Below are 115343 nucleotides of genomic sequence, written 5' to 3'. Positions count from 1 at the left end.
GAACGGCGTCAGAATGAAGCCGATAATGAACACCGCCGGATTCAGCCCGAATACCCGCATGGAGTAGCCCATGATGGTGAAGGCAATCAGGATCAGAATGTCATTCATATTCTGGCCTGCGGTAAAGGCGCCGGTGAAAGCAAACACTGTCACACAGGGGAATATGTAATAACGGCGCAGTGAGGCAACCTTCACAAAGAATCGGAAGCCTAACTTGGCAATCCCCAGCAGGAACAGATCAGTGATCAGGAAGCCTGCGAAGATCGCATAAATGGTTTCTGTGTGCTCAAAGAAGATTAACGGACCCGGTGTTAAACCGTGGATCAGGAACGCCCCCATCAGCAGAGCTGCCACATCATCACCGGGAATACTCAGGGTCAGCATCGGAATCATACTGGAGCCACATACCGCGTTATTGGCAGACTCCGCCGCAGCGATACCTTCTACAGAACCTTTACCGTATTCCTCCGGTTTTTTCGAAGTACGCTTGGCTTCACCGTAAGCAATAAAAGCAGCGGTACTGGAACCCAGACCCGGTAATGCACCGATGAATGTACCGATACCACTGGACTTCAGAATCGTACGGAAGACAGAACGGAACTCCTTAAAGCTGATGCGGTTATCTTCCGGCTTGGGAGAGTGGGTAATCATCATTTCATGATGCGGCACCCTCCGCCGGCGAATTACATTGATCACTTCCGGCATTACCAGAATACCGATCAGCATTGGCGTGAACGTGAAGCCTGCCATCAGTTCGGTATAGCCAAATGTAAAGCGGGACGCGCCGGTGATCGTCGACATACCCACCATCGCAAACAGCATACCTAAGCAGCAGGACAGCAAACCACGGGGAATGGATTCACCCGCCAGCGTGCCGATAACCGTAAAGGCAAACAGCAGCAGGAAGACTTTTTCAATCGGCCCCGCCTGCAACGAGATTGCCGAAATCGGCGCCGCCACAAGGATCAGAACCAGCGTCGCCAGCATCTCACCGGAAACAGAAGAGAACAGCGAAATATCCAGCGCTTTACCGGCTTTACCGGCTTTGGTCAGCGCGTTACCGTCAACCGCGGTTAAAAAGGACGCAGCAGCCCCCGGTGTATTAATCAGAATGGCTGAAATAGATCCGCCATAGATACCGGCCTTATACACCGCCAGCAGCATCGTGATACCGATAATAGGATCAACATAAAACGTCAGCGGCAGAATAATGGCGATGGCCATGATGCCGGAAATACCCGGAATTGCGCCGAAAATAATACCGATGATGACACCGGCAATAATACCGAGGATCGGGCCAACAGAAAGAATTGCACCAAAGCCACTTAAAATATTATCAAACATTACTACACCCCTTACTTACAGTGACCAGGTGGGCAGAAACACCCGCAGGAAGTGACTGGAACCATAAAAAATCAGGATCGGTGTAATCACCGAAACAGCCGTTATTGGTATCCAGTTACGGCCACCCAGCAGCAGCGCAACACTGAACATTACAAAAGGCGTAGTAACCAGGAAGCCTAAAACAGGCACCAGCAACCAGTAGGCAATGAAAATACCGATGTAGATAAAGATGCCGCCATAACCGTTCGTGACAATGAGTTCTTTATCTTCCATCTCTTTGCGCTGTAGTAGCTTTTTAAGAGACTCAATACCGATGGTGGCGGAGAAAATTATGATCAGTACCGCAACAATGCGGGGCAGGAACATCGAACCTAAATCAGTTTCGGCGCCACCTTCCACCAGCTGATCACTGGTAAGTATGATCAGGGAAATAATAATGAGCACGGTCGCAAGTACGACATCGACTTTACGTCTGTCCATTGGTCCTCCGAATTTTTATTGTTATATGCCTCGGTATTTTTAAGGACGGGCATTTATTTAATTATTGGCGCTTTTCTGACATCTGCTGCGTTGTTGTAAATCTCTCAGTAACAGCAGACTGATGGGCAACAAACCCTGAAATCCTGTTTTATATATTCCCTGGTGACAGTGCGCGATTATTAACCAGTCTAATTCAACCGTTCATAGATACAAATCGAAAATATATTTGATTATATAAATTCTGCTTATGTTTTTATTCAAGACAGAATTAACCTGTTTCATTCGGCTTATACAAGCCGGAAGCCCCGCATAAACGGCCACAACCGCCGGTATCCGACACATATTCAGCACCAGATTGCCGGCTTCCTGACCGCAAATACAGCCATCAGCTTTACCCCTGATAAGCGGCACAGTCCGAATTCGGTCACATTATAAAAACATAAATAAATCTGATGAAATCTTAAAAAAATACGATTTGCGATTATAAAGATTGCCGCAAATAATAAGTTCGTGAAGGTTTGGGCCCGAATAAAAGCAGGCCAAAAATAACAATAAGTGCAAAACCAAAACGCTAAATTTCAGATGCCGGTATATCCATTCCCACTTAAATTTAAGTCGTGATTTCCCTTGCCCTTGTCATTTTAAAACCTTAAGTGTCCACCTGAGCCCGGGGTTTCCCGCCAATGCATTACAGGTGTTCACTGCCAATGCTCACTGCAGACCATCAAACTTTTTCACAGGTAATCTGCAGCGGGTTAACTCCAAAGACGATAAGAATATTTAGGGCCTGTTTTCAGCGGGTTACGTGATTATGCAAGATTCTCAGATTGGCATTATTGGCGCCGGTGTCGTGGGTTTATCGACGGCACTATGGCTGCAAAAAGCAGGTTATCAGGTCACCCTTATCGACAAAGACCTGCCGGGCATGGGCGCATCTTTTGGTAACGCCGGCCTGTTTGCCGACTATGCACGTTTACCCTTCGCCCGCTTTTCCATGATGCGGAAAATGCCGGGGCTGTTAATGGACAGCTCCAGCCCGCTTTCAATGCATAGCAACTATATTCCTAAACTGCTCCCCTACGGCTGGCGGTTTTTCAAAGCCTGTTTCGCAGACAATTACGCCAAAGGCAAAGTCGCTTTATCCCAGTTACACCAGCACACCGTAGAGGCCGATAAAACCGTGCTCAAAATCAGTGGCGCGCATGATCTGGTCAAGGCACAGGGCTGTTTGGGACTGTTTGCTGATCAGCAGGACTTTGAGAATGCACAGCAGGGAGACCTGCTTGAACGCCGCCAGCAAGGGGTTAACCTTGAATTTCTGAACGCCGGTCAGGTAGCAGATCTGGAACCGGATCTGGCGGCCTTTCATGCCGGCGGTGTTTTCTATCCGGATACCCGGTTTACCGTCAGCCCGCTGGGGCTGTGCCGCCGATATGCAGAACACTTCACCAATAACGGCGGTAAAATCCTCCGCGATCAGGCCTTATCCGTTACACCAAAGATTCCCGGCGTCAGTGTAAAGCTGACGGATGAAACCCTTGATTTCGACCATCTGGTTATTTGCGCCGGCGTGGCATCCAAAGAACTGTTAACACCGCTGGGCGTTAAAATGCCTATGGTCAGCGAGCGGGGGTATCACCTGACGCTGGATCTTGGTGAAAAACAACTGCAGCGTCCTGTCGGCTGGTTAGACAAATCCGTATTTCTGACACCGATGTCCGGTGGTGTCCGGCTCGCCGGTACCGCTGAGTTTGCGGCAGCGGATGCACCGCTGGATGAATCCAAAGCACAGACGATGCTGGAACATGCCAAAGTCATGCTCGGTGAAACGCCACACATCACATCAACCTGGGTCGGCAGCCGGCCTTCAACACCGGACTCATTGCCGGTCATCGGCCCGCTGAAACGTTATCCTCAGATCAGCCTGGGCTTCGGCCACGGCCATCTGGGGCTGACCTTCGGTGCCGTCACCGGTCAGCTGATATCCTGTGCGATACAGGGCGAACCCGGTGGTGTGGACCTGGAAGCTTTTGCACCTGAGCGCTTCAGCTGACACAGGTATAACGGTTATTCGCCGGTTATCACGAACATTGTTTACACTTTATTCCGTATAAACCCATTAACAAAAAGGTATCACTATGATTTTACAGGGTGGCTATAACATCTGTGACGTTCCTGTCGGAGTCATCTCCCTGGAATCTTACTTCCCTAAACCAAACGGGCACATTAAACACCCTGCCTGTTTTGACTTCCCAATTCTGTATAAAACCGTTAAAGGCGCAACCATTGACCGCCTGATCCGCGAGCGGGACCCGGAACTGCTGAAGCCTTTTATTGATGCGGCTAAAGAGCTGGAAAGCGAAGGCGTGAAAGCCATTACCGGCAGCTGCGGCTTTTTAGCACTGCACCAGAAAGCCCTGGCGGACGCCGTTGGCATTCCGGTCTTTATGTCCAGCCTGATTCAGGTACCCCTGGTATCACGCATGCTCAGATCCGACCAGAAAGTCGGCGTGGTTGTGGCGAATAGCGAAGCCCTGACAGCCGATCATTTAACCGGTGTCGGTATTGCTGATGAACCGATTGTGGTTGCAGGTATGCAGGATCAGAAACAGTTCAGCGACGTGATCCTTCAGGCAAAATACAATGATCTTGATATGGCGCTGTTCGAACAGGAACTGTGCACCGTCGTTGAAAACATGCTGAACAACAATCCGGAAGTGGGCTCAATTGTGCTGGAATGTACCGACCTGTCGCATTTCGCGCCAGCCCTGCAGAAGCGCTTTGCACTGCCGGTATTCGACCTGACCAGCCTGACCCGGATGGTTGCTGCAACCGTTAACCGGACCATTGCCTGACAGCGTCCTCCCTTATGCTTCAAGTATTAAGAGCAGTCCATCTGCTCTTTTTTTTGGCAAAAAAAAACCTCTGCCCAAACCGGGAGAGGTTTATTACACATGTTAATACACAAGGTAAAAAAGTTGGCAACGTATCCCTACGCTGCCTGAGCCAAAACTGGTCTCGAAGAAAGCGCGGCCAATGGGTTTTGTCACGCTTTCCTCACAAGCTTTTTTCAAGCTTACATGTTTGGATAGTTAGGACCGCCGCCCCCTTCAGGGGTTACCCAGGTAATGTTCTGGGCAGGGTCTTTAATGTCACAGGTCTTACAGTGAACGCAGTTCTGCGAGTTGATCTGGAAGCGCTGTGAGCCATCATCGTCTTCAACAATTTCGTAAACACCCGCCGGACAGAAACGCTGTGCAGGTTCTGCAAACTTCTGCAGGTTAGACGTCATCGGAATAGACGCATCTGTCAGTTTCAGGTGGCACGGCTGATTTTCTTCGTGGTTTGTGAACGACAAGAACACAGAAGAAGACTTATCAAAGCTGATCACACCGTCCGGCTTCGGATATTCAATCACCGGGCACTCGCTGGCCAGCTTCATTTCAGCATAATCAGGCTTGTCATCGTGCAGGGTAACCGGAATGCTAAACAGGTTCTGATCGATGAAGTTGAATGCACCGCCCAGAATCGTACCGAACTTGTGCATTGCAGGGCCGAAGTTACGGCTCTTGTACAGTTCTTCATACAGCCATGAATCGTTGAAGTTCTCAGCGTAAGCAGTCAGATCACGACCGCCTTCATCACCGGCGCTCAGGGCATCAAACAGCGTTTCAGCAGCAATCATGCCGGACTTCATTGCAGTGTGCGTACCCTTGATCTTGGAGAAGTTCAGAGTACCGGCATCACAACCCAGCAGCAGTGCGCCAGGCATAGTCATTTTCGGCAGGGAGTTCAGGCCACCCTTAGCAATCGCACGGGCACCGTAAGAAACACGGGTACCGCCTTCCAGATACTGTTTCAGTTCCGGATGGTGTTTCATGCGCTGGAACTCATCGAACGGGCTCAGGTGCGGGTTCGAGTAGTTCAGGTCGGTAATCAGACCCACAACCACCTGATTGTTATCAGTGTGGTACAGGAAGAAACCGCCGCTGGCGTCAGTCAGTGGCCAGCCGGCACCGTGTACAACCAGACCTGGCTGGTGTTTAGCCGGATCGATGTCCCACAGTTCTTTAATACCGATACCGTAGTGCTGGGCATCTTTACCTTCGTCCAGGTTGAACTTGGCAATCAGTTCTTTACCCAGGTGACCGCGACAACCTTCAGTGAAGATGGTGTACTTGGCCAGCAGGTCCATACCCGGCATGTAAGAATCTTTCTGACCGCCGTCTGCGTCGATACCCATATCACCGGTACCGATACCGGCAACACGGCCGTCATCACCGTAAATTACGTTTGCAGCAGGGAAGCCCGGGAATACTTCAACACCCAGCTGTTCAGCCTGCTCACCCAACCAGCGGCAAAGGTTACCAACGCTGGCAATGTAGTTGCCTTCGTTGTGCATGGTTTTAGGAACCAGTGCGTTTGGAATTTTCTTCGCGTTTTCAGCATCTTTCAGCATGAAAATCTGGTCTTCAGTCACCGCGGTGTTCAGCGGGGCGCCCTGCTCTTTCCAGTCCGGGAACAGTTCATTCAGTGCGCGGGGTTCAACCACCGCACCGGACAGGATATGTGCACCGACTTCGGAACCTTTCTCGACCACACAGACGGTCAGTTCCTGCTCTTTCTCGTTGGCCAGTTGCATCAGTCGACATGCGGTAGACAGACCTGCAGGTCCGGCACCGACGATGACGACATCAAATTCCATGGATTCGCGTTCCATTACTCACTACCTCTATTAAGCTGGTTGGCTCTTTTATTGTTTATTATTGCTGCCCGAAAAAGGCTTTATCCACAGGGATATAGCCCGCATTCGGGAAAGCGGTATTATTTACGACTTTTCACTCTTGGGTACATACTAAAAACGACATATCGTAGCCGCAATAAGACCAGTGTCCAATATTTAGCCAAATGCGTCGTCAAAGGTCGCGTTTTAACACTCGATTACGTTAACCGCCAGACCACCCTGCGAAGTTTCTTTATATTTACTCTGCATATCGGCGCCGGTATCCCGCATCGTCTTGATTACTTTATCAAGGCTGACGAAGTGTTCACCATCACCATTCAGGGCTATACGGCTGGCGTTAATCGCTTTGATGGAGGCCATCGCGTTACGCTCGATACAGGGCACCTGTACCAGACCGGCAATCGGGTCACAGGTCAGACCCAGATTATGTTCCATGCCAATTTCTGCTGCGTTTTCAATCTGCTCAGGGGTACCGCCGGATACCGCCGCCAGACCGGCCGCCGCCATTGCACAGGCAGAACCTACCTCGCCCTGACAGCCTACCTCAGCACCGGAGATAGACGCATTGCGCTTACACAGCATCCCCACCGCTGCAGCGGTCAGCATGAAGCGCACCACACCGCTCTCACTGCCGGAATAATAGAAACGCATATAATAGTGCAGCACTGCCGGCACAATACCTGCCGCACCGTTAGTCGGAGCTGTTACAACCCGGCCACCGGCGGCATTTTCTTCATTCACTGCCAGGGCGTACAGATTCACCCAGTCCAGCGCAGACAGCGGATCACGCAGGGCAGCTTCAGGGCGCCCCATCAGCTTTTTATACAGCTCAGGGGCACGGCGTTTAACGTTCAGGCCACCGGGCAGTGTGCCGTCGATATCGCAGCCACGCTGCACACAGGCCTGCATTACATGCCAGATATCCAGTAAGCCCTGACGGACCTCTTCAGCACTGCGATGTACAGTCTCGTTAGCCATCATAATTTCGCTGATGGACAGACCACTGGCGTTACAGTGACCTAATAACTGTTCCATGGTTTCGAACGGGTATGGCAGCACCGTATCGTCATCGTCATGAACCGCCTGTTCTGCCGACTCAATTTCATCTTCATCCACTACGAAACCGCCGCCAACCGAGAAATACTCCCGGGTATACAGACAGATACCGGCTGCGTCTCGGGCACTGAAACGCATGCCGTTCGGATGCTGTGGCAGAGGGGCAAAGATGTATAGCAGGTCATCGTCTTCGACAAAACTGATCTCATGCTCACCGTCCAGCGACAGCTTCGCCTGCTGCTTAATCTCATCCAGCCGGGGCTGCATATACGCAGGATCAATTGTCTCCGGTGCCTGACCTTCCAGACCCAGAATGACTGCCGGCCCGGAGCCGTGGCCCACGCCGGTCGCGCCGAGTGAACCGAACAGTTCAATTTTCACACCGCTGACCTGTTGCAGGCAGCCGCGTTCACGCAGCTTAGCCACAAAGTCCAGTGCCGCACGCATTGGCCCCACAGTATGTGAACTGGACGGTCCGATACCAATTTTAAACAGATCAAAAACGCTGATATTCATCTTTTTGCCCTCCGGTATTCAGGCCCTCACCGCCTGAATACCCTGCCCGTAAGTGGCTTATCGCTTAGCGGTAAACCGGATGTTCTGCGCACAGCGCCAGAACTTTATTTTTTACATCATCGATAACGGCCTGGTTATCCATGTCTTCCAGTACATCGCAGATCCAGCCGGTCAGTTGACGGCAATCATCAACATTGAAGCCGCGGCTGGTAACCGCCGGTGTACCGATCCGCAGACCGCTGGTAACAAACGGAGACTGAGGATCATTCGGTACCGAGTTTTTATTCACGGTAATGTTGGCCCGGCCCAGTGCAGCATCGGCGTCTTTACCGGTAATGCCCTGCTTGATCAGACTTAATAAGAATAGATGATCATCGGTGCCGCCGGAGACAACATCGTAACCACGCTCGATGAAAACCTCAGCCATTGCCCGGGCGTTATCCAGAACCTGCTGCTGATAATCCTTGAATTCAGGGGCCAGTGCTTCTTTGAATGCGACGGCTTTAGCAGCGATGATGTGCATCAGCGGGCCACCCTGGCCACCCGGGAATACCGCACCGTTCAGCTTCTTCTCAATCTCCGCGTTCTCGCGGGCAATGATCAGACCGCCGCGCGGGCCACGCAGGGTTTTGTGGGTCGTGGTAGTGACAACATCCGCCACCGGTACCGGGTTCGGGTACAGACCCGCCGCAACCAGACCGGCCACGTGTGCCATATCCACAAACAGGTAAGCACCTACCGCATCGGCGATGTCACGGAACTTCTGCCAGTCAATAATCCGGGAGTAAGCGGAGAAACCTGCCACGATCATCTTTGGCTGATGTTCTTTCGCCAGACGCTCAACTTCTGCGTAATCGATCTCGCCGGCATCGTTCAGACCATACTGAACCGCGTTATAGATCTTGCCGGAGAAGCTCACTTTAGAACCGTGAGTCAGGTGACCACCGTGGGCCAGACTCATGCCCAGAACCGTATCACCCGGTTCACACAGCGCCATGTAGACAGCAGAGTTCGCCTGGGAACCGGAGTGCGGCTGTACGTTCGCGTAATCGGCACCGAACAGCGCTTTGGCACGGTCAATCGCCAGCTGTTCAACCACATCAACGTGCTCACAGCCACCGTAGTAACGCTTACCCGGATAACCTTCCGCGTACTTGTTGGTTAGGCCGGAACCCTGGGCCTGCATAACCAGCGGGCTGGTGTAGTTTTCAGATGCAATCAGCTCAACGTGCTCTTCCTGACGGGCTTCTTCAGCCTGCATTGCGGTCCACAGCTCTGCATCAAACGCGTCGATACGGTCTTGTTTATTAAACATATTCTTCTTACCTCTTGCCGATAAACAGACACCGGCAACTAAACGAGCCCGGCAAAACCGGGCCCGGAATCAATTCAAAAAAAGGGATTACTTCAGTGACGCAAGAAACGCGTCCACACCGGCCTGGGAAACGATTTCATCCTGATCCGGGGTGCCGGAACTGCAGCCCACACCGCCAACAATGTGCTCACCGGCAAAAATCGGTACACCGCCGGCAACAATGGAAAAACGGCCCTGGTTACTGGTATTGATACCGAACGCAGGTTTACCCGGCACACTTACTTCACCGTATTCACGGGTGGATTTACGGGCGGCGGAGGCGGTAAAAGACTTACCCATAGAAATATCGATACTGGTGATGCGGGCATTATCCATGCGCTGGAACATCAGCAGGTTGCCACTGTCATCAGTGATGGCAATATCCATATCAACGTTAATTTCTTCTGCTTTTGCAACGCAGGCTTGCATGATCAGTTGCGCATCTTGCAACGTCAGCTTCGGCATCATTCTCATTTGATTCACCATTTAAGTTTGTTTGAAAAACATCATAGCCGGGTTTTGACGTCCGGTATCGTTTTTCACTACATTTGTTATTTTTTCGGTGCCCTAATATGAAATCTGCGTACCAGTTGTAACCTACCGGCAGATTCCGCAATGCGTGACAAAACGCTGATTCCCGGGCCTGCCTGCGGGATCACCGCAGGTGCCCGGAGCGCTCAGCTATGAGCGCCGCGACGGTAGAACAAACTCCAGTTCTTTACAGAACTCTCTCCAGAGTTTGCTCAAACTTGGCAACAGCTGCATCAACATCGTACAGCTTATCCAGACCGAACAGCCCCAGACGGAACGTCTGGAAATCTGCCGGTTCATCACACTGCAGGGGTACGCCCGCAGCGATCTGCATACCTTCAGCAGCAAACTTGCTGCCATTCTGGAATCCGGCATCACCGGTATAGCTAACCACAACACCCGGTGCCTGGAAGCCTTCAGCAGCAACACTCTTAATGCCTTTGCTGACCAGCAGTGCACGGATCTTGTCACCCAGCTCCTGCTGAGCAGCACAGACTTTATCAAAACCGTATTCTTCGGTTTCCTTCATCACCTGGGCAAAGCTGGCCAGTGAATCGGTTGGCATGGTCGCGTGATACGCGTGTGCACCACCTTCGTAGGCATTCATGATTTGCAGCCACTTTTTCAGGTCACAGGCAAAGCTGTTGCTTTCAGTGGTTTCCAGGACAGCCAGGGCGCGCTCGTTCATCATCACCAGACCGCAGCAAGGAGAACCGCTCCAGCCTTTCTGTGGTGCGCTGATCAGTACATCAACACCGTGGGCTTTCATGTCTACCCAGATCGCACCGGAAGCAATGCAGTCCAGTACGAACAGGCCGCCAACCGCATGAACGGCTTCAGCAACAGCCTGAATGTAATCAGACGGCAGGATCATGCCAGAAGAGGTTTCTACATGAGGTGCAAACACAACATCCGGTTTTTCAGCATGAATTGCAGCCACAACTTCATCGATCGGTGCCGGTGCGAAAGGCGCCTGGCTACCTTCTTCAGTCTGACGGGCTTTCATTACTGTACAGCTGGATGGCAGGTCAGCCATTTCAAAAATCTGAGTCCAGCGGAAGCTGAACCAACCGTTACGGATAACCAGCGCTTTCTTGTTGTTAGCAAACTGGCGGGCAACCGCTTCCATACCGAACGTACCACTACCGGGTACCACAGCAACAGCGTCAGCCTGATAAACAGATTTCAGAGTGCGGGAAATATCGTTCATCACGCTCTGGAAAGATTTGGACATGTGGTTCAGGGAACGGTCGGTATAAACCACGGAATATTCAAGCAGACCGTTAGGATCCACAGGAGATGAAATATTAGTCATTGTTATGCTCTTCGTGAAATTTGTAATTATTTTTTCACGATGCTGCCTTAAGACTTTTTAAAAGGCAAGCGTCGTAAACAAAAAATGTATATTTTTTGTACCGGCGCGACTAATACCAAACGTCATATAGCGAATAGCGCCAGCCTACAGACTAACGGAATCCCCCTGGGCAAAAGTGCGTAATATCGCCGCATTTTAGACAAATATCGACACAGATAAGGCCAACTTATCGACCTTACTGGATCCAGAACCCCTGTTTTATCCCCGCCTGTTTTCGTTTTCACGATAAGAAATTTTTCTTGCATAACAGAATTTTCGTTTTAGGCCCGCTTTTTGCTTTATTCCTTTTGCCAGTTTTTAACTTCGACCTGCACGGCCGGTTGAAATGAACGAACTAACGGCAGCTACAGGCGACGCCGACAGTTGGGCTATCAGCCGGCACAGGTTATCCACACAGGAGTAAGCATTACGACGTTTTTTTACAGAAGCAGCTATAAAACATTGAAAATCAACGCATTAGGCCACTACAGGTAAGTTTTAAAGACTTACCGCTCAGACAGGCAGGTGCCTCCTTGCAGCCAGAAAACTGACTGCAGCAGCACGCCACGCGCCAGTTGTAATTTTCAGTGCACAGTTTCGAGCCGGGGTATCTGCGTTATCAGATGTCACAGCCCCCCTTTGCCCGAAGAAATGGGAACAGTTGAATCTGTCGGCAAACGGCCGGCACCGATTCCGTTTCCCAGGGGTATGCTCGTCCGGCGTCTGGCCTGCAGACAGTTTTCCGCTATCCGCTCAGTCTGATGGCACAGGGGAACCTGCGCGCTAAATAAGGAAACCATGGAGTAAAGGTGACCTGCAAAGGCTGACAGCGACGACCGGGACGGGTGCTATTTTCAGCACGACACGGAGTATGACAATGATCATCGACACCAGTTACATCAATCTGAGTGCAAGTCATGAAAAGACCGAATCCCGCAGCTTCAGCGCATCACTGACCAGCGGCTTGCAGTTCGGTAAATTTTTTCTCGATGCCAAAGACTATTTTGAGCCGGGCGATCTGGCCAATACTTCCCAGACAACTGATAACAGCCAGACGGAAGACGACGGACAGAATACTACCCCGTCCATTCTGATTATGACCGACGAAGGCTTCCGCTTTCGCGACACGGCGGAACAACAGCAGATTACTGACCAGCAACAGCTGACCCACGACCGCCTGTTTCAGGGTTTGTTACAGGCCGTCAGTGGCCAGCGGGTTACGGCCACTACAGACAACAGCAGCATCATGGCACTGATTGGTCAGATCCAGCAGGCAAACGCCGGAGAAACGCCACAATCCCCAGAAATTCAGCCTGCCAAACTTGAGGTCACGGTCAAAATGAAAGAAACCGTGTCTGAATATGAATGCACGGAGTTCTCCAGCTGCGGCATCGTCAGAACCGCCGACGGCCGTGAATTTGATCTTTCCATGCAACTGAAGATGGAACGCAGCTACACCGAAACCCGGGAATTCGAAATGACCAAAGAAGTCACCTTCGCTGACCCGCTGATCATTAACTTCCAGGGGGAAGCCGCCGACCTGAGTGATGAGAAATACAGCTTTGACCTGGACACCGACGGCGACGCTGAACTGATCAGCTACCTGAACGGCAACAGCGCCATGCTGGCCCTGGATAAAAACAACGACGGCGTGATTAACGACGGCAGCGAACTGTTCGGCGCACGCAGTGGCGACGGTTTTGCCGATCTCGCCCAGTACGATGAAGACGGCAACGGCTACATCGATGAAAACGACAGTATCTTCGACAGCCTCCAGCTGTGGACCAAAACCACCACTGAAGACAAGCTAGAGTCACTGGCTGATCGGGGCATCGGCGCGATTTATCTGGGATCTGCCGAAACCCCGTTCGACATTAAAGGCAGTGATAACCAGACCAATGGCCGGGTTCGGGCCACCGGCTTTTATCTGACAGAAGCGGGAGGTTCCGGCTCGGTCCAGCAGGTTGACATGGTCGTCTGACCGGTCTGCGGCTCCCCTGCCATTCCCCCCAGCCAGGCAGCGGGGGCCGCCTTTATTCATCCGCCAATTGCCTATAACGTGAAATTCTGCGTACACTGAGATCAGGTTTTCCGAGATTCCCTGACCTGAGGAGACACAGATGTCTGATCATGTATATAAGAAAGTAGAAATTGTCGGCTCGTCCAAAACCAGCATTGAAGACGCCATTGAAAACGCGCTGGCCGAATGTAACAAAACCCTCACCCATCTGGACTGGTTTGAAGTCACCGAAACCCGCGGCCATATCGTTGGCGGCAAGGTCGGCCACTATCAGGTAACCCTCAAAGTAGGCTACCGCCTCTGAGCCCGGCTCTCTGACAAGACCGGCTAAGGAACACTATGAAAGACTATCAACCCATTCAGTGTGAACTGCACGACGGTTATGAACTGGCCTGCATGCGCCAGGCTGAACACATCGTCAGTTGGCATGATGATGCCGGAGAACACATCGAAACGCTCCGCTTCATGGACATTGAAATCAGTAACAGCGAAGAATACCTGATCGCCGATACACCGGACGGCGAAAAGCGCCGCATCCGTCTCGACCTGATCAGCTCTTCCCTGCCCTATTAAAAGGCGCTCTTTACAAGCGCTGTTAAAAAAGCAAAAAAAATCCCCGCAACAGCGGGGATTTTTATATCACTCAACGGCTTACATAAACCCGTGGTAGGCAACCAGCGCAACCGCCAGACCCCACATCAGCGGATGGATCTCGTTCAGCTTGCCGGTCAGAATCCGGATCAGCACAAAGGAAATCACACCCAGGGTGATACCGTGGGCAATAGAGTAAGTGAACGGCATCGCAATGATGGTCAGGAAAGCCGGAACACCATCTTCCAGCTTGGTCCAGTCCATTTCACGGGCGGCAGACATCATCATCGCACCCACCACAATCAGTGCCGGGGCCGTTGCCAGCGCCGGTACAGCCGTAAACAGCGGCGTGAAGAACAGTGACAACAGGAACAGAATGGACACAACCACCGCGGTCAGACCGGTACGGCCACCTTCTTCAATACCGGTAGCCGACTCAATGTAAGTGGTTACGGTGCTGGTTCCCACTAATGCACCGGCAGTGGTACCGGTGGCATCCGCCATAAAGGCACGGTCTGCGCCCGGCAGCTCACCTTTAAGGTTCAGGAAGCCCCCCAGACGGCCAACGCCCATCAGGGTACCGGCGGTATCGAAGATATCCACAAACAGGAAGGCGATCACTACAGTGATCAGCGTGGCATTAAAGATCTGGGAGAAATCCAGCGCCATGAAGGTTTCTTTCGGCAGGGATGGCATTGCCACAATGCTTTCCGGGGCAGGTGCCAGACCGGTAAACCATGCAATCAGGGTAACTGTCACGATTCCGATCAGAATCGCGCCTTTCACTTCACGGATCATCAGTGCAGAAATCAGCACAATACCCGCCAGCGCCAGCAGCACCCCCGGATCATGCAGGTTACCCAGGGTTACCAGTGTTGCCGGGTGGTCAACCGTCAGCTGCGCACCCTGAAAACCGATAATGGCCAGAAACAGGCCGATACCGGTCATGGTCGCAATCTTAATGCACTGGGGAATTGCATTGATCAGTTTGGTACGTACACCGGTCATTGCCAGTGCCATAAAGATCAGACCTTCCAGGAAAACCGCCACCAGCGCGATCTGCCAGTCAACGCCCATGCCTTTTACCACCCCGAAGGTGAAGTAAGCATTCAGGCCCATGCCCGGTGCCAGTGCAAACGGGAAGTTCGCAAAGATACCCATGATCATGGTGGCAATTGCCGCTGCCAGCGCCGTCGCAATCGCTACGTCGTTAGCAGGCATGCCCGCCAGACTGAGGATCTGCGGGTTTACAAACAGAATATAAGACATGGTCAGGAAGGTGGTAATACCCGCCCGGATCTCGGTTTTAATATCGCTGCCACGTTCAGCGATTTTGAAATAACTCATCAGAGCTTGCATGCTCAGTCATCCTTCTCAGAAATGGAAAATTTTATCGTCGCGGTGAATGGTGTCGCTTAAGGCTGATTATTGTTATTGCCGTCAGTTTGCAGCCGGTTTTATGGTTATTTTTACCCGCCCCAAAAGCACTGCCCGAAAAAAGCGGCTAAGGCTATAGGGAGTGCTTTCGAGATACAAGACTGTTGGTCATACCAGATGGTAAAAAAATACAAAAACTGCCCACATCAAGCTTACAGCGCAAAGGTTATTCACTATAATGTCGTATTTGTTCACGCCTGAAGCGACGCTCTTCCTTTACTGGTCTCAGTAACGGCATCTGATTAACAGACGCCGGGCAGAATTGACTCTGGCAGAACCCCACTTAAAAATTCAGCGGCACCGGGAAGATCCCCGGTCAGCAGAAGATAGGCCCGATTATGGTTAACAAAGTATATTTAAGCGCTCAGGAGCTGCTGGAAGATTCATTCCGTCTGGCAATTGAGGTGTACAACAGTGGTTTCCGTCCTGACTTCATCGTCGGTGTTTGGCGTGGGGGTACACCTGTGGGCATCGCCGTACAGGAACTGCTGGAAACCCTGGATGTAAAAACCGACCATATTTCGATCCGTACCTCGTCTTACACCGGCATCGATTCCCGTGCTAAAGAAGTCCGCGTACACGGTCTGGATTACCTGATCCGTAACGTGAATGCCCCGGACTCACTGCTGATTGTCGATGATGTATTTGATACCGGTCTGAGTGTTGAAGCTGTGATCAAGACGCTGAAAGAAAAAGCCCGTCTGAACACGCCACACGACATCCGCATTGCTACCCCATGGTACAAGCCGGCGAATAACAAGACTGACGGTCTGGTTCCGGATTACTTCATCCACGAATCTTCTGACTGGCTGGTATTCCCGCACGAGCTTCAGGGCCTAACCCGCGAAGAAGCCATTGCCAATAAGCCAGGTCTGAAAGAGATCTACGAAGAATACGGCATGTAATTTTCGCAACCGCGATATTAGAAAAGGCTGAGCCGTTACCGGATCAGCCTTTTTTTATGCCCGTTTGTTATCCCCACAACCTGCTCAATACCAGCGGTCCGGCATCGACTCTTTCTTGGTAGCAATATAAGCCTGCAACGCCTCATCCACCGCCGGATCAATCTCCGGTGCCTGATATTCGCTCAGTTGCTTCTTAAACAGCTCATGGGCACGCTGCTCGGCGGTTTTACTGCCTTCTATTTCCCACTGTTCAAAAGAATTGGCATCTGCCGTATTCGACTCATAAAACACATCCGTATAGTTGGCCATGGTATGGGCAGTACCCAGGAAGTGTTCATTATGCTCGGTACGCTGACGGTACGAATCCAGCGCAAAGGCATTCTCATCCAGCGCCATACCGCCCATCATCTTCGCCATCATGCCCAGCCGGTTGGCATCCAGCATAAATTTCTCAAAGCCCATGGTCAGGCCACCTTCCAGCCAGCCTGCCGAATGCAGCACAAAGTTGGCACCGGAGAGCAGCGCTGGCATCAGTGCATCCGCACTTTCCTGCCCGGCCTGAAAATCAGATACCTTGGATGACGTAAACGAACCGCCGCAACGCAAAGGTAAACCCGCCCGGCGGGCCAGCTGACCAATGGCAAAATACGCCAGGCTGGCTTCCGGCTGACCAAAGGTCGGCGAACCGTTACGTAATGACATGGTGGTCAGGAAGTTACCGTAAATCACCGGCGCTCCCGGACGGACAATCTGAGTCAGGGCGACGCCAATCAGCGACTCTGCATGCGCCTGAGCAACCGCACCCGCCGGTGTTACCGGCCCCATCGCCCCGCCCAGCACAAACGGACATATCACCATACCCTGCCCGGCAGCGGCATAGGTACGGATTACCCGGGTAACATCGCCGTCAAACACCAGTGGTGAAGTGGCGTTAATATTGCCCATCACCACACAGTTGTTATCCACAAAATCATCGCCAAACAGAATCTTTGACATCTCTATTGAATCTGCCGCCCGTTCCGGCGAGGTAATTGAACCAAGATACGCTTTATCTGAATAACGCATATGGCTGTAAAGCATATCAAGATGACGCTTATTCACTGGCACATCCACCGGCTCACAAATCGTACCGCCGCTGTGATGCAGATACGGGTTCATATAGGCCAGCTTCACCAGGTTCTGAAAATCCTCCAGTGATCCGTAGCGACGGCCTTTCTCCAGGTCATACACAAATGGCGAGCCGTAGGCCGGCACCAGCACCGTATTATTCCCGCCGATCTGCACAGTACGGGCCGGATTACGGGCGTGCTGGGTAAACTCAGCGGGTGCGGTGGCAATCAGCTTGCGGATCAGCCCCGGAGGAAAATGCACAATATCCCCTTTCGCTTCAGCACCGGCTTCCACAAATAACCGCACCGTTTCCGGATCATCCCGGAACTGAATACCGAACTCATGCAGGATAATTTCCGCATGATGCTCAATGGCTTCCAGCCCCTCATCACTCAGCAAATTGTAATGGGGAATATTGCGCTGAATATATGCAGCAGCCGGCTGAGGGGCAGCTTCCTGTCGAACCTGACGGCGTCGGCGACTGTTACGGGATGGGCGTATATTATTATTTGAATTCATGGCACTGACCGCTAATTCCTGATTTGTGAAACCAATTTATCAGCGCTAGACTGGGCTAGCCACTAGCCTTGTGATAATGCCCGATATGAAAAAAATTAATATGCACCTGCTAACCAGCAGATCCATTCTGGCCTTCCATCTGGCCGCCCAGGAAAACAGTTTTACCAAGGCCGCCGATACCCTGAATGTCAGCCAACCGGCCATCAGCCATGGCGTTCGCCAGTTAGAAGAACGCCTCGGCGTAGAGCTTTTTGAACGTAACCCGCAAGGGGTCATTCTGACGGAAATGGGTGAAAAACTGGCCCGGCGTATTCAGCGCGGGCTGGCGGAAATCCAGCTCGGGCTGGAAGAAGCACTCAGCCATACCCAGCCGGAAAAAATCACCCTGCTGGTGTCCACCTCTGTCGCCAGTCACTGGCTAATGCCCCGGATTGCCCGCTTTAAGCACCTGTACCCTGAAGTACAGCTGCACTGCATTACCCAGGATACAGATCAGGGCCTGCAGGAAAGCCGCTTCGACCTGTGTATTCCACTGGGACTCGCCCCGGAAACCGGTTTTCAGCGCTGGCAGTTTGCAGAAGAAGTACTGACTCCCGTATGCAGTCCGGAATTTGCCTACAAGCATCAGCTGCACAATCTATCCGCCATTAATGACATTCCCCTGATTCATCTGGAGGAACGCTATAACTCCCGGTACAACTGGCAGCACTTTTTTGATGACTGCAATCTTTCACCGCACAGTTCACGGGGCGATGAAACCTACAACGATTACTCCATCGTTCTGCAGGCAGCCATGGAAGGTCAGGGGCTGGCGCTGGGCTGGCAACACATCGTCGGACCACTGATCCAGCAGGGCAAACTGGTCGCCCCGTTTGAACAGCAGATTGCCACCAATCAGCCGTTTCATATTATTGCGCCGGAACACAAGCCGCTTAACCCGAATGCCAAAGCTCTGCTCGACTGGCTCCTGAAAGAAATGCAGTAACTCTTCAGTGCGATACTGTTCAATGCGGTGTGAGCGGCCTGCCAACACCGCATAACGGCTCGCCTAACCGCCTGATTTAAAAGCTTGAATCGCAACATTACACAAACTGAGTATCGATTATTTTAATACTGCCAATATTTTTTTGACGGGGGCAAAATCCCTACTACGCTGTAGCTTAAGCCTATTACAGCCCGTGTTTTACGGGCCACTCTGTATCTGACCGTAAAGGACTATAGTCATGCTGCAACGCCTGCTGAAAAACATCTCTATCAGACACCAGCTCATCACCCTGTCATCGCTGGCAATCATTGCTCTGCTTACAGTTATCAGCAGCACCACTGTTCAGCTGTTGAATATTCGGGACGAGCTGGTTGCCGTTGCCGAAGAAGATATCCCAATGACCTCCATGGTCACCGAAACGGCCCTCAAACAACTGGAACAGTCCGTTGAGTTCGAACGCAGCCTGCACTACGGCACCCTGATGACCCTGGAGGACAACAGCTATGCCCGAACCGGTTTTGAAAAAGCCCGCCAGCACTTTGACAGCCTCAGCCAGACAGTAGACAGCACCCTGAAACAGGCACAAAGCTTCGTGCTCCTGGCAGAAGAACACGCCACCAATCCGGGCGACCTTGCAAAGCTAAAGCAGTTTGAAGCCGAATTTGCCCAGATCGCTCAGATGCACAGCGCCTACGAACAACATGCCCATGAGGTATTTACGGTACTGGCCGCAGGTAACCTGTCCGAAGCCGATCAGCTAAGCCGTAAAGTGGAACAGGAAGAAGATATTCTCAATCAGAAAGTTGAAACGGTATTGCTGGATCTGAGCGCTTTTACAGAAGCCGCCGGCAAGCGGGCTGAAGCCCATGAGGAACAGGCCATTACCCTGGTGCTTGTCATTGGCAGCATTGCTACCCTGCTGATTTTACTGATCAGCTATCTGATTGGCCGCCAGATCATCCGCAGTATCAACCATGTACGTAATACCATTGATGATGTCGCCACCAATCTGGATCTGACCCGCCGTATTAACCTTTCCGGCAATACTGAACTGGGGCACCTGTCCCGGGATCTGGATAACCTGTTCAGTATTATGCGTAACAGTATCGAAGAAGTCTGTATGGCATCCGGTCAGCTGGCGTCGGCTTCCGAAGAACTGTCAGCCATTTCAACCCAGAGCAATGCCGCTGTCAGCGAGCAATACAATGAAACCGACCAGATCGCCACCGCCATCAATCAGCTGGCCAGTGCCGCCAGCGATGTTGCCAATGTAACAGAAAACGCCAGCCAGACTGCTGAAACCGCATCCAATGCGGTCAATGAAGGGATCCGGGTGGTCAGCGATAACCTCAGCGGTATGCAGGCTCTGGAACAGCAGGTTAACCAGACCGCCAGCATCATCTCCGGCGTCAACCAGAGCTCCCAGGGCATTTCAGCCGCGCTGGATGTCATTCAGTCGGTGGCAGCGCAGACCAACCTGTTGGCGTTAAATGCCGCCATTGAAGCCGCCCGGGCCGGGGAAGCCGGCAGAGGCTTTGCGGTGGTAGCAGATGAAGTGCGCGAACTGGCTTCCCGCACCCAGAACCTGACCGACCAGATCCGCACCCTGATCGAAGACCTGCAACAGGGTTCTGAGGCTGCCATGGCAGCCATGGAAGCTGGCCAGCAGCAAAGCAACGAAGTGCTGACCCAGAGCGATGCCGCCAGCCAGGCCCTGAACAGCATTGCCAGCGCCGTCCGGGAAATCAGCAGTTTCAATATTCAGATATCCAGTGCTGCCGAAGAACAGAGCGCAGTCACTGAAGAAATCAGCCGCAATATCACCAACATCCGGCGGGTTGCGGAAGAAACCTCCTCATCCACCCGGGAAACCAGCCACGCCAGTGAAGAACTCGCCGTACTGGCCAATCAGCTACAGACCAACAGCCAGCGCTTCTGTATCAACTGATACCGGCGCGCTGACGTCCTTTTTGTTTCTGTCACGTCTGAAAATGCACATATTAAAATTTTTCGTGTCACATCTTATATAATCGGGCCATTTAGCCTACGCTGGCTGCTAGGCTATATGGACGTATCTTCAAAAAACTGACAGTTATTTTTCCAGCCTGCTATTGAAGGCTGAGTGTTGAGCCCCCATCTATGGGCCGAAGCCACCGGGAAATCATTATGGATCGTCGTATAACTCAGTTTATTTACCGCTACAGTTTGCGTGATCAGATACGTGTACTGCTGCTGACCCTGTTATTTTTCCCGATCCTCTATCTGTCCCTGGAACTGCCCAAAACCATCATTAACGGGGCAATCGATGGCGCCGAAACCAGTAGCTTTCTGGGCATGGAATGGCAGCCAATCGAATTCCTTCTGCTGCTCAGCGGCATGCTTCTGCTGACCGTACTGATCAGCGGTGCATTTAAAATGCGCATCAACACCTATAAGGGCGTGATCGGTGAACGCATGGTACGCCGGCTGCGCTACCTGCTGCTGGAGCGGGTTCTGCGTTTTCCTCCCGGTCAGTTCCAGCGGGTATCTCAGGGTGAAATAATCGCCACTGTCACCTCTGAAACGGAACCGCTGGCCGGCTTTATCGGCGACAGTCTGGCCCAGCCCCTGTTCCAGGGCGGCACCATGATTACCATCCTGACCTTTATGTTTGTTCAGGACCCGATTCTTGGCATCGTGGCGATTTCAATGATCCCGCTGCAGGCCTACATCATTCCCCGCATGCAGAAAAAACTGAACGCCCTGAAAAAAGAACGGGTGCGGCAGGTACGGGTACTGGCCAGCCAGATCGGTGAGAGTGTCGACGGCAACCGTGAAGTCCGGATTTACGGCACCCACAACTATCATCTGGCACATTTTTCCCAGATTCTGGGCAAGCTGTTCACCATCCGGTTGAATATTTTTCAGCAAAAATTCCTGATGAAGTTCATCAATAACTTCCTCAACCAGCTGCCACCGATTATGTTTTATGCGGTTGGCGGCGTGCTGGTCATTCAGGGCCATCTGAGCATGGGCGCACTGGTAGCAGCCCTGACCGCCTACAAAGACCTTGTCGCCCCCTGGAAAGAGCTTCTGGCGTACTACCAGCAGTATCAGGATGCCAAGATTCGCTACGAACAGATTCTGGAAAACTTTGATCCACCGGATATTATTCAGCCGATACCGGCTATCGAAGACGAACCGCAGAGCCTCAACGGCGACGTCAGCCTGAACAGCCTGTATCTGACAAATGACCGGGGTGAATACATTGCCCAGAACATCAGCCTGGATGTCAAACAGGGCGAACTGGTTAACATTCACTCCAACAGTCCGTTTTTGCTGCGTAAAATGGCGCAAAGCCTGATGCGTACTGACCGTCCCGCAGCAGGTTATATCAGCTATGGCGATCAGGAAATTAACCAGATATCCACCGAGCGCCTGACCCGCAATGTCAGCTATGCGGGACCTGAACCGATTCTGTTTGACGGTACTATCTTGCAGAACATTAACTATGGTCTGCGCCGCAAACCGCCTGAAGAAGACACCGCCGACCTGACACCGGCACGTTTAACTGAAATCGAAGAAGCAAAAGCCTCCGGTAACAGCCCGGCCAGCGCCCACGATATCTGGACAGACTTCGACATGGCCGGGGTGGAAAACTGGCGGGAAATGCGCAACTGGCTGCAGGAAATGATGGTGGCCATCGGTTCCCGGCGGATGGTATTTGAGCTGGGCCTGAAAGACTATTTCGACCCGACGGATATGCCGACAGTCATCGAAGAAAAGTTTATTGAGACCCGTAACGACCTGACCCATCAGTGGCACAGCCAGCAGCTGGACCACTATGTGAAGCGCTTCGACATCAACAGCTACCACCCGCACCTGTCCGTGCTGGAAAATATCGGCTTTGGTCTGATCAAGTCAGAAGATGAGGTACCGCTGATCCGGGCCCTGACCGGCAATGATGAGTTTGTCCGCATTCTGCAGCAGCAAAACCTGTATAAACCCCTGCGGGATGCCGGTGAGCAAGTCTCCAAGAACATCATTGAGGAGCTGTGCGAAGTGGGGCCTGAGGGCCAGCTGAAGCCGCACCTCAGCCAGTATGACAGCGAGTGCATCCGTGATCAGCTGACCCAGTGCATCGGCCGTCCGGATTATCTGCCGGCCTGTGAGTTCCTGCTGGAAATGGCCCTGAAGGTACGGATTGTCGACTCCGGTGAAGAACATATCCACGCAGATCTGCAGAAACAGATAGTCGAACTGCGTCACTGGTTGATCGAGCAGGATAAACAAAAGATTCTCACTGAGCTTGAACCGCTGAACGAAAACCGGATTAACGCCAGACTGAGTGTCATGGAAAACCTTGTCTGGGGCATTGAAGTATCACCGAATCATAACGGTAATCATGGAGAACTGGTGGAAATTGTCGAACAGGCCCTGATTGCCAACGACGCAGAATCACTGGTGCTGATCACCATCGGTCTTTCTCCGGTGGGTATCCGGGGCGAACGTCTCCCGCTAGCGGCCAAGCTGAATATCCAGCTGTTACGCTGCCTGGTGAAACGGCCCAAAATCCTCATTCTGCATGATGCTCTGGAACACAAAACGCCGGATGAGCAGTTGGAAATGCTGGAAGGTATTCGCCATCTGATGCCGGAACTGACCATCATTCTGTTGCGCAGTGGCACCGTGTATACACCGCTGCACAGCCGTAATTTCCGGATCGACAATGAAGGACTGGTTGCGCTCAACTAGCCCTGAAAAGCCCGGCCACCGCCCACAAAAAAACCGCGCCATGGCGCGGTTTTTTATTGGTTGCATATAGAGCCTGAGGGTTATCAGATCTTAAAGCGACTCACTTCACCGCTCAGCTGATCAGACAGGCTGTGCATGGATTCAGTAGTCTCACGCAGATCACTGACAGAAGCGTTGGTATTGTTGTACTGCTCCTGAATCATACCGATGTTACGGTTGATCTCATTCACCGTCGCACTCTGCTCCTCAGTGGCAGCGGCGTTCTGCAGGTTCATATCATTCACCAGGGTTACCTGCTTAATGATATTTTCCAGCTGATCCTGAATCGACGTCACCGTTTCCATGGTGGCAGTGGTGCGCTGATGGCTCTGCTCCATGGTCTTAACCGCTTCCGTACTACCGCTTTGCAGCTGTTCGATCATGGTTTCAATCTGCTCAGTGGACTGCTGTGTCTTCTGTGCCAGGTTGCGAACCTCATCGGCTACAACCGCAAAGCCGCGGCCCTGTTCGCCTGCCCGGGCAGCCTCGATGGCCGCATTCAGCGCCAGCAGGTTTGTCTGCTGGGCAATGCTCTTAATCACATCCAGAATGCCGCCGATTTCGCTGCTGTCGTCCGCCACCTGGTTGATCACGGTTACCGCGCGGTTAATATGCTCGTTCAGATCACCCATGGCCTGATTGGCGTCATTAACCCGGGTGCTGCCTTCGTTGGCCGCTTCAACCGCATGCTTAGACTGCTCCGCCGCCTGATTACAGTTTTCAGACACTTCCATCACCGAAGAAGACATTTCCTGCACCGATACAGCAATGCTGTCGGTTTCGCGCATACCTTCACTGACCCGGTCATCCACCTGGGTAGAGATCGACTGCATGCCACCCACGGCACTGGTAATCTGCTCAGTCGCGCCGCTGACACTGCGGGTCAGCTGGCTCAGGTGTGAGGTCATCTGGTTAAATTCATTGGCCAGACCGCCCAGCTCATCGGTGCTGATTGCTTCACACACATGGGTCAGATCGGAATGCTGACTGATACGGTTCACTGCAAAAGAAATCAGGTTGATCTGCTTAATGATCAGCCGCACCAGATAAACACTCAGCAGGATGGTCAGCAACAGCGCCACCGCGGCAATACCAACCAGAGTGCTCAGCCAGGCAACCTGAGCATCAATTTTAGTCTCAATTGCGGCATGCAGGTTGGCTTCAATCTGCTGTTCAAAATCATACAGCAGGTTAATCCGGTCAGTGGATGCATCCACCCAGACCTTCGGTTCTACCCCAAAGCTGCGGCTCTGATAGGTTGCCAGCTCCCGCAGCTCAGCCACTTTATCGACACTGGGGCCAACCAGGGTGTCATTGAGTAATGTGATGTCTGACTCAGGTGCAAACTCTTTGAAGGTCGACAGGTAGAACTCCTGCGCCACCAGATTCTGATTAAAACTCTTACGGATAGAAGACGGCTTGAACTTATCTTTACCGAAGGTAATTGCCAGCATCGCCCGTTCCTGACCACCGGCTTCTTTATATTGCAGCAGGTAATAATACGCGGAGGCTAAACGGCTGATCTCGGTGTCATTAGCAGAGCTGGAAAGAGCTGCGGTAATACCCAACAGGGAACGGTTCAAATCGTTGTAGAAGGTGAAAGACTCTTTGAGCTTCATCTTCACCTGCGCCACCTGGTCTACCCGGCTGCGGAACTCCCCAAGGGTCGCAAGCTGTTCAATTACAAGATCGGTTTTGGATTTCAGGCCGTTGCTGATAATGGATGCTTCATCCGCCTTAAGAATGGCCTGAAACTCGGTAATTTTGTTATCAACTGACTGTCGTTGAGCCCGTATCGGTGCTGTGTCTGTTTTGCCCTTGGTATCTACGTGCACCGTGGTCAGACCACGTTCTTTCTGTAACTCATGTACCAGCTGAGCACCTACAAAAGCGACTTCTGAAACTTCTTCAGCCTGCTCTAAAACCTTGTAGATCTCATAGTTGCCGTACAGATCCCGTGCAATGTAACTGATGCTCAGCAGCAGTGGTATCAGCACCAGCAGCGTCATCTTTACACGTATCGGCAGATTACGAATAAAAAACATTCTTCTCTCCTGTCAGACTCACGACGGGGTTAAATACCTGACTTTTTCCCTCTAAAAAATCAGTACCTTGAGCGTGCTTTAACCTACCTGAACCTGTATCGGAGTGATCTGATTACCAGCCGGATGATAATCCGGATGGCGGCACCTCAGAATCCGCCTGTAACGGGATCTGCCAGTTTATTTCCTGTTGTATTGCACTGCGTCTTTCCTTTACCTCAAGGGCATAGCAGAGAACTATTTCGATTGAAATACTCACTACATGCTGCAAATCAGCCTAAAGTCGCAGCAGAATCAATACAAGCAATTCACCGGGCTTTACTACTTACTTTGTGTATGCGTCGCAATCAGACAACTTATTGCCTGAAACCGCATAAAAAGGAACACTTTCCAGGGAGTTCGGCAGCGCAGTCGCCGCCCTGATCACTGTCCGGATCAGCCATTCTGCAAGCCCTGCCACTGCAATGCATAATCCATGAAAGTCCCCATCAGCGGGGTCTGATATTTATCTGCCGCACATACCAGCTGTAACTGCCGGGTCCAGTTCTGCTGCAGATCAAGCCGTACAATCCGCCCGCAGCAAAGCGCATCCGCCGCTGCAAGATCAGAAATAAATCCCAGCCCGATGCCACTGGCCACGGCACTGATCACCGCAGTATTGGTGTTAAATTCCAGCCCCAGCTGCCAGTTATCCAGCAGCGGTGCCAGCCGGCGGTCAAACTGTTCGCGGGTACCGGAAAACGCTTCCCGCACCACCCAGTTCTCACCTTCCAGCGCGCTAAGCGGTAAGTCAGCCTGCTGTGCCAGCGGATGGCCGGGGGCCGCCACCACCAGCATCTGATCCTGCAACCAGGGGCGGGCCGTCAGCAACGGAGAGTTGACCTGCCCTTCCACCAACGCCAGATCCAGCTCATAACTTTCCAATAGCTGACAAAGGTGCGAAGTATTTTCCACAATCAGATGCGGCCGCTGGCATTCATGGCGCTGCATAAAGTTACCCACCAGCATTGGCAGTAAGTGTTCACCCACGGTGTAACTGGCGCCAATATGCAGGGTACCGGCCAGGTTCCCCTGTCCAAACAGACTCTCAATGGTCATGGTTCGCTGTAACAACTCATCCGCCAGAGGCCGCAGCTGCTGCCCGTAAGCATTCATCACCAGACGGTTTTTAACCCGATCAAACAACGGATGGCCCAGCTGCTTTTCCAGCTCATGCAGAGCCACTGAAAGCGCGCCTTTAGTCAGCGACAATTCCTCTGCTGCCGCCGTCAGCGTGCCCAGCCGGGCAACGCTGGTGAAGGCCCGTAACTGCTTCAGCGTCAGTGCATTAATGTTCAAAATATTAAAACCTTAGGTAGAAAATGTTTAGATATTATTAATACTAGCCAGCGGGCTATGATGGTTGCAACTTAAATTTAACCGGACACTTCTCATGGTTACTGCAACCCGTCATCGCTTAGCGACTTTCCCTACCCCTGCTGCCGGCCTTGCCCTGGGCATTGCCAGCCTTGGATGGTGCTGGGAAACTTCCATGATGCCTGCCGGCGGCCTGGTGCAGACCGGTGCAGCCTATATTGCCATGCTGATCGCCCTGACCCTGCTGGCAAAATTCCTGCTCAATCCGGCAGTGCTCTGGAATGAACTGGCCCATCCGGTGGTCGGTTCGGTCATACCGACACTGGCGATGACCTGGATGGTGATCAGCAAAACTTTGGGCATGCTGGATGAAACCCTGGGAATCTTTATCTGGTATTCCGCCATTGCCATGCATGTAGGATTTTTACTGATCTTCATTGCCAACCGGGCAAAGCGGTTTCACATTTCACACATGCTGCCCAGCTGGTTTGTACCACCGGTGGGTCTGGTTGTCGGCGCGCTGACCTGTCCCGGTGAAAGCTGCATGTTTACCGCAGACCTGCTACTGCAGTTCGGGATCATCACCTATCTGATCATGGTTCCGCTGATGCTGTTCCGGCTGATATTCAGTGAAGCGGTGATGGATACAGCCAAACCAACCATCGCCATTCTGGCAGCGCCGCCTAACCTGTGTCTGGCCGGCTATCTGGCCCTGACTCCGGAGCCGTCCATGCTGTTTGTACTCTTCATGCTGGGCATCGCCCTGCTGATGACTGCCGTGGTCTATATCGCCTTCTTTGTACTGCTGCGGTTGCCGTTCAGCCCCGCATATGCGGCCTTCACCTTCCCGGTGGTGATCGGCGCAACCGCGCTGTTCAAAACAGCAGGCTTCCTGGCCGAACGGAATATTGATGCAACACTGACCCGGCAGGTAGAAATGATTGCTCAGGCGGAATTGTGGATCGCCACTGCAGTGGTCAGTTATGTAGCACTGCGCTACGTCATGCACTACCTACCAAAGCCTGCCAAACCTCAGGCGGCGGTTTAATTCAGCTCCCGCTGTGCGTCAGCAACCTGACGCCCAGCGCGCCCATCATGGCGGCGGCAATACGGTCAAAGTAGCGCTTACCCCGCAAATAGCCCTGCTGTGACACCGGAGCTGACAGCACCAGCGCCATCAGGCAGTACCAGCCTATTTCCAGTGTTCCCACCACCACTAACAATAGCGCCGAAAACCACCCGGGCTGCTCTGCCGGCAACAGTGCTGCAAAAATACTGCTGAACACCAGTGCGGTTTTCGGATTACTCAGCTGCGTCAGCAGGCCGGTGGCAAATGCTTTCAGCCATGAAGAGCGATCCTGATTCGCGGTGCCTGTCTGAACCTGCAATGGCCGGGCGGCTCCCCGGCAGATATTCCAGCCCAGATACAACAAATAACCGCCACCCAGAACCTTCAGCAGTAAATACAGCTGCGGCACACTCTGCAGCACCGCCTGCAGCCCCAATAACGCCAGCACAGCAAATATCAGACCGCCGACCCCAACACCCACGGCAGTCGCCAGCGCCGTCCGACGGCTGCGACTGACCGCTGCACGGGCCACCACGATAAAGCTCGGCCCCGGGCTCATCGCTCCCAGCAGCAGCGCACCTGCAATCAGCATCAGTGAAACCATCAGTTCCATGTTATGTCTCCTTTGCGGTACCGGCACCACGCACGGTTGCCATCAGTTGCCGGCAGGCTTGCAGGGCCATTCGGTCCTCCTGCACATCCAGCCGTTCAGTTTCATCCAGGCCAACCCAGTGCAGAGACTCCGCCTCGAAGCACTGAATATCCCCCTGCCAGTCATCCACCAGATAATAATGATTACGCTGTAACTCTGCGGTCTGATAATACAGGGTACAGAAATGCTGCCAGCGTAAGGGCTGTACCCCCAGCTCTTCCTGCATTTCCCGTAACAACGCCTGCTCACAACTCTCCCCGGACTCAACATGACCACCGGGAATGCTGTGCAGCCCCGGCCCGGATGTTTTATGCATGGCGCGTTTTTCCAGCAGCATCTGACCATCACGCACCAGTAAAAACACCACACAGTCGCAGGCCGCCGATAAATCCGGCAATAAAGCAGTGCTCACAAGCATCTCCTCACGCATGTTTCCTCTGTAACAGGGCTGCCATCAGCAAATCAGCCAGCGCCGCTTGCGTCCCTGTTTTACTATTGGCTATCACCACAGTTCCCTGATCGCTGAGCAATCCTGCCGGATCATCCAGCGCCCCGGCATAATAAAATCCCAGGCGGACCTCATGATCAATACTGATATAGGCAAAATTGTCCGCCACCGCGGCATCGCCCCTAATTAATCCATAGGTTACGCGTTTTTGCGCCCGCCAGACCACTTCACTGAGGAATTCCGGCAATGCCAGCACCTGCTGACGGAGCACTGTGCATATTGTCTGCTGTGCAGGGGTCAGATCATCCAGCAATTCATCAAAACTACTCTGGCGAACGAAACACTGCCTTGCCTGTTTATCTGTCATCCGGAAAACTCCAGCGGTTCAGAATGTAAAAAGCCGGATCAGAGTCCGGCTTTTTTAACTATAACAGCAAGTATCGGTCAGTTGCGTAACTTAAACCGCTGGGTCAGCTGATTCAGTTCCTGCAGATTCTCACGAACCTCCTGAATCGCTGTTACCACCATCTGAGTTTCAGTCTTGGTTTCCGCCGCTACATTGGTGATATTCACCACCCGCTGATCAATGTCATTCGCCACGCTGCTTTGCTGATCCGTCGCGCTGGAGATCATCACGTTCATTGAAGAAATGGTATCCGTAGAGGAGATAATCTCCCGCAGGGAATCCGCTGCCGCAACCGACAGCTCACTGCTGCGCTGGGCCAACTGATTATTCTCTTCCATCGTGGTTACTGACTGCTCAGCCATCCGCTGCAGTTCACCCACAATGTTCTGGATCTGTGTTGTGGATTCCTGAGTGCGCTGCGCCAGGGTGCGGACCTCATCTGCCACTACCGCAAAACCACGGCCCTGATCACCGGCACGGGCCGCTTCAATCGCAGCATTCAGCGCCAGCAGGTTGGTCTGTTCCGCAATGTCATCAATCACGGAAGTCACTTTACCCACTTCAATGGTTTCATCTTTCAGCTGCTGAATCTGTTCAGAGGTACGCTGAATACTTTGCAGCATCTGCTGAACCTGAGCATCCGCCTGGCTAACCACATCGCCACCATGTTTAGCCTGTTCACCGGTGGTGCTGGCTGCTTTCTCTGCTTCATTGGTGTTACTGGCCACTTCCTGCACCGTCGCTGCCATTTCAGTCATGGCAGTGGCAACCAGTTCGATATCTTCATACTGACGGGCTACACCTTCATCCGCCGCATTGGTCAGGCGGATCATTTCTTCCATATGATTTTCGGTGTTCGCAGATACACGCTGCACTACATCCAGTAACTCACTGGCATGTTCCAGCATCTCGTTATAGGAATTAAACAGCTGGCCTACTTCGTTATCCACATGGTCAACGTTAAAGCGGTGGGAGAAGTCGCCGTTACCCACTTCAGACATACGTTTACGCAGACGCTCAATGTTGTTCATCAGCATGGTCAGACCAAACTGACGGCCCAGCACCACCAGTACCAGAATCACGATGATGCAGACAAAAGCAATCAGTAACTGAGTTCTGACCGTTTCATTGGCTGCGGTGGTCATCATACCTACCGCTTTATTCATCTCTTTCAGCACCACCGGCGATTGTTGCTGTATCTGCTTCAGGGTCTGCTCACCCGGGTTCGCCACATGCTGATTAATGACGGCTTTATAACTTTTCCACAGGCCTTCGACATGCTGCATCTGAGCAACAATGGCAGGATCTGTAATCGGATTCATGCCGCGGCTTTTGTCACCATCCAGAATTGTCCGGTGAGAGCTTTCAAATAACTGGATCGTACTCGCCAGTGCGGTCTGCTGTTCAACACCCGCCGCGACCAGCAAGGCTTCTTTGGCTATCCGCTGGCTCAGCATACGCTGGCGGCCGGCGTCATTAATCGTTTCCGGATTAATCGCCATACTCATGTACAGGGAAACAGCAGCGGTTGCTGCCAGTAAGAAAATTAACGCATAAGACAACATAAACTGAGCGTTCAGGGTTTTAGCCCCCAAGGCCCTTAGCGCTTTGTCGATTCCACCTGCAATATGGCTATACATTCTTTGTCCGACCTCTTAGCTTTGCGACAGCATAGTAGTTTCTTGTTCTGATACAGGCTTCAGACTCATCCCTGATTCCGCGTCATGTAACGAAGAATGCAGCGTGCAAAACGCGATAAGTGACGGCTGTCTGTAGCCGTATCTGAAAGCCCGGCACTACGCTACCCCAGAGTCAAAAGCCTTATCAAGCACGTGATTGCCCCTTTTATCTCAGATTGAGGAGCAAAGGCCCTCTGATTCCTACCTTAGTCTCAGAAATAGTACGAGACAGCCACGGATAATCCGCCACAAACAAAAATGCCGGGCACTTATATCAAAATAAGCAGCCCGGCATTTCTTTAGCAGCAACTAAAGCCTTTACGCTTCGGTGCTCTTTAAATATGAGTAGTCCGTACTCACGACTGGCGTCATGCAGCCACAGCCGCAGGCAAAGCTCTGCTGGAAAGTGCGAAGCTGCGATGAATGATCAGCTTTAGAAACAAAAATGCCGGGCTGAATAGCCCGGCATTTCTTTAGCAGCGAAACTGAAGAGTATTACGCTTCGGTGCTCTTTAAATATGAGTCGTCCGTACTCACGGCTGGCGTACTGTCATCACAATCAGAGCCACAGCCACAGGCAAAGCTCTTCTGAAAAGTGCGAAGCTGCGGCGGATAATCCACCACAAACAAAAATGCCGGGCTGAACAGCCCGGCATTTCTTTAGCAGCAACTAAAGCCTGTTACGCTTCGATCACCAGTCCGTACTCACGGCTGGCGTCCTGCAGCCACAGCCACAGGTAGTCAGCGAAGCTGCGACGGATAATCAGCTCAAAACGGTCTTCACCGGTACGGCGCACAACAGCACCTGCTTTGGCGAATACAGTACCGGCTACTTTACCCACCGGGAACTTCTTAGCATTGAAATCCAGCGGACAGGACTTCTTCAGCATATCCACAGCGTTAGCACCGGATACTTCCACCAGCGTCTGACCACCGCTGACGTTAACCAGCGAGTAGTGACCGGACATTTCTGCACGGAACTTAGTTTCGTAATCAAACGCTTCCAGACCCGGAACGATGACTATCCACTCATCCGGAGAGGTCCACATTACAGTAACGTTGCCTTCGGTTACTGAAGACAGCGGCTCTAACGGCAGCGCCACGCCCAGAACCCGCTCAACACCCGCCAGGTGCTCCGGGTTTTCAGGGTTGCAGCGCAATACCAGGTGACCTAACAGTGCGTGTTCACGCAGGTGAACACCGCCCTGCTGTGGGCCTTGCTTAGCCAGTGTTTCCAGATCCGCGTGATGTAGCGGCGAGTAACCTGGGATGCTGGCATCCGGCAGCTGGTTCATAACCGCTGCAAATACTTCGTTATCAGACATTCTGACGCTCCCCTTTAGGATCAAGGAAGATCGGGCTGCAAATTTCAGCCTCAATGACACTACCATCCGCCTGTGGATAGTAAACGGTTTCGCCCATACGGTTCAGACCACCTTTCACAAAGCCCATGGCAATGCTGTGGCCCAGAACGGCACTGTAGTAGCTGGACGTTACGTGACCAACCATTGGCATCGGGATTGGCGCATTCTTATCAAACACACCCTGCGAACCTTCCGGAATAACAACCATCGGATCTTTAGTCTTCAGACCCACCAGTTGCTTACGGTTTTCACGGACACAGTCTTCACGCTTCATACCGCGCTTACCGATATAGCTGAACGGCTTCTTGTCAGATACGCACCAGCTCATACCCAGATCGTGCGGGTGAACAGAACCATCAGTATCCTGACCGGCGATGATGAAACCTTTCTCTGCACGCAGAATGTGCATGGTTTCAGTACCGTAAGGCGTCAGGTTGTACTTCTCACCGTGCTCGAACAGTTTTTCCCAAACCTGCAGACCGTAGTTCGCCTGAACGTTAATCTCGTAAGACAGTTCACCGGTGAAGGAAATCCGGAATACCCGTGCAGGAACACCTGCAACCGTACCCGCTTTCCAGTCCATGAAGCTGAAGGCTTCGTTAGACAGATCAATATCGGTGCAGACTTCTTCCAGCAGCTTACGACTGTTCGGACCGGAAATCGTCATGGTCGCCCAGTGATCGGTTACTGTGTTGAAGTAAACTTCCAGCTCAGGCCATTCAGTCTGATGATACAGTTCCAGCCACTCATATACCCGTGCCGCACCACCGGAAGTGGTGGTCATCAGGAAATGGTTCTCACCCAGACAGGTAGTTACACCGTCATCGAAGACCATACCGTCTTCACCACACATCAGACCGTAACGGCACTTACCGACCGCCAGCTTGGCCCATGGGTTGGTGTAAACACGGCCCAGGAATTCACGGGCATCTTTACCCTGAATATCAATTTTACCCAGTGTGGATGCATCCAGAATACCGACGCTCTCACGGGTCGCCAGACATTCACGGTTCAGCGCTTCCTGCATGGTCTCACCCGCTTTCGGGAAGTACCATGGACGTTTCCACTGACCTACGTCCTCAAACTTGGCGCCGTTTTCCAGGTGCCACTTGTGCATCGCGGTGTAGCGCTCAGGATCAAACAGCTCACCACAGTCACGTCCAACCAGCGCACCGAAAGTTACCGGTGTGTAGTTAGGACGGAAAATAGTCGTACCGGTTTCCGGGATGCTCTTGTTCAGCGTCTTCGCTGCAATCGCCATACCGTTGATGTTACCCAGCTTACCCTGGTCAGTACCGAAGCCCATTGCGGTGTAACGCTTAACGTGCTCGATAGACTCATAACCTTCACGACACGCCAGTTCGATACCCGATGCAGTTACATCGTTCTGGTAGTCAACAAACTGCTTAGGTGCAGCTGAAGTCGGCTTAGTGTGAGGGATGTGGAACAGTGTCTGTACAGGACCTTCAGCCACTTCTTCAGTGGTTGGCAGGTCAACAGATACAGCATCCAGGTTCAGGGAAGCAATCGCGCTGTTTGCGGCTTCAACACCTTCACCCATCGCTTTACCGGTCGCGTAGCTACCGTTGATACCACCGGCAACCAGCTGCTTCTGAACAGTCGGGCCAGGCAGGAAGCCAACGATTTCTTCATTCCATACCGGACGGCTGCCAGTGTGGCAGGACAGGTGAATAACCGGGCTCCAGCCACCGGAGCTGGCAACAGTGTCCACGCTCAGACGCTGAACAGAACCGCTTACCATGCTGCCATCGCTGCTGATTGGCGCAACGCTGACACCGGTAACACGCTTGCTGCCCTGCACTTCAATCACTGCAGAACCGGTAATGATGTTGATACCCAGCTTACGGGCAGCATCGATACGGTCACCGGCAGGTGACTGACGGGTATCGACAATTGCAACAACTTTACGGCCGGCTTCCGCCCAGTCGATAGCAGCCTGGTAGCCGTTATCGTTGGTGGTCATCAGTACCAGCTCTTTACCCGGTACAACGCCGTAGCGGTTGATGTAAGTAGATACCGCATTCGCAACCATGCAGCCTGGTACGTCGTTATTCGCGAATACCAGCGGACGCTCGTGCGCACCGGTTGCCAGAACAACCCACTTAGCACGGACACGGTGCAGACGCTGACGCACCTGACCGGCAGGCGCCAGATCACCGATGTGGTCAGTACGGCGCTCGTGGATCGTCAGGAAGTTGTGATCGTGGTAGCCGTTCACAGTAGAACGTGGCAGTACCAGCACATTGTCAGCCGCTTCCAGCTCAGCAACAACTTCAGCAACCCAGTCACCGGCTGGCTTGCCGTTCAGCAGTTCTTTGCTGCTCAGCAGGCTGCCACCGAATTCGCTCTGTTCGTCAGCGATGATGACGCTGGCACCACTGCGTGCAGCAGTTTGTGCAGCAGCCAGACCCGCAGGGCCGGCACCGACAATCATGATGTCGCAGTGCTGGTTAACCTTGTCGTATGTATCCGGATCAGTTTCCAGCGGCGAACGGCCTAAACCGGCTGCTTTACGGATCAGGTTCTCATAGGTATCCCACATAGACTGCGGATACATGAAGGTCTTGTAGTAGAAGCCAGGAGGCATCATCTTGCCACCGACCTTGCCCAGCAGGCTCATGATATCGGTGTCTACGTTCGGCCAGCCGTTAGTCGACTTGCTCACCAGACCGTGGAACAGTTCCTGCTGAGTAGCACGTACGTTAGGTACCTGAGTTGCTTCAGTCGCACCCAGCTGCATTACCGCATTCGGCTCTTCAGCACCGGCAGCAACGATACCACGCGGGCGGCTGTACTTAAAACTACGACCAATTACGTCGATGCCGTTCGCCAGCATCGCAGATGCCAGTGTGTCGCCCTGGTAACCTTTAAATTCCTGACCATTGTAGGAAAAGGTTAAGGACTTGGAACGGTCGATTCGTCCTCCGGACTGGAGGCGGTTTTGCTGTGTCATGAATCCGCTCCTTAACTGTCAGCAACTACAGATGGCTGTTCGCCAATCTTGTAAACTTCTTTAATTTCGTATGTCACGGTGTCGCGGGTCATGTTGAAGAACTTACGACAACCGGCAGCGTGTACCCACAGTTCGTGGTGCAGACCACGTGGGTTCTTACGGAAATACAGGTACTCACCCCATTCTTTATCGGTGCAGTTATCCGGATCTAACGGACGCGCAATGTGCGCCTGACCTTTCGGGTGAAACTCTTCTTCTTCGCGGTGCTCGCCACAATGCGGGCAGTAGATATATAACATGTCAGTTCTCTCCCCTTAGTGCGCAACACCGGCAGCGCCGTGCTCATCAATCAGTGCGCCGTTATGGAAACGGTACATGCTGAACGGCTTCGCCATTTCGTTTGCTTCACCGTTGGCCAGCATGTCAGCAAAGACATGACCCGCACCCGGTGTCGCCTTGAAGCCACCGGTACCCCAGCCACAGTTGAAGAACAGGTTCTTCACAGGCGTTTCGGTAATCAGCGGACAGGCATCCGGACAGGTATCTACGATACCGCCCCACTGACGGTTCAGACGTACCCGGCTGAAAATTGGGAACATCTCAACGATCGCCTGCATAGTGTGCTCGATAGTCGGGAAAGAACCACGCTGGCCGTAACCAACATAGCCGTCGATACCCGCACCGATTACCAGGTCGCCCTTATCGGACTGGCTGCAGTAACCGTGTACGTGGTTAGACATTACAACTGTATCCAGGATCGGCTTGATCGGCTCGGATACCATTGCCTGCAACGGGTGAGATTCCAGTGGCAGCTCGAAGCCGGCCATCTTGGCAACCACACCGGAGTTACCGGCTACAACAGACCCTACGCGGTCTGCCATGATGTCACCGTAGCGGTTGGTCTTCACGCCAACAATGGTGCCATCTTCAATAATCAGGTCCTGCACTTCGGTCTGCTGAATCAGATCAACACCGAAGGAGTCCGCACCACGGGCAAAGCCCCATGCAACAGCATCGTGACGGGCTACACCGCCGCGTGGCTGCCAGGAAGCACCCATGATCGGGTAACGGGCATTATCAGAGCAGTCCATGTGTGGCACGATTTCTTTAATGGTTTGCGGATCAACCACTTCACCATCAATGCCGTTCAGACGGTTAGCATTTACCCGGCGTTCGATATCACGCATATCCTGCAGGGTATGACCCAGGTTCAGTACACCACGCTGGGAGAACATTACGTTGTAGTTCAGATCCTGTGACAGACCTTCCCACAACTTCATGGCGTGCTCATACAGGTGAGCTGCTTCGTCCCACAGGTAGTTAGAACGTACGATAGTGGTGTTACGTGCGGTGTTACCACCACCCAGATAACCCTTCTCGATAACCGCTACGTTGGTCACATTGTGGTTCTTCGCCAGGTAATAAGCCGTCGCCAGACCATGACCACCACCACCGATAATGATGACGTCATACTTCTTCTTTGGCGTAGGGTTGCGCCAGGCGCGCTGCCAATTCTCGTGGTGACTCAAGCTGTGCTTAAACAGCCCGAAACCTGAATAATGCTGCATATCATCAGCTCCGATTTGTTGCCTGGTCGGTCGCAGGGATCTGCGCCAGGCCTCTTAGATTACAAAACCGGCTCCAGAACAGGAGCCGGCATGAAGAGTAAAAAGAGCTTACTTGTACGCTGGGAATTTAGCGCACAGAGCTTCTACTTTACCCTGAACTTCAATAATTTCTTTTTCCAGCGCTTCAGGCTGGTTCAGAACGTCCAGCAGATCAGCGATCCAGCCAGTCAGTTCACGACATTCAGCTTCACCGAAACCACGGGTAGTCACTACCGGAGAACCGATACGCAGACCAGAAGTTACGAATGGAGACTGTGGGTCGTTAGGAACAGCGTTCTTGTTCACAGTGATGTGAGCACGGCCCAGAGCAGCATCTGCATCTTTACCGGTCAGACCCTGTTTGATCAGGCTCAGCAGGAACAGGTGGTTCTGCGTACCGCCGGAAACAACTTCGTAGCCACGCTCGATGAATACTTCAGCCATCGCAGAAGCGTTCTTCTTAACCTGCTGCTGGTAAGCTTTGAAGCTTGGCTCCAGCGCCTCTTTGAAAGCAACCGCTTTCGCCGCGATGATGTGCATCAGAGGACCACCCTGGCCACCCGGGAAAACAGCACCGTTCAGCTTCTTCTCCAGATCAGGGTTAGACTTGGCAACGATCAGACCGCCACGTGGACCACGCAGAGTTTTGTGAGTCGTTGTAGTTGCAACGTCAGCGTAAGGAACCGGGTTAGGGTATTCGCCAGCAGCAACCAGACCGGCAACGTGTGCCATATCAACAAACAGGTAAGCGCCAGATTTGTCAGCGATTTCGCGGAAACGCGCCCAGTCAACAACACCGGAGTAAGCAGAGAAACCAGCCACGATCATCTTAGGCTTGTGTTCCATTGCCAGCGCTTCAACTTCATCGTAGTCGATTTCGCCAGTCTGCTCGTTCAGACCGTACTGAACTGCTTTGTAGATTTTACCGGAGAAGTTTACGTGAGAACCGTGAGTCAGGTGACCACCGTGTGCCAGGCTCATACCCAGAACAGTGTCGCCCGGCTCGCACAGCGCCATGTAAACAGCAGCGTTTGCCTGAGAACCGGAGTGTGGCTGTACGTTCGCGTAGTCAGCACCAAACAGTTCTTTAGCACGTTCGATCGCTGCCTGTTCAACAACGTCAACGTACTCACAACCACCGTAATAACGCTTCTCAGGGTAACCTTCAGCGTACTTGTTAGTCAGAGAAGAACCCTGAGCCTGCATAACGCGTGGGCTGGTGTAGTTTTCTGAAGCAATCAGTTCGATGTGATTTTCCTGACGCTGAGTCTCTTTCTCAATCGCCGCCCAAACAACATCATCATAACCCTGAATCTGGTCATTTTTTGTAAACATTGAAGTCTCCTAGCCTTACAGCCGAGTAACATAGAGAGCACCTTTCGCTTCAGCGAAATGAATACGTCTCAAATTTTAATTTATTCTTATTGTCCCCTGCTCATGGCTGAGCAATTCGGCGACTTTCGGGAGATAAACACAGCATAATCTGCGTAGCATCAGTGGTAGGACATCGAAGACAACTCCCAATGCTGCCAATATTAACGCCCTCACGCCTCAACATATGCTTGTACACGTCGCCCGGGTGCGAATTTACGACACCCGCCGTAACGCCCTCTGTCACGGGGCAGTACGAAGGGTTTGCAGCACCGGATCAAACACGGCAAAACATATTCAGGGACAGTTCCGAAGCAAATGGCCTTAGTGGCAGAACCTCCGGTATGGATAAAATACGACAATTAATCGGAGCAAAATTGCCAGTTTTCACCACTCAAAGATCCTAAAAGAACCGCTTTACGGTAATTAAGCAGTTACCGTAAACGCTCTGAACCTGACCATTCAGGTTTGCGCTGAGACCCTACTCACAGCGCGGCATAATTATAGCGGTTGCCACCGGGAAAATACGCAAAATCTCATCCTTATGTATGAATATTTCCCCGGTTCACATGAACAGATTCAATCGACATAACAACAGCTTGCAAGGGGAAAATCCCCCAGCCGCTATCTGAAATGGTATATTGATCGACGCTCGCAGGATAAAACCGTTAAACAGGATGAATAACGATGCTTTGGATACTGCTGATCAGCGGCGCCGTACTGGGGCTGTTAATGCTGGAAATTCCCGGTGCCGTCATCGGCGCACTCATCGGCTATTTATTTGCCAGCCTGTTACAGCAGAGCAAGCGGATCAAAACCCTGGAACAGCATGTTGTCAGACTGACAGCAGAACAACAGCACACCCGCCCTGAGCCTGCCCCGCACACAGCAGATCAGGCAGAAGCCGCTCAGCAGACCGCAAATACTGAGCCGGCCACCACACCGGTTATTCTGGATGAACCCGCTCCCGCACCTGTCCACAACATTACCGTCACGCCGAAAACACCTGACGCCACGCCGGTCATCGTGACAGAAACAACGCCTGCACAACCCCTGACCGAAACAACTGAAGCCGCAGATCCGTGGACCGGACAACCCCGGCCACCGGCTGAAAATATCGCCACGGCAGCAACCACCCCCGCCGCAGATGTACCGCAACAGGGGAATATATTTACCCGGATACAACAGGGGATTGTTAACTATTTCACCCAGGGCAACCTAAGTATCCGGATTGGCATCATCGTGTTGTTTTTCGGCATTTCCTTCCTGGTGAAATACTCCATCGACAATGCCCTGTTACCCATCGAATTCCGCCTCACAGCCGCCGCCATCGGCGCAATGATCATGCTGGCCATTGGCTGGAAACTGCGCCTGAAACGGCCGGATTACGGCCTGATGATGCAGGGCGGAGCCATTGCAATTCTGTACTTGCTGAGCTTTGCCAGTTTCAAAATGTACGCCATTATTGGCGCCGGGCTGGCCTTCCCACTGCTGATCCTGCTGAGCATTCTGGGCATGTCACTGGCGGTGATACAGAACTCCAAAGCCCTGGCCGTGACCGCGATCACCGGCGGTTTTGCAGCACCGGTACTGGCCTCCACCGGCAGCGGTAACTATGTGGCGCTGTTCAGTTATTACAGCGTGCTGAATCTGGCAATTTTTGCGGTTGCCTGGCTGAAATCCTGGCGGCTACTGAACGTCACCGGTTTTTACTTTACCTTTGCCATCAGTCTGCTGTGGGGCGTGGACCGTTACCGCCCGGACATGTTCGCCAGCGTCGAACCCTTTCTGATTATTTTCTTCCTCATTTACCTGACCATCGCCGTGCTGTTTGCCACCAAACAACCGCCAAAACTGCGGGGCCTGATCGACGGCAGTCTGGTGTTTGGTCTGCCGGTCGCAGCCTTCAGTTTACAGGCCAGCATGGTCAGTGACTTTGAACATGGCCTCAGCCTCAGCGCGCTGGTGATGGCGCTGGTATATCTGCTGCTGACCAGATTTCTGTGGCAGCGTCTTCAGATGCGTCTGCTGGCAGAAGCCTTCCTCGCCATCGGTGTGGTATTCGCCACACTGAGCATTGCATTTGAACTGGACGGCCGCTGGAGCGCAGCCGTCTGGGCGGTTGAAGGGTGTGGTCTGATCTGGATAGGCCTGCGTCAGCAGCGGTTGGCGCCGGTTCTTTTTGGCTGCCTCATCCAGCTGGCCGGTGGCGCACTGCTGCTGGATGACTATCACTATAACTATGCCGATACACCGTTCCTGAACGGTCACTTCCTGAGCATGATCATGGTCGCTCTGCCCGGCATTATCACCGCCTGGTTACTCAGCCGGACGGCTCTGACATTCTCCCCTGTGGCTGACAAAATCCGTACACCGGTGGCTGTGGGTTACCTGATCTGGGGACTGCTTTGGTGGTATGCCGGCGGGCTGATTGAAACCGAAACCTTCGGAAGGTTTGATGAAGTTCGTATTGCGGTACTGTTTTTCAGCCTCTCAGCGCTGACCTGGCTGGCGGCAACGCTCTGGCTGCGCTGGCAACTGTTCAGTTTTGCCCCCTGGTTACTGGTTATTCCGCTGCTGTTCTGCGCCGTCAGCACCCTGATTTCCTACCTGTGGAACAGCCCGGCCTATCATTTCCTCAGCCTGAATAACTTTGACGCCTGGTTGCTGGCCTTTACCGTGATTTATACCGGCCTGCGGTGCAGCGAGCTTCGCGGGTTTGCCCTGCGCTGGCCAAACGGTCTGCACAGTATCAGCTACCTGCTGGGCAGTCTGATTCTGGCGTTTGAGGTTTACTGGCTGCTCAATGACAGGGAAATGAGCGGTGCCTGGAAACTGAGCCTGCCAGTGGTCACCCTCAGCCTGGCGCTGTTACTGACCACGTTCAGACCCCGCTGGCCCTTTAACCGCTGGCCTCTGGCGTATAGCACCGTCGCTGCATACGGCCTGCTGCTGATACTGGCCTGGTGGTCCGTTATCGGTAACTTCTTTCAGGTTAACCTGCCAGCGCCGCTGCCATACCTGCCATTACTGAACCCGGTAGACCTGGCCCAGTTAATGGTATTACTGATCTGCCTGCACTGGTACAACAACACCCGCAACACAGCCAGTCTGAACATTGACGCATCTCTGGCAGGTTATCTGCTCGGAGCATTCTGCTTCATCTGGTTCAATGTAATGCTGTGCAAAACCCTGCACGTATACAGCGCCATTCCTTACCGTCCAGACAGTCTGTTAGGCTCAGCCCGGGTACAGATGGCCCTGTCGGTCAGCTGGACCATCATCGGCCTGAGCCTGATGGTCACCGCTTCCCGGCTGCAAAAACGTCAGATATGGATCATCGGCGCCGCACTGATGGGCGTAGTTGTTGCCAAGCTGTTTATTTTTGACCTGTCTGACCGCGGCACGGTAGAACGCATCGTATCCTTCATCGTGGTAGGTCTGCTGTTACTGGTTGTCGGCTATTTCTCACCGGCACCGCCGAAAAAACCGGCAGATGATGAGACAGAAAACACGTCAGACAACACTGCAGAGAAAGCCCCGGGCACCCCTGATATCTGACAGCGACAGTATCGACATTCAAAAGAGTGCTGGCATTCAAAAGAATACCGGCACTGTGCGCATCCCGGAAATCAGGCAGCCGCTATGCAGCTCTGTCACTAAAATGCGGAATATGCCTGCCGGCTGATCTGCATCATGGCGAAATTACCATCTACACTGCAAGGTAATGCATCGTGCGCTGATGCCCTGTTCATAATGAGACCCTGACCGGTTGTTTACCCGGAGAGAATCATTGAGGATATTGACTGCAGCCTGTACCACTTACCCGTTGAGAAAACAGCATGCATGACATCAAATGTAAGGAAGTCTGGGGGGGCATCCGTAATATCGATGAAGATATCCGCACCTGCGGTGTGGAAGCCAGTGTCTACAGCAGCGCTGCCGACGGTGACAGCGGTGGCGATATCTACTATTTCAGTGTCTGCTCAACCGATAAACTGACCCGCATTGTCGTCGCCGATGTCATGGGCCACGGCAAAGCCGCCCGCGACACCAGCGCCTGGCTGTACCGGGCACTGCACGACAATATGAATATGGTAGATGGCAGTCATATTCTGCGACAGCTGAACCGGCAGGCCAATGATATCGGCTATGAAGCCATGACCACGGCCGCCATCATTGCCTATTACCTCAATACTGACCGCTTATATTTCAGCTATGCCGGCCACCATCCGGTGCTGATCAAACGGGCCGGAGAGCTGAACTGGCATGAGCTGCAACTGCCACTGGTTGAGCGTATTGCTGACTGCCCCCTGGCCATTGATGAAGATGCTGAATACAGCCAGTGTGATATTCCTTTTGATACCGGCGACAAAGTTTTCCTGTACACCGACGGACTGATTGAAGCGCCCTCTCCCGACGGCGAATGCTTTGGCATTGAGCGCCTGATGAAGCTGCTGGACCAGCATGGTGATGCCAGCCCGCAAACCATCAAACATCAGGTCATTGCCGCCCTGCGCCGTCACACCTGCCAGTCAAACTTCAGCCACGACGATACAACGTTTACCGCCATTGAAGTGCATCCCCGCAGTCATCAACCCGCACTCACATAACCCTGCCCGTACGGGGTCAGACCATAACCAACCGGCAAATTAGCAAGAAACTGACAGGCGCCGCCCCCCGGATTTTATCCGTTCAGACAAAACAGTCTTGATTCATAACCGGTTTCAGACAACCATAAGCCGGATTCTTTAACCCTAAGAACAATAAGAAACAGGACAATAAAAAAATGCCAGCGTCAGTCACGGTTAATTTCAGCAAAATCATGGGCCACCGGGGCGCCCCCAGCGTCGCACCGGAAAACACACTGGGCGGATTCCGCAAAGCCGCCGAACTGGGCGCCCGCTGGATCGAACTGGACGTTTCCCTGCTGGGAGACGGCACCACCGTCGTCCACCATGACAACAGCACTGACCGCTGCAGTGACCGGAAAGCTTCGCTGGATGACCTGACCACAGCTGAACTGAGCACTATCAACAACGCCGCCCTCTTCCCGGACTGGCCGGCAGAGCCCGTGCCAACCCTGCGTCAGGTACTTGATCTGTTCAACGAGCTGGATTTGGGTATGAATCTGGAGATCAAGGATCACGGTGTACCTGCCGAAGACATCATCCGGCCGATCATTGCTGAACTGGAAGCCAACTTTAACGATTATTCCCGGCTGGTTGTATCCAGCTTCAGTTACGAATTACTGGAGTGTTTTCACCGGCTTGCCCCTGAGATTCCATTAGGTCTGCTGTACGATGAACTGCCGGAAAACTGGCTGGATCAGGCCCGGGCACTGAACGCCTTCAGCATTCATCTGGACTGGCAAAACCTCAGTTATAACCAGACCCGGGAAGTGAAGGACGCCGGTTACCCGATCTTCTGCTGGACTGCTAATGATCCTGAAGCCTTCAGATCCCTCTGGAGCTGGGGTGTCGACGCTGTGATCAGCAACAATCCACAGGACTTTTTTGCCGCCGGCCACGACACGCTGTAAAACGTCTAAAAACGGCTGATACTGAATGGCTGCAGATCAACCCCGGGCCGGGCACCGCTGACCAGATCGGCAATCAGCTCACCGGTATGCGGCCCTAGCGTTAAGCCCATATGCTGATGGCCAAAGGCATAAAACACGTCTGAAAAATTTTCTGACCGGCTGATCACCGGCAGACTGTCCGGCATGGAAGGCCGGTTACCCATCCATTCCGTAAAATCATCCAGACAAATCGTTGGGAACAAACGCCGGGCATGATACAGCAGGCGATGACAGAAATTTCTGTCAGGCAGGCTGTCCAGTTCAGCAAACTCAACCAGCCCGGCAAAACGAATCCCGTTTTCCACCGGCGTGGCCACCAGCTTACCGGCGGCGTACATAATGGGCTGCTGCAATGAAATCCCGGGGTTATGCACTTCGACGTGATACCCCCGTTCCGACTGCAGTGGAATATCCCGGTCAAAACGGGCCGCCAACTGACGGGACCAGACACCTGCCGCCACCACCAGTTTACTGACCGGCAGCACACCCTTATGGGTCAGTAACCCCACCGGCTGGTTATCCTCAACAATCACATCGCGGATTTCCGCCTGCACAAGCTCGCCGCCTTTTTCCACAAAGCTGGCTGCCAGTGCCTTGACCAGTTTTTCAGGATTACGGCTAAACCCGTGACCGTGCAATGACACGGCATAACGATACTCTTCGGCAATGGCCGGCTCAGCCTGTGCCAACCCGTCTCCCTGCAGAATATCGTAGGTTATCCCCCGCTGTTCACGGGCCTGCCAGGCCGTACGGTCGGCCATAAAATCCGTTTCATCCCGGTACAGATAGTAATAAGGCGAGGCACATACCCAGTCTGATGCACCGTGCTCAGCAGCCAGCGCAACATGACGCGCCGTGGCACCGCTCAGCAGGCTGCTCATAGCATCGGCGACCTGCTCAAACTTACTGCGACGGCTGTTCAGCATGAAGGATATTCCCCATGGCGCGATACGATGCATGTACCCGGCTGAAATAGACAGTGGGCCCTGAGGGTCCAGCATCAGCTGCGGCACCTTGCTCACAAAGCCCGGCAGATTCACAGGAACACAGCCGCATTCAGCCAATACCCCCGCATTACCAAATGACGTCGCTTCACCGGGGGCAAATTTATCCACCACCCGGACCTGAAACCCTTTTTTCTGTAATGCCAGCGCACAGCAAATCCCTACGATGCCGGCACCGATGACGGTCACCTGCGGCGCAGTTTGTAAAGCATTCATAATGTCTGTTCTCTACTGTTATTCGGAAAAGCCGGCCCGCTCAGACACCTGTTCAACAGGCACGTTCTGATCGGACCGGCGGGGAGATCCGCGCGGGTTAACCCGGCCCCTGACGCATGTTCTCAGGCAGGAAGGTGGCCAGCTCCGGGAATAAAATCAGTATGCCGACCATCAGCACCATGATGAGGAACATCGGGAAGGCACAGCGGGCGATATAGCCAATGGATTTCTTCGTCATCCCCTGCAGAACAAAGAGGTTAAAACCGATAGGCGGTGTGATCTGAGCCATCTCAACCACCACCACGATGAAGATACCAAACCAGAGCAGGTCAATCCCCGCCTGCGGGATCATTGGCTCAACCACTGCCATGGTCAGCACTACCGAAGAAATGCCATCCAGAAAGCAGCCAAGGATGATGTAAAACACCATCAGCGCCAGAATCAGCGTCAGCGGTGACAGCTCCAGACCAGCAATAAATTCAGCAGCCAGCGACGGCAAACCGGTAAAGCCCATTGCCAGTGCAAGAAACGCTGCGCCGGAGAGAATCAGGGCAATCATGCAGGAGGTCCGGGTAGCCCCCATGAGGCTTTTAACAAAGGTATCCCGGGTCAGGGAGCCCTGGAAAAATGCCAACGATAACGCGCCGATCACACCGAAAGCCGCCGATTCAGTCGCCGTGGCTGTACCGGTATAAATCGAACCGATCACCACACCGATGAGGATAATCACGGGAATCAGAAAACGGGATTCCTTCACCCTTTCAGCAAAGCTCATACCCGGCTCCGCCGGCGGTACCTGAGACGGTTTGAAGAATGACCATGCCGCCACATATCCCATGAACAGCAAGGCCAGTGTTAACCCCGGCAGAATCCCTGCCATAAAGAGTTTGGAGATCGATTCGTTAATCGTAACGCCGTATACAATCAGCGTCAGAGACGGCGGTATCATCAGCCCCAGCGTTGCCGAACCTACCAGCGTACCGAAGACCATAAATTCCGGATAGCCACGTTTATCCAGCTCAGGAATCGACATCTTACCCACCGTTGTCAGGGTTGCTGCCGATGAGCCGGATACCGCCGCAAAAATGGTGGAACCGACCACATTGGTATGCAATAAACGCCCCGGTAATGGCGACATCCAGGGTGCCAGCCCGCGGAACATATCTTCAGACAACCGGGTCCGGTAGAGTATTTCACCCATCCAGATAAACAGGGGCAGGGCCGTCAGTGACCAGCCCGATGCACTGGACCAGATGGCAGTGATCATGGCATCACCCACCGGACGGGTGGTGAACAGCTCCATGCCCACATAAGCAACACCCAGCAAGGCCAGGCCAATCCAGACACCACTGCCTAGCAGGAAAAACAAGGTAAACAGGAAGATGCCTGTAGCAAGTACTTCATTCATCAGTTAATCCTCCATTATCACCGGTAACTGTTCTTTAAAGGTGTCATCGGCGCCGCGAAGGGTCCGTACCAGATGATCCACCAGCGCCAGCGTAAATATGCAGCTGCCAATGGCGACCGGTAACTGCGGAATCCACAGCGGCATCGCATCCTGCCCCTGGGAAATGTCATGAATCAGGTGCGAGATATACACATTCTTCACCGCAAACCAGCTCATGTACGCCGCAAAGAAAGTCGCCACGCCCAGACACCAGAGATCCGCCAGCCGCTTTGGCCAGCCGGTCAGGCGGGAAAGAAATAAAGTCACGCGGATATGCGCATCATGGTTCAGAGTGTAAGCAAGGGCGAAAAACGATGCCGCCGCCATGCAATAACCGGCATAGTTTGCCGATCCCGGAAACTGGACACCGCTCCAGCGGGCTACCATCTGCAGCACAATGATGCTCAGAATCGCGAGCAGAAATACGGCAGCAATGCCGCCGCAAAGGTTATACAGGCCATCCAGAAAACGTCGCAGCGGGCTGACAGACGCCAGATCCGGCGCACAGAATTCTGCTGCCTGTGTGTGGGTTTGAGTATTCATAACTGAACCTTCAGGGAAGAGGGCCACCCGGACGGTAAAACCTGTGCGGGCAGCCCAATACCGGAAAAACTACTGGAAAAAGTACCGGAAAAAATACCGGTGCTCAGGCCGTTACCCGGCACCGGTCAATATTCACGGTGAAGTGAATCTGGAGTATCCCTCAGGATCAGTTGTGCGCCAGCTTCTGCTGCGCGGCACGGTAGTCATCAATGATCGCCTGACCAACATCGCCGGCATCTTTCAGCCATTCCGCTGTCATGGTGGCGCCAATCTTTTCAAAGTCAGCTTTCAGCTGCGGGCCGGCTTCAGTCACTGTCATACCGTTAGAGGCCAGCTGTTCCAGATACCAGCCAGTCAGCTGTTCAGAGCGGGCAGTACCGGCTTTCTCAGCCATCAGGGAAATGCCACGGACAACATTCTGTGTAGCTTCGTCCAGCTGATTCCAGGCCTGTTTATTCACGAAAATATAGTTACGGGGTAACCAGGCGTTCACAACATAATGGTGGGTCAGCTGTTCCCAAACCTTTCGGTCATAACCGGTCGCACCGGAAGAAATGAACGACTCTGCCACGCCGGTGGACAGCGCCTGGCTCAGTTCAGATGCTTCCACCTGTACCGGAATCGCTTTCGCCAGCTCAGCCAGCCGGGCGGTTGCATTGCTGTATGAGCGGAACTTAACCCCTTCCATATCGGCAATACTGTTCAGCGGCTTTTTCGAATAGATTCCCTGCGGTGGCCATGGCACAGAATACAGCAGCACCAGATTATGCTTGTCTAACAGCTTCTCAAAATGCGGACGGGCTGCTTTCCAGAGGGTTTCAGAATCGGCAAAAGAGGTTGCCAGGAAAGGCACGGAATCAAAGCCGAAAACCGCATCTTCATTGGCATGGCTGGACAGGATACGTTCACCGATCTGCGCCTGGCCGGTCTGAACTGCCCGTTTAATTTCGCTGCCTTTAAACAGCGAGCCGCCACCATGCACTTTCACATCCAGCTTACCCTGAGTCGCAACCTCAATTGCTTCGGCAAAAGATTTACCGTTCTGAGTGTGGAAGTTTGAATCGGTATACGCCATTGGCATATCCCACTTATCCGCCGCCATTGTCAGGCTGCCGGCAAGGGTCAGCGTCGTCAGAGCCACGGCTTTGGTTAATTTTGCCATTGAATATCGCATGGTATGTCCTCAGTTGTTTTTATTGTGAAATCAGGAACTTGCTTCCCGGGTTGTGGAAGCATCAGGCTATGACGGCTGCAATGACCGACATTTCAACCTTCAGGGAGGGGCGCGCCATCTGTGCTTCAACACAGGCACGGGCCGGAGCATGCCCTTCGGCAACCCAGGCATCCCAGACAGCATTCATGGCAGCAAACTCCGCCATATCATTGATGTAGATGGTGACGGAGAGGATGTGGCGTTTATCACTGCCGGCTTCAGCCAGCAACGCATCAACTTTTTCCAGCAGACTACGGGTCTGCCCCTGCATATCCTCAGTTTCGTCTTTTGGCACCTGACCACAGAAATACGCCGTTCCCTGGTGAATAACTGCCCGGCTCATGCGCTCACCTACTCCAATTCGCTGCAACACCCTGATATTCCTCTTCATCGCTGATCTCGTGGATACATCGCTGTACAAATGCTGAGCAACGATGTGACGTTGCTATTATTTAAATCAGGGTCAATAATTTCCAATACAATATAAAGATCGATCTATCAGCTAATGTTATAGGCGGTAGAGAAAGATGGTTTAAACATATGAATGTGAAGCAAATAGCCGCATTCCGCGCAGTAATGATCTCCGGCAGCACAGTTGGCGCGGCAAAAATGCTCTATATCTCTCAGCCTGCCGTAACCCGCCTGATTAAAGACCTGGAAGACCGCTGTGGTTTTGCACTGTTCGAACGCCGCAGCAGCAGGCTGTTTCCCACCCCCGAGGCAGAATCTCTCTATCAGGAAGTCAAACGCCACTTCATGGGCATGGATCAGCTGGCCCAGAGTGTTGAGCAAATCAGAACCCTGCGTACCGGCCGCTTACGGATCGCCGCCATGCCCGCACTGGCATACAGTGTATTGCCGCGGGTAGTGAGTAATTTCATGCAAACCCGGGAAGATGTTTCTTTAACCCTTACGCCGGGATCTTCGGTGAATGTCGCGAAAATGGTCGGTTCTCAGCAGTTTGATCTGGGCATTGTGATGCTCCCGGTCGATGCCCGTGAACTGACATTTCACCGTTGTTATCGCACCCACTGCCGGTTTATCTGTAACGCAGATCATCCCTACGCAGACCGCCAGGAAATCATCGCGGAAGATCTCCACGAACAGGATTTTGTGACCATCGGCGAACAGAATCCGTTAACCCGTTACCGGATCGATGCGGCATTGCAGGCGAAACATATTCACCCCCGGCAGTCGATTGAAACGCCAATGTTCATTACCGTGCAGGCGCTGGTTAAGGAAGGTCTGGGGGTATCGATTATTGACCCTTTTACCGCCAGTATTTTTACCGAAAGCGGCGGTAAGAGCCTGAACTTCCGGCCCGATATTCCCTTCTACTTCGCCTTTATTACCCCTGTAAACAAGCAGATTTCGGCACTGGCAGAGGAATTTATACACTGCTTTGAACAATTGGCAGAAGGTATCACTGATATGGAAATAATCAGTCATGAGGATATCGATCTGAAATAAAAAACACCGGCATAAGCCGGTGTTTTTTTACGCTGTGCTGCTCAGCCCGGCTGTGCCTCAAAGGTCAGAAACAAGGCGTGCTCTTTAACATCTGCCCGTTTTGAATCCGTGTCCTGCATCAGCTCTGCTTTCAGCAGATAGCGGCCCGCCTGAGGGGGCGTAAAGCTGACAGCACCGGTGCTGTCCGGTTGCAACTGTATTTCACCACGCTGATCCCGGTACAGGGTGCCGTCCGGGATAATCTCCAGCAGCATCTCATCAGCCACCGGCTTACCGTCCAGCAGCACTTTAAAGTTAAACGCTTCACCGCTGACCACATCGTTCGGGTGTACTTCGAAGTCCAGTTCCAGCCCTTCATTCTGCAGTTTAATATTTTCAGATGAAGGCGCACGACGGGTTACATAAGCGGTGCTTTTGCCCTGTATTTCCAGGGTTTCTACGTTTTCAGCCCCTTCTGGCAATAACACATCCCGTTGCAGTTTATCTGCTTCCATACGGTGCATTCTGTCACTGCCCGGCATGCGGTAAAACGTGAGGAAGCGGGTATCCTGAAGGCGCAAACGGTAGGTGCCTTCTTCCGCCAACTTAAGGTCAAAAACGCTCTTACGCTTGCCTTTAAAGTAATGGGCTAACCGCTCACTCTCACCCTGTGGCGCTGAGATTGTCAGATCTTCAAGACCAAATCCTTTATCGGCAACAAAGATCGTATTCGACGCGGTTACATCCACCGTGATCCATTTGGCGGTATCCGAGGATGCAACATATTCGTTGGGCAGCAGCCAGTAATCATGGGCCTGCGCAACCTGACCGGCTAACGATACGTAAAGGGTGCTCGCCGCAATCGCCAGCGTGCGTATTTTTTTTCCTGCAGTCATCGGGTGACTCCTGTTTTAACTGAACCTTCTCCCAGCTCTGCACCGGGCTTTAACTGATAAATCTGCGGCTCACCGCCTAACTGAATCCGCTGTTTCTGCACACTGCGGTTGCCATGTTCCCGGGCGGCTTCCAGCACGATCAGATACTCTCCGTCAGCCAGTGGCTGTCCCTGATCGTCCAGACCATCCCAGTAAACCCGGTAGTTACCCGGTTTACGGGTTGCCCCGCTGAAGGCATCCACCGAATCCAGATACCGGCCACTCTTACGCCACCAGCGGCGCAAATCTTTCAGCCAGTCTTCCTCATCAATCCACAACGCCAGATTGCGGACAGCTTTCCCACCGGATTCCACCCAGATCACCACATAGGGACGGCGATATTCATGGCTGGTTTGCTGCGGCAAACTGAAATTTATTTCGACCTGTGATGCGGCCGAAAGCGGCTGACTGAAGCACAGCAACAGCCCCAGAAAAGGGATAATTCTCATCGCTATTCCTTACAACTCACTCAGGGAAGCAGGGCAATCCAGTAACCGGCTGCCAGTACACCGGTACCGGCAGCCGCCACTCTGAACAAGGTACCCCGGCGCTTTTTCTGCGGGACCACCAGCCATAAACCGGTGACGATAAACACCAGCATGATGAGTGCCGTAACATCCAGTAGCAGACGCCACCAGATACCTGAATAACGGCCCATATGCAGATCATTCATCACTGCAATCAGGCCATTACGCTGATGAAAGACAGTTACTTCAGCTGAGAAAGGGGAAAACTCAACCAGGCTGTAACCGCCGGGACGCTTTATGTCGATCATCAGTAATTGCTCATCGTTGTCCCAGTCGTAGATGACGGTACCGCCCGTCAGATCATGCTGATCTGACAACCAGCGACGCAGCGTATCAGCGCCATCCAGCGGGTGGGTTTGCCAGTCCGTTGCCTCCATAACGCTATCCGGCACCGACAGATACACTTCCACAGCACTGCCATGATCACTGAACCAGTCCCGGTGATTCAGGGTGATACCGGTGACGGCAAAAAACAGCACCAGTGCCAGCACTACAACAGAGCTGTACACATGGAGGGTACGCAGGATTCGGTAATTCATCGCAAAACAGCCGGATACATAATTCATGAAGCGGGCTGCCAGACACACTGGCAGCCGCTAAAAACCATTCAGAAGCGCATCGCCAGTGTCAGGCGAACGTCCCGGCCCGGTTCCGGCAAACCGATGATGCTGCCATCGTCGGTATCGACACCGTAGCTGGCATGATCCAGATACTGCTTATCGAACAGGTTCTTCACCGTAACGGTCAGAGCAAGGTCTTCAGTGCCAGTCGGCAACCATTTGACGAAGGCATCATGAACGCCGTAACCCGGCTTATCCGTACGGCCGGACTCAACCCGTTCCAGACGCTGCACCAGACGGGACGACCAGCCCAGCTGCAGATCATAACTTGGCAGGTCATGTTCCAGATTCAGACTGAGCGTGTCGCCAACTGCGGTACCTACAGACATGGTGCCGTCACTCAGCGGCTCACCATTCAGGGTCGGACGGATGTGGCTGTAGCCCAGGCTTGCCCGGGTACGGTCCCAGTCATAGCCCACACGGGCTGTCACACCTTTGTTCTTCACCTTGCCGTCATTGGTAATCACACTGCGGCTGGTACGGCGTAACGGGTTATCGATTTCACTGTAAAACGCGGTGGCACTGAAGGTCAGGTCATCCTTTTCATAGTCAAAACCGAATTCAATGTTTTCTGCTTCTTCTGCTTTGACATTGTCCCCGTAGGTGGCGAAGTTCAGCAGATACGCTTCTTTAACGCCCACACCCCTGAAGGCCTGTGCATAACTAGCATGCAGATCCAGATTCTCAGTGACGCTGTAACGCACCCCAACATTCGGGCTAAAACCGTCAGAATCAATATCTTTACCGGTGCTGTCGTTCAGCTGATAGTTATCGTAGCGCAGCCCGGCAGTCAGCAGCGTTGCATCGCTGAGCTGATAGTGGTCCTGCACATACAGGCCTACCAGATCCAGCACTTCATCCTGACTTGGGCCGGTGGTGCTGGTGTTATTGATGTAATAACCGGTATCCCGGCGCAGGTCCGTGCCTACCACCAGCTTATGCTCACCCAGATCGAAGGTGTTGTGCGCATTCATACCGATGCTCTTTACGCCGGCACCGTCTTTGTCACCACTGTCCGGCTTCTGGGTCAGATAGCTTTTGGTGTAATACAGGTTAGTCTGCAGATCCAGCAACGGATTGTCGGTGTTCAGGTTGTACTGAACATTGGTGGTATTACGGCGGCTTTGCTGCTCGTTCGCCTGGTTCCAGCCGGCAGCCACGAAATGTGGCCGTACGTTGCGGCGACCATCGTCATAGCGGGCCTCATGGCTGAAACGCAGGGTCTGGCTCTCATCCAGATTTGCCACCAGTTTCACATAACCATTGTCCTGCTCGGTTTTGGTGTTATCCAGGGTGTTGCCGTCACCGTCGACAATTTCGCCGGTATCGGTTTTGGAGAATGACGTTAGTACAGACACATCATCACTCAGGCGGCCAAAGATACTGGTACTGGCTTTGCCGCCTTCGGTGTTATCAAAGTAGCTCAGCTTCACCAGCGCGCCGACGTCCTCACCTTCACGCAGCAGATCTTCAGGGTCCTTAGTAATAAAACGGATCGCCCCGCCCAGTGCGCCCGGGCCGTCTGTTGCCAGGCCTGCGCCGGCATTCACTTCAACCTGTTTCAGTAATTCAGGCTCCACCGACAAACGTCCCTGATGGTGAAACAGGTAGCCGGCCTGGGTTGCGCCATCCACGGTTACATTCAGCATGGTGTCTTCAATGCCGCGGACATACACTTTCTGGGCAACCCCAAAGCTGCCGCCCACCCGGACATCCGGATCCTGGCTGAAAATATCTTCCAGGTCAGTGGCCTGATACTGTTCCAGCTGTTCCTGAGTGATGGTGGTCTGGTTAGGATCGACCGGCTTTCCGGTGATCAAAATAGTGTCCTGTGCAAAGACAGCGCCGGCCTGCATGGCGGTTGCAAATGCAACAGCCGACGCCAGCCGGTTCACAGGCAATCTGAGAGACATAGGGAGTTACTCCGGTTAACTTGAAAACGAATGCGAACGATTATTGTTAACCAGAGTGAAATTGACAGTAGCTTTACATGTTTTACATATTAACGATTTGCCAGTGTTTACAGGCGTTGCGGCGATATTATCTGTAAGTGGTCGATAATAATTTCCAGTCCGTCGTTACAATTCTGTGCCTTAACCCTTGCGGCAATGCTCTCCAGTTGGCGCCGTGCCAGCGCAAGGCCCAGCCCAAAGCCTCCGGTTTCCCGCTCCCGGGATTTATCCACACGGAAGAAAGGTTTAAATATCGCGTCCAGGAGCTTTTCAGGCACCCCCGGCCCCTGATCCCGCACCCATATTTCAACGGTTTCCGCCTGCCGGATAAGCCTGACAGTCACCGGCCCGTCCGGTGAATGACGGACAGCATTGCGGATAATATTTTCACAGGCCTGCCCAAGGCTGCGCTCACTGCCGGCCACCCAGATTTGCTGATCCGGCACCTGCAGCTGAATATCCCGATCGGGATATTCATACCGGGCATCGTCAACAATCACTTCCAGCAACGCCCGGATATCCACCGGTACCGGCTCCGGCTTGTAGGCAGCATTATCCAGCCAGGCCAGCGACAGAGTATCTTCCACCAGTTTCTGCATCAGCCCGGCCTCACGGTAAATCCGCTGTTCTTTATCCGCCCGACCGGAACTGAGCGCCAGATTCAGCCGCTGTAAGGGGGTCCGTAATTCATGGGACAAATCATTGATCAGGTGTCGCTGGGTCTGAATCAGGGAGCCAATGCGGGCCGCCATAGCATCAAAAGTTGCAGCCAGCCGGGCCAGTTCATCACTGCGCCCCTTTAGCTGCGGCCCGACCCTGATGGCAAAGTCCCCGGCCATAAACTGCCGGGTAGCATGTTCCAGTTGCTGCAGGGGCCGCATAACGTGCCGGTAAAGCAGCACACTGATTACTATCATCAGCAACAGCGGTACCAGTGTGTGCAGGGCAAAATGCATGTATGGCCACCACTGGCCCGGGCGCATCCGCTGGGGTAGCTCGATCACCAGTGATGCACTGCCATCACTGAACGGCAGCTCCATCAGCGGATTATCGTGATACAGATGAATGCCCCACTCGACACTGCGCCCCAGCTCCATACTCTGGCCACGGGGCATCTCTACGTCAAAATCCACCAGTGTCTCTTCATGTACCCGAACAATGCTGACAAACACGCCTTCCTCAGCCCTAAGCGCATTCACCCAGCGGCTGGCAGCCGCCCGATCGCCTTGCTGTATCAGGTGTTCAGCCTGTTGCCCCAGTGCCCGCAGCTCCGCTTTATGTTCAGCAGCAATCTTGCTGGCATTGCTTTCAAGGGTCAGACTCAGGGTTGAGACCAGCCAGACCAGCACAATGCTGCCCAGCGATAAAATCAGACTCAGCTTCCAAAACAGTTTGCGGCTCATTTCAGGCAGTACCCCTGACCGTGCATGGTCACCAGACGGCTGGCGGCAAACCCGGCCTGTTTAAGCTTACGGCGCAGGTTACTGATATGCATATCAATGCTGCGGTCATAGCGGCTGAACGGCCGTTGCATCAGTTGCTGATACAGATGGGATTTACTCTGCACCTCGCCCCGGCATTCAATCAGCATCCACAGCAGGCGGAATTCCATATCGGTGAGAATCAGTTGCTGACCCTGATAACTGGCCTGCTGCTCAGTTTTATCCAGCGTCAAAGCATCAAACTGCAACTGTTGAGTGGCCGGAGCCTGGACAGCCCGGTGACCGGCAGAGCGACGAATCACTGCTTCAATCCGCAACATCAGTTCGGTAATACTGAAAGGTTTAGGCAGGTAGTCATCAGCGCCACACTGAAAGCCGCTGATCCGGTCTTCTTCAGCGCCCCGGGCGGTGAGCATTATCACCGGCGTTGAGCAGTATTTACGTAAACGGTTAAGCAGGGCAAAACCGTCCAGCCCGGGTAGCAGTACATCCAGTAATATCAGGCTGAACTGATCATTCAGCGCCGTATCCAGACCGCTGTCACCGTCATAACACTGGCGGGCCTGATAGCCGGATGCTCCCAACTGCAGGGCCAGTTCATCACTCAGCCCATGGTCATCTTCAATAATTAATATATTCGGCCGCTGCGCCACTGAAGCTTGCATATAAAACCCCCTCCGTCTGAGGGCCGCAAGCTTACCGGACATAAACGCAAATAAAAACCATTCCCATAAACATTAGCCAAATAAGTACCTGATAACCGGTGCCGTTTATTGCCGGAAAAACACCCGGTTTCACCCCAAAATCCTTTATAAACAGTAACCTTTATCAACGATAAATATTATTTCTGAAATTTGTTTTGCCATTGCCTCTCCATGGGACTAGGATGCCCACATTTATAGCCAGATCGCTTCATATTCAGGTCTTTTAAGAGATTTTTCTTCCATGCACATGGCATTCGTCTTTGGTATGAACCAGTTCATCAGTCACGGATTTGGCATATTTCTGTTTGCCAGCCTGGCACCGCTGATGCGTGAAGAAATAGCCTTCACCAACTGGCATATCGCGGCCATTGGAGCACTGTCGCAACTGGCTTATCTTGGCGGTGCAATGCTGATCAGCACCCTGGGGGAACGCATCGGGTCCGCCCGGCTGGCAATGTTCACCGCCAGTAACATCACCCTCATGCTGTTCGCCATTTCGGTATTGTCTGACCCGCTATTGATTCTGATCGCGCTGGCGCTGTTGTCAGCCAGTGCCTCGATCAGCTGGAGTACCATTGTTGAGGTCATCAGCCGCTGCGGCCCCATTGAAAAGTGCGCCACTTATCTTTCAGCAGCCGCCAGTGGTACCGCCTGGTGCTGTAGCTTTAATGGCTTACTGCTGCTGTTCATTGTGCCCCAGTTGGGCTGGCGGGCCGGCTGGCAGATCGCTGCAGCCTTCGGTGTCTGTGTCATCATTGCTAACTGGCTGTTACTCAGAAAACTGGGATTAATGGGCCCTGCATCCCGTCAGCTGACCAGCACTGAACAGCCGGTCAAAAACAGCCTGAGCATCCCGGCACTCCTGAAAACAGTAACGTTTGAACCGCTGGCACGTTTTACCTGCCTGGTCTGTTTCTGCGTGTGCTTCTCGACAATTCCCTTTGCCAACTGGCTGAATATCTACCTTGCTGAACTGAGTTTACCGGGAGATCTGGGGGGTTATACCTGGAGTGCGATCGGCATTTCCGGCATGGTTGCCGGGCTCACCGTTGGCCGGCTGGCTGACCGCTTCGGCTACCAGTTAGCCTTATTGCTGATCTGCGGTATTTTTGCACTGGGGCTGATGGCGTTTCTCTACGACCAGAACAGTTTTGCGCTGATCGCCGGCATCAGCTACGGCATTATGTATTTCCCGATCTGGGGCATTATTTCCGGCTGGCTAAGCAAGGTGTACAGCTCCACGGTTACCATGCAGATCAGCAGTGTCTGTATGATCACCGCAGGGCTGGGTGGTGCCTCCGGAAATATGATGGTTGGCTGGGTCCGGGAATCCAGCGGGTCGCTGGACATTGCTTACTGGGTGCTGACCGCCAATGCTGCTTTGCTGGCCTTACTGGCTGCCGGTGCTTTTATCCGGCGCAATGCCGACAGCCCCTCTCCTGCTGTTCCGGTAAAACAGCCCTGAAGCTCTGAATACGCTTCATTACTTACGGCGTTATTCAGACAGGTAAAAAACAGCAATACACTTCAGGGGGGAACTGAAACATAATGTATCGCTGTTAGAACGGATATCAGGCGCTGAAGTTTGCCAGCAGACCGGTACTCACGCCGCTGCTGCCGGCATTTTTCAGGTCATCACCCAGCAGGCTTTTCAGCTGATCCACGTTGATGCTGCCATCTTCATTGAGGACACTTGCTGCAGCCTCGTCGCCGAAGGTTGCCGCCAGGCTGGCCTGTAACTTCTCCGGTGAAGCCAGCCCTTCCGGACGCCCGCCGCCAAAGCCACCACCAAAACGACCGGCACCTGCACCGTCTGGCCGTGCCGGCGGTCCGGCGGTTTCCAGCAATCCGGTCAGCCCTTCAACACTGACACTGCCATCTTCATTGAATGCGGCAGCAGCTTCGTCACCAAACCGCTGCTCCAGCCGCTCCGCGAACGCATCCGCATCAATACGTCCGCTTTCCAGCCCTTCAGCCATACGGCTTGCAATATCGCTTGCCTGAGGGCGCTGCCCGCCGGTGATGCCCGGCTGTACCGCACCTGCTGTATCTATATTCATAATTATCTCCTTATCTGAGAGTGCCGGATTCATTCAGCAAAGGGCGTTCCATTTATCCGCAAAGCGTTTGTTTTTAATGGTTTTTTACACAACATTTACGCTTTCTTTAGGCAATCTTTACGTATTCTTAAGGTGCTCTTTACATTCAGCCTGCAGCAATCCCATAGCGAATATCCACACAGCTGCGGAGCGGCAAATGCCTGCCGGCCACACCCGATACACAGACAACAGAAACAATCACAGAACCCTGCACAGAACCCTGCACAGAGACGGATAACAGCAGATAAACTGGGGCAGTTAAACCCAAGCCGTTACAAGGAGCAGTTAACAGGAGCCGTTAACAAAAGAGGGAAAGACACCAGCCTCAGGACAAGGCTGGCGATTAAGGTATTTCATCAGACTTTTTCGTTCAGATATCCAGGGCCCGAGCGGGCTGGCGGCGCATCTTTAACCAGATCAACCAGCGCACCAAAATCCACCTTGCCGTCCGCATCAAACACCTTGGCAGCCGCGTCATTACCGAACTCGTTAATCAGTTGGGTCTGCAGCGTCTCCTGACCGGCAGGCACAGTACTGGCAGGCACAGTCCCGGGCTGGCGTCGGGGCGCCGGTGCTGAACTTTCCAGCAGGGCGCTGAGCCCTTTAACATCAACACTGCCATCTTCTCTGACAATGCCGACAGCACGGTCACCGTAACGGCCTTCCAGACGCTCTGCGAATTTAGTCGCATCAATCTCCCCCCGTTCAACCCGGGTGGCCAGATCTGCGGCGATATCTTTTGGCTGCGGACGTGCCGGTTCACCGCCAAAAAACTCAACAACGGCATTGCCTATACTTCCGACATTCATGCTACTGCCTCCTTTATCTCAGGGAGGAGTTACCAAGCAAAATATATTCCCGGACGCATTGTTTCAGTCTAAGCAGTTGATTTTATGCGCATATAAAATCAGACAAATATCTTTGCAGGCCAGTATAAACAGAAAAAACGGCAATCCTTTGCCGTGCCCTTTCAGCCTTCTGGCGGGCGAACCCTGCGCCGGAAAGGCGTAAATGGCTGCAGAATATCCCCCTGATAGCTGACCATTTCCGCATGAAACTGCTGGCGACCTGTTTCCATATCCTGATCTTCCGGCAGCGCTACGCTGTCGTAACCACAGCGGCGTAAATACCCCAGTTGGTCACTCAGCAGGCTGCCAAACGCGCGCAATTCGCCCTTATAGCCGAACACCTCACGGATCAGGGAACCGGTAGAAAAACCGCTGCCATCCGTAAACGCCGGAAACGATACTGCGATGATGGGCGCCGACGCAAATACCTGCTCCAGCGGCTCCAGCTCGATATCCGCATCGAACCAGACACCCGGAATCTGCCCGAATCCGCTGAACACCGGGGCCAGCGACTGCCAGTCACTGAGTGGTAAAATATATTCCGCTCCCTTTTCGGGCACGAAGTCTGTAGGTACCTCAGTTAACAGCTGCCACTGATCCTGCTGACCGGTATCACCCGACTGCTGTTTAATGACCCGTTGCATAGACCCGCTCCTTAAACTTATCTTTCCCGATCCGTTCATAGGTTAAGATGAACGGCTCTTCTTCGTGGCGCTGTTCAACGAACACATCCACAATGGCTTCCAGTGCATCCGGCACCGCATCCAACGGAATCGACGGCCCCAGTACTTTACCGATCCGGGAGCGCTCACCCACTTCGCCCCCCAGGGTCAGCTGATAAAACTCTTCGCCTTTTTTATCCACCCCCAAAATGCCGATATTGGCGATGTGATGATGAGCACAGGCATTGATACAGCCGGAGATACGCAGGCTCAGATCCCCCAGGTCATAGAGATAATCAAGGTCATCAAAGCGCTGCTGAATAGCGCTGTTAATCGGCAGAGAACGGGCATTGGCCAGACCACAGAAATCCCCTCCCGGGCAACACACCACATCAGAAAGGGTACCGATGGTCGGTGCCGCCAGCTCCAGCCGGCAGGCTTCCTGCCAAAGCGCGAACAGATCACTGCGTTTTACATCCGCCAGCACAATGTTCTGTTGTTGGGTGTTACGGGCTTCACCGAAGGAAAACTGTTCCGCCAGATCCGCCACCCGCCGCAGCTGTTCACTGGTGATATCACCGGGAGCCGTTCCCTGATGCTTAAGGGACAGGGTGACAATGGCATAACCGGCGACCCGGTGCTCCCGGACGTTACGCCGTAACCAGTGACGGTACGCCGGTGAATCCGGCGCTTCTGCCTCCGCAGTTACATTCAGCTGCTCATAGGCAGGCTCGGTAAAGAAGCTGCGGGCGTGGGCCAGTTCAGCATCCGTCAGCCAGTATTCTTCCGAGTTAGTACGCTGAAACTCCGCCTCAACCTGTGCAGAAAAATCCGCAGCTCCCAGGCTGTTCACCAGTATTTTGATCCGCGCCTTGTACTTATTATCCCGCCGGCCATAGCGGTTATAGACCCGCAGAACCGCTTTCAGGTAGCCCAGCAGATGCGCCTGAGGCAGGAATGCACGAATCAGTGTTGCCAGCATCGGCGTACGGCCCAGCCCGCCCCCGACCCAGACTTTAAAACCGGTTTCGCCATCAGCATTGGTCACCAGTTGCAGGCCCACGTCATGGAGCTGAATGGAAGCCCGGTCTTCAGCGGCACCGATCACTGCAATTTTGAATTTACGCGGCAGAAAAGCGAACTCAGGATGCAACGACGACCACTGGCGGATAATCTCACAATAAGGCCGCGGGTCAGTCTGCTCATCTGCGGCCACCCCGGCCAGCGGATCAGAAGTAGTGTTGCGGATACAGTTGCCGCTGGTCTGAATCGCATGCATCTCAACACTTGCCAGGGTATCCAGAATATCCGCCACATCTTCCATTTTTACCCAGTTAAACTGCACATTCTGACGGGTAGTAATGTGGCAGTAGCCCCTGTCATATCGGTCACAGACCTCAGCCATACATCTCATCTGGGCGGCCGATAACATGCCATAAGGCACCGCAACCCGTAGCATGGGGGCGTGCTTCTGAATGTACAGACCGTTCTGCAACCGCAAGGGTAAAAAAGCCTCCTCACTCAACTCACCGGACAAATAACGGCTCATTTGCCCTCTGAACTGCTGCACTCGGTTATTCACCACCTGGCGATCAAGTTCGTCATATTGATACATCGTCGGATACTCTCTGATTAACTGCTGACCGGTTGTCCGGTATCGCAGCAGAGTAGGTATAACCGACAAATAAGAACAGATACACAAAAATGAAAAGCAACAGGTACAGATTTATAAGAACCTACCTTAAACCTCGGTATTTCGTTGTTTCATTCATGCTCTGTAAAGCTTATCCGTGAAGGCAAAACCATTGATTTTAATAGGTATTTAATGTGCCTCAGTCGGCGTATACTGTCAGATCGGCGGTACTTTTTTCTGACTGTTTAGCCGTACTGCCAGTAGTAAACACAGGTATGTGATATGAACAGCCAGATACTGAGCAGTACCCCTCAGGATATTCAGTTAAAAGCGCTACAGGATTTTTGTCAGCGTACCCGCGCCGGTTACATCAGCTACCCGGTTGCCTGGGTTATTCTGGCGCTGGTTACCAACCAGACTGACCAGGTATTTTTAACCGCACACCTTGTCTGCCTGAGCAGCTTTGCACTGTTCAGGCTGTTTCTGAACCGGCTGTTTTCTTCGCCACAAAACCCGCTGAAAATTATTTCCCGTATCAGGCTGCTGTGGACAACCACCCTGTTAAACGCGGCCTATTTTGCCGGTTTACTGGCCTATATGCTGACCCAGAACATCAGCCCTGTCGGCGTAGCAGCCATTATTATAATTCTGGCCTGCATTGCCCCCAGCGGTGCACTGACCTTCAGTATTTATAAACCCCTGGGGGATGCGTTTTTTGCCGTGATGTTTGTGATTCCCCTGAGCGTCTACTTTGTGGAGGGTTATCCACAACCTCTGGCGGCCACCCTCGCCATTCTGACGGGATACATATACATCAGTGTGACCGCGTCACGGTTTCATCATGACTACTGGGCCTACGCCCGGCTCAATCATCAACTGAGTGAGTATGCCAGTAATCTCGAACAGGAAAACCGGCTCGATCCCCTGACCGGCATGCATAACCGCCGCCATTTCGATGAACGTTTACAGGTGGCCTGGCTCAGAGCACGCCGGGACCAGCAGTCACTGTGTGTCATCATGATTGATATCGATCATTTTAAGCAGATCAATGACCGCTGGGGCCATCCCGCCGGGGATCAGATTCTCGTTGCCATTGCAGACATTATCCATCAGACCTTTAACCGGGCCACCGATACGCTGGCCCGTTACGGCGGGGAAGAATTCATCATTCTGCTGGAAAACACCAGCCAGCCAGACTGCCTGAAAAGCGCAGAGAAATTACGCGAACGGATCGCCGTGCGCCGTTTCGCCACGGATGCCACCGAGCTTTACTGCACCGTCAGCCTGGGCATCGCCAGCCAGATTCCCAACGAAACCCTTGCCCCTCAGGATCTGATAAAACGGGCCGACATGGCGCTTTATAAAGCCAAAGGGGATGGCCGCAACCGGGTCGCCTGCTATTGAGCCTGTGGGAAAATCCGGCACAATAACCGGCAACACAGACCTCAGACAAGGAACAATTATGGCAAGCCTCACACTGGACGAAATCTATCAACTGGCTTATCAGAGCCTGTGTCAGGCCGGTGCCGATGATGCTAATGCCTCAGCGGTTGCAACCACTGTTACCCATGCCGAACGCGACGGTTCAGCATCCCACGGACTGTTCCGCATTCCCGGTTACCTGAAATCACTGCTCAGCGGCAAGGTTAACGGTAAAGCTGATCCGCAACCGGAGCAGGTCACCCCGGCGATTCTGCGCTGCCACGGGGATCACGGTTATGCGCCACTGGCATTACAGCGCTCTGTTCCGGCGCTGGCAGAAGCGGCAAAAACTTACGGCATTGCCGCCCTGACACTGACCCATTCCCACCACTTCGCCGCCCTGTGGCCGGAAGTAGAAGCGCTGGCAGAACATGACCTGATGGGCTTCTCCTGTGTCTCCTACAAACCGGTTGTTGCCCCTGCCGGTGGCAATGAAGCGATCTTTGGCACTAACCCGATTGCCTTTGCCTGGCCCCGTCCGGGACGTTCCCCGCTGGTCTATGACATGGCAACAGCTGCCATGGCACAGGGTGAAGTCCAGATTGCTGCCCGTGACGGCCACAGCGTACCGCTGGGCACCGGGCTGGGGCCGGACGGCGAGCTGACCACCGATCCGCAGGAAATTCTTAAAGGCGTGCTGTTACCGTTCGGCGGCCACAAAGGCTCTGCCATCGCCATGATGGTTGAGCTGATGGCCGGACCGTTAGTGGGAGAAAGTCTGAGTTTTGAAACCGCAGAGCGGGACAATGTCGATGGCGGGCCGCCTCAGGGCGGTCAGTTCTTACTGGCCGTTTCACCTCAGATCCTCGGCGGTGAAAACTGGTCACAACAGGCTGAAGGTCTGTTTACGCGGCTGGAAGCCATGGAGGGTGTACGTCTGCCGGGACAGCGCCGGCACAACCTGCGGGAAAATCAGGGTAACCGCGAAGTGAATGACAGCCTGCTGGCCGAAATCCGTCAGTTGGCCCCTCAGGCCTGATCCTGTTCATCACGCCCGGTGCTGCCGGGCGTGCTTATCTTTCAGGCGGATCTGATCTGCGAAGGGCTATCAGCATTGCTGTCAGTCGGGTGAACAGCATTCAGGTGATCCACCAGCTTCAGGCACAACTCAATATACTGAACCGCTTCCGCCGGGCCGACAGTGAAGTTTTCAGCATGGGCCACCTTATTGCGCAACTGGCGCAATTCATGGAAAAGCTTAACTTTTTTGGTATCCAGTAAAGCCTGCCGGGCCAGAATCGTCCCCATGGTTTTGTAACGGGTATCTACCGCTAAATCCACCTCACTGACCTGCTGTCGAATCAGGGTTTCAGCCGCGTTATCCACCTCATCCCAGGCTTCCAGTACCGCCGCATTCGGCAGATGTTTCACTGTCGCGATTAACCGGCTGCGCCGGTCCTGTTCCAGCTCAGGGAACACCCCGGCAGCATCACGGCTGACAGCCTGTAAAACCTGGCCGAATTCCACTTCGAGATCTTTATATTTCAGACGCTTTGCCAACGGTAGCAAATCTTCCAGCGGGCGCTTAAGCATCACTAGTGCCACCAGAGCAACCAGAGGCCAGGCCAGCTTGTCCGCCAGTTCGATAATGAATTGCATGTGATTCATTTTGGCATCCCTATTCTTAAATCCTGCGCAGAGCACAGGAACAACTCACCACAGAAAAAGAAAAGCTCTGCAAAGCAGAGCTTAAAGTGTCATTTAAATACCGTCTTCAGGCATCAGTGTGCGCTGTGCTACCTCATCAGGGGTTTTATTCTGGAATCTCCGCCAGTATTCCTCATAAATAGCCTGATACTTAGCTTTATTCTCTGCAAACCACGCTGCTGCTGTTGGTTTCTTTTCGATTAAAGTTGTACCGCTGTCCCAGCTTTTAAAATCATCCGTCTGCATATTGTATTCAGACGTTGTTTGCCGGATAGGCGTTGGTGCAAAACCACCTGTTCCCCAGTTCGGTCTTACGATTGAATAATACGTTTTGCCACCAACCACATTGGCAACCATGAAGTCTGCCGCTGCACCATAAGCCATATATACCTTGGTGCCCGGAGAAGTACGATGGGCAATCTTATTACCTGTTGGCAAAGCACCAACAAAACTTAACTCATCGTCCACGACCTCAAAGATTTCAACGCCTACCGCGCTGGCAACAAAAGACTTCCGCATAAAAACAACAGTCGCTTCATCAGCCGGGGGAGCAACCACTCCTGGCTGTTCCGATTTAACCATCATATTGCTGGCACAGCCAGTCAGTAAAAGTGCTGCGGCGGCAGTTGCGGAAAGTTTTAACAAAGGTTGCATACTATCTTCCTTAATAATTGAAATGTAAGGTATTAAATCATAATTACTTATCAGGATTCGACTCTGAATTTACCGGTTTTTCATCCTTTAACTCAGCAATCAGCGCATTGGCTTTTTCATACTGCTCGGCGTTCCAGATAATGGCATGTTCCGCAAAATCAATTTTGTATCCGGAATGTGCCAGCAAATCCATCCCCAGCAAGCCGTCAGAGAAATTCTTTCCTGTGGATTCAATCACCGCAGCGGTGTGGTTCTCAAAGGTATAGGGGCCAAATTTCACCCGCTCAATAATCACGTGTTGCATGTCGATAAGGCCGCCACCGGCCACCACCGCCTGTCCCTTCTGACGAACATTCAGTGAAATATTCCGCAACGCTTTCTGATGAATGACCGTCCGGCTTGCACCGGTATCCAGCACCAGTTTCAGATCCAGACGCCGTCCGGCGGTCACAATCCTGACCGGCACAATCACCTGATTTCCTCTGATCGTAACCGGAGTGCGCATTTTGTCCCGCAGACCTTCAAGACGGCGGATTTCCCGGCGGATCTCTGCTTCACTCCGGGCCTGTGCCCGCTGTTCGTTCTTTTCGGCCTTTTCTTCAGCGGTCAGGGCAGCACTGTCCTGCTGCTTAATTTTTATCTGATCACGGTATTGCGCCGGGACCTTATGCAGGCTGCTTACATATACTTTACGGCCCGATTCCGTTACATAATGAAATACTTCCGCACTGGCGAACCCTGCCAGTACAAAAAGCCCGCACAGTATTGCAACACGTATTCTTACAAACACTGACGTCCCCCGTTCCGTAACTCATCCTGAAGCACATAAGCAAAACGCAAACCCTGTGGAAAAGCAACTTTCCCCGCGATTGTCAGCAGAATATTTTATACATATGTACAACAGGTATTCCCTGACCGCATACCCGGCATGAATTATCGTGCTTTGAAACCACACAACATAATGATTAACCTGTTAACTATTTGCCGGAGCTGCTTATGGAACGTCTCAACCTCAACCTGCTCCGTTCACTGGCGGTATTACTGGAACAGCGCAATGTCACCCAGAGTGCTGAGCAGCTGAATATGAGCCAGTCAGCGCTGAGCAAACAGCTGGCTCAGCTGCGGGATTACTTTGACGATAAACTGCTGATTCGTAACGGTAATGACTATCTTCTGACCAGTTTTGCCCAACGTCTGAATCCCCGTTTGCAGGAGATCATTTCACAACTGGAAAACCTGCGGGATGAAACCGATTTCAACCCGCAGCATTGCCGCCGCCGGTTTACCTTTGCCTGTACTGATTATGTGGCAAATTTTATCTTTCCGGATGTCATTTGCAGTCTGTCCCAGCAAGCCCCCTCCGTCGATATGCTGTACCGCCAGTGGCAGCCGGAATGGCTGGATAATCTTGGCGGCATGCCCATCGACTTTGCCACTACCATTGCTGATGAAGTGCCAGAAGACCTTTATGGCATACATCTGGGCAGCGACTACCCGGTAATACTGATGGGGAAACATCATCCACTCAGCGATCGCCAGACCCATCCGGAATTAACCGAACTGCTCGCCTATGCGTTTATCCGTATCAGTGCCGGTGGCGACAAAGACAGCTTTTTTGACCGCTACCTTGAACACCACAACCTGACACGCCGCATCGCCTATGAAGTGCCGTTTTATACATCCGCATTTAATGTGGTGGCAGCCACTGAGATGTTGTTAATTGTCCCACGGCATATTGCCGCGAACGCTGCCCGGGTGCATGCCGTGCAATGGTGTGAGTTACCGGTAGAGAACCTGCCGGACCATGAATACCTGTTGCTCTGGCACAGCATTCATCACAACGATACTGCCCACAAATGGGCCAGAGAAGAAATCGCCAGCATCATGCGTAAATCAATCTTTTCACCTCTGGCCAGTCTCTGAAGTCATAACACCTATCACCAGATTTCATTTCTGACAGCGCCTCTCGCTCCATAGAATTTTGGGGACGGTCTCAGCGGTCCGGGACGGACATCGCAGGCCGGATATATCAGTGGTTTCAGCCCTGCTGACACCTCTGCCCCGAAAACAATAACAATCAGGAGCAGCTCAATGAGCACTGAAAATATAACCTATGCTGAGCAGACCACCACGGAAGGTGGCGCGAAGATATGGCGCGGTAAACTTACTTTTATTATGGCCGCAGCCGGCTCGGCAGTCGGACTTGGTAACCTCTGGAAATTCCCTTATATCGCCGGCGAAAACGGCGGAGGTGCCTTTGTACTGGTCTACCTGGCCTGTATTCTTCTCTTTGGGATTCCATTGATGATGGCGGAAATCGGCATCGGCAGAAGCACCCGCCAAAACGCGGTAGATGCCTTCGGCACACTGGCCCGCAAGGCCGGCGCCAACCCGATGTGGAAAGGCATTGGCGGACTGGCAGTGTGTACCAGTTACCTCATTCTGTCTTTCTATATTGTGGTGGCAGGCTGGTGTCTGTATTACTTCTGGATCACCGCCAACGGCACCTTTACGACCACCGCAACCGTTGATACAGCCTTCACCGGCGGTACCTTTGAAAGCCTGCTGGCGGACCCTGTCACCCTGATAATCTTCAGTGTGACCTTCCTGCTGATCACCTTTGCAATTATCGCCTCAGGCATTGAGAAAGGTATCGAAAAAGCCATCAACTGGCTGATGCCCTCGCTGATGCTGATGCTGGCGGTACTGATCGGATATTCCGCCGCAAACGGTAACTTTGAAGCCGCAGTCAACTTCCTGTTCAGCGCCGATTTCAGCAAGCTCAGCAGCGAGGCGATCTTTATCGCCATCGGCCATTCTTTCTTCACCCTGAGCCTGGCATCCGCATCCATCATTACCTACGGTGCATACATGCCGGCAGGCAGCTCCATTACCAAGACAGCCTTCGCCGTGGCCGGCATAGACACCCTGGTGGCACTGACCGCCGGTCTGGCAATATTCCCGCTGGTATTCCAGTTTGGGCTGGAGCCCGGCGCCGGTCCCGGCCTGATGTTTATTTCCCTGCCGCTGATTTTCAGTGATATGCCTTACGGCCAGCTGTTCGGCTCAGTATTTTTCTTCATGCTGTTCATCGCCGCCCTCACCTCAGCGATTTCCCTGATGGAACCGACCGTTGCCTGGCTTGAGCGCCGCTTCAGCCTGAAACGCAAAACCGCCACAGCCCTGACCACCCTGAGTCTGTGGGTTGTCAGCCTGGGGACAGTGTTCTCGCTGAATATCTGGAACAGCCCGGTATTCTTCGGCAAAACCTTCTTCGATGCGCTGGATTATGTCACGGCGAACGTCTTTATGAGCATCGGTGCCATCGCAACCGCGGTGTTCTGTGGCTATGCCCTTAAACAGCCACAGCTGGAAGCCATGTTCAGCACTGATCAGCGGGCGATCCCGGTTTTCCGTTTCTTCATCCGCTATGTGGTACCGGCATTTGTTGCGGTACTGGTGATCGCCGCCTTCTGATTTTTACACTCTGGAATAATGTTTATGACTATTGAAACCGCCAGCCTTGGTATCCTTCACAAAGCGGTCGAAAAACTTGCCGACGGTTACCGCCATCTGCCAGCCCATCACACCGAGTACGATCAGCAGCAGGCAGAAGAAATCCTGCTGCAGGTCGCCGAAAAGATGTGGGATAACTACCCTTATCCCCATCCGCAATATGCCGGACAGATGCTCAAACCGCCGCATCCGGTGGCCCGCATGGCTTATATGCTGGCTACCTGGATCAATCCGAATAACCATGCACTGGATGGTGGCAAGGCCAGTTCCGCCATGGAGAAAGAAGCAGTTGCCAAAATTGCCACCCTGTACGGCTGGGATAATTACCTCGGCCATCTTACCGGCGGCGGCACTCTGGCTAACCTGGAGGCATTGTGGGTAGCAAATCACATTCACCCGGGCAAAACCGTACTGGCGTCGTCTCAGGCCCACTATACCCACAGCCGGATCTGCGGCGTGCTGCAGATCCCGTTCGAATCGGTGGCGGTGGATGATCAGGCCCGCATGGATCTGAATGATCTGGAAGCAAAACTGCAGCAGCTGGACGTTGGCACAGTAGTGGTGACACTGGGTACCACCGGCGTTGGCTCGGTGGATCCGTTACCGGACATTCTCAGACTGCAGGAGACCTACGGTTTCCGCATTCATATCGACTCGGCTTACGGTGGCTACTACACGCTGGCGGATAACCTCACCCCTCAGGTACGGGCCGCGTATGATGCCATCCGTCAGGCAGATTCAGTAGTGGTCGATCCCCATAAGCACGGTTTGCAGCCCTACGGTTGCGGCTGTGTGCTGTTCCGCGACCCGCAGGTAGGGCGATACTACAAACACGACTCGCCCTACACTTACTTCAGCTCAGATGAGCTGCATCTGGGGGAAATCAGCCTTGAGTGTAGCCGCGCCGGTGCCTCAGCTGTTGCTCTGTGGGCGACGCTGGAAATGTTTCCGCTGGAACCTAAAGGTAACTTTGCTACGGACCTGAGCCGCTGCCGGGATGCTGCCCTGAAGCTGTACGCCCGCCTGAACGCTGACAACCGGTTTATCACCCCGCTCGAGCCGGATCTGGACATAGTGATCTGGGCACCGAAAGCTGCCAGCACCCGTGAAATATCCCGGTTGTCACAGCTGACCTTTGAACAGGCTGAAGCACAGGACCTGTATCTGGCGACTTTCAGCTATCCGTCGCACCTCATTAAAAAGGCATTCCCTGAGGTACAGGTGGATTCCGATTACACCACCTGTGTGCGTTCCTGTCTGATGAAACCGGAACACGCCGCATGGGGCGAACGGATCTGGCAAATACTGGATGAAATTCAAAACGCTCTGATATAAAAAAACCGCCTGAGGGGTGAAGTCAGGCGGTAAAAAAGCAGCGGTGTGCATGGACCGCTGCAGGAGCCAGTCCGGATAAAACCTGTTGAGCGATCGTCAGGTATTATCCGGCTGCAAGGCACTCTAGAGCAGAGTATCCGGTACCGGGCCAGCCATTACTGGGCAGCAATCACCGAAAACTCCACCAGCAATTCAGGACGGGCCATACGGGCTTCAACACAGGCGCGGGCCGGCTTTTCAAAATCCGCCACCCAGGCATCCCATACCGCGTTCATGGCTGCAAAATCTTTCATATCACGGACATAAATGGTCACCGACAGCAGTTTGTTGCGGTCACTGCCGTTTTCGGTCAGCAGCGCGTCTACCTTATCCAGACAACGCTGAGTCTGTTCGGTGATATCCCACTCCGGCGCACTGGCGGTCTGGCCACACAGGTACAGGGTGCCGTTGTGCTTAACAACCTTGCTCATACGGTCGTTGGATTCAATACGTTCAATTGTCATCAGAAAACCTCGTCTACAGGATGGCGCTTACACCGCCATCACCGGTTACAGTTAAATCGTTTCAGCCTTACAACACCTTGCGTTCAAAACGGTCGATCCGGAAGGCGCTGAGATCAAACTCGCTGCGGCCGGTGGTCACCAGATCCGCCAGCACTTCACCGATCACCGGCCCCAGCTGAAAACCGTGGGCGGAAAAACCGAACGCATGAAAGGCATTGGGGCTGTTCACACTGGCGCTGATCACCGGCAGGTTATCCGGCATATAGGCTTCCAGCCCAGCCCACATCCGGTTCACCGTGGCAGTACGCATAATCGGGAAGAAGTCCACCGCATTGCTGGCCCCCACCGCCAGCTTGGCGTAATCCAGCCGGGTCCGGTTATGGGCCCGGTCAGCAAAGCCTTTGGCGCCGCCACCGATCAGTACCGTGCCGTTCTCAAACTGTTTAAAAGAAAGCGGCCGGCTCACCGCCCCCACCACCGGCGTGGCAAAATGCGGCATCCGGGTGGTGATCATCAGCATGGGAGCGCTGTAGGTCATCGGGCAGTTATCGCCGGTCATCACCGCGATCTGATCCGCCCAGGCACCGGCGCAGTTCACCAGATACTCGGCTTCGTAGCGGCCGCTGGCGGTTTCCACCAGCCAGTTGTTGCCAACCCGGCGCAAGCGCTGTACCTGCTGGCCTTCAGCAAAAACCGCACCGGCCCGGGCAGCAGCCTGCCGAAAGGCAAATACCGATTTATAGGGAATGGCATAGCCATCGGTTTCAGACACCACACCGCCAACACAGTAATCCGCAACATGAGGCAAACGCTCACGCAGTTCCTGCCGGTCGATCATGGTTTCGTGAAAATACCCCTGCCCGTGCATCAGTGCCTGACGCTTTTGCAGGGTTTGCATGTCTGCTTCATCCGCAGCGATATTGATCAGGCTGCGGCGGCGAAACCCGGTATCACCGTCCAGCTCATCGTCCAGGGTTTGCCAGCGCTGCATTGCCACCTTGCTCAGGGGAACTTCAGCAATATCCCGGCCCAGCAGACGGACACCGCCGGCATTGACCCCGGAGGCATGGCGGGCCACCCGGTCCTTCTCCAGTACCAGCACATCCACGCCCCGTTTCGCCAGCTGATAAGCGGTGGAACAGCCCTGAATACCGCCACCGATGATGATCACACTGGCCTTGTTACGCGCACCCGCAATCGCATTCATGACTTCACCTCCACAACAGACGCCTGCTGATGGGGCTGAAAACGGGCCAGCTCAGTCAGGTTGATCAACCGCATGGGAGAACGCAACCGGTAATAGCCAACTTCCTCAACCTCGCAGCCCTGCCACTGGGCCAGTAATTCACTCACGGTATGGCCACACTGACGCCCCTGACAGGGTCCCATACCGCAGCGGGTCAGGCCTTTCAGCTCGTCGGGCAGCCGTGCCCCCTGATCAAATGCCGCCTTCAGCTGGCCGCGGGTCTGTTCTTCACAGCGGCACACCATGGTCTCCGGCTGTTCGGGCTTGCGCAGCGCATCAGCGGGTTTATAGAGACGGTCAATAAAACGGCGTAAACCCTGATAGCTCTTTAACTTTTGCTGTAGCGGCTGGCTGTGATTATCTGCATCTTCAGGTGATATCAGCCCTAAACGGGCCAGCTGCTGCCAGGCCACCAACTGACCGGACAGGGCAGCCGCGTCCGCACCAATGATGCCACTGCTGTCACCGGCCACGGCGATATGCGCGACCGATGTCTGTCCCCAGCTGTTCAGCTGCGGCTGCCAGCTGAGCTGTTCCCGGTTCCAGACATGTTCAACGCCGGTTGCCCGGGTCATGTTCAGGTTGGGAATCACCCCCTGATGAAGGAAAATATGTTCAGCATCCAGTGAATGACTCACACCTTTGGCGGTAAAACTCAGCCCTTGCGCCTGTTGTTCGCCGCGGATCTGCAGATCTTCCGCATACTTATACACAGGCACACCGGCGCGGCGGATCTCATTCAGCAGGCCGATACCCTTGGTGAGTACGTCCGTATGCCCCAGCGCGCCGGGCAACAGTCCCGTCGCTGCCATATAATTTTGCTTAGGTGTGGTATCCACCAGCGCTCTGACCTTCACCCCTAAGCGTAAATACTGGGCCACGATCAGATACAGCAACGGACCGCTGCCGGCGAACACCGAATCGTCCCGTACCAGCCCGTCGGACTTAAGCATCACCTGGGCACTGCCGGCGGTCATCACCCCCGGTAAATGCCAGCCAGGCACAGGAAAAGGCCGTTCCATCGCCCCGACACCGATCACCACTTCCCGGGCGGTCAGACTGGCGGAAGCTCCAGCCTGTGAAAATAAAATCTCGCCGTTATCTCCTACATGCCAGACATTCGCCGCAGTAATTTTTTCAGCGCGGCAGGCATTAAACTGTTCAACCAGGGCGGCACCTTTGGTGTAATCCTCGCCCAGCAGGTCAGTATTCTGCAGTGGGCTGTCGGTGACATTGCGGTAAATCTGACCACCGGCCAGGGGCTTGTCATCCAGCACTACCACTCTGGCACCGGCTGCACTGGCGGTAATCGCGGCAGACATACCTGCCGGCCCGGCACCGATCACGGCGATGTCATAACTGTCAGTCATGGGCAGCCTCCTGATCAGCTGAGAGTTCATAATACTGGCCCGCCGGCACCGCCTGACTTGCTTCTGTAATCACCTGACAGCGCACCTCCATCCCCGGATATACCCGGTGCATGCAGGCTTGTTGATTAGGCAATCCGTCGATTTCCACCAGGCATTCAAAACAGGCCCCCATGGCGCAGTAAGCGGAGCGGGGCTGCTGAGATACCGGCGAAAACCGGGTCGTGGTTTCACCACTGGCTGCCATCGCCGCCCAGACTGAACTGTCAGCCGGAACGGTAACTTTGCGGTCATTGATCATGATGCACACCTGTTGTTGATTCTTATCCGGTGCGTCATCGGCTAGATAACGAAACATAGGCTTCCTTGTTGGCGGCTTATTCATCCGCCCATAGAACTGCTGACAGAAAACTTTGCCGGTAGCTGAAGCAGCTGAACATCAGCCACCGGCCAAAATTCTCTGATGAAAAAACCGGCCGGGTAAAACCCTCCCCGGCCGGTTGGGAGGCGGTATACACACCTCCCAGGGCCTTAAAAAAGCGGTTTACTTGGCGATCTGATCCAGAACGTTCTGGCCCCAGTCAGCGCCTACGTCTTCAAGAATTTTCGGCCATACTTCCGCACGGACTTTAGCCGCCGCAGCTGCCAGTTCTTCGTTGCTCAGGTCAACAATGGTTGCGCCGTTGTCTGCCAGTTTCTGCTCGTAAGCAGCCTGGTCCGCTTCAGCGTTTTCCCAGCGCTTGGATTCGAATGCCAGCGCCTGCTGCTGCAGTGCTTCACGGTCTTCGGCATCCATATCTGCCAGGGTTTCGGAGTTGATGATCATGTACCACACTTCGAAGTGAGTATTCACTGGCACGTAAGTCTTGGTTACATCACGGAAAGACGCGTAGTAACCTTCCGCACCGGAGCCGACAACACCGTCAACAACGCCGGTCTGTACAGCGGTGAATGCTTCAGAGAACGGGATTGGCGAGCTGATGTAACCCAGTGCATCAGAGGTCAGCTGGAAGCTCTTGATACCCGGTACACGTACCTTGATACCCTTATCAACACTCGGATCACCCGGAGATACCGCATCACGGTTCAGGGCTACACCACCGAAGTACACCGGGTACGCCGCCAGCATGGTAATATCCTGCTTGGCATACAGATCCTTCATTGCAGAGTGGATCGCACCGCCCGGGCCATAGATTTCTTTGGCCTGTTCCCAGTTTTCAGCAACATACGGGAACGCACTGATCTGCATCTTACGCTCAGCAGCAGTTGCTGCCGGCTGTACCGCCATATCGATCGCGCCTACAGAGATACGCTCCTGTACGGTGGTGTAGTCACCCAGTGCGCTGGCAGCGAAGATCTTTACCTTCACATCGCCTTCAGTGGCAGCATCTACTTTGGCAGCAAAGTCTTTCAGCTCGTTATCAATGATCGCGCCCTGTGGACGGATGTGGCTGATCTTCAGCGTGGCCGCTTCAGCAACCGCTGTTAAGCCCAGAGAGCCGGCCAGCACCGCAGCGCTGACGTACTTAGTCAGAGTATTCAGTTTCATGTTTATAGCCTCATTTGTTTTTATTACAGGTTTCACACACAGACGGACCGGGCAGCAGTCACTGCCCGAAAATCATGCAGTTTTAATAGCCAAAGAAACGTGGCAGGAAGAGCGACAGATCGCCCCAGAAAGAGGTCAGGAAGACCACCGGCAGGTAACCGGTCAGGATCAGGATCATCGCCGGGCGAATTACCTTGGTAACCTTCACCTTACCTACACGGGCACCCAGATACAGGATCGATGCATACGGCGGGGTTACCCCACCCATGGCAGTGTTTACGCCCATGATCGCCGCGAACTGAATCGGGCTGATACCGATGGCCGTCATCAGTGGTAACAGCAGCGGCGCAATCAGAATAATCGCCGTCACATCGTTAACTACCATGCCCACCAGGAACAGCAGGATGTTAATCAGAATCAGCAGAACGGTAGTGTTATCGGTAATCGCGAAGATAGATTCCACCAGCGCCTGAGGAATGCTCTCCAGCACAAACATCTGCGACAGAATCATACTGAACAGGATCATCAGCATGATCGCCCCCACAGAGGTGGACGCTTCTTTACAGGCCGACAGGAAGGTCTTGATGGTCAGACCGCGGTAGATCCAGAAGCCCACCGGAATGGCGTAGATCACCGCCAGCGCAGCCGCTTCGGTCGGCGTCATGATGCCGCCGTAAATGCCGCCCAGAATGATCACTGGCATCAGCAGTGCCGGGGTCGCTTTAAAGCCACGGCCAGTAGCTTCGACAACAAACTCTTTACCCTTCGGACGGTCTTCCAGTACCAGCGGGAATTTCCGCGCCAGCCAGACATTTACTACCGAGAAGTTAGTCATGATCAGCAGACCCGGGCCCAGAGTTGCCAGGAAGCAGGCCAGAATCGAAGTATCCGTTACCCAGCCATAAACGATCATGGTGACGCTTGGCGGAATCAGCAGCCCCAGCAGGGAAGCATTGGCAATCAGTGCTGTCGCATACTCACGGGGATAGCCCTGCTTCTCCATTTCCGGAATCAGCAGCGGGCCGATTGCAGCAACACCGGTCAGGCCGGAGCCGGAGATCGCGCCGATCAGCGCACAGCTGATAGTGGCAACCACTCCCAGACCACCGCGCAAATGGCCCACGAAGATATTTACAAAGCGCAGTAAACTGGCGGCTATTCCACTGACACTCATAATGGTGCCCGCCAGTACAAACAGCGGAATGGCCAGCAGTACCGGATTGCCCAGCTGCTGGAAGCCCCACAGCATGTTGCCCTTCATGACCACATCGCCAAGGAAGTACATCACCATCAGACCACCGCCAAAACAGTACGGCAGCGGTACACCTAAGGTAAGCAGGATGACCAGTAAGGCTACTGCGATTAACGCGACTTCAATCATGACTGAGACTCCTGAGCTGGGCTGTCACCTGAATCGTTATCACTCAGGCTGCGAATGTGTTTCACCAGATGCATCAGGGTGTAGAGCATCATCAGTACCAGACCGGCAAACAGGGCGATATCCACGTAGAAAGTTGGAATGTAGAGGGTCGGGCTTTCTTTCCAGACCCGCAGGGAATACTTGGTGAAATCCCAGGCCCAGTAAGTCAGCCAGCAGCCAACGATCAGGCTGATCACCTCACCCAGAATGGCGAGAATGGTGAACTGACGGGGGGTTTTAAGAAAAATTTCCAGCACGTTAGCGCGGATATGGGTGTTCTCCCGGGAAGCATTCACCGCCCCCAGCACATACAGCCACAGGGTGGGATACAGCAGGCTCTCTTCGAGCCCCATCACCGGAATTTCCAGTACGTAACGGGTAATAACCTGGACAAACTGTCCGATGGCTACCAGACATATCAACCCGGTCAGTAGCAAGCTGACGAATCGATTCATGGGCGGGTTCCTCACAACGCTGTGTAGCGGGGATGACTTCCGGTCAGGTTTTCGGTCCTGATCCGCGGAAGCGGCAACACAGCAGATTTATAGTTATTCGTGAGGAAATACTGGCGAGAGCAACCTATAAAATCAAAACGATAATATTGATTACTCTATAGATTTTTTTTATGCTTTTGTGATTATCCCTTAACTTTCAAACGGTTTAAGCAACACGCTTTTTCCCCTTCAGAGACAGGCAGGCCAATGAATCTCAGTATTCGCCAACTTCAGGCTTTTCGCGAAGTCATGCGTACAGGCTCCATTTCGGAAGCAGCACGGGTGCTGAACCGCACCCAGCCGGCGGTCAGTTCGATGATTGCCAGCCTTGAAGAAGAGCTGGGTATCCAGCTGTTTGAACGGCAGCGGGGCCGGCTGATTCGCCAGCCTGAAGCGGTCTATTTCTTTGAAGAAACCGAAGCTATTCTGGAACGGCTGCAGCAGTCTGCCCGCACCATGAAAGAAATCGCTTCACTGAAAGAAGGCCGGCTGCGGATCGCCTGTATGCCGGCGTCTTCCCAGTTCATCATGCCAAGACTGGTGGCGGACTTTATTCGCGATAAACCGAAAGTAAAGGTATCCATGATGATGCGGGCATCTGCCGTGATTGAAGAGTGGATAGCTTCCCAGCAGTACGACGTTGGTCTGGCGGAGACCCCGCCCCCCAATGCTGCGCTGGCGGTTGAAACCTTTGAACTGCCCTGCGTCTGCGCCATGCCGAAAGACGATCCACTGGCCAGCCGGGAATATATCCAGCCCCGTGATATCGCCGATCAGCCGCTGGCAGTACTGCAGGAAGACCATCCCAACCTGATCGCCACCCGGCGGGCCTTCAAGGCCGCCAAAGCAGGTTTTAACCCCCGCTTTGAACTGCGTAACTTTCAGCCCGCACTGACACTGGTGGAAGAAGGCCTGTGTTACACCATCTGTGACCCGATGACCGCCAGCAGCTATTTCGACTACCGCGAAGGGGAGTCGAAACTGGTGTTTCGGCCATTTCTGCCGGTGGTACCGCTGTCGGTATCAATTCTGCAACCGGCCCACCGTCCGGCATCCCGGCTTGCCGCAGCCTTCATTGATATCCTGCGGCAGGACATGCAGCGCATCGCCCGGCAGTTCCAGAACTGACTCTCCCGGTTCATCAAGAAACAGCTGAATCACTGCCCCTGCAGGGCAGTGATAAACACCAGCATCACCGGCACTTTTCAGTTTTGCTGGGCCTTTTTCTCCTGCAGGTATTCTTTAAACTTCGCCCGGCGTTCTTTCGCGGTGGCTTCATATGTCTGGTACTGCTCATCGTCCAGAATGGTTTTCAGCTCGCTTTTACGCTGCTCACCGATTTCCCGCAACGCCTTAAACTGCTGGCGGCGGTTATCGATACCCTGCGCCTTCAGATCGGACAACTGGCTGAAACTTTGCTGATTCAGCTGATGGATCTGATCCGCCTGGGCATCACTCAGGGACAGCTGTTCGGTCATGGCATCGGTAATTTCCTGAATACGCGGGTCATTGGCATCAAACGCCTGTGCGTTAAGGCTCAGGCCCAGTGTCAGAATGGCCGTGCACAGAATGGCTTTAAACATCACTAAATACTCCTTAATAAAAACAGATTAACGGCATGCCACTGCATTGCCGGAAGAATCACTGCAGCTCTGGCTGCGGGTTACCTGCCCGTCCGCCACGCTGACTTCTGCGTTATAACTTTTACCGTTACGGGTTTCGCCGCTGATGGTACGGCTGGCGCTGAGGTTGCCGTCGGCGTCACGGCTCAGCTGCTTCTGGCTGTTATAGTGTGCGCCGTTGGCACCGTTAATGCCGGTGTTAACAGTTTTACTGGCACTGCCGTCTTCCAGCCGCTTCACCTTGCTGACCTGATAGGCCTGCCCACCATTACTGCTCTCCGCAGCCCGGGTATAACGGCGGGAACTGTTTCCCTGACCATCACTGCGCACGGCGCTGCGCTGATAACTGCTGCCGCCGTCAGAAGTGACCACCCGTTTACGGATGACACCGTCCGCCAGTACCGCTTCACTGAGCATCACTGTGCTCAGTAATAACACTAAACTGTATGATTTATTCAGCCGCATATTTTGCCTCCTCAACATTTGCAGCCATTATAAAAACTACTTTCAGAAAACTCCGTCAGCCCGGTGTAAGCCTTATGTAAAGTTTATGTAAAGCTGCTTTTCATCCCGCTGACATTCGGGAAAACTGGCCACCATGAGCAATATACGTAACATACTGATCGTCGAGGATGACCCGGAAGCCAGCCGGATGCTGGCGGAATATCTGAGCCTTGAGGGTTATACCATCCACCGGGCGGAAGACGGCCTGAGTGGCCTTGAACAGGCGTATAGCCTGCAGCCTGACCTGCTGATCCTGGATATCATGCTGCCGGAAATGGACGGCCTGACCCTGCTGCGCCGTCTGCGGGAAACGTCCAACACCCCGGTACTGATGCTGTCTGCCCGGCGTGACGACATCGATAAAGTAATGGGCCTTGAGTTCGGCGCCGATGACTATCTGGGCAAGCCTTACAGCCCCCGGGAACTGGTGGCCCGGATTCATGCCATTGACCGGCGCTGCGCCCAGCGGGAAACCGTTGCCAGCCAGACCCTGAAGTTGCATAACCTGAACCTTTCCCCCCTGCGTCAGGAAGCGCTGATCGACCAACAGCCGGTGGAGCTGACCCGGACGGAATTTCAGATTCTGCAACATTTACTGCAGCATGCTGAACAGGCCGTCCGTAAACAGCAGCTGTCGCTGGAAGTACTGGGCCGCGAGCTGGAAAGTTATGACCGCAGCCTGGATGTGCACGTCAGCAATCTGCGCAAAAAACTGCAGCAGGCGGATATCAGCATCACCACGGTTCGGGGCGTTGGCTACCGGTTGGAAGGACGCTGATGGGCCGCCTGTTCTGGAAAATATTCTGCTGGTTCAGCGCCACGGTTATCTGCCTGCTGGTGTTACTGTTCAGCCTGCGGTTACTGGCCCCGCCCGGTGAACTGAAACCCTCCGTTCACCAGTTACAGAAAGAACGGCTGAATGCCGTTGCCGCACTACTGCAGCACAGTGGCCCCGGTGTTACCCGGCAATACCTGCAACAGAACCACCGGGCGCTGCCCCGCCTCTGGGTACTGAACACACAGCAGGAAGATTTACTGGGCCGTTCAGTTCCGGACTTCATCCTGCAGCTGCCCGCAGACAGACAGCTGCAGCAAACCGTCACCACACCGGATGGCCAGCGCTATACATTACGGATGTTTAAACCCGGCAAAGCCGGTAAGGCTGTACCATCCCTGCTGCCGCCACTGCCTCCGGCAGAAGGCCGCCCACCCCGTTATTTCCGCTGGCTGGTATTCATTGCTGTCGGCTTACTGGCCAGCGCCTGGCTGGCCTGGTACCTGACCCGTCCGGTCAGGGTACTTTCGCAGGCCACCCGGGCACTCAGCCGGGGCGAACCGCTGCAGCAAATCCGCCCGAAACTTGGCCGGCGCAAAGATGAACTGGTCAGCCTGGCTGATGATTTTGATCATATGGCCGGTGCATTACAGCACAAGCAGGAAACCCTGGATCAGCTCCTCAAGGATATCTCCCACGAGCTGCGCTCCCCCCTCACCCGGGTACGGCTGGCGCTGGGATTGCTGGAAAAACAGCAGCGGCCGATCGGTGAAGCTGACAGTGAGCAGATCAGCCATGAACTGAACCGCCTGGATGACCTGATTGATCAGGTTCTTACCCTGACCCAGCTGGACAGCCGTCAGACACCCGCTCTGAACGACTACCTGAGCATTCCTGACCTGCTCGCGCAGCTTGTGGATAAACTCAGCCTGGAAGCCCGGGCAAAGAACAGCCAGCTGGCGCTGCAGTGTGATGATAAAGAAGCGGTCATCCCTGCTAACCACGAGCTGTTATGGCGGGCACTGGAGAACGTTATCCGCAACGCCATTGCCCATACCCCGGAAGACACCCAGGTGATCATCCGTGCGGTAACGGAGTCTGCCGCAAATACTTTCCGAATCACCGTGACCGACATGGGTGCAGGGGTGGAAGAAAGCCGGCTGGAAGATATCTTTAATCCCTTTGTACGGCTGGATAACGCCCGCCGCCGGGGCGGTTACGGGTTAGGGCTGGCCATTGCCCAGCGAGCCATTCAGCAACATCATGGCAGCATCAGTGCCCGCAATATTGCCGGGGCAGGCCTGCAAATTGATATTCAGCTGCCACTGGCGGGCTGATCATCCGGTGTATCTGTTCCGGCATGGCTGTCCGCCAGCTCACTGCCGAGCCATTCCTGAAAGCGCTGTATCTGTGGATAATCCGCCTTCTCCGGCGGATAGACAAAGTAATAACCCTGACCGCTGTAGAACGAGCCAGGGAAAGGCTGCAGCAACCACTGGGAAGCCAGTTCATCCTGAATCAGCGACAGGTCACTGATAGCAATTCCGTGCCCCATGGACGCAGCCCTTAGGGCCGCGTCCATTGATTCAAATGCCAGCCCCTGATCGGGATCCACACCTTCTGCCTCATTGGCCTGCAGCCAGACCCGCCAGTCCCGGTGATCGGTAGACGGATGCAGCAGGGTGTGATGTTTCAGGTTGGCCAGATCCGTTAACGGATATTCGGTTTTCATCAGCGCCTGGGAGCACACCGGAATCAGTTGCTCCCTGAAGACCAGTTCCGCCTGTAACCCAGGCCAGTTACCGTCACCGTAAATAATGCCCGCATCGAAATATTCCCGCTCAAAACTGATACTGCCCGCCCGGGTGGTCAGCCGCACATGCGGGTGACTGCTGTCTTCCTCGAACCGGTGCAGGCGGGGAATCAGCCACAGCATGGCAAAGCCGGACGACACCAGCAGGTTCAGGTCATTATGTTGTTTGGTGACCGCCTCAACCGTATTAGCGATGGTATTAAATGACTGGGTCAGACCGGACAGCATGGTGACTCCGGCATCGGTCAGATTCAGGTGCCGGGTATTACGCTGAATCAGCAGCACACCCAGGTATTCTTCCAGATTCCGCACGTGTCGGCTGACGGCTCCCTGGGTCACGCACAACTCATCCGCCGCACGGGTGAAACTCAGGTGCCGGGCGGTGGCTTCAAAAGCCCGTAAACTGTTCAGGGGCGGTATACGGCGCATGGTTCAGACCCTCAGTGAAATGGCTGGTAAACCCGCTAAATCCTTGCCGGGTAAGACGGCACAAAAAACAATAATCCAGCATTTACAAGTTTTTGATAATAATTATCAATACCCTATAAATACTGATACTCAGCAGTATTTTTATCACAGTAGCATATAAACATTTATGACTTTAAATCATAAATAGCATGAACTTTCTTGCATACTCCCGGGGATTTTTCCGCGTTACGGTTAACAGCATCAAAGCGGTGAGGTTCAGCCACTGAATCTGACACCACATAACAATAAACAGCATGCTGTGTGAGGAAAAACCATGAGCGAAGAAAAGCACCTCAAGTCCGATCAGGACGTTTTCATGAAAAATCTCTACTGGTGGGGTGTACCAACCCTGTTCGGCTGCCCACACAATCCGGACGTTAATGCCTGTGATATCGCCCTGGTAGGTGTACCGCACAGCACCGGTAACGGCACCACAGAACGGGATCAGCATCTGGCTCCCCGGGCTGTGCGTAACGTGTCCGGTTCCTACCGCCGGGCCCATAACAAGTTCAACATCGTGCCCTGGGATGAATGCAAGATCCACGACCTGGGTGACGTTCTGATGCCCCGCGCCATGGTCAATGACGCCACCGTTATCGATATCGAGAATTACTACAAGGAACTGGATAACGCCGGAGTCCGCCCGGTGTCCATCGGTGGTGACCACTCCATTACCGGCCCGATTCTCAAAGCACTGGGCGGCCCGGATGCCAAACTCAGCGGCGGCCAGAAAATCGCCATGGTGCACTTCGATGCCCACACCGACACCATGGACCACCTGCCCCACTGGCTGGGTGCAGAACGGTCTGCCGCACACTGGGGCAGCTATGTGGCCAAAGAAGGCCACGTGGACCCGGAAAAGAGTATTCAGATCGGTATCCGCGGCCATACCCGCACCCTGACCTGGAAACGCACCAGTGACCGCCTGGGTTACCGCATGGTGGATATGGATGACTTCCGCGAACTCGGCGTTCAGGGCACGGTAGATCTGCTCCGCGAGCGGGTCGGTGACATGCCTGTTTACATCACCTTCGATCTGGACTGTCTGGACCCGGCGGTGGCTCCGGCAGTGTCCAACCTTGAGCCGGGCTGCTCCGGTTTCACCATGGATGAAGCGGTCGGCATTTTGCAGGGGATGCAGGGGCTGAACGTCATTGGTGCCGACGTGGTCTGCATGATTCCGTCCAAGGACAGCCCGAACCAGATCACCGCCTTTGCTTCCACCGCCATCATGTTCGAACAGATCAGCCTGATTGCTGACTCGGTTCGCCGTGAACGGGAAGCCGGTCAGGACTAAGCCTGATCTCACTCCTCCGTTGGCGGAGACCCCTCCGCCAACACCCGAAAACAACAATAACAGGGGGCTAATACGTAATGACAAGTGCAATAACCCACCAGCCACAGGTGGCCGTTGAGTGCCGCAATGTCTGGAAAATCTTCGGCGAACGGGCAACAGAGGCACTGGAGGCCGCCATTAATCAGGGCCTGAGCAAAACAGAAATCGGCCAGCAATATAACTGCGTCGTCGGCGTTGCCGACGCCAATTTCAGCGTCCGTGAAGGAGAAATCTTCTGCATCATGGGCCTCTCCGGCAGCGGCAAATCAACCCTTGTCCGCCACATTAACCGGCTGCTGGAACCCACTGCCGGGGCCATTCTGATCAACGATGAAGATGTCATGGCCAAGGATGATCTTGCCCTGCGCCAGCTGCGCGCCAGCAAGATCGGTATGGTCTTTCAGAATAACGCATTACTGCCACACCGCACCGTACGGGATAACGTCGCCCTGCCGTTAGAAGTACAGGGCGTAAATAAGCGGGAACGGTATCAGGTGGCCAAGAGAGTACTGGGTCTGGTGGATCTGACCGGCTGGGAAGACAACTTTGCCCACGAACTGTCCGGCGGTATGCAACAGCGGGTTAATCTGGCCCGGGCCATGGCAGCAGACCCGGATATTCTGCTGATGGACGAACCCTTCAGCGCCCTGGACCCGCTGATCCGCCGGCAACTTCAGGATCAGTTTATGGAACTGTCCCGGGAGATGAAAAAGACCACCATCTTCATCACTCACGATCTGGATGAAGCGATCCGCATCGGCGACCGCATCGCCATCATGAAAGACGGTGTGATCGTGCAGACCGGCACCCCGGAAGAAATCATTACCCACCCGGCCGACGATTACGTGGCTGACTTCATTGCCGGCATATCCCGCCTCAAGCTGGTCCACGCCGGCAGCATCATGCAGCCGCTACAGGACTGGCTGAGCCGCCATCCGGAGACCGATATCAGCACCGCACCGCGGGCCCCGGAGAGTACCGACCTGGACCAGTTAATCGACATTTCCGTGTCCGGTCAGGGAGCCGTCATCATCACCGACGACGCCGGCACCGACATCGGTGTCGTTGATAACAGCCGTTTACTGCGCGGCATACAGGGTGGCAAATAGGAGCGATACACAATGAACAGTACACACACCTCTGCGTTGCTCCCGGTCCGCGATGATCAGCCGGTCCGCGACGACCAGAGCGCCGGCAACGACAAAGAACTCAGTCTGGCCCGGGAATTTGCCGGTCAGAACAGCGATTACTATGCCGAACAGTTTGAACAGCTGGGCAACGCAGCCAATTACCGATTTACCTTCAACCTCTCTGCCGCACTGTTCGGCCCTATATGGCTGGCCGCCCGCGGACTGTGGGCATGGTTCTGGCCGTTTCTGATTGCCGAAGCCGTGATGGCCGTACAAATCTGCCGCGGCCTGTTTGGCAACCTGGGCGCGGATCAGCTGGCCCGGGCAGAACGCCTTGCAGCCAAAGCCGAAGAACGCTTTCAGCAGGCCCGCGCCGCCATTGAAGAAGGCAGTATCAACGGCGAAATTCTGATGAACAGCGCCCAGTCATTTCAGGCCGGCGCCCTGAAAGCCGAACAGGCGGCTGCGGCGGCTGCAGCAGAAGGTATCGGCATTACCATCGTTGGGCTGGTGCTACTGGTTGCCATTAAAATTCTGCAGGGCAGCCTGGCCAACTGGCTGTTGGAACAGCGCTTTATGCAGTGGCGGGCCGACCGCAGTATCCGCTGTGGCCTGAGTGCAATGAGTGCCTCGATGGGCGCGCTGATCATGGCACTGGTTTACCCGCTGGCCGCCTACCGTTTCACCGCCGCCGAACCACCACAGTGGCTGTTACTGTTCCCCGCTGACCGCAGCTGGCACAGCGGTCTGGCCAACTGGGTGGACAGCCTGTTTGGCTGGCTGACCCTGAACGGCGAAGGCCTGTTCGACGGCATCCGTGATGCGATCCGGATTCTACTGGACGCCACCGAAGTCGTGTTGGTCGACACCCCATGGCCGATTGTCATGCTGGTCATCGTGGTACTGGCATGGCGGCTGGCCGGCCCCCGGGTCACCCTGTTCACCATCGGCGCGCTGGCCTATCTGGCCCTGTTCGGCTTCTGGGAAAAAAGCATGGCAACCGTTGCCCTGCTGGGCACCGCCAGCTTCATCTGTGTGTTATTCGGCGTGCCGTTAGGCATCTGGTGTGCCAAGAACGAGCGGGTCTATGCCACCGTGCGGCCGATTCTCGACTTCATGCAAACCATGCCTGCATTCGTCTATCTGATTCCGGTTATCGCCTTCTTCGGCACCGGTAAACCGCCGGGAATCATTGCCACCATCATCTTCGGCATGCCGCCGGTAGTCCGCCTGACTGCACTGGGCATGCAGGGGGTGCCGGATACCGTCCGGGAAGCGGCCACCGCCTTCGGTGCCAGCAAATGGTTCCTGTTGTTCAAAGTGGATATTCCGCTGGCCATGCCATCCATCATGGCGGGCATTAACCAAACCATTCTGATGTGCCTGTCGATGGTGGTCATCGCCTCGCTGATCGGCGCCAAGGGCCTGGGGGAAGATGTCCTCAGCGCGCTGCAGTACGCCGCTCAGGGGCAAGGGGTGATCGCCGGCCTGGCCATTTTGGCATGCGCCATGGTGCTCGACCGCATCATTCAGGGCAACCCGAATAAACGTAAAGCCAAATAAAAAACCGTGAGGAACCCGTAATGAAAAACAACAACAAACTGAACCAGGTACTCTCCGCCATTCTGCTGGCATCCGGTCTGTCTGTGGCCGGCGCTGCACAGGCTGCGGATGTGGTTATCGGCGAACCGAACTGGCCGTCTGCCAAGGTCACCGCCTACGTGCTCAAAGAAGTCATTGAGCAGGAACTGGGCATGGAAGCGGACATCTCGCCGGGCAACAACGCGGTTATCTTCAAAGCCATGGACAGCGGCAAAGGAGACATTGATGTGCACCCGGAAGCCTGGATGCCCAACCAGAAAAGCCTGATCGACAAATACACCGGTAAAGGCTCTGTAACCCTGAGCAGCAAGCCCTATGACGTGGTGCAGGGCTACTGTGTGACCAAGGAAACCGCCGACAAACACGGCATCAAATCCGTCTTCGATCTGGCGGATGAAGATAATGCCCGTCTGTTCGACACCGACGGCGACGGCCGCGGTGAAGTCTGGATCGGTGCCACTGGCTGGGGTTCTACTCCGGTGGAAAAAATCCGCGCCCGGGATTACGGCTTTGCGGAATTCTTTGAATTGCAGGAGCTGGACGAAACTCTGGCCCTGTCCAAGCTGGATACCGCGGTGAAGAAGCAGGAGCCTTTTGTCAGTTACTGCTATGCGCCGCATCACATCTTCAAGCTTTACGATCTGGTGATGCTGGAAGAGCCGGAATACGACGCCAGCAAGTGGACCATGGTTAAGCCAACGGATGATCCGGACTGGATGAGCAAGTCCAGCGTCAGCACTGCCTGGGATAACGCCAATGTCCACGTTGCCTGGTCAACTTCACTGGATGACCGCGCGCCGGAAATTGCCCGCCTGCTACAAAACGTAAAACTGGAAAGTGCTGATATCAGTGCCTGGATTTATGCCATGGCAGTGGAGAAAAAAGACGCCGGCGAATACGCCCGGGCCTGGGTTCAGAACAACCCGGAAAAAGTACAGAAATGGCTGGGCTTCTGATCAGCCTGTGACAGGTGGTGCAGCCTGAGCTGCACCCACTCTGCTCACTAACCGCAGTAACTCTTGGTACAGAAAACACAGTGTTGGGCTGTGTATTAGTACCCGGCCTGACCGGATCTGACAGGCGGTCGGGCTGTTTTTTTACTGCCAGCGTGTTAGCTCAGACAATAAAAAACCCGGTTCAGCATTCACTGAACCGGGTTACTCTTATCAAACAACAGCTTTAATGATCAGCCTTTCAGATGACCCGCATGGAAACGCAGGTGCTCTTCAATGAAGCTGGCAATGAAGTAGTAGCTGTGGTCATAACCCGGCTGCATCCGCAGCTCAAAATTCAGACCACTGGACGCCACAGCCCCCACCAGATTCTCCGGCATCAGCTGTTCGTGCAGGAAGCCGTCATCACCGCCCTGATCCACCAGCATCGGCGGGATTGAATCCGCCAGCTTGATCAGTTCGCAGGTATCGTACTGACGCCATGCGTCAACGTCGTCACCCAGGTAGTTACTGAAGGCTTTCTGACCCCACGGCGCATTCACCGGGTTAGTGATCGGGCTGAAGGCAGACGCCGACACAAACATACCCGGGTTACGCAGCGTAATCATCAGCGCACCGTGACCGCCCATGGAGTGACCACTGATAGCTTTCTTGTCTGACACCGGGAATTCGGCTTCAATCAGCGCCGGCAATTCATTCACCACATAGTCATACATGCGGTAATGCTTATCCCACGGGGCCTGTGTCGCATTCACATAGAAACCCGCACCCAGACCGAAGTCATAGGCACCTTCCGGGTCATCCGGCACATCTTCACCGCGCGGGCTGGTGTCCGGGGCAACAATGGCCACGCCCAGCTCTGCAGCTACCCGGTGTGCACCGGCTTTCTGCATGAAGTTCTCATCGGTACAGGTCAGACCTGACAGCCAGTACAGTACCGGTACCTTTGCGCCCTCTTCTGCCTGCGGCGGCAGGTAAACAGCAAAGCGCATCGCGCAGCCCAGTGTTTCGGACTGATGGCTGTACTGACGGTGCCAGCCACCGAAGCTCCGTACCGAGCTGAGTGTTTCAATACTCATAATATTCTCCCGTTGAGGGAAAGATCCGCGTCCGGCGGATCTCCGTATTCTGATCAGAGCCCATTATAACAGGCTCCGCACACCCGCTTACTTATCGTATTCGATAACCGTACGGATGCTCTTACCTTCGTGCATCAGATCAAACGCTTCATTGATGCGTTCCAGACCCATGCGGTGGGTAATGAAATCATCCAGGCTGAATTCGCCAGCCATGTATCGGTCAACGTAACCCGGCAGTTCAGAACGGCCCTTAACGCCACCGAACGCAGAACCTTTCCATACCCGGCCGGTAACCAGCTGGAACGGACGGGTGCTGATTTCCTGACCTGCGCCGGCAACACCGATAATGACCGACTCACCCCAACCTTTGTGGCAGCATTCCAGTGCAGAACGCATGGTGTGGATATTACCGATACACTCAAAAGAATAGTCCACGCCGCCTTCAGTCAGTTCAACAATCACTTCCTGAATTGGCTTGTCGTAGTTCTTCGGGTTTACGCAGTCAGTGGCACCCAGCTTGGTCGCAAGATCGAATTTGCTTTCGTTGATATCGATCGCAATGATGCGGCCGGCTTTCGCCATCGCAGCACCGATAATGGCAGACAGACCTACGCCACCCAGACCGAATACGGCAACGGTTGCGCCTTCTTCAACCTTGGCAGTGTTCATCACTGCGCCCATACCGGTGGTCACACCGCAACCCAGCAGACAAACTTCATCCAGCGGCGCTTCTTTGTTTACCTTCGCCAGGGCGATTTCCGGCAGTACGGTGTACTCAGAGAACGTGGAGGTACCCATGTAGTGGTAAATAGGCTGACCGTCTTTAGAGAAACGGGTAGTGCCGTCTGGCATCAGGCCTTTACCCTGGGTTTCACGGATCTTCTGGCACAGGTTAGTCTTACCGGAAGTACAGAACTTACACTCACCACATTCAGGGGTGTACAGAGGAATTACGTGATCGCCAACCGCAACGCTGGTGACACCTTCACCAACCTGTTCAACGATACCGCCACCTTCGTGGCCCAGAATCGCAGGGAAGATACCTTCAGGGTCTTCACCGGACAGGGTGAAAGCATCTGTGTGGCAAACACCGGTAGCCACAATTTTCACCAGGACTTCGCCAGCCTGTGGCGGCATTACATCAACTTCTTCAATGCTTAAAGGTTGACCCGGTCCCCAGGCAACAGCAGCTTTAGATTTAATCATTATTATCTCCGGCATAGTCTCGACCGCTGTCCGCCCTATCCTGACAACGGCATAAAAATTCTGAAAAATAGTACATCTGGCGATATAAAAACATCGCCAGAGCAACTATATAGATTAGCCGGGCATAAGTCATAAGCAAAAAACTTATACCCCTGTAAATGTCGCTGTGACACAAAAAAGCCGGCTCACTGTAACAGCAGAGCCGGCCATTTCTTTAACACTCGACCGCGTTTACCGCCAGGCCACCCCGGGAGGTTTCCTTATACTTGTCCTGCATATCCATGCCGGTATCCCACATGGTCTTGATGACCTTATCCAGTGAGATGAAGTGATCGCCGTCACCGCGCAGTGCCAGCTGTGTTGCGTTAATTGCTTTCACCGCCGCAATAGCATTTCGCTCGATACACGGCACCTGCACCAGACCACCAACAGGGTCACAGGTCAGACCCAGGTTATGCTCAAGGCCGATTTCTGCGGCATTCTCAACCTGCTCAGGTGTACCGCCCAGCACTTCACACAGGCCCGCTGCAGCCATGGCACAGGCAGAGCCCACTTCGCCCTGACAGCCCACTTCCGCACCGGAAATAGAAGCATTCTTCTTACACAGCGCACCGATAGCAGCCGCCGCCAGCAGGAACTCAACCACGTTGTCTTCTTCAACCTGATCGGTGTATTCCATGAAATACATCAGTACCGCCGGAATAATGCCCGCTGCGCCATTAGTCGGTGCTGTTACCATACGGCCACCGGCAGCGTTTTCTTCGTTTACCGCCAGCGCATACAGGTTAACCCAGTCCATCGCACCCAGAGTGCTGCTGATAATATTGCTGCCCCGGGCTTCTTTAAGAGACTGATGCAAAGAGGATGCACGGCGGCGCACATTCAGACCACCAGGCAGAATGCCTTCTTTACGTAAGCCGTTATTGACGCAGTCACGCATCGCCCGCCAGATATTTTTCAGCCCTTCACGGGTTTCGGCTTCAGGACGCCAGACTTTTTCGTTTTCCATCATCAGCTGGCTGATGGTGAAATTATTCGCCTTACACAGTTCAAGCAGTTCGACCGCGTTGTTGAATTCGTACGGCAGCTCCACCTGAGGTACCAGATGGGCATCGCTGCTGGCATGGCTTTCATCAATAACAAAGCCACCACCAATTGAATAATAGGTATTGCTGTACAGCTGCTCGCCACCGGCGCTGTATGCATTCAGGCGCATGGCATTCGGGTGATACGGCAGGTTTTCTTCCAGCAGCAGCATGTCGCGCTCCCAGATGAATTCGATATCGTACTTACCCAGCAGATTCAGGCGGCCGTCACTTTTAATGGACTCAACCGTCGGATCAATAATCTCCGGATTGACCAGTGCCGGACGTTCACCCAGCAGGCCAATGACCACTGACTTATCGGTACCGTGCCCCACCCCGGTGGCACTCAGTGAACCGAACAGTTCAACGCGCACCTGGGCAACGTCTGCCGCCAGATCATGCTCCTGCAGATAATCGGCAAACTCTGCCGCCGCCAGCATAGGCCCTACTGTATGCGAGCTCGATGGCCCCACCCCAATTTTAAAAAGATCAAATACGCTGATTGACATAAGAACTCCGCAGCTCTCGCCTGCTACTGAGCCTGTATTACGATGCTTTGGCATGATCCGGTTTCAGGAAAGACGCATCTGCACACAGGCTAATTATTATTGTGACCGGCAATTATCAGGGTATCCGCCAGCGGCCATGTGCCGGATTACGACAACATTTGTCCTGCAGGCGTTGTTGCCCGGGTACGGAGCACGTGGTGATTCTTTCTGACTATTAAGACTTAAGTATTAATAGATTTAATTTAGACAAAAACTATTAAACTTTTAGATTTAATTAATTTCTATTATTTATAGCGCTGCGGCACTATAGCTTCATCGCTTCACAGGGAAGCCCAAACACTTACAACGTTTTTAGTAAGAGTTCCTAAGCAGGCTCTTAAACAAGTTTTCAGGAGAAACACACAATGCTGAACAACCGCGAAGGTCAGAAAGTCCCACAGGTTACATTCCACACCCAGCAGGATAACCAGTGGAAGAACATCACTACTGATGATCTGTTTGCCGGTAAGAAAGTTGTTTTATTCGCTTTACCGGGTGCATTCACACCGACCTGTTCTTCAACCCACCTGCCACGTTACAACGAACTGGCCGGGGTTTTCGCGAAAGAAGGCGTCGACAGCATCATCTGTTTGTCTGTCAACGATACCTTCGTTATGAACGCATGGCAGGCAGACCAGGACGCTGCAAATATCACCTTCATTCCTGACGGTAACGGTGATTTCAGCCGCGGCATGGATATGCTGGTCAGCAAAAATGATCTGGGCTTCGGTGACCGCAGCTGGCGCTACTCCATGCTGGTTGTCGACGGCGTGATCGAGAAGCAGTTTATCGAGCCGGATGTACCGGGCGACCCGTTCCAGGTATCCGATGCTGACACCATGCTGCATTACCTGAACGCCAATGCAGAACAGCCTAAGCGGGTCAGCATCCTGACCAAAGCCGGTTGCCCGCACTGTGTCCGCGCTAAAGCGTTGCTGACCACTCAGGGTCTGCCATACGAAGAAATCGAGTTGGGCAGTAAGGGAATTTCTTACAGCTCACTGGCGGCGATTACCGGCCGGGGCACTGCACCGCAGATCTTTATCGACGGTGAACACATTGGCGGCGCCGATGAACTGGAACAGTGGGTTGCCGGTTAATCTGTTCCGCACACAGGACTCTTCCCAGTAAGGCGTGACCACACGCCCTTTCCCTTGGCGCGGCTCTCTGAGCTGCGCCTTTTTTATGCATACACAGCCTTACAAAGGCTTACACATAATTTCCCCGCTTCTTGCTATCTTAGCGCCATTCATGCAGACGCATCCCGCGCTGCACCCAGCCATTTGTTACGTTGAGAGTTTCTGATATGCACCTGATTAAACTGCTTGGATTTGCCGGACTGCTGACCCTGAGTACCGCCAGTTACGCTGAACTGTCCTGCCGGGACCTGAATGACATGCGCTACGATGTATCACAGCTGGCCGACGACGTTGATGCCAGCGTCGGCTTTACCCGGGCAGAAGATGAATTTCTGGCGGAAGTCGTGGAAGCGGTGTACTTGGTTGCCGAGACCGAAAACAACCGGATTCTGCTACGGGCAGCCGGTAAAATGGAACGCGCCTGGGAACGGGAAGATGCTGTCGCCTACGTCGATGCGCTGGACCGTGTCACCGATGAAATAGACGATATTTACAATACGGAGTGCTAAACCCTCCGACAAGCCCCCCAAAACCTGACTGTTCTTCGCCATCTGATCCGTGTCGTGGAGGCTGTCGGGTTTTCTTCAGTTCCTTTCAAACACCAGCCCGTATGAGTCATAAATGGCATCAAACGTGCCATCATCAAGCATACTCTTAAGGCTGATTGAAATGGCCTGCCGCAATGCTTCAGGATCACTGATCTGCGCCTGAGGCGAGACAACAATGTGGAATTCCTTGGCAGGCCTCACCGGTTTATCCAGAAACTCTATACGACCCTGCAGATCCATCGTCAGTGCCACATAATCAATAATCTGAGCATGCCCGACAATCGCTTCGAGCCGCTCCAGATTGAGCATATTCAGCATGACTTTAAAGGACTTCAGCTCATACAACTCAAAGTCTTTATTGCCGGCAGCGGTATCAAATGCCTGACTGATTACATTACTTTCCAGCTTGCCCAGTGAACGGCCGTGCAGGTCTTCAATGCCATTAAACTCAAACCTCTTACCCGCCGGCACAACGAGCTTATAGATACTCCAGCGAATAGGCTGGTCCGGAAACAATAGCTGACTCAGGCGGGCAGGGCTTTTATACAGCGTCGTAATATCGATCCCGCCACTCTGAATATCATGCTGTACCCGTTTCAGCGGCATCACCCGAATGTCCAGTTCATAGCCGGGCATCCGTGCAAACACTTCTCTGACAATATCGAAATCAGGTCCGTTCGGTGTGCCATTCACCAGTGTCTGAAAAGGTGGAAAATCAAACCCCAACACCCCAAACACCACTTTTTGAGGAGCGCTGAACGCCGCCGGTGCGGACAACAGCATCCAACTTAACGCTAACCCCAGCCACATACTTCTGTTCACAATTCCATCTCCGGCATCATTCAATCAGCGGCACGCATCAAGCCTATCATTCAGAAAACCCCAAGCACTGTAAAACCCTGACTACCCGTTTTGTGAACAGGTCTGTTCAAACCAACGGCTGTATGACCTGCGCAACCGCCAACCCAAGAGCATGATGCTGATCCGCATCCAGATGAATACCGTCCACTTTACTGGCATCCGTCACCGCCCCCGCATCCATAAAATGACACCGGCGATCTGCAGCAACCTCCCGCAGCGCCTCCGTCAGCCCCGGCCAGCGCTTTTCAGCCCCGTTAAACTTATGGGCAATGGCCCCTTTCGGCTGAATAATCGCCGGCGGCGCAATCACCAGAATCTCCGGCACCGGCATCTCCGGTTCAATTGGCGCCTGACGGATAATATCGATCAGCTTTGCCGTGCCCTGCGCAGACAACCAGGCGTTATTATCATGGGTGCACTGGAAATCATTGTTGCCCAGCATCAGCACCACCATTTTCAGCGGTGCATGTATTTCCATTACCTGTGCCAGCCCTTCACTGCCATCCCGGCCATCCTTAAACGGATCTGACCACACCGTGCGCCGGCCATTCAGACAGTTCTCCAGTATCCGGACATCCTGCCCGGCCTGGCGCAGTGCGATTTCACAGACACCCGGCCAGCGCTGATCAAATGGCAAACGGCCCCGGGTATCCGGAATAATGCCCCAGCTCAGGCTGTCGGCGTATACAAGTATTTGCTGCATCGTATGCTTCCTTTCATTGTTCTTGTTGCACATTAACAACCCTGATTTTTTTCTGCCAGTCACCGGGAACCGTCTTCCGTAAACAGGCTCAGACAGAACAGCTTAGTACTTCACCCCGGAAGTTTTGCACAGCTGCGCCAAGGGGGTAATATGAAGCTTTTCTGCAGGGATAAATCTGAGTGCAAACATCTGCTTACGCACGTATCAGCTACCTTCTCAGTGGCACAGTATTTTTGTTAGGTGCCTTTTCAACATTCAGTATCATGGCCGGTGATGCACTGGGCCGGGTGAATCTTCTGTATCTGTTGCTGCTGTTTGTTGCCTGGCCGGTATGTGCCATGTTGTTACTGTTCCTTTCGCCTTTACTGAAACAGCGGGCCTCTCTGACGTTACAGCTGATTAACCTGCCTCTCTGGCCACCGGGCTGGCAACAGCGTTTGCTGCAGCGTAAGCATCAGGACGACTGGTCCCTTCAGGTGTTTTATCTGGCGCAGAAACTAGCCCTGAGCTTCAGCATTGCCTGCAGTCTGGCACTGATTTTCAGCCTGTTATTCAGCGATATTCACTTTGTCTGGCGCAGCACCCTGCTCAGTGCTGAGCAGATTTTCCCGGTGTTAAAAAGTATTGCTCTGCCCTGGTGGTTTCTGGAAGCCGCGCAGCCACTGCAAAGTTTGCTGGAACAGACCCGGGACTCCCGGCTTGTCGCCCCCGCTGAAGATGTTGCCTACGGTGCCTGGTGGCCCTTCCTGCTGATGGCACAGCTTTGCTACGGTGTAGTGCCCAGGCTCGTCAGCCTTGGCTGGGCCCGTTTTCAGCTGCAACGCATGCACAATCAGGCGCAGATTCAGTCTGATACCACACCGGCCAGTCTGAAAAACCCGTCCCCACAGGCTCCGCAGCTAACCCCCGTCACCACGCCGGACTTACCCTTACCGGCCTACAACCTGCTTTACTGGAATGTCATGCCAGCAGCACTTCAGGCGTCACTGTATGAAGTGCTGGGCACACCGGCACAGGCTTTTCAGGGCGGGGCCGGCGGCAGCCTTGAAGCAGAACAGCAGGCACTTTCGTCACAGGAGCCACTGGTCATTATTACCGCAGCCTGGGAGCCGCCGATGGGCGAGCTGGCGGATTTACTGCAACAGGGCAAAGGCTATTTGTTGCCACTGGACTGGAACAGTGAAACCGCCACCTGGCTACCGGTCAGCGATCACTATCTGGATGAGTGGCGGCGTTTCTGTAAACCGTTATCCCAATGGCAACTGATCCGTGCGGAGGGTTTACTATGATTCCGGCTTTCGCCGTTGTCGGCCATCCCAACAAGGGCAAATCATCGGTTGTCTCCACACTGGCCCGGGATGACCGGGTGGCAGTCTCCATGCAAAGTGGCACGACACAGGTCTCGGAGAGTTTCGACATCCATTTGGGTGAAGCGCACTACAAACTGATCGATACCCCGGGCTTTCAGCGGCCGCGCAAAGTACTGGCCTGGCTGCAGCAGCAACCGGTCAGCGCTGACCAGCGCAGTGAGCGGGTAAAAGCCTTCCTGCAGGACGAAGCGTGCCGCCAGCAATTCCCCGACGAAAGCGAGTTACTGGCCCCAATCATGGCCGGCGCAGCCATTCTCTATGTGGTGGACAGCTCACGCCCTTACAGCCCTGAATATGAAGCGGAAATGGAAATTCTGCGCTGGACCGGACAACCAAGCATGGCGCTGATTAACCCGATCACCAGCCGGGATTATATCGACAACTGGCAGCAGGCCCTGCAACAGTTTTTCCGCACGGTACGGATCTTTGATGCTGTTCAGGCCGACCTGAATCAGCATATTGAGTTATTACAGGCCTTTGCTCACCTGCATCAGCCATGGTCTGAGTCCCTCAGCTCACTGGTCAGTGCCGTGCAGGCGGAAATACACCGGCAGCAGTTACAGAGCTGTAAACTGGCGGCTCATCTGCTGGAAGATCTGGTTCGATATCAGCAGCGCCAGAAAGTGCCGGACGAAAAACAGGCTAAATCTCTGCAGCCGGTTTTACAGGCGGCTTATTACAGCTGGATGCGCAAGCGGGAACAGAAAGCCCACGATGAGCTGCAAACCCTATACCGGCATCACCAGTTACAGCGGGATAACACTGAACTGACCCTCAGTGATGACCTGTTTGATACTGAAAAGTGGTACGCCTGGGGATTAAACCGTAAGCAACTGGCTGCCGTAGGCGGCATTGCCGGTGCTGCTGCCGGTGGCATGCTGGACCTGACGGTGGCCGGCAGTTCTCTGTTACTGGGTACCCTGGGCGGTGGTGCCATCGGTTCGTCAGCCGCCTGGCTGGGGGCTAACAAACTGGCCAAACAAAAACTCAAAGGCCTGCCGCTGGGAGGCTTTGAAGCCCGAATAGGCCCGATGAAAAACCGCAATTTCCCCTACGTCATACTGGCGCGTTTTCTGTTCATTTATAAACGCCTTAATCAGCGTAACCACGCCCGGCGGGATACTCTCAGTGTGGATGATGCTCAGGTAGGCAAACTGCTGGAACAGCTGTCAGGGCAGCAACAGAAACCCATTTACAAAGCGCTGGACCGGCTCAGCCGGCAAAAGGACGTCACCAATCTGGCGGAGGTTCTGGAACCGTTATTTACCGACGGGCAAATACCGGATTAACCGGATGTCCTGCCGGATACAAACCGGCAAACCCTTTCTTCAGCGGTTAACCCGGTTAACCGCTGATACATTCTTAACCTTTCTTAACTTTTCTTTTACGGCTTACGCAGCATAATCTCCATTATCGGCCAGACCGTATCCAGCAATACCGGCTGGGCAATGACGTTAGGATGTAAACCGTCCGACTGCATCATTTTCGGGTCCAGGGCGACATTTTCTAACAGAAACGGCACCCGGTAGGTTTTATATTCCTTAGCCGCCTGTTCATAAAGTTTGAAGAAATTTTCGGTATAACGTGGTCCGTAATTAGGCGGCAAACGAATACCCAGTAATAACACCCGGGCACCGCTTTCAGTGGCTGTTGCCATGAGTTTACGGAGGTTTTTTTCAATGACCTTAACATTACCGCCGCGTAAACCGTCATTGGCCCCCAGCTCCAGAACGATGTAGTCCGGCTGGTGCCTGTCCAGCAATGCAGGCAGGCGGGTAAGTCCGCCGCTGAGTGTTTCGCCGCTGATACTGGCATTGACCACATCAACTTCGAAAAAATGCTCTGATAAACGCTCTTGCAGCAGGGCCACCCAGCCCTGCTGTTGCTGCATACCATAAGCAGCAGATAAGCTGTCTCCCAGTACCAGCATAGTTTTGGCACTGGCGCTGCTGCTAAATATGACTAACAGAAACAGTAAACGGTAAAACTTCATGTCGATGCCATCCTCTTTTGCGATTGATGCCCGCCAGCTGGCAAAAACCTTTACCAGCAGTGAAGGTGCGATAACACTTTTTAACGCACTCGATTTACAAATAAAACAGGGAGAACGGGTTGCCATTCTCGGTGCATCCGGCTCTGGCAAATCAACCCTGCTCAGCCTGTTAGCCTGTCTGGATACCCCCAGCGCCGGTACCATCTCCCTCGCGGGTACCGATTTAAACACGCTGGATAACGAAGCAAAAGCCCGCTGGCGTGCTGAGAATATCAGTTTTGTTTTTCAGTCCTTTCATCTGCTCAATGAACTGACCGCCCTGGAAAATGTTCAGTTACCACTGGATATTCAAGGGGTAGCCGACAGCCAGCAGCAAGCCGCTCACTGGCTGGAACAGGTTGGCCTCGGTGCCCGTATGAATCACCTGCCGGCGCAACTGTCCGGCGGGGAACGTCAGCGGGTTGCGATTGCCCGGGCATTTGTCACCCGCCCAAGCCTGCTGTTTGCCGATGAGCCCACCGGTAATCTGGACACCAAAACCGGCGAAAAGATCATTTCCCTGTTATTTGAGGTTAGCAAAGAAAGTGGTTCAACCCTGATCCTGATTACCCATGACCCGCAACTGGCGAACCGCTGTGACCGTCAGTTCCTCCTTGCCGACGGCCAGCTAACTGAGCAGAACCTATGAATCCGATCCGTACCCTTGCCTGGCGTCAGTTCCGCAGTCAGTGGCGTCGCAGCGACTGGCTGACCCTGCTGCTGGCCCTGTTTGTCATGACTTCACTGGTTACCCTGCTGACCACCACCAGCGACCGGATCTATTCCAGCCTGAGCCGTCAGGGGGCGGAACTGATGGGCGCGGATATGATCCTCAGCAGCAGCCGTCCGATTGAACTGAAACAGCGCACAGAATCGCTGGATCCGGCCCTGCAAACCACTACCCTGACCCAGTTCATCAGCATGGCCGAAACCGATGAACAAAACGTCCTCAGCACCATCCGGGCGGTTGATGCGCCTTACCCGCTGCGGGGGAAAATCACTACCCAACCTGCTGAACATCCGGCCACACCGGATATAAATACTGTCTGGGCTGAGCAGGCATTACTGGACCGGCTGAATATACAGCTGGGGGACAAAATTTATCTGGGCTACAGTGCATTTACCATCAGCCACGTACTGATCGACAGCCCGGTGCAGGGCGGCGGCTTCTCCCGTTTTAACCCGCAAATCCTGATGCGTGCCGATCAGTTGGAAGCAACCGGCATTATGGCACCCGGCAGCCGGGCCGGATTCCGGCTGATGGTTGCCGGCCCGCAACCCATGATCAACGCGCTGGAAGCACAGTGGCAGGAGACGTTACCGACCCATCAGCGAATTTTCAGTGCCAGTAAAGAACGGGAGATTGACGGTAATGCCATGGGCAATGCCAACCAGTACCTGAAACTCAGTGCACTGATGGCCATTCTGCTGGGAGCCGTTGCCATTCTGCTCAGCTTACAGCGCTATGCAGCCGACCAGCATAACCGCTGTGCGCTGCTGCTCAGCCTGGGTCTGTCGCCCCGCCAGTTAGGCTGGCTGTACACCCTGCAGTTATTTGCCGGCTGGCTGTTTGCAGCCGTGCTGGGGGCGCTGACCGGCTATCTGATGCATGAACTGCTGATCAGCCAGCTCAGTGAGTTTATCCGTAATCCGGCTCCGCTGGCCATCAGTTCAGTCATCACCAGCCCGTTACTGGCGCTGGTCATTCTGTTTGCGTTAGGCCTGCCGACACTCCTGCCACTGGGCAAGGTGACCATCATGCAGATGATCCGCTCAGACTCGGCCCAGCGCACCAGCCGGTGGCTGTATCTGATCTGTACAGCATTGCTGATTCTGGTCATCAGCCTTTACATCGGCTCTGTTACCCTGCCGTTACTGGCCACCACTGGCCTGCTGATACTCGGCTGGCTGGCCGGCTCACTGGCCCAGAAGGCTCTGCTGTTCAGCGCCGCTGCAGCCAAACACAAACTGCGGTTAAGCGCCCTGTTAACCCTGCGCCTGCGCCAGCAACGGCACTGGCACAAACTGCAGGCCGGTGTATTTTCTGTATTACTCGCGATCATGGCGGTGCTGCTGCTCACCCGCAACGAACTGCTCAATCAGTGGCAGGCACAGTTACCGAAAGATGCGCCTAATAACGTAGTGCTGAATATTCAGCCATGGGAAGGTGAGCGCTTCACCGCCTGGCTGGATGACAACCGGATCAACGCCAATATTTATCCTATGGTGCGGGGCCGGTTAACAGAAATTAATCAGCAACCAACCGCCAATGTGCTCAGCGAAGAACAGCAGAAGCACCATGCGCTGCAACGGGAACTGAACCTCACCTGGCGTTCAGAGCTGCCGGATCACAACAAGATTCTCAGCGGCGACTGGCACGGTGAAGAAGCAGGCATCTCAATTGAAGCGGAACTGGCCGACGAACTGGGCATCGTGCTGGGAGATGACGTTGGCTTCAGCATTGCCGGCCAGACCATCAGCGGCACAGTTACCAGTATCCGGGAAGTAAACTGGGATTCTTACCAGCCAACGTTCTACCTGATTTTTGCCCCGGGTATGCTCGATCAGCTACCTGCAACCCTGATTACCAGTTTCCAGCTGAAACCGGAGCAAAAGCACCTGAGTAACGCGCTGATTAAGGCCTTCCCCACGATCACGCTGATAGACATCGACCGGCTGATTGTCCGGGCACAGGGCATCATCGACAAGCTCAGTGCTGCGGCTACCCTGATCATGCTGTTAACCCTGCTAAGCGGGGGCATCATGCTGGTGACGATTCTGCAGCAGGAACTGGCACAACGCCGCTATGAAGGGGCAATGCTGCAAACCCTCGGGGCATCAGCAAAACAAACCCTGCAACTGGACCGGCTGGAATTTACCCTGCTGGGCCTGACCTGTGGCTCCATCGCAATCCTGATTGCCGAACTGTTGCTGGGGCTGATCAATGTGCTGGTGTTTGAGCTGGATGTGACACTGCATCCCTGGATGTGGCTCAGCCTGCCACTGATTGCCACGGCAATTTTTGCCGGACTAGGCAGCCTGATTCGCGGTAACCTCAGCCTCACCGACAGCTATAACCTGCTCAAATCAGGTTAAGCGCGCACCGAACCCACTGCAGTTATCCCGCAGAAATACCGGGATATCTGTGGTGGGCGGTTCAATCCCTAACTGATAGAACACCCCTTCAATATGTCCCCGGTGATAGGATGTGTGATTCACTACGTGCTGTATCATTGCCGCCCGGGTCATATTCCCGGTGCCCCCACCAATAAACTCAAACTCAATCACTTCACAGGACTGTGCCCGGCTTAAATGGGTTACATATTCGACAAACCAGTCATCCAGCTCCGCCTGAAGGTGACTGAGTTCAGCAAAAGAACAGGCCGGAGGATTGCGCTGCTGATAATCATGAGACCCATCGGTCATATGCTGTTGCCAGACCACATCCATGGCATACACGTGATGCAACAGGTTCAGAATACTGCCGAACAGCATGGGCCTTTGCCGTTCGACTTCGCCTTCAGGAAGTCCGGCTACCGCCTGATAAAACACCCGATTAGACCAGGCCATATAGCGGCATAAGCCATGTAAGTCTGTCAGCATAATTTCCTCCTGGCATGATTATAGTGAACCTACCAGAAACAGAATCGCCAGAAAGCTGATCAAACGACCAATCAACACCAATAAAATCAGATCCGGCCAGACGTCCGCATCACTGAAATGCTTAAGCAAATAAAACAGCACTACCAACGATAGCACCCACCCCAGTATCGGAACCGGCAATAAAGCCACTAACGAAGCAGCAAATACTGCGATCACAATTTCCGTAAACCGTAGCTGTACTGACAGAACCTTGCTCGCCAGCCATAAAGCAACACCGCTGAATAATGCATCCAGCAATAAACTCAACAGTAAATCCATTACCCACTCCTTTTTCTGCCTAACTCAGATAATAGCCACTCAGATCAATGTTTTCTTGTCACCGCTCAGGCAATATAAATCGAAATCAATCGCGTTAGCGTTTTTTGACATTATTTTCACACCGTCACTGAGAGACTGAGCTCTAATCGTTTATCCGGCCAATACATGATCAGGATCAATTACCAATTAAAAATCCTATTGCGAATCATTCTTGTTTCAATTAATCTTCCGCCTACTATTACGCATACCAATGCTACTCACAGGAAGATAGAACAATGAAAAAGCTTTTCGCACCGGCCGCTCTGACGGTTGCAATGCTGGCTGCTGGTGGCCAGGCATTTGCTAAAGATGTATCTGCCCAGGCAGTTCTGGATAACTATGCAAACATTGCTCAGGCAAAGTATGAAGACTCTCTGAATACTGCAATGGATCTGCAGAGCAGCATCGAAAAGCTGTTGGCTAACCCGTCTGACGCAACACTGAAAGCTGCCCGTGAAGCCTGGATCGCTGCACGTGTACCTTACCAGCAGTCTGAAGTTTACCGTTTCGGTAACGCAATCGTTGATGACTGGGAAGGCAAGGTAAACGCATGGCCACTGGATGAAGGCCTGATCGACTACGTTGACGCTTCAAGCTACGGCGAAGAGTCTGACGAAAACCCGGCTTACGCAGCGAACGTAATCGCTAACGCTAAGCTGAACGTTGGTGGCGTTGAAATCGACGCTACAACTATTACACCGGCCCTGATTGCTGAACAACTGCAGGAAGTAGACGGTGTTGAAGCCAACGTTGCAAGCGGCTACCACGCAATCGAATTCCTGCTGTGGGGCCAGGACCTGAACGGCAACGAAAAAGGTGCCGGTAACCGTCCTGCTACTGATTTTGATGTAAACAACTGCACCGGTGGTAACTGCGACCGTCGTCGTGACTACCTGCAGGCTGCAACGACTCTGATGATCTCTGATCTGAAAGAAATGGTTGCTAACTGGGAAGCCGATGGCGCTGCCCGTAAGGATCTGATGGCTAAGGGTGAAAAAGGCGGCCTGTCTACCATGCTGACCGGCATGGGTTCCCTGGCATACGGCGAACTGGCGGGTGAGCGCACCAAGCTGGGTCTGATGCTGCACGATCCGGAAGAAGAGCATGATTGCTTCTCTGATAACACTCACTGGTCTCACTTCTATGACGCGAAAGGCATCATGAACGTATACGAAGGTTCTTACACCCGCGTAAACGGTCAGGTGGTTTCCGGTCCTAGCCTGTCTGATCTGGTTGCTGCCAAGGCACCTGAGCTGGACAAAGAGATGCAGATGAAACTGAAGAAAACTCAGGATGCGATGCAGGTCATGGCTGACCGCGGTGAAGCCGGTGAAACCTTCGACGTACTGATCGGCGCAGGTAACACTGAAGGCAACCAGATCGTACAGAACGCTGTTGATGGCCTGGTTGATGAAACCAAGACCATTGAAAAGATCATCGGCGCGCTGGATCTGGACGGTATCGAACTGGAAGGTTCTGATAGCCTGGACAACCCGTCTCTCGTATCAAACTAAAACCCGAAAGGCCTGCACTGTCAGGAAGACAGTGCAGCACCTGTATAAGAGTGTGAATCACTAAACGATGTCTGATTCTCAATCCTTTGCAGGCTATCGCGGAAATAAACCGGTCAATGTTGTATTGACCGGTTTTTCTGTTTTATTAGCCTCTGCATTTTCATTATCAGTGGCGGCCTCTGCACCTGCAAACAGTGTCCAGATGCCACCTGACTTCAGCCAGCCACAGGCCGGTGAACACTTGCCCGGCGGCAGTGCATCCACCAGCAAAAAAGCCAGCCGTGATCTGTTTATGCAGCCTTCGGGCAATATGGCTTTTAATAAAAAACTCGATTTCAAACTGGGCAACGGTATCTTCCGTAAACTGTGGGTATCTTCTCCGTCATCCACCACTGCCAGCGACGGCCTGGGCCCGCTTTACAACGCCCGCTCATGTATGGGCTGCCACGTTCGCGACGGCCGGGGACACACCCCTACCGGCAACTGGCCAGAAGATAATGCCATCTCCATGCTGATGCGCCTGAGCATTCCGCCTCAGAACGAAGCACAGCAAGCTCAGCTCAGCAGCGGTTATATGGGCGTAATTCCTGAGCCCACATACGGCGGCCAGTTACAGGATTTCGCCGTCACCGGCATCGATGCCGAAGGCCGCATCCATACTACTTACACCCCGGTCACCGTGACCCTTAACGGCGGTGAGCAGGTTGAACTGCGCAAACCTGAGTACCGGGTCACCGATCTCAGTGCAGGCCCTTTGCATCCGGACACCATGCTCTCTGTCCGCATTGCTCCGCCTATGATTGGTCTGGGTCTGCTGGAAGCCATCAGCGAAGCGGACATTCTCAGCTGGGCAGATCCTGACGACGCAGATAATAACGGCATTTCCGGCCGGCCAAACAGGGTCTGGAATGTGGTTGAAAACAAGCCGACGCTGGGCCGCTATGGCTGGAAAGCCGGTAATCCAACCCTGGATCAGCAAAACAACGGCGCCTTCAATAATGACATTGGTATATCCACACCGATGATGCAGGCAGCCTATGGCGACTGCACTGAAGCCCAGAAGGTATGCCGCGAATTACCCGACGGCAACACCCCGGCTCAGGATAACGCTGAAGCCTCCCAGCAAATGATCGACTGGCTGCTGTTCTATACCAGCAATCTGGCCGTCCCAGTTCGCCCGGATGCAGCCAAGCCTGAAGTACTGGCCGGCAAGCAGGTCTTTTTCGACAGCGGCTGTGCAGACTGCCACCGGCCGAATTACCAGACCACCACCCGGGCAGATATGCCGGAACAGTCAGATCAGCTGATCTGGCCATACAGTGATCTGCTGCTGCATGACATGGGTGATGCTTTAGCCGATAATCGCCCGGAATTTGCAGCCTCTGGCCGTGAATGGCGTACCCCGCCACTATGGGGCATTGGCTATACCAAAACCGTCAGCGAAGAAGCTCACTATCTGCATGACGGCCGGGCCCGCACATTGCTTGAAGCCGTTCTCTGGCACGGCGGTGAAGCGGAAGCCGCGAAACAAAAGGTTATCGCCATGGCGAAACCACAAAGGGACAATCTGATCACATTCCTGGAGTCACTATGATCAAACGCGCAATTACACTTTCACTGTTATGCAGCGGCCTGCTGAGTCAGGTACAGGCAGCCACTGCACCCAGCGATGCCCAGTGGCGCAACCTCAACCAGACCATCGTGACCCGGCACGTACTGCCCCGCTATCAGAACTTTGCTGATGCCACTGCGCAAATGGCAGCCAGCAGCGAAGCGCTTTGTCAGGATGCCACTGCTGAAAATCTCAGCGCGGCGCAGCAAAGCTATCATCAGGCGATGGACGCCTGGCAGGGTATTCAGCATGTCCGCTTCGGACCCATCGAAAACCTGATGCGCAGCTTCAGTGTGCAATACTGGCCGGACAAAAAAAACCTCACCGGTAAGCACATTAACGGCCTGCTGAAAAAGCAGGATGAAACCAGTCTGACGCCGGAGTTTTTCCGCAACGCCAGCATCGCCGTAAAAGGCCTGCCGGCGGTGGAACGCCTGCTGTTTGATAAAGCCGGCCTGCCCGCCTTTGCAGACAACAGCTACCAGTGCCGCCTAAACGCATCCATCAGCCAGTATCTGGCAGATCTGGGCAAGCATACCGCTATGGAATGGCAGGACTATGCCACCAGCTTCAGTTCACCGGGGGATGGCATCAGCTATTACGATACCGATGTTGAAGCCAGCACCGACCTGATGAAAGCCCTGGTTGAACCGGTGGAAGTGATCCGTGACCTGAAAATACTGCGCCCGCTGGGTACCGCGGCAAAAGACGTCAACGGTAAGGTAAAACCCCGCCGCAGCGAGTCCTGGCGCAGCAGCCGTTCCCTGCGAAACATCGAAGTGAATGTCGCCACCCTGCATGACCTGTATTCCGGTCAGGGAGAAGACAGCTTCAAAGCACTGCTCAGTGCAGCCGGCCATCAGGATCTGGCTGACAGCATCGAAGCAAACTTCATTTCTGTTGAAAAAGAGCTGCAAACCATTCCGGCCCCAATGTTCAGTACCCTTGAACAGCCGATAACCCAGCAGCAATTCCGGGACCTTTCCGCCAATATGAAAACCCTCCAGTACGCACTCAGCGATGCTGTTCAGCTACTGGACCTGCAATTAGGATTCAACAGCCGTGACGGCGATTAACCGCAGAAAGTTCTGCCAGTTACTGGCGGCAGGTACCCTCCTGCCGTCACTGAGCATGTCTTCAGTACTGGCAGCAACCGGTAAGACCCCGCTGTTCGCCTCAGCGGCAAAAGCCGGAGATAACGATTACCGGCTGTATGTGGCTGCCACCGATGGCAGCTTACTGCTGGATCATAAGCTGCCCACCCGGGCTCACCATGTTGAAGCGCATCCGCACCGGCCAATCCTTGCCTGCACGGCACGCCGGCCGGACACCTTCATTGATATTGTGGATTATCAGCAGGGTAAACTGATCCGCCGGATTGAATCCGGCGAAGGCCGGCATTTCTTTGGCCATTCAGTTTTTACCCCGGACGGCGAATTCCTGATCAGCAGTGAAAACAACATTGCCGACGGTCAGGGACGGATTGTTATCCGCCGGGCATCCGGCCTGTTTACCACCGTTGCTGATATGCCATCCGGCGGAATTGGCCCCCATGAAATCAAGCTACTACCAGCAAACAGCCAGACGCTTATGATTGCCAACGGCGGCATTCTGACCCACCCGGATCAGGGCCGTAAAAAGCTCAATCTCGATACCATGCAGCCATCGCTGGCTGCGCTGAACCTGCGCAGCGGACAGATCGAAGAACAGCAGATGCTGCCAGAAGCGTTCCATCAGCTGAGTATCCGCCATATCGATACCAATCAGCGTAATGAAACCATCATTGCACTGCAGTATCAGGGCAAAGAAGATAACCCGCCACTGGTGGCGATCCATCGACCCGGTCAGCCTCTGAAGCTGCTGGCGGCACCTGAACCGGTGGACATCGCCATGAAACGCTATTGCGGCAGCGCCCGGTTTGACAGCAGCGGGCAGTATGCGGCGATATCCTCTCCGCGGGGCAACCTGATCACTTTCTGGGACTTGCACAGCGACAGTTATCATTCGATGATAAACAGCCCGGATGGCTGCGGCCTGGCTGCTACCGCTAATCCCGGGGAATTTATCATTACCACCGGACGGGGCATATGCCAGCAGCACAACCTGCTGAACGGATCCACTCAACGGATTTCTCTGGCACAGCGACCGGCCTGGGATAACCACATGGTCACCCTGTAGCCTCAGGAACTTTTCCGGTGCGGAGCAGCTCCATAGGCTAACGGGGTCCGTACACATACAGGCCCCTGAAACTAACAGCTGTAAGACTGCCTGACTGAACAGGAAACACTGATGCGGTATCTGAAAATCATCACCCTGAGCACGCTGGCTCTGATGCTCAGCGGCTGCGATAACGAAGGCGAGTTTAACCTTGCCAGCGCGATCGCCAGCGGTGTGACGGTTTATCAGGCAGCCACGCTGGAAGAACAGGACGTTATTCAGGCCGCGCAACTGAGTGCGGCTGAACTGGATAAGAAAAACCGCGTCGCCCCGGCCAACAGCCCCTATAGCAAACGCTTACAGCGCATTGTTAAAGGGCTGGAAGTCGTCGATGGACAGCGCATGAATTACCGGGTCTATCTCAGCCCGGCGGTAAACGCCTTTGCCATGGCTGACGGCACCATCCGGGTTCACTCCGGCCTGCTGGATGCCATGCCGGATGATCAGGTTCTGGCGGTTATCGGTCATGAAATCGGCCACGTCCGGTTACAGCACAGCTACCAGCGCATGCGGAAGCAGTTACTCACTAACGCAGTCTTCCAGGCCGCGGATTCCGCCGGGGGAGATATTGCCTCTCTTAGTAACTCACAGCTGGGGGAACTGGCCTATCAGGCCATTAATGCGCAGTTCTCTCAGGCGGATGAACTGGCGGCAGACAGCTACGCGCAACAAATCCTGAAACAGCTTAACCAGGATCCTCAGGCAATGGCCCGTTCTATTGCTACCCTGCAGAGTAAATACGGCCGTGGCGGCGGCTTTCTCAGCAGCCATCCCTCGAACCCTAAACGTTTAGAAAATCTACAAAAAGTCATTAACTAAACGTTTCCAAAACAAACCCTTAGCAGCAAAAACCCAATTTGGGTAATCGTTATTTTCCTTCCGAAAAGAATTCACTAACAATGGCTGCCTCTGATGAAAAAACAACCAGATCAGCTCAGTATTTTTTGCAGTATACGGGGCAGTTTAACGCCATATTTGGAAGACACTGATGACCCTTAATCTGACCCGGCTACACAGACTGTTTTGCAACAGTTTCCTGATACTCCTGACCCTCTTTCTGGTCAGCGCCTGCAAGCAGGAAACCCCTGAAGAAAAAGCCATGCGCATGGCCCCCACACTGACTGAGCAAAACATGCGCAAGTTTGTCTCAATCGCCGGCAAAGACTACAACAATATCCTCGGTCAGCTGGAAAAAGCCTACGGTAAATATAAGGCCGAAAATGACTCGCTTGGCTTCATCGGCTACCGCAACACCCAATGGACCTGGGAGTACATCGAATTAAAACGACACTATGCGGCAGTACTGGAAAAAAACCGTAAATTTGTTGCCAGTCATTCGCTGCAACCGGTATTTGATGAGTACGAGGGTATCCTGCACATCGGACTGGATCTGAAACACGCCCTGTCGGAAGGCAATAAACGTCGCGAGCGGCGGGCCTTTGAAAGCATCAAACGGGGCAAAATCGTGATGGCGAAAACCCTGTTGAAAGTCAGCCAGGCGAAAGCCGGCTGACACCCGAAAAACAGAAAAACGGTGCTTTATGCACCGTTTTTTTTACAGAAGAGAACCGTTACGCTGCTGTTTCTGCTTTTGCCGGCGCTGCTTTATCGCTGCGGCCACCGACCTGATACCAGTCGACTTTCCGGGTCATGATCATACTGATGGCCAGTATCGCAAAGATCAGCACCGAGCCCATCAGCAGGGCATAATCCTCGGAAGAAATAATCACAAACAGCAATCCGTAAAGCGCTGACAGCCCCGCCGCAAAACTGACACCCCGTAGCAGACTCTTCAGCACTGCACTGAGGTATATGCCTAGCAATCCGGTACAGGCCAGTGTCGCCAGTAAATATGCCAGAGCAAAGCTGATGTGTTCACTCAGGGAAATCAGCAGCATATAAAACAGTGCCAGTGCCATACCCACCATGCCATACTGCACCGGGTGAATCTGCAGTTGTTTAAGCACTTCGAACAGGAAGAACACAATGAAGGTTACGCCGATAAACAGCAGCCCGTACTTAATAGAACGTTCCGCCTGAACGTACATATCCACCGGCTGAATAAAGTCAGCGCCCACCGCGTAATCAGAGAACAGACAGTAATTTCCGTTCAGGCATTCCTTAGCCACCGACTGTAAATCCGCCGAGAACGGTGACGTACTCCAATCCGCCGCAAAGCCATTCTCGCTGAGGGTGTAATTTTCCGGCAGGTAGCGGCCGGTAAAACTCGGATGCTGCCAGTCAGACTGCATGCTGATACGGTTATAGTCACCCACGGGGGTCAGTAATAGCCGCTCCATGCCACGGATCTGCATCGCTACACTGAAATCAACGGTCTGCGTCAGACTGGCTGAAAATGCAGGAATCGCCCCGTGTACTCCCTGACTGTGGGATGCCAGCTGGCTGCCCGGCTGAATATTCAGACTCTGTTGCTGCCACTGAACAGAAGGCTCATCCACAATGCCCCGCATATCGGACACCATGATAGATAACGTTGCCTTTCCCCAACTCAGAGTACCCTGATACTCTTCTTCCAGCTGTTTTTTATGGCTGAGCAAACCGGCATTAGTAAAGCGCCCCTGCATGTCCAGACGGGTCTTATACACCGGCACTTCATAGATACCCCGCTGGCGGGTACTGGTGCCCACCACCGCCTCACTGTTGAGCTGTTCCGGCAACAGCAGATAGCGGCCGCTGCGTTTCTTGTCTGTCAGTTGGTAGCTTTTGGTTTTATCGTCCCAGACCTTCGCCTGATAACTCAGGGACCAGGGAATAATCACCACAGGCCCTGTCACCACCTGCTCACCGGTAAAGGTGGTGGCTATATCCCGGATCACCTGATCCCGGTAGCCGATGCGCTCATAAATCACATCCTGCTCGAGCAACAACGGAATCCATAAAAGAACCCCCAGCAAGGCCAGGGCCAGTATTTTCTGCGCCAAACGTTTAGTCATAACTGATCTCCTTATAAATATGGAGCCAGTATGGGCAGGCAATATGGGGATTATGTGTGGTGAATATGTGCTTTAGATGTGGAATTAACTGACGGGTATCCGAATCCGCGCCAGCACGCCACCTTCAGGCCGGTTAGTGAGGTTCAAATCTGCCGAATGCAACTTGGCAATCTGCTCAACAAAACTCAGCCCCAGCCCTGTGCTGCGTTGCCCGGTTGCAGGTCGCGGTAAAGAATAAAAACGCTGCCAGATTTTATCCAGCGCATAATCCGGAATGCCGCTGCCCTCATCGGTGATATCCAGGGTCAGCAAACCATCGGAAGCTGCATTGAGCTGTACCGAAATTGTGCTGTCAGCAGGGCTGAAATCCAGTGCATTTTCCAGCAGATTACGCACCGCTTGTGCCAGCAACAGCGCATCTCCGGACACACAGAAGACACCACCTTCAGGATGGCAACTGAAGGTTAACCCCACCTGCCGCTGCGCGGCCAGCCACTGTAACTGGTCCAGCTCCTGTTGTATAAGTTCATTCAGCTGCAATGTCTGTGGTTGCTCAAGCTGCTGACGGTTTTCCAGCCGGGCCAGTGATAAAACCTGATCCACCAGCGCACGTAAGCGCTTACTTTCAAGTTCGATATTCGCCGCCAGCTTCTGCTGCATCTGCGGGTCATTCACCTGTGGAATCAGTTCAGCCGCTCCCTGTAACGCGGTCAGCGGGCTCTTCATTTCATGGGTCAGGCTCAGGGTATAACTCTCGATATATTGCTTACCGTCCAGCGCGGTGCGCATTTCATCCATCGCCTGTGCCAGTACCGCCAGATCCGGATCACTGAGCGTTGGCGGCTGAACCGTTTCACCGGCACCGGTACGGCGGGCATAGCTGACCAGTTTGCCAATACTCAGACTCAGCCAGGTAGACAGCAACGCCCCCAGTATCGCCGCCAGCACCAGTAACCAGACGCCCATGGAACGGATGTTATCCCGGGCCAGCTGCCAGAAAGGTTCCACACTGATATTGGATTTACCCACCGACAGCACCCCCAGAATCTGCCGGGGTTCGGTACCGTCCTGCCGGGCATACACCGGCGCGCTGATATACATCACCGAGCTGAATTCATCACCGGGATTTTCCTGAGTGCTGCGGGCACCGTACTGACCTCTCAAGGTCAGATAGACATCATTCCAGCGGCTGTAATCTGCCCCGAGATCCCGGCCGGCGGAATCAAACACCACCTTACCGGTGGCATCAGTTACGTATACTCGCAGCACGGTGGCGGTTTTTTTATGGGACCATATCGTGGCATTGATGGGCCGGCGTAATGTGCTGTCCAGTACCTGAGACAACTGCTCAAGCTGCAACGGTTGCTCTGGTGTCGCCGGTGCCACGTATTCCGCCAGTATATTCGCGGTGTCTACCAATGCAGTTTCCATTGCCTGTCGCAGACCCGGTTTAATTTCCCCCAGCAGGGTATTGAGTAACAGGTAAATGCCCAGCCCAAGGATGGCAAAATACGCCAGAAACAGCTTTACACCAAAGCGGTTCAGCCCCAGACCGGCAATCAGCTTGCTCATCAGCCTGATACCGTCAGGCTGTAACCCAGCCCACGGTGGGTCTGGATAGAATCATCGTCAGGATCAACCTGTTTAAGCTTGGCCCGCAGGCTTTTGATATGGGTATCCACGGAACGCTCCAGACTCACCTGAGGATGTTCCCAGGCCGCATGCATCAGTTGCCCGCGGCTGAATACCTGCCCCGGATGGGCTGCCAGGGTCTGCAGCATCAAAAATTCAATACGGGTCAGGTTCAGCACCTGCCCCCTGAACTGAATGGATGCATGAAGAGAATCCACCACAAAAGGCATGCTGACCGCAGCCGGTGAAGACGGGGTTGCTGGCCGTGCACGGCGTAATATGGCTTTCACCCGGGTAGTCAGCTCACGGGGGCTGAACGGCTTGGTAACATAGTCATCTGCCCCCAGTTCCAGCCCCAGAATACGGTCGATCTCATCGGCCCGGGCGGTCAGAAAAATCAGTGGGATATCGGATTCACGGCGAATTGCCTTACAGAGCTCGAAACCATTCATATCCGGCAGGCCAACATCCACAATGGCCAGCTCAAACGGTTCCGCTTGCAGACGCGCCAGTGCCTCGCTGGCCAGCACACAGTGTTCGCTGCTGAAGCCTTCCAGTTGCAGGGCAACGCTGATGTTGTCAGCAATAGATACTTCGTCTTCGACAATCAGAATCCGTTTCACTTCAGCTCTCCTGATTATCCTGCCATTCACGGCGCAGCTGCGAATAAATACACATATCGTGCAGGCGGCCTTTTGAATAGGCAGCTTCCCGGCAAACACCCTCGCGGGTGAAGCCCAGCTTCTCAGCTACTTTCAGTGAGCCCGCGTTATCCACAGCAATGCGCAGTTCAAGCCGGTTCACCTGACTGGCCTCAAACAGATAATCCCGTAACAGCCTCAGCGCTTCGCTGGCATAGCCCTTACCCCGCCGGGCTCCGCTGAAGATCTGATAGCCTATTTCGGTGGCATCAAAATACGGGACCGACTTGAACGCCCAGATATACCCCAGCATCTCACCGTCCGAGGCAACAATCAGATAACGCTGATAGTCCGGGCCGATCAGGCCGTCTTTGGCAAAATCCTGCCGCAGCTGAGTTTCCGAAGGCATAATCACCGGCAAAAACTCACCCAGACTTTGCATATCACTCAGGTGTGCAAAAAAGGTTTCCAGATCAGCTTCCCGGACAGCGCGGACAGTTAAAAGATCAGATGAAATCATATAGCGGGCATCCCTGTGTTCACGGCCTGTTATTCACCGTATGCTTCTTCACGGTGCTGATCTTTAAGCTTCACATAATTTCCGGCGGTATAGGTAAAAAAGCTGATTTCTTTTTCGGTCAGCGCCCGTACCTGCTTCACCGGCCGGCCCACATACAGGTAACCGCTTTCCAGTGTTTTGCCCGGCGGCACCAGACTGCCAGCACCGATAATCACTTCGTCTTCCACCACCGCGCCATCCATCACCATAGCGCCCATACCGATCAGAACCCGGTCACCGATGGTGCAACCATGCAGCATGGCCTGATGCCCGATAGTCACGTCAGAGCCGATCAGCAGCGGATAGCCCCCCGGGTTGTAATCACTGGCGTGGGTAATATGCAGTACGGAGCCGTCCTGCACACTGGTGCGGTCGCCAACCCTGATTCGGTGCATATCGCCGCGAATAACCGTCAGCGGCCAGACGGATACATCATCCCCCAGTTCAACATCCCCCAGCACAACCGCACTGGGATCAACGAATACCCGTTCCCCTAATTTTGGTGTCATACCTTGGAAAGTGCGTACATTCATGCTGTTATACCCCTGTCTGCTGTATCAGGATTACCGCTTGCCACTGATAACGAATATGACGGCAACGGAACCCAGGTTATTTGTCACAATCATAAGACCAAGTCCCTGATTGAAAAAAGTCTTTTTGCCCTTACATAAAAGAGAACAGGCCTGCCACCACATTCAGCCGGACCAACCCGGCCACCATCAGGCAAGGCGATTTCTTATTTACCGGAGCTAGTATATGTCGAATCCTCTGCTGCAAAACAATCTGTTACCTCCATTCAGCACCCTGCAGCCGGACCAGATCGAACCGGCCATTGATCAGTTACTGGCCGACAACCGTCAGCAACTGGAAACCATTCTGAACAACCTGACTGCCCCCAGCTGGGAAAATCTGGTTGCCCCGCTGGAAGCCCTGAATGACCGCCTGTCACAGGCCTGGTCACCGGTATCCCACATGAATGCCGTGGTGAACAGCGATGCCCTGCGGGATGCGTACAATGCCTGCCTGCCCAAGCTGTCCCAGTACTGGACCGAAATGGGCCAGCATCAGTCACTGTATGAAGCCTTCAAAGCCCTGCGGGAATCCGATGTCTATCCGGTGCTGAACGAAGCCCAGCAAAAAGTTATCAACAACGCCCTGCGGGACTTCACCCTCAGCGGTATCGCCCTTGAAGATAAAGATAAACAACGCTACGCCGAATTACAGCAACGCCTGTCTGAGCTGACCACCAAGTTCTCTGAAAACCTGATGGATGCAACGGACGGCTGGAGCAAACTGCTGACCGACGAAGCCGAACTGGCCGGCCTGCCGGAAATGGCCATTGCCGCCGCCAAACAGCAGGCAGAAGCTAAAGATAAAGAAGGTTGGATGATCACCCTGGACTTCCCGTCCTACTTCCCGGTCATCACCTATGCGGATAACCGTGAACTGCGCCGCGAAGTCTACGAAGCCTTTGCCACCCGGGCATCTGATCAGGGCCCCCACGCTGGCAAATGGGATAACTCCCCGCTGATGACCGAAATTCTGGAACTGCGCAGCGAACTGGCGCAGCTGCTGGGCTTTGCCAACTACGCCGAATATTCTCTGGCCACCAAAATGGCCGAGAACACCTCACAGGTTATCCACTTCCTGGAAGATCTGGCGGCAAAAAGCCTGCCGGTGGCCCGTCAGGAACTGGAAGAACTGACTGAGTTTGCCCAGGAACAGCAGGGGCTGGATAAACTGGAAGCCTGGGATATCAGCTATTACGGCGAAAAACTCAAGCAGGATCGCTACGCCATCTCCCAGGAAGAACTGCGTCCGTACTTCCCTATGTCGAAAGTACTCAGCGGCCTGTTTCAGGTAACCGGCAAACTGTTCGACATTGAAATTGAAGAAGTCACCGAGTTTGACAGCTGGCATAAAGATGCCCGCCTGTTTAACGTCATCCGTGGCAGCGAGACCATTGCCCGCTTCTACCTTGACCCGTTCGCCCGGGAGAAAAAGCGTGGCGGTGCCTGGATGGACGAATGCCGTGTACGCCGCCGTCTGAACGACGGTGCCATTCAGCTGCCGGTTGCTTATCTGGTCTGTAACTTCAACTCACCGGTGGGGGATAAACCTGCACTGCTGACCCACAACGAAGTCACCACCCTGTTCCATGAATTCGGTCACGGTCTTCACCATATGCTGACCAAAATCGAATCCGCCGATGTCAGCGGCATCAACGGCGTCGCCTGGGATGCGGTTGAGCTGCCGAGCCAGTTCCTGGAAAACTGGTGCTATGAGCCTGAAGCGCTGGCGCTGATCTCCGGACATTATGAAACCGGCGAAACCCTGCCACAGGACATGCTGGATAAAATGCTGGCAGCGAAGAACTTCCAGTCTGGCATGATGATGGTTCGTCAGTTGGAGTTCTCCCTGTTCGACTTCCGTCTGCACGCGGAATATCAGCCAGGTGAGACAGACGTACAGGCGGTTCTGAACGACGTGCGCAGCAAGGTTGCTGTCATAAAAGCACCGGAATTTAACCGTTTCCAGCACAGCTTCTCGCACATTTTTGCCGGCGGTTACGCCGCAGGCTACTATAGCTATAAATGGGCAGAGGTTCTGTCGGCCGATGCATTCTCCCGTTTCGAGGAAGAAGGCATCTTTGACCCGCAGGCAGGTCGCGATTTCCGCAGCAACATTCTGGAAATGGGCGGCTC

The 115343-nt window shown here is 53.7% G+C and carries 101 protein-coding genes (2 of these 101 cut by a window edge); 40 read left to right on the top strand and 61 right to left on the bottom strand.

Annotation, left to right across the window (positions count from 1 at the left end; all coding sequences use genetic code 11):
- On the bottom strand, window positions 1–1344 hold the 5' portion of the coding sequence (locus JYB63_RS08930; RefSeq protein WP_205657511.1) for a tripartite tricarboxylate transporter permease. It extends 168 nt beyond the left edge of the window; only the first 1344 of its 1512 coding nucleotides appear in the window; the start codon lies at window positions 1342–1344; its stop codon lies off the left edge, out of view.
- Window positions 1345–1359: 15 nt separating this feature from the next.
- A complete protein-coding gene (locus JYB63_RS08925) occupies window positions 1360–1824 on the bottom strand; it encodes a tripartite tricarboxylate transporter TctB family protein (protein ID WP_205657510.1) in 465 nt (154 codons plus the stop codon).
- Between the two features lie 811 nt (window positions 1825–2635).
- Here JYB63_RS08925 and JYB63_RS08920 point away from each other — a divergent pair.
- The gene (locus tag JYB63_RS08920; RefSeq protein ID WP_205657509.1) at window positions 2636–3877 is read left to right on the top strand and encodes an NAD(P)/FAD-dependent oxidoreductase; all 1242 of its coding nucleotides are present in this window, start codon (window positions 2636–2638) and stop codon (window positions 3875–3877) included.
- Between the two features lie 85 nt (window positions 3878–3962).
- Window positions 3963–4679: an aspartate/glutamate racemase family protein gene (locus tag JYB63_RS08915; RefSeq protein ID WP_205657508.1), complete on the top strand. Its 717-nt coding sequence runs from the start codon at window positions 3963–3965 to the stop codon at window positions 4677–4679.
- Window positions 4680–4900: 221 nt separating this feature from the next.
- Here JYB63_RS08915 and JYB63_RS08910 read toward each other — a convergent pair whose 3' ends face one another.
- The 5 genes from JYB63_RS08910 to JYB63_RS08890 all read right to left on the bottom strand — a co-directional run bounded on the left by JYB63_RS08910 (window position 4901) and on the right by JYB63_RS08890 (window position 11340).
- The gene (locus tag JYB63_RS08910) at window positions 4901–6544 is read right to left on the bottom strand and encodes an electron transfer flavoprotein-ubiquinone oxidoreductase (protein WP_205657507.1); all 1644 of its coding nucleotides are present in this window, start codon (window positions 6542–6544) and stop codon (window positions 4901–4903) included.
- Window positions 6545–6754: 210 nt separating this feature from the next.
- Window positions 6755–8140 carry an L-serine ammonia-lyase gene (locus tag JYB63_RS08905; protein ID WP_205657506.1) on the bottom strand — a complete coding sequence of 462 codons (1386 nt, stop codon included), beginning with the start codon at window positions 8138–8140 and terminating at the stop codon, window positions 6755–6757.
- A 64-nt stretch (window positions 8141–8204) separates the two neighbouring features.
- Window positions 8205–9455: a serine hydroxymethyltransferase gene (gene glyA, locus JYB63_RS08900; RefSeq protein ID WP_205657505.1), complete on the bottom strand. Its 1251-nt coding sequence runs from the start codon at window positions 9453–9455 to the stop codon at window positions 8205–8207.
- A gap of 87 nt (window positions 9456–9542) precedes the next feature.
- The gene (locus tag JYB63_RS08895) at window positions 9543–9968 is read right to left on the bottom strand and encodes a GlcG/HbpS family heme-binding protein (RefSeq protein WP_205657504.1); all 426 of its coding nucleotides are present in this window, start codon (window positions 9966–9968) and stop codon (window positions 9543–9545) included.
- Between the two features lie 244 nt (window positions 9969–10212).
- Complete coding sequence (locus tag JYB63_RS08890) at window positions 10213–11340, bottom strand: aminotransferase class V-fold PLP-dependent enzyme (protein WP_205657503.1); 1128 nt, start codon at window positions 11338–11340, stop codon at window positions 10213–10215.
- Between the two features lie 916 nt (window positions 11341–12256).
- On the opposite strand from JYB63_RS08890, the gene JYB63_RS08885 reads away from it, so the two are divergent.
- From JYB63_RS08885 to JYB63_RS08875, 3 genes are all read left to right on the top strand, one after another.
- Complete coding sequence (locus JYB63_RS08885) at window positions 12257–13360, top strand: SPM autocatalytic domain-containing protein (RefSeq protein ID WP_205657502.1); 1104 nt, start codon at window positions 12257–12259, stop codon at window positions 13358–13360.
- 139 nt (window positions 13361–13499) lie between these two features.
- The gene (locus JYB63_RS08880) at window positions 13500–13703 is read left to right on the top strand and encodes a dodecin (RefSeq protein WP_205657501.1); all 204 of its coding nucleotides are present in this window, start codon (window positions 13500–13502) and stop codon (window positions 13701–13703) included.
- A 35-nt stretch (window positions 13704–13738) separates the two neighbouring features.
- Window positions 13739–13972, top strand: a complete 234-nt coding sequence (locus tag JYB63_RS08875) for a Rho-binding antiterminator (RefSeq protein ID WP_205657500.1) — start codon at window positions 13739–13741, stop codon at window positions 13970–13972.
- 78 nt (window positions 13973–14050) lie between these two features.
- On the opposite strand, the gene JYB63_RS08870 is transcribed toward JYB63_RS08875, so the two are convergent.
- A complete protein-coding gene (locus JYB63_RS08870; RefSeq protein WP_205657499.1) occupies window positions 14051–15349 on the bottom strand; it encodes an NCS2 family permease in 1299 nt (432 codons plus the stop codon).
- 416 nt (window positions 15350–15765) lie between these two features.
- On the opposite strand from JYB63_RS08870, the gene JYB63_RS08865 reads away from it, so the two are divergent.
- A complete protein-coding gene (locus JYB63_RS08865) occupies window positions 15766–16332 on the top strand; it encodes a phosphoribosyltransferase (protein WP_205657498.1) in 567 nt (188 codons plus the stop codon).
- Between the two features lie 84 nt (window positions 16333–16416).
- Here JYB63_RS08865 and JYB63_RS08860 read toward each other — a convergent pair whose 3' ends face one another.
- Complete coding sequence (locus JYB63_RS08860) at window positions 16417–17961, bottom strand: trimethylamine methyltransferase family protein (RefSeq protein WP_205657496.1); 1545 nt, start codon at window positions 17959–17961, stop codon at window positions 16417–16419.
- An 85-nt stretch (window positions 17962–18046) separates the two neighbouring features.
- Between JYB63_RS08860 and JYB63_RS08855 the strand changes: the two genes are divergently transcribed.
- The 3 genes from JYB63_RS08855 (at window position 18047) to JYB63_RS08845 (ending at window position 23680) form a co-directional block, all read left to right on the top strand.
- Window positions 18047–18946 (top strand): LysR substrate-binding domain-containing protein, encoded by a 900-nt coding sequence (locus tag JYB63_RS08855; protein ID WP_205657495.1) that lies wholly within the window; start codon window positions 18047–18049, stop codon window positions 18944–18946.
- A gap of 238 nt (window positions 18947–19184) precedes the next feature.
- Complete coding sequence (locus JYB63_RS08850) at window positions 19185–20894, top strand: methyl-accepting chemotaxis protein (RefSeq protein ID WP_205657494.1); 1710 nt, start codon at window positions 19185–19187, stop codon at window positions 20892–20894.
- Window positions 20895–21112: 218 nt separating this feature from the next.
- Window positions 21113–23680: an ABC transporter transmembrane domain-containing protein gene (locus tag JYB63_RS08845; protein ID WP_205657493.1), complete on the top strand. Its 2568-nt coding sequence runs from the start codon at window positions 21113–21115 to the stop codon at window positions 23678–23680.
- A gap of 83 nt (window positions 23681–23763) precedes the next feature.
- On the opposite strand, the gene JYB63_RS08840 is transcribed toward JYB63_RS08845, so the two are convergent.
- Window positions 23764–25764: a methyl-accepting chemotaxis protein gene (locus JYB63_RS08840; RefSeq protein WP_205657492.1), complete on the bottom strand. Its 2001-nt coding sequence runs from the start codon at window positions 25762–25764 to the stop codon at window positions 23764–23766.
- A gap of 432 nt (window positions 25765–26196) precedes the next feature.
- A complete protein-coding gene (locus tag JYB63_RS08835) occupies window positions 26197–27099 on the bottom strand; it encodes a LysR family transcriptional regulator (RefSeq protein ID WP_205657491.1) in 903 nt (300 codons plus the stop codon).
- A gap of 94 nt (window positions 27100–27193) precedes the next feature.
- On the opposite strand from JYB63_RS08835, the gene JYB63_RS08830 reads away from it, so the two are divergent.
- Window positions 27194–28165 (top strand): TDT family transporter, encoded by a 972-nt coding sequence (locus JYB63_RS08830; RefSeq protein WP_205657490.1) that lies wholly within the window; start codon window positions 27194–27196, stop codon window positions 28163–28165.
- Window position 28166: 1 nt separating this feature from the next.
- On the opposite strand, the gene JYB63_RS08825 is transcribed toward JYB63_RS08830, so the two are convergent.
- The 9 genes from JYB63_RS08825 to glyA (JYB63_RS08785) form a co-directional block, all read right to left on the bottom strand.
- Window positions 28167–28799: a LysE family translocator gene (locus JYB63_RS08825; RefSeq protein ID WP_205657489.1), complete on the bottom strand. Its 633-nt coding sequence runs from the start codon at window positions 28797–28799 to the stop codon at window positions 28167–28169.
- 1 nt (window position 28800) lies between these two features.
- A complete protein-coding gene (locus JYB63_RS08820; RefSeq protein ID WP_205657488.1) occupies window positions 28801–29250 on the bottom strand; it encodes an NUDIX domain-containing protein in 450 nt (149 codons plus the stop codon).
- Window positions 29251–29260: 10 nt separating this feature from the next.
- A complete protein-coding gene (locus tag JYB63_RS08815) occupies window positions 29261–29653 on the bottom strand; it encodes a hypothetical protein (protein ID WP_205657487.1) in 393 nt (130 codons plus the stop codon).
- Between the two features lie 77 nt (window positions 29654–29730).
- Window positions 29731–31332 carry a methyl-accepting chemotaxis protein gene (locus JYB63_RS08810; protein WP_205657486.1) on the bottom strand — a complete coding sequence of 534 codons (1602 nt, stop codon included), beginning with the start codon at window positions 31330–31332 and terminating at the stop codon, window positions 29731–29733.
- Between the two features lie 719 nt (window positions 31333–32051).
- Window positions 32052–32696, bottom strand: coding sequence for a sarcosine oxidase subunit gamma (locus JYB63_RS08805; RefSeq protein ID WP_205657485.1), 645 nt, complete (start codon window positions 32694–32696; stop codon window positions 32052–32054).
- Window positions 32689–35709: a sarcosine oxidase subunit alpha gene (locus JYB63_RS08800; RefSeq protein WP_205657484.1), complete on the bottom strand. Its 3021-nt coding sequence runs from the start codon at window positions 35707–35709 to the stop codon at window positions 32689–32691. Before JYB63_RS08800 ends, JYB63_RS08805 begins: the two co-directional genes overlap by 8 nt.
- Before the next feature lie 11 nt (window positions 35710–35720).
- Window positions 35721–36008 (bottom strand): sarcosine oxidase subunit delta, encoded by a 288-nt coding sequence (locus JYB63_RS08795; protein ID WP_205657483.1) that lies wholly within the window; start codon window positions 36006–36008, stop codon window positions 35721–35723.
- A gap of 15 nt (window positions 36009–36023) precedes the next feature.
- Window positions 36024–37277, bottom strand: a complete 1254-nt coding sequence (locus JYB63_RS08790) for a sarcosine oxidase subunit beta family protein (protein WP_205657482.1) — start codon at window positions 37275–37277, stop codon at window positions 36024–36026.
- Window positions 37278–37385: 108 nt separating this feature from the next.
- The gene (glyA, locus tag JYB63_RS08785) at window positions 37386–38651 is read right to left on the bottom strand and encodes a serine hydroxymethyltransferase (RefSeq protein ID WP_205657481.1); all 1266 of its coding nucleotides are present in this window, start codon (window positions 38649–38651) and stop codon (window positions 37386–37388) included.
- Between the two features lie 723 nt (window positions 38652–39374).
- Between glyA (JYB63_RS08785) and JYB63_RS08780 the strand changes: the two genes are divergently transcribed.
- The 3 genes from JYB63_RS08780 (at window position 39375) to JYB63_RS08770 (ending at window position 44229) form a co-directional block, all read left to right on the top strand.
- Window positions 39375–42248, top strand: coding sequence for a DUF2339 domain-containing protein (locus JYB63_RS08780; protein WP_205657480.1), 2874 nt, complete (start codon window positions 39375–39377; stop codon window positions 42246–42248).
- A 281-nt stretch (window positions 42249–42529) separates the two neighbouring features.
- Window positions 42530–43300 (top strand): PP2C family protein-serine/threonine phosphatase, encoded by a 771-nt coding sequence (locus tag JYB63_RS08775; protein WP_205657479.1) that lies wholly within the window; start codon window positions 42530–42532, stop codon window positions 43298–43300.
- 176 nt (window positions 43301–43476) lie between these two features.
- Complete coding sequence (locus tag JYB63_RS08770; RefSeq protein ID WP_205657478.1) at window positions 43477–44229, top strand: glycerophosphoryl diester phosphodiesterase; 753 nt, start codon at window positions 43477–43479, stop codon at window positions 44227–44229.
- A 5-nt stretch (window positions 44230–44234) separates the two neighbouring features.
- Here JYB63_RS08770 and JYB63_RS08765 read toward each other — a convergent pair whose 3' ends face one another.
- From JYB63_RS08765 to JYB63_RS08745, 5 genes are all read right to left on the bottom strand, one after another.
- Entirely contained in the window at window positions 44235–45488 is a 1254-nt protein-coding gene (locus JYB63_RS08765; protein WP_205657477.1) for an NAD(P)/FAD-dependent oxidoreductase, read from the bottom strand.
- A gap of 97 nt (window positions 45489–45585) precedes the next feature.
- Window positions 45586–46896: a TRAP transporter large permease gene (locus JYB63_RS08760; protein ID WP_205657476.1), complete on the bottom strand. Its 1311-nt coding sequence runs from the start codon at window positions 46894–46896 to the stop codon at window positions 45586–45588.
- Window positions 46897–46899: 3 nt separating this feature from the next.
- A complete protein-coding gene (locus JYB63_RS08755) occupies window positions 46900–47478 on the bottom strand; it encodes a TRAP transporter small permease (protein WP_205657475.1) in 579 nt (192 codons plus the stop codon).
- 166 nt (window positions 47479–47644) lie between these two features.
- Window positions 47645–48652, bottom strand: coding sequence for a TRAP transporter substrate-binding protein (locus tag JYB63_RS08750; RefSeq protein ID WP_243431882.1), 1008 nt, complete (start codon window positions 48650–48652; stop codon window positions 47645–47647).
- 61 nt (window positions 48653–48713) lie between these two features.
- A complete protein-coding gene (locus JYB63_RS08745; protein WP_205657474.1) occupies window positions 48714–49082 on the bottom strand; it encodes a RidA family protein in 369 nt (122 codons plus the stop codon).
- Window positions 49083–49231: 149 nt separating this feature from the next.
- On the opposite strand from JYB63_RS08745, the gene JYB63_RS08740 reads away from it, so the two are divergent.
- Window positions 49232–50161 carry a LysR substrate-binding domain-containing protein gene (locus JYB63_RS08740; protein ID WP_205657473.1) on the top strand — a complete coding sequence of 310 codons (930 nt, stop codon included), beginning with the start codon at window positions 49232–49234 and terminating at the stop codon, window positions 50159–50161.
- Window positions 50162–50202: 41 nt separating this feature from the next.
- On the opposite strand, the gene JYB63_RS08735 is transcribed toward JYB63_RS08740, so the two are convergent.
- From JYB63_RS08735 to JYB63_RS08710, 6 genes are all read right to left on the bottom strand, one after another.
- The gene (locus JYB63_RS08735; RefSeq protein ID WP_205657472.1) at window positions 50203–51036 is read right to left on the bottom strand and encodes a DUF4198 domain-containing protein; all 834 of its coding nucleotides are present in this window, start codon (window positions 51034–51036) and stop codon (window positions 50203–50205) included.
- On the bottom strand, window positions 51033–51524 hold the full coding sequence (locus JYB63_RS08730; RefSeq protein ID WP_205657471.1) for a DUF2271 domain-containing protein: 492 nt from the start codon (window positions 51522–51524) through the stop codon (window positions 51033–51035). The genes JYB63_RS08735 and JYB63_RS08730 overlap by 4 nt, the downstream gene beginning before the upstream one ends.
- Window positions 51525–51544: 20 nt before the next feature.
- Window positions 51545–52168, bottom strand: a complete 624-nt coding sequence (locus JYB63_RS08725) for a PepSY-associated TM helix domain-containing protein (protein WP_205657470.1) — start codon at window positions 52166–52168, stop codon at window positions 51545–51547.
- A 41-nt stretch (window positions 52169–52209) separates the two neighbouring features.
- Window positions 52210–54135, bottom strand: a complete 1926-nt coding sequence (locus JYB63_RS08720; protein ID WP_205657469.1) for a TonB-dependent receptor domain-containing protein — start codon at window positions 54133–54135, stop codon at window positions 52210–52212.
- Window positions 54136–54242: 107 nt separating this feature from the next.
- A complete protein-coding gene (locus tag JYB63_RS08715) occupies window positions 54243–55577 on the bottom strand; it encodes a histidine kinase sensor domain-containing protein (RefSeq protein WP_205657468.1) in 1335 nt (444 codons plus the stop codon).
- Window positions 55574–56281, bottom strand: a complete 708-nt coding sequence (locus JYB63_RS08710; protein ID WP_205657467.1) for a response regulator transcription factor — start codon at window positions 56279–56281, stop codon at window positions 55574–55576. Before JYB63_RS08710 ends, JYB63_RS08715 begins: the two co-directional genes overlap by 4 nt.
- Window positions 56282–56561: 280 nt before the next feature.
- Between JYB63_RS08710 and JYB63_RS08705 the strand changes: the two genes are divergently transcribed.
- Window positions 56562–57785, top strand: a complete 1224-nt coding sequence (locus JYB63_RS08705) for an MFS transporter (protein ID WP_205657466.1) — start codon at window positions 56562–56564, stop codon at window positions 57783–57785.
- Window positions 57786–57891: 106 nt separating this feature from the next.
- Here the strand turns inward: JYB63_RS08705 and JYB63_RS08700 are convergent, their stop codons facing one another.
- The 4 genes from JYB63_RS08700 to JYB63_RS08685 form a co-directional block, all read right to left on the bottom strand.
- A complete protein-coding gene (locus tag JYB63_RS08700; RefSeq protein ID WP_205657465.1) occupies window positions 57892–58380 on the bottom strand; it encodes a hypothetical protein in 489 nt (162 codons plus the stop codon).
- A gap of 395 nt (window positions 58381–58775) precedes the next feature.
- The gene (locus JYB63_RS08695) at window positions 58776–59228 is read right to left on the bottom strand and encodes a hypothetical protein (RefSeq protein WP_205657464.1); all 453 of its coding nucleotides are present in this window, start codon (window positions 59226–59228) and stop codon (window positions 58776–58778) included.
- A 161-nt stretch (window positions 59229–59389) separates the two neighbouring features.
- Window positions 59390–59911 (bottom strand): DUF934 domain-containing protein, encoded by a 522-nt coding sequence (locus JYB63_RS08690; protein ID WP_205657463.1) that lies wholly within the window; start codon window positions 59909–59911, stop codon window positions 59390–59392.
- Window positions 59895–61544 carry a nitrite/sulfite reductase gene (locus JYB63_RS08685; RefSeq protein ID WP_205657462.1) on the bottom strand — a complete coding sequence of 550 codons (1650 nt, stop codon included), beginning with the start codon at window positions 61542–61544 and terminating at the stop codon, window positions 59895–59897. The genes JYB63_RS08690 and JYB63_RS08685 overlap by 17 nt, the downstream gene beginning before the upstream one ends.
- Before the next feature lie 300 nt (window positions 61545–61844).
- Between JYB63_RS08685 and JYB63_RS08680 the strand changes: the two genes are divergently transcribed.
- On the top strand, window positions 61845–62966 hold the full coding sequence (locus JYB63_RS08680; RefSeq protein WP_205657461.1) for a GGDEF domain-containing protein: 1122 nt from the start codon (window positions 61845–61847) through the stop codon (window positions 62964–62966).
- A gap of 58 nt (window positions 62967–63024) precedes the next feature.
- Window positions 63025–64023 carry an Ldh family oxidoreductase gene (locus tag JYB63_RS08675; RefSeq protein WP_205657460.1) on the top strand — a complete coding sequence of 333 codons (999 nt, stop codon included), beginning with the start codon at window positions 63025–63027 and terminating at the stop codon, window positions 64021–64023.
- A gap of 41 nt (window positions 64024–64064) precedes the next feature.
- Here JYB63_RS08675 and JYB63_RS08670 read toward each other — a convergent pair whose 3' ends face one another.
- From JYB63_RS08670 to JYB63_RS23635, 3 genes are all read right to left on the bottom strand, one after another.
- Window positions 64065–64652 carry a hypothetical protein gene (locus JYB63_RS08670; protein WP_205657459.1) on the bottom strand — a complete coding sequence of 196 codons (588 nt, stop codon included), beginning with the start codon at window positions 64650–64652 and terminating at the stop codon, window positions 64065–64067.
- Between the two features lie 93 nt (window positions 64653–64745).
- Entirely contained in the window at window positions 64746–65345 is a 600-nt protein-coding gene (locus JYB63_RS08665; RefSeq protein WP_205657458.1) for a hypothetical protein, read from the bottom strand.
- A gap of 43 nt (window positions 65346–65388) precedes the next feature.
- A complete protein-coding gene (locus JYB63_RS23635; RefSeq protein WP_205657457.1) occupies window positions 65389–66135 on the bottom strand; it encodes an aspartyl protease family protein in 747 nt (248 codons plus the stop codon).
- Between the two features lie 206 nt (window positions 66136–66341).
- Here JYB63_RS23635 and JYB63_RS08655 point away from each other — a divergent pair, with 206 nt between their 5' ends.
- The 3 genes from JYB63_RS08655 to JYB63_RS08645 all read left to right on the top strand — a co-directional run bounded on the left by JYB63_RS08655 (window position 66342) and on the right by JYB63_RS08645 (window position 70196).
- On the top strand, window positions 66342–67268 hold the full coding sequence (locus JYB63_RS08655) for a LysR family transcriptional regulator (RefSeq protein WP_205657456.1): 927 nt from the start codon (window positions 66342–66344) through the stop codon (window positions 67266–67268).
- Between the two features lie 168 nt (window positions 67269–67436).
- Window positions 67437–68822, top strand: coding sequence for a sodium-dependent transporter (locus JYB63_RS08650; protein ID WP_205657455.1), 1386 nt, complete (start codon window positions 67437–67439; stop codon window positions 68820–68822).
- Between the two features lie 24 nt (window positions 68823–68846).
- A complete protein-coding gene (locus JYB63_RS08645; RefSeq protein ID WP_205657454.1) occupies window positions 68847–70196 on the top strand; it encodes a pyridoxal phosphate-dependent decarboxylase family protein in 1350 nt (449 codons plus the stop codon).
- 155 nt (window positions 70197–70351) lie between these two features.
- On the opposite strand, the gene JYB63_RS08640 is transcribed toward JYB63_RS08645, so the two are convergent.
- The 7 genes from JYB63_RS08640 to JYB63_RS08610 form a co-directional block, all read right to left on the bottom strand.
- Window positions 70352–70699: a RidA family protein gene (locus JYB63_RS08640; RefSeq protein WP_205657453.1), complete on the bottom strand. Its 348-nt coding sequence runs from the start codon at window positions 70697–70699 to the stop codon at window positions 70352–70354.
- Window positions 70700–70766: 67 nt separating this feature from the next.
- A complete protein-coding gene (locus JYB63_RS08635) occupies window positions 70767–71906 on the bottom strand; it encodes an NAD(P)/FAD-dependent oxidoreductase (protein WP_205657452.1) in 1140 nt (379 codons plus the stop codon).
- A complete protein-coding gene (locus JYB63_RS08630; RefSeq protein WP_205657451.1) occupies window positions 71903–73315 on the bottom strand; it encodes an FAD/NAD(P)-dependent oxidoreductase in 1413 nt (470 codons plus the stop codon). The genes JYB63_RS08635 and JYB63_RS08630 overlap by 4 nt, the downstream gene beginning before the upstream one ends.
- Window positions 73308–73670, bottom strand: coding sequence for a (2Fe-2S)-binding protein (locus tag JYB63_RS08625; RefSeq protein WP_205657450.1), 363 nt, complete (start codon window positions 73668–73670; stop codon window positions 73308–73310). Before JYB63_RS08625 ends, JYB63_RS08630 begins: the two co-directional genes overlap by 8 nt.
- 186 nt (window positions 73671–73856) lie before the next feature.
- Window positions 73857–74861, bottom strand: a complete 1005-nt coding sequence (dctP, locus tag JYB63_RS08620; RefSeq protein WP_205657449.1) for a TRAP transporter substrate-binding protein DctP — start codon at window positions 74859–74861, stop codon at window positions 73857–73859.
- An 82-nt stretch (window positions 74862–74943) separates the two neighbouring features.
- Window positions 74944–76242, bottom strand: a complete 1299-nt coding sequence (locus JYB63_RS08615; RefSeq protein WP_205657448.1) for a TRAP transporter large permease — start codon at window positions 76240–76242, stop codon at window positions 74944–74946.
- The gene (locus tag JYB63_RS08610) at window positions 76239–76736 is read right to left on the bottom strand and encodes a TRAP transporter small permease (RefSeq protein WP_205657447.1); all 498 of its coding nucleotides are present in this window, start codon (window positions 76734–76736) and stop codon (window positions 76239–76241) included. Before JYB63_RS08610 ends, JYB63_RS08615 begins: the two co-directional genes overlap by 4 nt.
- Window positions 76737–76982: 246 nt before the next feature.
- Here JYB63_RS08610 and JYB63_RS08605 point away from each other — a divergent pair, with 246 nt between their 5' ends.
- Window positions 76983–77903, top strand: a complete 921-nt coding sequence (locus tag JYB63_RS08605; protein WP_205657446.1) for a LysR substrate-binding domain-containing protein — start codon at window positions 76983–76985, stop codon at window positions 77901–77903.
- 77 nt (window positions 77904–77980) lie between these two features.
- On the opposite strand, the gene JYB63_RS08600 is transcribed toward JYB63_RS08605, so the two are convergent.
- A complete protein-coding gene (locus JYB63_RS08600; RefSeq protein WP_205657445.1) occupies window positions 77981–78358 on the bottom strand; it encodes a DUF4890 domain-containing protein in 378 nt (125 codons plus the stop codon).
- A 27-nt stretch (window positions 78359–78385) separates the two neighbouring features.
- On the bottom strand, window positions 78386–78862 hold the full coding sequence (locus JYB63_RS08595; protein ID WP_205657444.1) for a hypothetical protein: 477 nt from the start codon (window positions 78860–78862) through the stop codon (window positions 78386–78388).
- A gap of 133 nt (window positions 78863–78995) precedes the next feature.
- On the opposite strand from JYB63_RS08595, the gene JYB63_RS08590 reads away from it, so the two are divergent.
- Window positions 78996–79679 (top strand): response regulator transcription factor, encoded by a 684-nt coding sequence (locus JYB63_RS08590; RefSeq protein WP_207758336.1) that lies wholly within the window; start codon window positions 78996–78998, stop codon window positions 79677–79679.
- The gene (locus JYB63_RS08585) at window positions 79679–81013 is read left to right on the top strand and encodes a sensor histidine kinase (protein ID WP_205657443.1); all 1335 of its coding nucleotides are present in this window, start codon (window positions 79679–79681) and stop codon (window positions 81011–81013) included. The genes JYB63_RS08590 and JYB63_RS08585 overlap by 1 nt, the downstream gene beginning before the upstream one ends.
- Here JYB63_RS08585 and gcvA read toward each other — a convergent pair.
- Window positions 80992–81918: a transcriptional regulator GcvA gene (gcvA, locus tag JYB63_RS08580; protein ID WP_205657442.1), complete on the bottom strand. Its 927-nt coding sequence runs from the start codon at window positions 81916–81918 to the stop codon at window positions 80992–80994. The genes JYB63_RS08585 and gcvA overlap by 22 nt on opposite strands.
- Window positions 81919–82231: 313 nt before the next feature.
- Here gcvA and JYB63_RS08575 point away from each other — a divergent pair, with 313 nt between their 5' ends.
- From JYB63_RS08575 to JYB63_RS08560, 4 genes are all read left to right on the top strand, one after another.
- Entirely contained in the window at window positions 82232–83254 is a 1023-nt protein-coding gene (locus tag JYB63_RS08575; RefSeq protein ID WP_205657441.1) for an arginase family protein, read from the top strand.
- Between the two features lie 77 nt (window positions 83255–83331).
- Window positions 83332–84402 (top strand): quaternary amine ABC transporter ATP-binding protein, encoded by a 1071-nt coding sequence (locus tag JYB63_RS08570; protein ID WP_205657440.1) that lies wholly within the window; start codon window positions 83332–83334, stop codon window positions 84400–84402.
- Between the two features lie 12 nt (window positions 84403–84414).
- On the top strand, window positions 84415–85986 hold the full coding sequence (locus JYB63_RS08565; RefSeq protein WP_205657439.1) for an ABC transporter permease: 1572 nt from the start codon (window positions 84415–84417) through the stop codon (window positions 85984–85986).
- Window positions 85987–86006: 20 nt separating this feature from the next.
- On the top strand, window positions 86007–86981 hold the full coding sequence (locus JYB63_RS08560; protein WP_205657438.1) for an ABC transporter substrate-binding protein: 975 nt from the start codon (window positions 86007–86009) through the stop codon (window positions 86979–86981).
- A gap of 230 nt (window positions 86982–87211) precedes the next feature.
- Here the strand turns inward: JYB63_RS08560 and fghA are convergent, their stop codons facing one another.
- The 3 genes from fghA to JYB63_RS08545 form a co-directional block, all read right to left on the bottom strand.
- On the bottom strand, window positions 87212–88057 hold the full coding sequence (gene fghA, locus JYB63_RS08555) for an S-formylglutathione hydrolase (RefSeq protein ID WP_205657437.1): 846 nt from the start codon (window positions 88055–88057) through the stop codon (window positions 87212–87214).
- 87 nt (window positions 88058–88144) lie between these two features.
- Window positions 88145–89260, bottom strand: a complete 1116-nt coding sequence (locus JYB63_RS08550) for an S-(hydroxymethyl)glutathione dehydrogenase/class III alcohol dehydrogenase (RefSeq protein WP_205657739.1) — start codon at window positions 89258–89260, stop codon at window positions 88145–88147.
- 217 nt (window positions 89261–89477) lie between these two features.
- Window positions 89478–90857 carry an L-serine ammonia-lyase gene (locus JYB63_RS08545; protein ID WP_205657436.1) on the bottom strand — a complete coding sequence of 460 codons (1380 nt, stop codon included), beginning with the start codon at window positions 90855–90857 and terminating at the stop codon, window positions 89478–89480.
- A 404-nt stretch (window positions 90858–91261) separates the two neighbouring features.
- Between JYB63_RS08545 and JYB63_RS08540 the strand changes: the two genes are divergently transcribed.
- Both JYB63_RS08540 and JYB63_RS08535 read left to right on the top strand, forming a co-directional pair.
- The gene (locus JYB63_RS08540) at window positions 91262–91996 is read left to right on the top strand and encodes a glutathione peroxidase (RefSeq protein WP_205657435.1); all 735 of its coding nucleotides are present in this window, start codon (window positions 91262–91264) and stop codon (window positions 91994–91996) included.
- Between the two features lie 206 nt (window positions 91997–92202).
- Window positions 92203–92544, top strand: coding sequence for a hypothetical protein (locus JYB63_RS08535; RefSeq protein WP_205657434.1), 342 nt, complete (start codon window positions 92203–92205; stop codon window positions 92542–92544).
- Between the two features lie 75 nt (window positions 92545–92619).
- Here JYB63_RS08535 and JYB63_RS08530 read toward each other — a convergent pair whose 3' ends face one another.
- Both JYB63_RS08530 and JYB63_RS08525 read right to left on the bottom strand, forming a co-directional pair.
- Window positions 92620–93405 carry a transporter substrate-binding domain-containing protein gene (locus JYB63_RS08530; RefSeq protein WP_205657433.1) on the bottom strand — a complete coding sequence of 262 codons (786 nt, stop codon included), beginning with the start codon at window positions 93403–93405 and terminating at the stop codon, window positions 92620–92622.
- 106 nt (window positions 93406–93511) lie between these two features.
- Complete coding sequence (locus JYB63_RS08525) at window positions 93512–94147, bottom strand: SGNH/GDSL hydrolase family protein (RefSeq protein ID WP_205657432.1); 636 nt, start codon at window positions 94145–94147, stop codon at window positions 93512–93514.
- A gap of 179 nt (window positions 94148–94326) precedes the next feature.
- Here JYB63_RS08525 and JYB63_RS08520 point away from each other — a divergent pair, with 179 nt between their 5' ends.
- Window positions 94327–95436 carry a DUF2868 domain-containing protein gene (locus JYB63_RS08520; protein WP_205657431.1) on the top strand — a complete coding sequence of 370 codons (1110 nt, stop codon included), beginning with the start codon at window positions 94327–94329 and terminating at the stop codon, window positions 95434–95436.
- Window positions 95433–96806 (top strand): DUF3482 domain-containing protein, encoded by a 1374-nt coding sequence (locus JYB63_RS08515; RefSeq protein WP_205657430.1) that lies wholly within the window; start codon window positions 95433–95435, stop codon window positions 96804–96806. The genes JYB63_RS08520 and JYB63_RS08515 overlap by 4 nt, the downstream gene beginning before the upstream one ends.
- A 95-nt stretch (window positions 96807–96901) precedes the next feature.
- On the opposite strand, the gene JYB63_RS08510 is transcribed toward JYB63_RS08515, so the two are convergent.
- Window positions 96902–97510, bottom strand: coding sequence for an arylesterase (locus tag JYB63_RS08510; protein ID WP_205657429.1), 609 nt, complete (start codon window positions 97508–97510; stop codon window positions 96902–96904).
- On the opposite strand from JYB63_RS08510, the gene JYB63_RS08505 reads away from it, so the two are divergent.
- Together JYB63_RS08505 and JYB63_RS08500 are read left to right on the top strand one after the other, a co-directional pair.
- Complete coding sequence (locus JYB63_RS08505; protein WP_243431881.1) at window positions 97509–98198, top strand: ABC transporter ATP-binding protein; 690 nt, start codon at window positions 97509–97511, stop codon at window positions 98196–98198. The genes JYB63_RS08510 and JYB63_RS08505 overlap by 2 nt on opposite strands.
- Window positions 98195–100645, top strand: a complete 2451-nt coding sequence (locus tag JYB63_RS08500; RefSeq protein WP_205657428.1) for an ABC transporter permease — start codon at window positions 98195–98197, stop codon at window positions 100643–100645. Before JYB63_RS08505 ends, JYB63_RS08500 begins: the two co-directional genes overlap by 4 nt.
- On the opposite strand, the gene JYB63_RS08495 is transcribed toward JYB63_RS08500, so the two are convergent.
- Window positions 100637–101152, bottom strand: coding sequence for a DinB family protein (locus tag JYB63_RS08495; RefSeq protein ID WP_205657427.1), 516 nt, complete (start codon window positions 101150–101152; stop codon window positions 100637–100639). The two genes, JYB63_RS08500 and JYB63_RS08495, sit on opposite strands and share 9 nt — an antisense overlap.
- Window positions 101153–101170: 18 nt before the next feature.
- Complete coding sequence (locus JYB63_RS08490; RefSeq protein WP_205657426.1) at window positions 101171–101470, bottom strand: hypothetical protein; 300 nt, start codon at window positions 101468–101470, stop codon at window positions 101171–101173.
- 275 nt (window positions 101471–101745) lie between these two features.
- On the opposite strand from JYB63_RS08490, the gene JYB63_RS08485 reads away from it, so the two are divergent.
- The 6 genes from JYB63_RS08485 (at window position 101746) to JYB63_RS08460 (ending at window position 108365) form a co-directional block, all read left to right on the top strand.
- Window positions 101746–103023, top strand: a complete 1278-nt coding sequence (locus tag JYB63_RS08485) for an imelysin family protein (RefSeq protein WP_205657425.1) — start codon at window positions 101746–101748, stop codon at window positions 103021–103023.
- A gap of 67 nt (window positions 103024–103090) precedes the next feature.
- Window positions 103091–104617 carry a di-heme oxidoreductase family protein gene (locus tag JYB63_RS08480; RefSeq protein ID WP_243431880.1) on the top strand — a complete coding sequence of 509 codons (1527 nt, stop codon included), beginning with the start codon at window positions 103091–103093 and terminating at the stop codon, window positions 104615–104617.
- Window positions 104614–105711 (top strand): imelysin family protein, encoded by a 1098-nt coding sequence (locus tag JYB63_RS08475; RefSeq protein WP_205657424.1) that lies wholly within the window; start codon window positions 104614–104616, stop codon window positions 105709–105711. Before JYB63_RS08480 ends, JYB63_RS08475 begins: the two co-directional genes overlap by 4 nt.
- Entirely contained in the window at window positions 105698–106813 is a 1116-nt protein-coding gene (locus JYB63_RS08470) for a DUF1513 domain-containing protein (protein ID WP_336510864.1), read from the top strand. Before JYB63_RS08475 ends, JYB63_RS08470 begins: the two co-directional genes overlap by 14 nt.
- 111 nt (window positions 106814–106924) lie before the next feature.
- Window positions 106925–107671 carry a M48 family metallopeptidase gene (locus tag JYB63_RS08465; protein ID WP_205657423.1) on the top strand — a complete coding sequence of 249 codons (747 nt, stop codon included), beginning with the start codon at window positions 106925–106927 and terminating at the stop codon, window positions 107669–107671.
- A 169-nt stretch (window positions 107672–107840) separates the two neighbouring features.
- Window positions 107841–108365: a hypothetical protein gene (locus JYB63_RS08460; protein WP_205657422.1), complete on the top strand. Its 525-nt coding sequence runs from the start codon at window positions 107841–107843 to the stop codon at window positions 108363–108365.
- A 58-nt stretch (window positions 108366–108423) separates the two neighbouring features.
- On the opposite strand, the gene creD is transcribed toward JYB63_RS08460, so the two are convergent.
- The 5 genes from creD to JYB63_RS08435 all read right to left on the bottom strand — a co-directional run bounded on the left by creD (window position 108424) and on the right by JYB63_RS08435 (window position 113171).
- Complete coding sequence (gene creD / locus JYB63_RS08455) at window positions 108424–109806, bottom strand: cell envelope integrity protein CreD (RefSeq protein ID WP_205657421.1); 1383 nt, start codon at window positions 109804–109806, stop codon at window positions 108424–108426.
- A gap of 84 nt (window positions 109807–109890) precedes the next feature.
- On the bottom strand, window positions 109891–111378 hold the full coding sequence (gene creC, locus JYB63_RS08450; protein WP_205657420.1) for a two-component system sensor histidine kinase CreC: 1488 nt from the start codon (window positions 111376–111378) through the stop codon (window positions 109891–109893).
- Window positions 111378–112061, bottom strand: a complete 684-nt coding sequence (gene creB / locus JYB63_RS08445; protein WP_205657419.1) for a two-component system response regulator CreB — start codon at window positions 112059–112061, stop codon at window positions 111378–111380. Before creB ends, creC begins: the two co-directional genes overlap by 1 nt.
- A 1-nt stretch (window position 112062) precedes the next feature.
- Window positions 112063–112599 (bottom strand): GNAT family N-acetyltransferase, encoded by a 537-nt coding sequence (locus JYB63_RS08440; RefSeq protein WP_205657418.1) that lies wholly within the window; start codon window positions 112597–112599, stop codon window positions 112063–112065.
- 29 nt (window positions 112600–112628) lie between these two features.
- Window positions 112629–113171, bottom strand: coding sequence for a gamma carbonic anhydrase family protein (locus JYB63_RS08435; RefSeq protein ID WP_205657417.1), 543 nt, complete (start codon window positions 113169–113171; stop codon window positions 112629–112631).
- A gap of 223 nt (window positions 113172–113394) precedes the next feature.
- Between JYB63_RS08435 and prlC the strand changes: the two genes are divergently transcribed.
- Window positions 113395–115343, top strand: partial view of an oligopeptidase A gene (gene prlC / locus JYB63_RS08430; RefSeq protein WP_205657416.1) — the 5' portion only. 97 nt of this gene lie beyond the right edge of the window; 1949 of the gene's 2046 nt are visible here — the first part of the coding sequence; it begins with the start codon at window positions 113395–113397; its stop codon lies off the right edge, out of view.

The sequence above is a fragment of the Aliamphritea spongicola genome, from assembly GCF_017051665.1.
Lineage (GTDB): Bacteria > Pseudomonadota > Gammaproteobacteria > Pseudomonadales > Balneatricaceae > Amphritea > Amphritea spongicola.
Note: the sequence above shows the minus strand (reverse complement) of the source record. Positions and strands in the feature narration are given on the sequence as shown.

Bases quoted from the DNA above. Each gene is read 5' to 3' on its own strand.
- JYB63_RS08610 (WP_205657447.1), bottom strand. From the start codon at position 76,736: ATGAATCGATTCGTCAGCTTGCTACTGACCGGGTTGATATGTCTGGTA.
- JYB63_RS08480 (WP_243431880.1), top strand. From the start codon at position 103,091: ATGTCTGATTCTCAATCCTTTGCAGGCTATCGCGGAAATAAACCGGTC.
- fghA (WP_205657437.1), bottom strand. From the start codon at position 88,057: ATGAGTATTGAAACACTCAGCTCGGTACGGAGCTTCGGTGGCTGGCAC.
- JYB63_RS08795 (WP_205657483.1), bottom strand. From the start codon at position 36,008: ATGTTATATATCTACTGCCCGCATTGTGGCGAGCACCGCGAAGAAGAA.
- JYB63_RS08870 (WP_205657499.1), bottom strand. From the start codon at position 15,349: ATGCAAGCTCTGATGAGTTATTTCAAAATCGCTGAACGTGGCAGCGAT.
- creD (WP_205657421.1), bottom strand. From the start codon at position 109,806: ATGACTAAACGTTTGGCGCAGAAAATACTGGCCCTGGCCTTGCTGGGG.
- JYB63_RS08730 (WP_205657471.1), bottom strand. From the start codon at position 51,524: ATGAGAATTATCCCTTTTCTGGGGCTGTTGCTGTGCTTCAGTCAGCCG.
- JYB63_RS08515 (WP_205657430.1), top strand. From the start codon at position 95,433: ATGATTCCGGCTTTCGCCGTTGTCGGCCATCCCAACAAGGGCAAATCA.
- JYB63_RS08735 (WP_205657472.1), bottom strand. From the start codon at position 51,036: ATGACTGCAGGAAAAAAAATACGCACGCTGGCGATTGCGGCGAGCACC.
- JYB63_RS08435 (WP_205657417.1), bottom strand. From the start codon at position 113,171: ATGAATGTACGCACTTTCCAAGGTATGACACCAAAATTAGGGGAACGG.
- JYB63_RS08800 (WP_205657484.1), bottom strand. From the start codon at position 35,709: ATGACACAGCAAAACCGCCTCCAGTCCGGAGGACGAATCGACCGTTCC.
- JYB63_RS08890 (WP_205657503.1), bottom strand. From the start codon at position 11,340: ATGACTAATATTTCATCTCCTGTGGATCCTAACGGTCTGCTTGAATAT.
- JYB63_RS08525 (WP_205657432.1), bottom strand. From the start codon at position 94,147: ATGCAGCAAATACTTGTATACGCCGACAGCCTGAGCTGGGGCATTATT.
- JYB63_RS08745 (WP_205657474.1), bottom strand. From the start codon at position 49,082: ATGAAGAGGAATATCAGGGTGTTGCAGCGAATTGGAGTAGGTGAGCGC.
- JYB63_RS08690 (WP_205657463.1), bottom strand. From the start codon at position 59,911: ATGCAACGGGTCATTAAACAGCAGTCGGGTGATACCGGTCAGCAGGAT.
- JYB63_RS08600 (WP_205657445.1), bottom strand. From the start codon at position 78,358: ATGTTTAAAGCCATTCTGTGCACGGCCATTCTGACACTGGGCCTGAGC.
- JYB63_RS08775 (WP_205657479.1), top strand. From the start codon at position 42,530: ATGCATGACATCAAATGTAAGGAAGTCTGGGGGGGCATCCGTAATATC.
- dctP (WP_205657449.1), bottom strand. From the start codon at position 74,861: ATGAAACTGAATACTCTGACTAAGTACGTCAGCGCTGCGGTGCTGGCC.
- JYB63_RS08675 (WP_205657460.1), top strand. From the start codon at position 63,025: ATGGCAAGCCTCACACTGGACGAAATCTATCAACTGGCTTATCAGAGC.
- JYB63_RS08715 (WP_205657468.1), bottom strand. From the start codon at position 55,577: ATGAGCCGCAAACTGTTTTGGAAGCTGAGTCTGATTTTATCGCTGGGC.
- JYB63_RS08570 (WP_205657440.1), top strand. From the start codon at position 83,332: ATGACAAGTGCAATAACCCACCAGCCACAGGTGGCCGTTGAGTGCCGC.
- JYB63_RS08765 (WP_205657477.1), bottom strand. From the start codon at position 45,488: ATGAATGCTTTACAAACTGCGCCGCAGGTGACCGTCATCGGTGCCGGC.
- JYB63_RS08755 (WP_205657475.1), bottom strand. From the start codon at position 47,478: ATGAATACTCAAACCCACACACAGGCAGCAGAATTCTGTGCGCCGGAT.
- JYB63_RS08650 (WP_205657455.1), top strand. From the start codon at position 67,437: ATGAGCACTGAAAATATAACCTATGCTGAGCAGACCACCACGGAAGGT.
- JYB63_RS08440 (WP_205657418.1), bottom strand. From the start codon at position 112,599: ATGATTTCATCTGATCTTTTAACTGTCCGCGCTGTCCGGGAAGCTGAT.
- JYB63_RS08910 (WP_205657507.1), bottom strand. From the start codon at position 6,544: ATGGAACGCGAATCCATGGAATTTGATGTCGTCATCGTCGGTGCCGGA.
- JYB63_RS08645 (WP_205657454.1), top strand. From the start codon at position 68,847: ATGACTATTGAAACCGCCAGCCTTGGTATCCTTCACAAAGCGGTCGAA.
- JYB63_RS08560 (WP_205657438.1), top strand. From the start codon at position 86,007: ATGAAAAACAACAACAAACTGAACCAGGTACTCTCCGCCATTCTGCTG.
- JYB63_RS08535 (WP_205657434.1), top strand. From the start codon at position 92,203: ATGCACCTGATTAAACTGCTTGGATTTGCCGGACTGCTGACCCTGAGT.
- JYB63_RS08640 (WP_205657453.1), bottom strand. From the start codon at position 70,699: ATGACAATTGAACGTATTGAATCCAACGACCGTATGAGCAAGGTTGTT.
- JYB63_RS08725 (WP_205657470.1), bottom strand. From the start codon at position 52,168: ATGAATTATGTATCCGGCTGTTTTGCGATGAATTACCGAATCCTGCGT.
- JYB63_RS08825 (WP_205657489.1), bottom strand. From the start codon at position 28,799: ATGGAACTGATGGTTTCACTGATGCTGATTGCAGGTGCGCTGCTGCTG.
- creC (WP_205657420.1), bottom strand. From the start codon at position 111,378: ATGAGCAAGCTGATTGCCGGTCTGGGGCTGAACCGCTTTGGTGTAAAG.
- JYB63_RS08500 (WP_205657428.1), top strand. From the start codon at position 98,195: ATGAATCCGATCCGTACCCTTGCCTGGCGTCAGTTCCGCAGTCAGTGG.
- JYB63_RS08905 (WP_205657506.1), bottom strand. From the start codon at position 8,140: ATGAATATCAGCGTTTTTGATCTGTTTAAAATTGGTATCGGACCGTCC.
- JYB63_RS08615 (WP_205657448.1), bottom strand. From the start codon at position 76,242: ATGATTGAAGTCGCGTTAATCGCAGTAGCCTTACTGGTCATCCTGCTT.
- JYB63_RS08590 (WP_207758336.1), top strand. From the start codon at position 78,996: ATGAGCAATATACGTAACATACTGATCGTCGAGGATGACCCGGAAGCC.
- JYB63_RS08475 (WP_205657424.1), top strand. From the start codon at position 104,614: ATGATCAAACGCGCAATTACACTTTCACTGTTATGCAGCGGCCTGCTG.
- JYB63_RS08740 (WP_205657473.1), top strand. From the start codon at position 49,232: ATGAATGTGAAGCAAATAGCCGCATTCCGCGCAGTAATGATCTCCGGC.
- JYB63_RS08485 (WP_205657425.1), top strand. From the start codon at position 101,746: ATGAAAAAGCTTTTCGCACCGGCCGCTCTGACGGTTGCAATGCTGGCT.
- JYB63_RS08510 (WP_205657429.1), bottom strand. From the start codon at position 97,510: ATGAAGTTTTACCGTTTACTGTTTCTGTTAGTCATATTTAGCAGCAGC.
- JYB63_RS08885 (WP_205657502.1), top strand. From the start codon at position 12,257: ATGATCATCGACACCAGTTACATCAATCTGAGTGCAAGTCATGAAAAG.
- JYB63_RS08850 (WP_205657494.1), top strand. From the start codon at position 19,185: ATGCTGCAACGCCTGCTGAAAAACATCTCTATCAGACACCAGCTCATC.
- JYB63_RS08750 (WP_243431882.1), bottom strand. From the start codon at position 48,652: ATGCGATATTCAATGGCAAAATTAACCAAAGCCGTGGCTCTGACGACG.
- JYB63_RS08630 (WP_205657451.1), bottom strand. From the start codon at position 73,315: ATGACTGACAGTTATGACATCGCCGTGATCGGTGCCGGGCCGGCAGGT.
- JYB63_RS08695 (WP_205657464.1), bottom strand. From the start codon at position 59,228: ATGAATGTCGGAAGTATAGGCAATGCCGTTGTTGAGTTTTTTGGCGGT.
- JYB63_RS08540 (WP_205657435.1), top strand. From the start codon at position 91,262: ATGCTGAACAACCGCGAAGGTCAGAAAGTCCCACAGGTTACATTCCAC.
- JYB63_RS08605 (WP_205657446.1), top strand. From the start codon at position 76,983: ATGAATCTCAGTATTCGCCAACTTCAGGCTTTTCGCGAAGTCATGCGT.
- JYB63_RS08845 (WP_205657493.1), top strand. From the start codon at position 21,113: ATGGATCGTCGTATAACTCAGTTTATTTACCGCTACAGTTTGCGTGAT.
- JYB63_RS08680 (WP_205657461.1), top strand. From the start codon at position 61,845: ATGAACAGCCAGATACTGAGCAGTACCCCTCAGGATATTCAGTTAAAA.
- JYB63_RS08720 (WP_205657469.1), bottom strand. From the start codon at position 54,135: ATGTCTCTCAGATTGCCTGTGAACCGGCTGGCGTCGGCTGTTGCATTT.
- JYB63_RS08925 (WP_205657510.1), bottom strand. From the start codon at position 1,824: ATGGACAGACGTAAAGTCGATGTCGTACTTGCGACCGTGCTCATTATT.
- JYB63_RS08855 (WP_205657495.1), top strand. From the start codon at position 18,047: ATGAAAAAAATTAATATGCACCTGCTAACCAGCAGATCCATTCTGGCC.
- JYB63_RS08915 (WP_205657508.1), top strand. From the start codon at position 3,963: ATGATTTTACAGGGTGGCTATAACATCTGTGACGTTCCTGTCGGAGTC.
- JYB63_RS08790 (WP_205657482.1), bottom strand. From the start codon at position 37,277: ATGCAGCATTATTCAGGTTTCGGGCTGTTTAAGCACAGCTTGAGTCAC.
- glyA (WP_205657505.1), bottom strand. From the start codon at position 9,455: ATGTTTAATAAACAAGACCGTATCGACGCGTTTGATGCAGAGCTGTGG.
- JYB63_RS08710 (WP_205657467.1), bottom strand. From the start codon at position 56,281: ATGCAAGCTTCAGTGGCGCAGCGGCCGAATATATTAATTATTGAAGAT.
- JYB63_RS08895 (WP_205657504.1), bottom strand. From the start codon at position 9,968: ATGAGAATGATGCCGAAGCTGACGTTGCAAGATGCGCAACTGATCATG.
- JYB63_RS08880 (WP_205657501.1), top strand. From the start codon at position 13,500: ATGTCTGATCATGTATATAAGAAAGTAGAAATTGTCGGCTCGTCCAAA.
- JYB63_RS08465 (WP_205657423.1), top strand. From the start codon at position 106,925: ATGCGGTATCTGAAAATCATCACCCTGAGCACGCTGGCTCTGATGCTC.
- JYB63_RS08805 (WP_205657485.1), bottom strand. From the start codon at position 32,696: ATGTCTGATAACGAAGTATTTGCAGCGGTTATGAACCAGCTGCCGGAT.
- JYB63_RS08920 (WP_205657509.1), top strand. From the start codon at position 2,636: ATGCAAGATTCTCAGATTGGCATTATTGGCGCCGGTGTCGTGGGTTTA.
- JYB63_RS08865 (WP_205657498.1), top strand. From the start codon at position 15,766: ATGGTTAACAAAGTATATTTAAGCGCTCAGGAGCTGCTGGAAGATTCA.
- glyA (WP_205657481.1), bottom strand. From the start codon at position 38,651: ATGTTTACAAAAAATGACCAGATTCAGGGTTATGATGATGTTGTTTGG.
- JYB63_RS08860 (WP_205657496.1), bottom strand. From the start codon at position 17,961: ATGAATTCAAATAATAATATACGCCCATCCCGTAACAGTCGCCGACGC.
- JYB63_RS08460 (WP_205657422.1), top strand. From the start codon at position 107,841: ATGACCCTTAATCTGACCCGGCTACACAGACTGTTTTGCAACAGTTTC.
- JYB63_RS08635 (WP_205657452.1), bottom strand. From the start codon at position 71,906: ATGAATGCGATTGCGGGTGCGCGTAACAAGGCCAGTGTGATCATCATC.
- gcvA (WP_205657442.1), bottom strand. From the start codon at position 81,918: ATGCGCCGTATACCGCCCCTGAACAGTTTACGGGCTTTTGAAGCCACC.
- JYB63_RS08655 (WP_205657456.1), top strand. From the start codon at position 66,342: ATGGAACGTCTCAACCTCAACCTGCTCCGTTCACTGGCGGTATTACTG.
- JYB63_RS08565 (WP_205657439.1), top strand. From the start codon at position 84,415: ATGAACAGTACACACACCTCTGCGTTGCTCCCGGTCCGCGATGATCAG.
- JYB63_RS08770 (WP_205657478.1), top strand. From the start codon at position 43,477: ATGCCAGCGTCAGTCACGGTTAATTTCAGCAAAATCATGGGCCACCGG.
- JYB63_RS08780 (WP_205657480.1), top strand. From the start codon at position 39,375: ATGCTTTGGATACTGCTGATCAGCGGCGCCGTACTGGGGCTGTTAATG.
- JYB63_RS08625 (WP_205657450.1), bottom strand. From the start codon at position 73,670: ATGTTTCGTTATCTAGCCGATGACGCACCGGATAAGAATCAACAACAG.
- JYB63_RS08665 (WP_205657458.1), bottom strand. From the start codon at position 65,345: ATGCAACCTTTGTTAAAACTTTCCGCAACTGCCGCCGCAGCACTTTTA.
- JYB63_RS08875 (WP_205657500.1), top strand. From the start codon at position 13,739: ATGAAAGACTATCAACCCATTCAGTGTGAACTGCACGACGGTTATGAA.
- JYB63_RS08545 (WP_205657436.1), bottom strand. From the start codon at position 90,857: ATGTCAATCAGCGTATTTGATCTTTTTAAAATTGGGGTGGGGCCATCG.
- JYB63_RS08575 (WP_205657441.1), top strand. From the start codon at position 82,232: ATGAGCGAAGAAAAGCACCTCAAGTCCGATCAGGACGTTTTCATGAAA.
- JYB63_RS08685 (WP_205657462.1), bottom strand. From the start codon at position 61,544: ATGTATCAATATGACGAACTTGATCGCCAGGTGGTGAATAACCGAGTG.
- JYB63_RS08815 (WP_205657487.1), bottom strand. From the start codon at position 29,653: ATGACAGATAAACAGGCAAGGCAGTGTTTCGTTCGCCAGAGTAGTTTT.
- JYB63_RS08490 (WP_205657426.1), bottom strand. From the start codon at position 101,470: ATGGATTTACTGTTGAGTTTATTGCTGGATGCATTATTCAGCGGTGTT.
- JYB63_RS08760 (WP_205657476.1), bottom strand. From the start codon at position 46,896: ATGAATGAAGTACTTGCTACAGGCATCTTCCTGTTTACCTTGTTTTTC.
- JYB63_RS08595 (WP_205657444.1), bottom strand. From the start codon at position 78,862: ATGCGGCTGAATAAATCATACAGTTTAGTGTTATTACTGAGCACAGTG.
- JYB63_RS08840 (WP_205657492.1), bottom strand. From the start codon at position 25,764: ATGTTTTTTATTCGTAATCTGCCGATACGTGTAAAGATGACGCTGCTG.
- JYB63_RS08810 (WP_205657486.1), bottom strand. From the start codon at position 31,332: ATGTATAGCCATATTGCAGGTGGAATCGACAAAGCGCTAAGGGCCTTG.
- JYB63_RS08705 (WP_205657466.1), top strand. From the start codon at position 56,562: ATGCACATGGCATTCGTCTTTGGTATGAACCAGTTCATCAGTCACGGA.
- JYB63_RS08670 (WP_205657459.1), bottom strand. From the start codon at position 64,652: ATGAATCACATGCAATTCATTATCGAACTGGCGGACAAGCTGGCCTGG.
- JYB63_RS08700 (WP_205657465.1), bottom strand. From the start codon at position 58,380: ATGAATATAGATACAGCAGGTGCGGTACAGCCGGGCATCACCGGCGGG.
- JYB63_RS08495 (WP_205657427.1), bottom strand. From the start codon at position 101,152: ATGCTGACAGACTTACATGGCTTATGCCGCTATATGGCCTGGTCTAAT.
- JYB63_RS08585 (WP_205657443.1), top strand. From the start codon at position 79,679: ATGGGCCGCCTGTTCTGGAAAATATTCTGCTGGTTCAGCGCCACGGTT.
- JYB63_RS08505 (WP_243431881.1), top strand. From the start codon at position 97,509: ATGTCGATGCCATCCTCTTTTGCGATTGATGCCCGCCAGCTGGCAAAA.
- JYB63_RS08830 (WP_205657490.1), top strand. From the start codon at position 27,194: ATGGTTACTGCAACCCGTCATCGCTTAGCGACTTTCCCTACCCCTGCT.